This is a genomic window from Bacteroides cellulosilyticus DSM 14838 (assembly GCF_000158035.1).
GTDB lineage: Bacteria > Bacteroidota > Bacteroidia > Bacteroidales > Bacteroidaceae > Bacteroides > Bacteroides cellulosilyticus.
Genome location: NZ_EQ973489.1, coordinates 8,694 through 108,969, shown reverse-complemented (window position 1 = coordinate 108,969; position 100,276 = coordinate 8,694). Strand labels below are relative to the sequence as shown.

Here is a 100,276-nt window from a genome sequence, read left to right as displayed (position 1 = left end):
AAAGGAAATAAGTCAGAAACAGTAACATGAAACCTGCCAGACAAATCCAAACAGGAAAAAGATTGGAAACCGGACAGGATGCCTCTGCCGGAATATTTAAGGAAAGTTCCGCCCACTGCCGGAAGAAATGCGCATCTCCACATACAATACCGCCTGCAAACGGCATCAGAAGTCGTAGAAACGGATGTCGTTGCAGGCTGTTAATTATCAATGGAGGAAGAATTAGAGATCCTTCAGCGAATGTATCATACCTTCAGGATCAGGAGCTGCAAACACGGCACTACCTGCAACCAATGCATCTGCACCGGCAGCTATCAGGCGGGCACCTGTCTCCAAATTCACACCACCATCCACTTCTATCAATGCTTTCGAACCGGTACTGTCTATCAAAGCACGCAATTCCCGTACTTTTTCAACTGTATGTTCGATAAATTTCTGTCCGCCAAAACCAGGATTCACACTCATCAGCAACACCATATATACATCCTGAATAATATCTTTCAACATTGCCACAGGGGTAGCCGGATTCAGTGTAACGGCGGGCTGCATACCCGCTTCACGTATTTGTTGAACCACCCGATGCAAATGCGGGCAAGCTTCGAAATGCACATTCATGGTGTGCGCACCCAATGCTTTCACCTCATTAATGAATTTCTCGGGTTGCACAATCATCAGATGTACATCCAAAGGCTTCTTTGACAGTTTTGCCACATACTTCAATACCGGGAAACCGAAAGATATATTAGGAACGAACACACCGTCCATAACGTCAATGTGGACCCAGTCGGCTTCACTGCGGTTCACCATTTCCAAGTCCTTTGCCAGATAAGCAAAATCTGCGGACAGGATAGAGGGAGCTATGATTGGTTTCATAATACACTACATTTTACAGGTTATATACAGATATAACGTACAAATGTAGACAAAAGATTTCATTCATCCTAATATTATACCCTGCAAGCCTTGCGGAAGCTGAGGCACTGTACGATAATTACGGGCAAGGTTACGAAGAAAATCCAAAGTTTTCCCGGAAGGCTGCGGATGTCCATCCGGCAATGCATTATCAGCACTTCTCGGTTTCACGGATGAAGAAGAAAAAGAAGGAGTAGTTTTTTTATCCATAGGCTTATTGAACTGAGAATTAATAATTAATTAGTTAAAGCTACGGGCTGCAAAAAAGAAGCAGGAGGTACTTTATATACTAAGAACGGAAGAAGAAGAGATATAGTATACAAGAAGTTATAAAAAACATGAGAGATGTAAATAAATCAGCCCAGGTTAGTGCCAACACACCATACCTGGGCCAACATCTGGTTGAGATGAAAATATTTATTTCGCTTTGGCTAAGTCAAATGAGAAAGTAGTCACGGGAAGTTCGAAAGGTTCATTATTCACTTTCACACCAGTTACCTGAAGCTTGAAAGCTAATTTATCACCAACATAGGCAAAACTACCTGCTTCAGGTGCTGCAATTGTCACCTCCACTTTCAAGTCCGGGGTTTCACCTTCTCCTTCACCTTCAGTAGGTTCTGTCGGGAAATTGATTTCAAGAATTAGTGGTTCAGGAGTGAACGCCATGCTAATAACTGTCTTATCGTCATTGAAAGTAGGTGTATACTTCACTTTATAACTTACATCACCTACGGCTTCAATAATTCCGGGAGCTGCCTCCCCCATAATGGCTGTAATCAAATCCGCTACCGGGAACTTTTCAAAAGACACATTTTCATTGGTTACTTCTGCGCTCACATCCGTACCTTGAGGTTCTTCACCCTCTTCTGCAAGAGGAGACACAGATGTAGTTTGCATTTTTCCAGCATAATTACCTACCACGTCAGTCAATGCGGGAACATTAGGTTTAGGTTCATCGTCATCATCACAAGATGTGAAAGTAGTTACCAGGCCCAAGGCCATTACAAGAAACACGAAACGCTTTAAACAATGTACTTTTTCCATTACTTTAATAAGTTTAGTCTAGTAAATAATAAAATTAATAAAATCACATAATTAAGGTTGTACGTACATTAGGTTAAATGGCCTTATTTGTGAAATACTGCATTTGGAAAAAGAAAAATTTTATTAAAGGATGTATCATTTAGTCCATCGTCAGCACGATTCCATGCTTCTCCGCCATCCGGCGCAGGTTCAAAATAGCATAACGCATCCGTCCTAAAGAGGTATTGATGCTGACTCCTGTCATTTCTGCTATCTCCTTGAAACTGAGGTCTTGATAAAAGCGCATATGTACTACTTCCCGTTGTTCGTCCGGCAGATGTTTCATCAGGCGACGTACATCCGAAAGAATCTGGTGGTTCACTATTTCAGCTTCAACCGTTCCTTCAGACAGACGGATATTATTCAGTAAATTCCGTTCTTCTTCATCACAAGACACCAGGTTTTCCTGCTTTTCCTGACGGAAACAGTCGATTATAAGATTATGTGCGATACGAGTCAACCAAGCCGGGAACTTACCGTTTTCATTGTAGCGTCCCTGCTGAATGGTGACAATGGCTTTTGTGAAAGTCTCCTGAAAGATGTCTTCCGCCAGTTCTTCATTACGCACCGTATAATAGATGTACGCATAAAGACGATCTTTATAACGGTTCAACAGAATATCGAATGCCTCGTTATTGCCTTGTGCATAAAGGGCCACCAACGTTTCGTCAGCAGCATTTGTTTGTACTTTCATTACGTGTGTTTTTAGATTTCAGCGTAATGTATTCCGATAGGCATTCTATATTTGGTAGTTAATAATATGCAAAGAAAAGAAATTTTCAGGAAAGAAACAATATTAGAAGCAATTATTAAGTTACAAGCTACAAGTTGCTACGCTATCACTCTGCATAGTACTTGTAGCTTGTAGCTCGTAACTATTTCACTCTGAATTCTTCCGTCAACCGGAATCCACGCAAAAGTTCATCTGTCTTCAAGCGTTTCTTACCGGGAAGTTGCAAAGCACGTATACCGATAATTCCATCAGCAGCGGCTACATGGATATAAGTCTTACCATCCGTCAGCAAAGTTCCGGGGGTCAACTGGTGAGATTGGATTATTTTTTCTGTCTCAAATATTTTCATAACTACCGTCTCTCCATCAGGTTGAACTAATTCCGACCAGGCAGCAGGATAAGGAGACAGACCGCGAATAAAATCATAAATACGTTTCACTGGCTGATTCCAATCGATACGACAGGTATCTTTAAAAATCTTCGGTGCAGGGCGCAATTCGCCTACAACTGCCATTTCTTCCTGTGGAATAGGTTTCACTGCATCATTCAGGATCGCATCTACCGTTTCAGTCACCAGTTTTCCACCAAGCATCATCAGCTTATCATGCACAATACCCACATCATCCGTATCTGCGATAGGAATACGAACTTGCTGAATCACTTCCCCCGTATCGATTTCATGACGCAGGAAGAAAGTTGTGATACCTGTTTCCGTATCACCATTAATTACTGCCCAGTTAATAGGAGCGGCTCCCCGGTATTGAGGCAAAAGAGAAGCATGAAGATTGAAGGTTCCCAAACGTGGCATATTCCATACCACTTCGGGCAGCATACGAAAAGCAACTACTATCTGCAAATCGGCCTTCCACTCACGCAGAGCCTCAACAAAAGCCTCATCTTTCAACTTTTCCGGTTGCAACAAAGGAAGACTATGTTCCAGCGCATACTGTTTCACTGGAGAAAACTGAAGTTTATGTCCCCGCCCTGCCGGTTTATCAGGCATGGTGATAACACCTACTACATTATATCCACCTTCTACTAAACACCGCAAAGACTCCACAGCAAAATCCGGAGTCCCCATATAAACTATTCGCAAATCTTCTTTCTTCATCATATAACAACTTTATTAATCTTCAGAGAAATGCACCAGTACCTGACGGTATGAATTGAATATCTTCGACTTGGAAACAAATCCCAGATAGTGCCCTTCTTCATCTACCACAGGAAGGTTCCATGCTTTCGTATCATCAAACGTGCGCATCACCTGTTCCATACTATCCGTGTCATAGAGGCGTGCCGGAATAGCCGTCATCAGCTTGCCTACCGTAAAACGATGATACAACTCCTGCCGGAACATGATATTCCGGATATCGTCTAAGGTAACAATACCAATCAGTATTCCGCTCTTATCTGTCACCGGGAATATATTACGCCGTGAGGCTGAAATCGCTTTCACCAATTCACCCAAGTCCATCTCCGGATGAACCACTACAAAATCTTTCTCCACCACATTTTCCACCTTCATCAGAGTAAGTACTGCTTTATCTTTATGGTGAGTCAGCAATTCTCCCTTTTTAGCCAAACGCATAGAGTAAATACTATGAGGTTCGAAAACAATAATTGTCAGATAAGAGCTGGCTGCTACAATCATCAGCGGGAGGAAAAGATCATATCCACCCGTCAGTTCGGCTATCAGAAAGACTCCGGTCAACGGGGCATGCATGACACCACTCATCACACCCGCCATCCCCATCAGGGCAAAATTCTTTTCGGGTAGGTAATAAGAGAAATCAAACTTATTACTAAAAAAAGCGAAGACAAAACCGGCTATACATCCCAAATACAAAGAAGGCGCAAAGATACCACCACAACCGCCACCACCATTTGTCGCACTAGATGCGAATACCTTGAACAAGATAATGAGCATCAAATAGAGTAATAGCAAATTCCCATGTCCGTAGAAAAAAGAGTTGTTCATCACTGTATCCCAATCGGCATTGGAAGTACCGTTCAGCAACAGTTCAATAGTATCGTAGCCTTCACCGTAAAGCGGTGGAAAAAGAAATATCAAGATACTCAACATGACACCACCCAAAGCCAACTTCTGGTAAGGGCCTTTCAACTTGCCAAACAAACCTTCCACAGAGTTCATTGCACGGGTAAAATAAAGCGAAACCAGTCCGCAAAAAATACCCAGCATGATAACGTAAGGAATACGTTCCATCTCAAATGCCTGATCAAGGTGGAATTTAAACATTGCTTCTGTTCCGGTAGTAATATAGGACACTGTAGCAGCCGTCACTGCAGAAATCAACAACGGAAGCAGAGAAGTCATAGTCAGGTCTATCATCAGTACTTCCAGTGTGAACACCAGTCCTGCAATAGGCGCCTTGAAGATACCAGCAATAGCACCGGCAGCACCACAGCCTACTAAAAGCATCAGTGTGCGATGCTCCATCTTAAAAACACTTCCCAGATTGGAACCAATAGCGGAACCTGTCAATACGATAGGCGCCTCTGCTCCTACCGAGCCACCGAAACCAATGGTTATGGAACTGGCAATCACAGACGACCATGTATTGTGCCGCTTAATCCGTCCTTGTCGGCGGGAAATCGCATAGAGAATTTTAGTAACCCCATGACTGATATCATCCTTCACCACATAGCGTACAAACAATCCAGCCAGAAAAATACCCACTACCGGATAAACCAGATAAAGGTAGTTGGCTTCCGTTGTATTGAAATTATTCGTCAGGAAATTCTGTATCCAGTGTATCAGCATCTTCAGTATCAAAGCCGTAATAGCCGTAAAGATACCTACCAGAAAACTGAGTATCAAGATAAACTGTTTTTCCTTAATATTCTTTTCACGCCATAAAAGGAAACGCTGAAACAAACTTCTCTTCTCTTTTTCCATATACCTATATTTACCAATCTAAACGAAATAAAGAATTTACTCTCGTATCCATATAAATAAGAGAGAAAATCCTTCGACAAACTCAGGGCATACCCGAGCTTACAGAAATTAAAAATAACGATACCTTTTTTAGTCCGTTATTTTATTCCCGGATAATTTTTATAACACCACCCTTATCCAGTTTTATGATGCTGGATGGTTTCGGATGTCCCATTTCTTCCCGTCGATAACCCACTACGTAATCGACCATGGACTTAAGTTCTTCTGTGATCTCACTGTAATTTGCCGGCGAAGGTTGCCCGCTGATATTGGCCGACGTAGAAACAATCGCCTTACGAAACTGTTGACAAAGCCGTTTTGAGAACCCTTCATTCGTTACCCGGATGCCCACGCTACCATCTTCGGCAATCAGGTTAGGTGCCAGGTTTCGCGCACCGGAGTAGATGATTGTCAATGGTTTATCTGCCACTTCAATCAAATCCCATGCCACTTCAGGCACATCCTGCACATAGAAGTCCACCTTTACAGGAGAATCTACCAACACAAGCATCGCCTTACTGTCCGAGCGCTGCTTAATCTCATACACACGCCGCACAGCTTCTTCGTTGGTGGCGTCACAACCTATTCCCCAAATGGTGTCGGTGGGGTACAGAATGACTCCGCCTTCGTTCATCACTTGACAGGCTTTTTTAATATCTTCTATCATTTCTTGGTGTATAAATACAGTGATTAACACGCAAAAGTACTATTTTTGCACGGATTAATAGAAAAGTTTAAGAGAAAACAATGGAAGAAATTCAATTTAACCACACCCTGCCCATACAACTACGATTTAATGATGTCGATAAGTTCGGCCACGTAAACAATACGGTTTATTTCTCTTTCTATGATTTGGGAAAAACCGAGTATTTTGCCTCCGTATGCCCGGACGTCGATTGGGAGAAAGACGGTATTGTCGTCGTACACATAGAAGCGAACTTCCTTGCACAGATTTATGGCTCGGATCATATCGCTGTACAAACCGCCGTTACTGAAATCGGCACCAAAAGTTTTCACCTCGCACAGCGGGTGATTGATACGGAAACACAGGAGATCAAGTGCATATGTACCTCTGTGATGGTAACTTTTGATTTAGAAAAACATGAATCTAAACCTCTGGAAGAAGAATGGATTCAGGCAATCTGTAAATACGAAGGAAGGGATTTGAGAAAGAAGAAATAAATCTTTCCCTTCTATTTCACCCGGTGAATCTTTCGATATTCAGCGGGTGTATATTTTTTCCATAACTTAAACTGACGAGCTAAATTTTTATAATCGGACAACCCCACCGACATAGCTATATCTGCAATAGGCTCGCTACTTTCCAATAGCAACTGTGAAAAGCGTTCCATGCGTAGATTAAAGATATACTGATAAATGGAACTTCCTGTAACCTGTTTAAAATGGATTTCTAATAACCTTCTGGATAAAGGAACCTGCCGGACAACATCTTCCACCGTTATTTTAGTTGCCAGATTCTGATGAATATACTTCAGTGCAACCAAAATATAAGGATCACCTGTAGAATAAATATCTGTTGAAAGCCGGTTTGTGATAGTCGTGGGATGTATGACAACATCCTCACAAGAGGCTTCTTTATCCCGCATTAACCTTTCTATTAATTGGGCTGCTTCATATCCTCCCTTCACAATATTCAGATTTACGCTGGATAAAGGCGGATCAGACAAGCTGCAAATAATTTCATCATTATCTACTCCAAGAACGGCAATTTCTTCAGGAATCTTGATCCCCAATACCCGGCAAACCTCCATTATTTTATTCCCTTGTGTATCATCGCAAGCCATTAATGCCAACGGGTGCGGCAATGACTTTATCCAACTGGCTAACGGTTCTGATTCATAATACCACAAATTCTCCAAAGGCTGTTTCTGGTATTCAAAGAAATTGTCCCCAAAGCCTTTCTCAATTATTCTATCCCGGAAGCCCATGCAGCGCTCCTCCGACCAAACAACATTCTCATAACCATAAAATGCAAAGTTTCGGAATCCTTTTTGCAAAAAGAAATCAGCTGCCATTTGTCCAGTCAACTTATATTCACTCGTAATGTTAGGGATAACCGAAAAACGCGATTTAAAGTCCTGAGCCAATGCTATTATTCCATTTTCCCGGAACAATTCGACTTCATCATCATCATCAAACTGAGCGATAATAGCATCTGCCTGCCACTTTTTAGCCCACTTCAGTACTCCAGGTATACCATGAGATTGTTTATAAGAAGGGGGCATCCGGCATACCACCCAAGGTTCCCGTTCCTTGGAATATTCCAAAATCCCCCTCAACAAATTGTGAGCAAAAGCTTCGGTAAAATCTGTTAAAAGAATTAGCCTTATCATAATAGCCGCAAGTTACTCACTTATTTCATGCCATCCAAAAAGAGCTTTATTTTTTTCTCAGGCACATTCCATCCAGAAACTGTCAAAGTCACAGATTCTACTTCAGCAACCTGTTGCGGTACAACGCATTTCAAAGTCCGTTTTTCTCCGGGTATCAAAGATAAATAATTATCTTCCCAAAATACCGGATAAAGTAATTCGTCTTTTTCATCTTTCAAAGACAAACGAATAAAAAAAGCTAATGCATTCGGATCATTCTCAAGTGCAACCTCTACTATTACATCATTTTCTTCTTGTTCAACTGTGGCACTCACCTCACAATTTACCTGAAATAAATTTGCTAAACCGGTAAAATCAGCCGACTTCTTAATCGGAGTGCGTACCCAATCAGTATTTGCCCAATCGTTTACATCAGGAGCAACAGCGAGCCAATAGAAATTATCGACAACATATGCTCCTTTTTCATCATTCAATTTCAAATATAAAAAGGTATTCTCTTTTACTGCCGGAACATCAAAGGCCTTTACCACTGTATAAGGAGCTATTTCCAATGTTGTGGTTTGTTGAGTCACAACTCTACTATTACAATCATACAAAGACATAACCCCTTGCATCTGAACCGTTCCTGCGCTCTCATTCACCGCATAAACTGCATTTTTACCGTAATGGTATATCAATTGTTGCGGCATATTAGATTTCTTCACAGAATAGTATGCAGCTGTCGGAATCAGATAATAGTCATACAACTGCCAATACAATGAAGGCCAGGCAGAATTAAGCATCCACTGTACAATACCTGTAGTACGAGGAATATTCACACGGAATGCCTCAAACATAGTACGTGTACCTTCATAATTCAACCAATCTGCTTTCCGTAGAAAATCATCCAAATCCTTAGCCTCGCCATAACGAGTTGCCATATTTTCTTTCAGAACTTCCAAAGAATTCATTGCCGCATCTGAAACAGTGCAATGATAATCCCATTCTTTACCCACCGGCCAAAGTTTATCAGTCGGAATCATTCTTCGTATGGACTCAATTACAGGTAATTGTGCACCAATTCCCGTCTCTGTATTAAATCCAAATGCTCCGCCCGGTGCTTTTTCCGAATACCAATAATTAGGAGCAACATAATCATACGGTCCTTCCATTTTCATACCCGTAGGTCCGGTTACTGTACTGGTGAGTTCTTTAGCAGCACCTATATAAGGGCGATCATCTATCTGAGAAAGACAAGCTTTATACCGTTTCTCCAGTTCAGGGCGGGGAATCATATCACTTCCTACAAACCATGCAATAATGGCCGGATGATTGCGCAACCAAAGTACCTGGTCGTTTAACGAACGAGCTATCAGATTCATATCTTTTTCAGACTTAATGCCTCCAAACTCATCACATGAAGAACCGAGATAATTATCCCACTCCCAATGACAGCTCCATCCCACTAATACCAATAACCCGTAGCGATCACACAAATCATACACATTCTGCGAAGTTCCCCAAATATTTTCAAATCGAATAGAGTTCAGATTCATATCACGCACATACTGTACCTGTATTTCATTTGAAGCAGGAGTATCCCGCAAGAAAATATCATCTGTCCAACCGGCACTTCTTACCAATACTTTCTTACCATTCAATAGGAAACCTCGATACCCCTCTTCCGTGAAATAATCCCTAACCTCACGTACACCGAAGTTTATAGTTTCTTTATCCGATACCTTACCATCAATCTCGAAAGCCAAGTCCATACCGTACATTTCCGGTTTACCCATATTATGGCACCACCAAAGACGGGGATTCTTCAAATGCAATACATCAGCTTCCTTTGAAGTCACCCTTACTATTTTTGATTCTCCGACAGCGAGTGATACCGGAATACTAAACGTCTTACCTTCCAGTGTCCCAATCAGCTGACCTTTCACCGCTTGTTCGGATTCATTTGTCAGTTGAGTTTCCACTGTCAGCCAAGCCTCATCCAAGGTCTCCGTATTTACTTTAGAATGAACAGCGGAATTTTCCATACTCACCTCATCATTCATCACCACATGTACTTCACGAAAGATCCCCATACTCTCATCAGCCGGGCGTGGATTCCAATCTACAAAACCAATATTCGGTTCACCGGGTTGAGCCCGAAAAACTTCAACAGCCAGTATGTTTTTTTCCCGGACGATCTTCGTTATATCCAATTTATGTCGACGAAAGGTACCATATACAGAATCACGAGTAGCTACCTTTTTTCCATTTAGCCAAATATTAGCAGCATAACTAATGCCGTCAAAAATTAAGGCAACATGCTGCCCTTTTGTCAAAGACGGCAATTCAAATTCCTTTCGATACCACCATGTAGTGTCGAAAAGTGATTTATCAATGTTCTCATAATTTGTTCCTTCCAATACATCCGTATATATTCCATTCCGGATTAATGTCCCCATCACAGTAGAAGGCACTACTGCATCATACCACTCTTTTTCTTTTATTTGAGAGTTCGAAACTTCTTCACCCGGTAAAAATATCTTAGCCGAAGATTGTACTTTCCAACCATCCGAAAGTAGTAAACCACCTGCAGATAATTCTTTTCTTTCACACGAAACTATTGTCATTGCAAGACAGCCGGACAATATTAACGATTTAATTAAATTATTTTTCATAAGCTCTTGCTCTAAATTATTTTCAATGTTTTCCCACCAAAGCAGATGCTCCCAACAATGCTACATCTTCTATTTCTGTAACAAAAATTTTCACCCGCTTCACTGTTTCCGTATAAGGAAAAGCCTGCATAGCTTGATACATGGAATGCTTATAATAAGTAAATGCGGATGAGATTCCTCCACCTATCACAATCACCTCAGGATCATACGTAAACAACACAGCCTTCATCAATTCACCTATGTGAGACCCAAACACACTCCAGATTTCCATAGTCTTCGCATCTCCCGTCGCAGCTTTTTCTGCCGCTTCCTTCCCTGTCAGATTATAATATCTGACAAAAAATCCACTACTACAATAATGTTCAAAATCATGGGAAAGGTAAGGCAATGATCCTATTTCGCCTGCACCAGTATTCTGCCCACTGTAAAGTTCACCATTTATAATAATCCCCGTCCCAACACCTGTACCGATAGTCATACCCACCAAATTCCGGTATTTTCGTCCTTCACCAAAAAGTTTTACTCCCAATGCAAAGCAATTAGAGTCATTATTGATATAAACCGGCACTGAGAAACGTTCCTGCAATAATCTCTTTAACGGAACTTCCGTCCAAGAAGGAATATTCGCTACATTATATACGATACCTTCTTCCGAATCTACCACCGAAGGAACACCCACGCCTATGCCTGCTACTTCCGGACACATCACCCTATCTATCAAGCCCTCTAACCGACCTAATACTTCTTCATACGTTGCTTTAGAGGGACAAGTAACAACTTCTTTCCTAACTAAAGAACCATTTTCCACTAAACCAACACGTATATTGGTTCCACCTAAATCTATACCTATTTTCATTTCCGATAATTTATACTCAAGAAAGGCAGGCAGAGAACATCAAAGGGGGGAGTTCCCTGCCTTTCACCTGTCTTACTGTGCGTGTTAAAGTTATTTTTTTCTAAGGCACCAGAAGGTGGCATCAGTCCATGCTTCAGCATCAGAAGGATTCCAACACAGTACCATTGTATCATCCGTCAATTCCAGAATCTCAAATGTAGTAATTATATTGGAATCATCATAAAAGGCATGTCCACTTAACACTGATACACCTGTCAACTTTAGCTGACCGATAGACCATTGTTCACCATTATCCGGATTATTCTTAACAGCCGACATATCAAAGGCAAACCGCCCTTTTTCCAGGATATTCCCATCTGCATCTATCTTAGTCAGATTCGGACCACCATTCAGATCGAAAATCAATTCACAGTCCAAATCCTCCAACTCCTCAACAGGTGTTACGTCCCAACTCGGTTCAAGTTCTGTCAACCAACCACCTGTACCATATACTGCATCGTAGTCTTCCAAATTCCAGACCCACGCTTTACCATTAGTTCCGGAACCGGCCAAAAGTCCCCATTCTTCAGCTACAGGATGGTCGATTTGTTTAATAGTCACTGTCCGGGTAGCAATCACTTGCCCTCCATCACAAAAGCCAATGAACTTAATAGTTTGTTCGCCCAGAAAGGGTAATGCCGCCGTAGCGGTCTGCTGAGTAGATATACCTGTAATATGATCCCAATAGCTACCTACACCAGGTGTATTATTGGTCATGATGATCTCATTTCCACCATCTGTAGTAGCATGCACATCCAGTTTCAATTCACTTTCACTAACAATACCTCCCATTTCCTTATTATCAACCACCGGATCGCATGCTGCCAGCAGCCATATCGATAAAATTCCTATCGCTATATTCTTCATATCCGAAAATTTTAAAATCATTAATTCATATTACTCTCATTTCCCCAGCCCGGATTTTGTTCCAATATACCGGCAGACAAGTCAATCTGTGTCTTAGGCAATGGCATCAATCCCTTGGTAGCTTGAAGTCTTTGTGCTATATCTCCCATATCCATACGGGTCTCGACCATATTATCCAGTACTTTCACTCCATTTTGCTGACTTAAAACTTCTGCCGCAATACCCCAACGAAGCAAATCATAATACCGTAAACCCTCAAAAGCAAGTTCCCAATGCCGTTCATCACGTAATGCTTCATCCGAATAGGTAACAGGATCTAATCCTACTCTCGCACGCACACGATTCATCGGAGCTGCATCCCGTTTCAGTTCGGCAGCCATCAACAATACATCAGCAAAACGGATAATTACCAAATCCTGCGTATTATTCAACTGATAATCCGAATCAATTTCCGGATAGAGAATACGGCTATAGTTTACACTCTCTCCATCTTCATTATAAGCATTGACAGCCATATACTTTTTCTGCCAATAACCGGTTTCATTCATCTGCTTATCACATCCCCAGCCATAGTCGGGCATTTCCTTTTCCACACTCAAAATAGATGCCTCACGACGAATATCCTTCGAAGGCCATGATTCCCATAATCTTGAGTTCACCGTTCCTATTCCCCAACCAATTCCAAAGGGAAAAATATCATCCAAATTTGCCGGCTCTCGGGGAGATGAATAAAGACAAACCTCATTGTTATACCAAGGGTTATCCCAAGTGGCCTTTGCTGAATAGCGGATAGCAAAAACAGTCTCCACATTGGCCCCATCTTCCCCTATCCAGTGCAAATCATTATCTTGTGCATATTTATAATCTTTCTTGGTATAAACATTGCTATAAGGCCACAAATTTCTGAAATCACCTATCAAGTCATGTCCACTGTTGTTAATGCAATCATCCAAATACGTGATGACATCGGTTCTGGATAAAGTACTGTTATCCGGCAATGGCATACTTTCCTGCTGATAATAACCGGTATAGAACAAATAAGCACGCGCCAGTAATGCTTCAGCCGCCCATTTGGTAGCCCGTCCCAACTCAGAATTATTGGCAGCACTATATTTAACAGAAGGTAATTTTTCTATAGCTGTTTTCAAATCAAATGCAATCTGTGCATACAACTCTTCCGCAGTAGCGCGAGGCACATTCTCAGGTTCAGAAGTTGTAAGTAAAGGAACAGTACCAAACAGCCGACATAAATCGAAGTAAAAATAAGCACGCAAAAAATGTGCTTGCCCCTCAATCTTATTACGGGTTTCCTGGCTCTCCCAACTAATACCATCCAATGAGTTCAATAACATATTACTACGATAAATAGCCCGATAATCTTGTTTCCAAACATCAGAAAACATGTTTTCATCAACTTTCTTCAACCGATCCACAGCATGCATGCGTCTGTCATCCGGACCACCACCACCGAAGCGATCGTCAGAAAGTAATTCAGCTGTCAGAAAGAAACCTTGTCCATCCTCACCCGGAGTCATTTCACGAAGTAATGCATATATACCTGTCAATGCAGTTTCTGCATCTCCCGAAGTTTTAGGAAAATTGGAGTTGTCCTTTTTGGTCAGATTCTCAGTATCAAGAAAACCCTCACAGCCCATAAAGAAAAGGGCTACTATCGAAAATATCCATATTTTTTTCATACTACTTCTCTTTTAAAATTTAATATTTGCCCCTACCATATAGGTTCGCGGACTGGGATAAAAGCCTAAGTCAATCCCAGACACCCAATTTTGATAACCACCATAACCCACTTCAGGATCCATACCCGAGTAACCGGTTATAGTAAACAAGTTCTGTGCTGCCACATACAAACGAAGTTGTTTCAACGGCAGATTTTTAAATAATTTCTTGAAGTCATAACCTATTGTCAGATTCTGCATCCGGAAATAATCTCCATCTTCCATATAGAGATCCGAAACATACTGCCAGTTAGAATGAGTACCCGACGTCAGACGAGGTAATCTATTGGATGTACCTTCACCATGCCAACGGCCAAATATATCAGATGTATAGTTCTGGCGTGTGTAATCTACATAAGAACGATAAGATTTCATTATTTGATTTCCAAATACACCATTCATGGTCATACTTATATCAAAACCTTTATAGGATGCGGTCAAGCTCAATCCCAGATTATAATCAGGATTGGGATCGCCTATCATACCCTGATCCCCATCATCAATCACACCATTATGATCGCGGTCTACCCAGATTACATCCCCCGGTTTTGTCCCATCCAATTTAGCACCTTTATAGTTAGCAATCTGTTTTTCCGATTGGAACACTCCATCTGTAGAATAGCCATAGAAATATCCAATGGGATAGCCTACTTGCGCACGATACATTTCTGTAGTTTGGTTACTCAATACATCCGGGTCCCCATGAATAATACCTTCCGCATTGGCAATGCGCGTTACCTCATTTTTATTGTGTGCTAAATTAAGAGTAGCACTATATTCAAAGCCCGAAATATGATCATTCCAATTCAGTGATATTTCGTACCCCTGGTTGCGCACATCACCACCATTCACAAACGGGGCTCCTGTACCAAAAGAATCCAGCATCGGTGCAACAAGTAGCCAGTCTTTCGTATCTTTAATATAATAATCAAAATTCAGTCCCAGACGATTATTCAGAAAACGCGCATCCAGCCCAAAGTCCAACTGCTCGGAAGTCTCCCAGGTAACATCCGGATTAGCCAAAATATCAGGATAGCCTCCGGGTGTCAGAATCGACTTATCCGGTCCGAAAGTATAATCCGCGCCCCCAAACGCAATCGTTGAAAGATATTGAAAGCCGTCAATCTCCTGATTACCATTCTGTCCCCAACTGGCACGTATTTTCAGAAAATCCATCCAAGACTTGGCAGACTCCATGAACGCCTCTTCCGAAATGGCCCAACCAGCAGATACAGACGGGAAATATCCCCACCGGTGTCCACGGGCAAACTTAGAAGATCCATCAATACGTAACACCGCAGTCGCCATATACTTGTTAGCATAATCATAATTCACTCTACCAAAAAAAGAAGCCAGCGCTTCCTTGCCCCATGGATATCCATAAAGGCTGGTACGATTAGTGATAGTGGGCGTATTACTCAGGTAGGCATGCTTGAAGTCGTCAAAGATAGAGTTGATGTTACTTCCACCCAACGTATCACCCAAGCCATGCTTTTCTATAGATTGACCTATCAATACACCGAAACTGTGATTATCCAACTTGAAATCATACGTTACCGTATTTTCCCACATAAGGTTGCCACCCATAGTCATCTCTTGGCTTACACTATTATTATCATTGAAAGTATTGCTTGCCAGCTTATAGACAGGGGTAAAATTACGACTGTTATCCGCATAAAACGTATAGCCAAAATTTGATTTAAGTTTTAATCCGGTTATCGGTTGAATAGTCAGAAAAATATTCCCTTGTAATGCGTGAGATTTGCTTATATTCTGCCCATTTGCATAATACATCTGTCCAATGGGATTAGCTTCACGTATTTCCCATGGAATGGCATAATGATAATTACCATTTTCATCCTTGTTCGGTAAAAAAGGATTAGCATGCAACATATTACGAATGTCATTACTCCAAGTATCATCAATGGCAATACCGTTTCTTTCAGAATACGAGTAGGTCAGATTTTCACCTACCTTAATGATATCCAGTTTTCCTTTACGATACAAGGTATGTTCGGAATTGATACGTGCTGTATATCGGGTATATTCAGGTTGTGACGGTGCTCCAAGAATACCTTCCTGATTAGTATATGCCAATCCGATAGAATAAACAGACTGTTCCGTACCTCCGGTAATATTCAGGGCATGATTCTGTATCGGTGCATTCTCATTCCGTGATTCATCCAACCAATTGGTCCCTTTCCAAGTTCCATTCTTTATAGCTTCCCAATCAGGAACCAGCGACGCATAATCATAATCAGGTAAGCCATCCATCATACGTGCCTCACTCATAATCATTGCAAATTCCTGTGCATTCAATACATCAGGCATACGATAGACATTCTGCACACCATAATATCCATCATAAGATATTTCCGCTTTACCGGTATGTCCTTGTTTCGTAGTCACCAGAATCACGCCATTGGCAGCACGTGAACCATAAATGGCAGCCGAAGCAGCATCTTTCAGCACATCAATAGATTCTATATCGGTAGGGTTCAGGTTATTAATATCTCCTCCCGGCATACCATCTATAATATAAAGAGGTGAAGCTGAACCTGTTGTTCCCAAACCACGGATAGTTACTTTAAAACCTTCACCGGGCATCCCCGAACTCTGCGTTATATTCACACCTGGAGTTTGGCTTTGAAGAGCCCCCAAAGCATTCACTGTGTTCAGTTTGGCTATATTATCACCTTTTACCTGAACAGTAGCTCCTGTCACTAATTTCTTTTTCTGTACTCCATAACCAACCACTACCACTTCATCCAGCATTTCACTGTCCTCCTCTAATGCAATTTTCAAAGGAGTCGTGGCAGAACTTACTTTAACAGATTGTCCCAAATATCCCACATAAGTGATAGAGAGTTCACACGGCAAAGGAACAGATAAAATAAAATTTCCATCTATATCCGTAACTGTCCCGTTAGTCGTCCCCTTTTGAAGAACATTTACGCCGATCAGCGGCTCACTGTCTTTAGCAGCAACCACCGTACCTGAGATTTTGTAATTTGTTTGTGCCGTAACGCCCATACAAACCAAGAGCAACAAAAAACATACAGATAAAAAAGGTACCCGAACAGATACATTTTCCTGCAAATCAGATTGGTTCTTTTTCCATTGCATAAGATACAAATTTAGTGATTCATAATATTATTCCGGTTGGTTAGCCCGGAGACTTATATAAGTCTGATGTCTTTCACATTGACAAATGTAGGCAAGTACACACGATTTCTGTACTCCTTTTACGTAGGAAAGTCTTCATTTTGCGCAAACCTGTTTTTATAAGTTAAAAGTTCCTATACTCCAGACAGACAACTTTACCTAAATATGATAGAAGCTGAAAGATAATCGAGCAACTACGTCTCAGATACAATCCAGGTAAGAAGCGAACACATTCCAAATTATTTTATCAAACTGATACCTTATATTATATTTTGCAAGATAAAAAATCCATTTTCCTCATTATCGCTAACAGACACTTCAATCAAAGCTACGCTTCCAGAATATTACAACCACTGTTTTGAAGATTTACATCATCTATCCAGAGCAAACAGATGGTTCATTTATCCTAAACCGACCATCTATTCAGACCAATCGCACGGTCTTTCTTCCCTAAAAAAGTAAGTCTCATTTGCCAAGGCTACACCCTTTGCTCCAAAAGGTGACACCATAATAACTAAAGGGTGACGCCATCACTCACAAAGGGCGTCACCCTTCTAAAAAACACATGATATTTATTCTATTTCGAAGAGAAACGACCACTAAGAAAAAGTAACATTTATAAAGAATATCCGGAAAACAGATTCCAAAACATCTTCCATTTAAGGATTCTATAATCTTAAAATCTCATTTCCTCATCAATTACTACCATTTAGTATCACTCCATCAAACATTCTCTGCATCTTTTCGTCCACCATAGTAATTGGTACGAAAAGGAAAGATTCTAAGGCGTTAGAATTTACATTTTGTCATTTTGCAAATCATTCCCAATATAGTGTATTCTCTTAACCTGATCAAATCCGGTATGTTTTTACTGACTCCATAACAGACAAATCTGCCTCTTTTTTTATAAATTTGCCCCCATTATGGAACAGCAACAATCATCTTTCAAAGAAAAGGAACGTACAGATCTACGCGAACCGCAGCACTTCAAGGTGATCATCTATAACGATGACTTCACCACGATGGAGTTTGTCGTCAAGATACTTACTACCATATTCTTTAAATCGGCAGCAGAAGCAGAAACGCTGATGCTACAGGTACACAAGAGTCAATCAGCAGTGGTAGGCATCTATACATACGACATTGCACAATCGAAAGTACAGAAAGCCACCCGTATGGCACGCGAAGAGAATTTTCCACTCCGGCTCACCATTGCGCCGGAAGAAGAATAAGAATTAGGAGAAGATTATGGATATACAAAATACAGTGCATGTGAACAGCGCATTCACCTATGCACAAAAAAAGGCGATATCTTATCGCCATGAATTTATCACACCTGAGCATTTGCTGAGTGCATTTCTGGAACAGAGTCCTTTTGCCAGTGCCTTAAATATGTGTTTCTGCGATACCCAGGAACTTGCTTTCTCTTTAGAGAATTATTTCACGGAAGAACTGGAAAGCGTTCCCGCAGACATGGATTATGAACTGGAAGTTTCAACCCAGCTCAACGAACTGATACAACATGCCTATCTGATGATAGACTATTCAAGTGCTGAAGCATTGAACGTCCCTCATCTAGTGCAAAGCATGCTCCAGCTCAAGGACTCCTGGGCATGCCATATCCTGAAAGAAGCTCTTGAAGAAGATCTACCCGAATTTATCAGCCAACTCATCTCCCGATATGAAGAAGTGGAGGAAGAAGACGATCTGCAAACCTCTCCACAGGAAAAAAGCGAACCCTGGCGAAACTTTGTAACTTGTCTGAATGACTGTCTGCAAGACCACAATCCACTCATCGGACGGGAAGCTGAACTGGAACGAACCATTCAGGTGCTCTGTCGCAAAGAGAAAAACAATCCGTTGCATGTAGGCGAACCGGGCGTTGGCAAAACCTCCCTCGCTTACGGACTCGCTGCCCGCATCGAAGCACGTGAGGTCCCCGAACGACTCCTCGACTGCCGTATCTACGAACTGGATTTAGGTACTCTACTGGCAGGTACGCAATACCGGGGTGACTTTGAAAAACGCCTGAAAACCATTATGGAAGGTGTTCGTAATGAAGGACGTGCCATCATCTATATCGACGAGATACACAATCTGATAGGTGCCGGACGTACAGGAGACGGTTCCATGGATGCATCCAACATGCTGAAACCCTATCTGGAAAGCGGAGACATCCGTTTCATCGGCTCTACTACTTACGAGGAATACAACCGTTACTTTGCCCGCAGCAAGGGATTGGTGCGTCGCTTCCAACAAATAGATATACTTGAACCAAGCATTGAGGAAACCATCCATATTGTAGAAGGACTGAAAGAAAAATATGAAGAATTTCATGGAGTAACCTATCATCCTGATGTAATCCCTTACGCCGTCAAAGCGAGTGTCCGCTACATCAGCGACCGCTTTCTGCCCGACAAGGCTATCGACCTGGTGGATGAAGCAGGAGCTTACCGCGAAATTCACCCTATACCTTCCGGAGAGCAAATTGTAGACAAGACATTGATAACCGATGTACTCGCCCGTATCTGCAAAGTAGATGCACTCGCCATGAAAGAAGAAGATACCACCTCACTGGAAACTTTGCATGCACGTATCAGTGCCAAAATTTACGGCCAGGAAGAGGCAGTGCGCCAAGTGGTGGAAGCCGTACAAATGTCCAAAGCCGGACTGCTGGATGAAAACAAACCGCTGGCAAGCCTGCTCTTCGTCGGTCCTACCGGAGTAGGTAAAACCGAAGTAGCCAAAGTGCTGGCCTCCGAACTGGGTATTTCCCTGCAACGTTTCGATATGAGCGAATATACCGAAAAGCATACCGTAGCCAAATTAATCGGTTCACCCGCCGGATATGTAGGCTATGAAGACGGTGGTTTATTAACCGATGCCATTCGCAAAACTCCCAACTGCGTACTGCTGCTTGATGAAATTGAGAAAGCCCATCCCGATGTGTTCAATATTCTGCTACAAGTAATGGACTATGCTGTTCTCACGGATAATAAAGGACGAAAAGCCGACTGCCGCCACGTTGTACTTATCATGACTTCAAATGCCGGTGCACAATTTGCCCGTCAGGCATCTATCGGATTCAGCAGTCAGATTACAGCCGGGGAAGCCATGTTGAAACAGGTCAAGAAGACCTTCAAACCGGAGTTTATCAACCGTCTGTCCGCTACTGTCGTTTTCCACGATATGAGTCAGGAAATGGCCTCACTGATCCTCGACAAGAAACTTGGGGAACTGAGCAGCAAGCTTGCCGCACGCCAGATAGAGATGGAACTGAGCCCGGAAGCCCGCAACTGGTTATTGCAACGTGGATTCCTGCCCGAATATGGCGCCCGCGAAATGGACCGTGTGATAGCTTCGCATCTGAAACCACTCCTGATGCGCGAAATCTTATTCGGTTCCTTAAAATCCGGTGGTAAAACTTGCATACAGGTAGACAAAGATCAATTAGTCTTACAACTTTCAACAAAGTGATACTATGGTCTTTGCACTAACTGACGAAATTACATTTCCCGATCCGCACTACGGCGATCCGGACGGATTGCTGGCAGTAGGCGGTGACCTGTCGACCGACCGCCTCATCCTGGCTTACTCCAACGGGATATTCCCCTGGTACACTTTTCAGGAGGGAATGATACAATGGTGGTGCCCGCTGGAACGCTTCGTCATTTTCCCCGACGAAATCCATATCTCCCACTCCATGCGAACGCTCATAAACAAAGGGAAGTACGATGTCACTATCAATCAGGCTTTCGATGAAGTCATCCGTAAGTGCGGAGAACTGAGGATGGACATGGAAGGCGCCTGGCTCGGTCCGGAGATGATAGAGGCTTACACACTTCTGCATGAACAGGGCTTTGCCGCCAGCGTGGAAATATGGGAAGGGGAACAATTAGTAGGCGGACTCTATGGAGTCACCTTGGGGCGCTGCTTTTTCGGTGAAAGTATGTTTTCACTGGTTCCCAGTGCATCCAAGTTAGCCCTCATCCACTTGGCACAATTCTTCGGAGAGCATGGCGGAGTACTGATAGACTGCCAGTTCGAAACTCCCCATCTGAAATCGATGGGAGGAAGATATATCAGCTACGAAGAATACATGGAGTTTCTGCAATCATAACTACCTTCGCTGGTCACACCAGCGTAAATTGCAAATGTTCATCCGTACTGCGTCCTTCATCGTATGCGAAGCCCTCCCACGTAAACGCTTTCAAGTCTTCGGGATTTTCAATGCGATTTTTAATAATATAGCGTAGCATTTCTCCGCGGCACATCTTGGCATATATCACAATTGTCTTTAGCTGCCCGCCTTTCCATACCTGGAATTCGGGAGTAATGACACGGACTTCTTCTTCTACTCGCTTCCAGTCGAACAGATCTCTCATCTCACCACTGGCAAGATTAACGAGTATGCCACCCTGACGTTTGATATCCGCTATAAAATAATCCGTCAGCAAAGGTTTCCAGTAATCAAACATAGTCATCCCTCCCCTTTCAGGCAGGCGTATATCTCCTTCCATACGATAAGGCTTTATCCCGTCCAACGGACGAAGCAGTCCGTACAGAAAGGAAGTGATGCGCATGTGTTCTTGAGCGTAACGAAAATCATCTTCGGAAAAATCTTTCGGTACTATACGTTTGAACACCGCACCGGTATAGGCACAGATAGCGGGCATTGCAGAATTTGCCTCCGAAAAGAAATCCTGATAGCGCAGATAATTCTCAGCGGCAATCTTGGAATTTATACGTAACAGACGTTCCAGGTCAGCAGCTGAAAATTGCCCCATATCCAAGGCATTCTGTACTGCTTCCGCCTGAAAGTACGGAACAGTTATTTCAGGGACTCCTACAGATGTGCGTGCCGTCATCGTTTTGGCACAAGAGATGAATGTCAACATATCACGTTCAAAGTTTTTTTGGGAAACAAAGATAATACAAATCGAATGTAGAACTTTCATGCTCGCATGAAAAAGTTTTGCGCAAAGTTTTTCCGCATAACCTTCCTCTGTTTCCATACTTTTTCGTACTTTTACGCCTTGTTGGAAAAATACAGGCTTTTCCCGAGAGAAACGAAACCTCTTCCAACCACGAGACTGAAAAAAGGAAAAAACAATATATAAAATGACTCACAAATGGAATTATCAACCCATTACACCCGAACAGGCAGAGACAAGCCAAAAGTTGGCCCAAGAATTAGGGATTAGCCCGATTCTTGGCGGATTATTGGTGCAGCGGGGAATAACGAAGGCACAGGATGCCAAGAAGTTTTTCCGCCCGCAGTTGCCCGACTTGCACGACCCATTCCTGATGAAAGACATGGATGTGGCCGTGGAGCGCCTTAATAAGGCAATGGGAAAGAAAGAGCGTATTCTGATTTATGGTGATTATGATGTAGACGGCACTACCGCAGTGGCACTGGTCTACAAGTTTATTCAACAGTTCTATTCGAACATTGACTATTACATCCCCGACCGCTACAACGAAGGTTACGGGGTATCTACCAAAGGGGTAGACTATGCCGCAGAAACCGGTGTAGGATTGATTATCGTACTGGATTGCGGCATCAAAGCTGTAGAGGAGATAACCTATGCCAAAGAAAAAGGCATTGACTTTATCATCTGCGACCACCATGTGCCCGACGATGTACTTCCACCTGCCGCCGCTATCCTGAACGCCAAGCGTTTAGATAATACGTATCCTTACGAGCACCTTTCCGGTTGCGGCGTAGGCTTCAAATTCATGCAGGCATTTGCCATCAGTAATGGCATCGAGTTCCATCACCTCATTCCACTGCTCGACCTGGTTGCCGTAAGTATCGCTTCGGACATTGTTCCCATCATGGGAGAAAACCGGATACTTGCTTTCCACGGATTGAAACAGTTGAACAGTAATCCCAGCGTAGGTTTAAAAGCGATTATCGACGTATGCGGATTGACTGAAAAGGATATTACCGTCAGCGACATCGTGTTCAAGATAGGCCCGCGCATCAATGCCTCCGGACGTATTCAGAACGGAAAAGAAGCCGTCGACCTGCTGACTGAGAAGGATTTCTCCATGGCTTTGGAAAAAGCCAATCAAATCAATCAATACAACGAAACCCGGAAAGATCTCGATAAGACCATGACCGAGGAAGCCAACCAGATTGTAGCTGATCTGGAAGGACTCGCCGAACGCCGTTCTATCGTGTTGTACAACGAAGATTGGCACAAAGGTGTTATCGGTATCGTTGCCTCCCGCCTGACGGAAATTTATTATCGCCCCGCAGTAGTGCTGACCCGTACGGACGATATGGCAACAGGTTCCGCCCGTTCCGTATCCGGCTTTGACGTGTATAAGGCGATTGAATATTGCCGTGATCTGCTGGAAAATTTCGGTGGTCATACCTATGCAGCCGGTCTTTCGATGAAAGTGGAGAATGTTCCCGCCTTTACCAAACGCTTCGAGGAATTCGTTTCACAGAACATCCTACCGGAACAGACAAGTGCGGTCATAAATATCGATGCAGAGATAGATTTCAGGGATATTTCTCCGAAATTCTTTAATGACCTGAAGAAATTCAATCCTTATGGTCCGGATAATCCGAAACCGATATTCTGTACGCATAATGTCTATGATTACGGTACCAGTAAAGTAGTGGGGCGTGATCAGGAGCATATCAAGCTGGAACTGGTAGACAACAAATCGAATAATGTAATGAACGGCATCGCCTTCGGACAAAGTTCGCATGTACGTTTCATCAAAACCAAGCGTTCGTTTGATATCTGCTACACCATTGAAGAGAATACCCATAAACGGGGCGAGGTACAGTTGCAGATAGAGGATATTCAACCTAATTAGTTGGAGAAGTTGAGAGTTGAGTTATGTAACATAACTCAACTCTCAACTTCCAATTCTTCGTATTATGACTGCGCAGCTCAACTCCCAACCTTCAACTCCCTACTCTCAAATTCTCAAAGAGTACTGGGGATATGATAACTTCCGGGGCATACAGGAAGATATCATCAATAGCATAGGCGAAGGCAAAGACACCCTGGGGCTGATGCCTACGGGCGGCGGAAAGTCCATCACATTTCAGGTGCCTGCACTTGCCAAAGAGGGGCTTTGCATAGTTATTACTCCCCTGATTTCTCTGATGAAAGACCAAGTACAGAACTTGAAAAAAAGAGGAATCAAAGCACTTGCCATCTACTCCGGAATGTCCCGGCAAGAGATTATCATCACACTGGAAAACTGTATTTTCGGCAATTATAAATTCCTGTATATATCGCCCGAACGGTTGGATACGGAAATCTTCCGCACCAAGCTACGGAAAATGAACGTCAGCATGATAACCGTTGACGAAAGCCATTGCATTTCACAATGGGGATATGATTTCCGTCCTGCCTATCTGAAGATAGCCGAAATACGTGATCTCCTACCCGGTGTCCCTGTGCTGGCACTGACTGCAACCGCTACTCCGGAAGTCGTGAAGGACATCCAGGCGCGGCTGTGCTTCCGGCAGGAAAATGTTTTCCGCATGAGTTTTGAACGGAAGAACCTTGCCTACATAGTCCGCAAAACAGAAAATAAGACCGGAGAACTTCTTCACATCCTACGCCGTATGCCGGGTAGTGCCATTATTTACGTACGCAATCGTCGGCGAACCAAAGAAATCACCGAACTTTTAATTAATGAAGAGATTACCGCCGACTTCTACCATGCCGGTCTGGATGATGCCACCAAGGATATACGTCAGCATCGCTGGCAGACAGGAGAAAGCCGTGTAATGGTTGCCACCAATGCTTTCGGCATGGGTATCGACAAACCCGATGTACGTATCGTAATCCACCTCGATTTGCCGGACTCTCCCGAAGCTTATTTCCAGGAAGCAGGACGTGCAGGACGTGACGGCAACAAAGCGTATGCCGTAATACTCTATGCCAAATCGGACAAAGTCACCCTTCATAAACGTATCCCGGACACCTTTCCGGAGAAAGACTACATCAAACAGGTGTACGAACATCTGCAATATTATTACCAGATGGCAATGGGAGACGGTTTGGGATGTGTCAGAGAGTTCAATCTGGAAGACTTTTGCCGGAAGTTCAAATACTTCCCTGTACCTGCCGACAGTGCATTGAAGATTCTGACGCAAGCAGGATATCTGGAATATACCGACGAACAGGACAATGCCTCCCGTCTTTACTTCACCGTCCGCCGTGATGAACTGTATAAATTACGCGAACTGGGAGAGGACATGGACAAACTTATTCAAATCGTTCTGCGGTCTTACACCGGAGTATTCACGGATTACACCTTTATCAACGAGAATTCGCTTGCGGTACGTAGCGGATTAACGCGACAACGGGTGTACGACTTGCTGATACGTCTATCCAAGATGCGTGTCATCGACTATATTCCACATAAAAAGACACCTTATATCATATACACACGCGAACGCGTAGACAGGCAACATCTGCAAATCTCCCGCAGCATATACGAGGAGCGTAAGGAACGTTATGAAGCCCGCATTCAGGCAATGGTAGATTATGTAACGACCGAAACTGTTTGCCGCAGCCGTATGCTTCTACGCTATTTCGGAGAGAAGAATGAACATAACTGTGGAATATGCGATGTCTGCCTCAGCCACCGTGCCGAGACTCCCGAGCTTTCCTCCCAACAAATAAAAGAAGAAATTAAAGAATTGCTTCGCAAGCAACCTCTGACACCTGCCGATATTGCCTCACAAATAGAAGCAGATAAAGAAATCATCTCTCAATGCATCCGCGAATTGCTGGAAGATGAAGATCTGAAAGCGGAGAACGGCATCATAAGCCTGAAGGCATAAGAAAGGGCGTACAGTGAATTGCACGCCCTTCTCCTTATTATATCAATAAGAATTATTCCGTTACTGCCGGCTTCTCAATACCTTCGCTGGTTGCACGTTCTTCCATACGCTGAATACGGGCATCCAAATCAGGATGAGTAGAGAACAGTTGATTCAGCTTACTACTTTTCTGCGCACCGGCTTCTTCCTGCAATTTCTTCAGCTTTTGGAAAGATAAAGCCATTGCCCAGGGATTCTTACCATGACTTTTCAGGAATTCATATCCATAGTCATCAGCACTTCTCTCCTGCTTCTGTGAATATGTAGAGTTTACCAGAGCCTCACCCAGGTCACCCAACTGAGAATCAGACAACTTAGCTGCCGTACCACCTTGTGAAGAAATACCATCCTTCAAAGCTGAAGTCAGCAATGCCGTACGGAACCCATTCTTAGAGTCCTTGTGTGCCACGTGACCTACTTCATGTCCGATTACACCCAGCAATTCATCATCCGTCATGATATCCATCAAAGACGAAAAAATGCGCACACTACCGTCAGCACAAGCAAATGCATTGACATCTATCACATAATAAACTTTGAAGTTCAAAGGAATTCCCTCTACATCCGTCAAGCCTTCAGTCAGCTTTTTCAGACGAATTGTATACTCATTATCGTCGGCACATACCTGATTATGTGTATCCATCCAGTCGATATACTCTTTTACATATTCTGCCATCTGAGCATCAGTCAGAGTAACAGCTTTAACAGCTTTAGCCGCACCTTTCAGTGCTTTTACATTAAACTGAGCCATTGCAGGCATTGTCACGGCCATACATAACATAAAGAAGGCCCACTTCATGAAAATCTTTTTCATTCTTGTGTTTTTAATTTAGAAATGATGATTAATTAATATAATTGGTAAATGTATCGCAAAAGAACAAATTTTAAATGATACCATCAATAATAACACGAATGTTTTTTCTTTTTAGACGGAGTTCTTGGTATGGAAACAAGATTTTTATGTAAGTTTGCAAAAAGAATAAAAACAAAACACCTAAGAAATACAGATTATGGGATTCTTTAAATCTTTCTTCTCCGGCAAACAGGAGAAACCGGAAACTGAGAAACAGAAAAACGATCAAAAGAACTTCGAGATATTCAAGTATGACGGCATGCGTGCACAACGCATGGGGCGTCCCGATTATGCAATCAAATGCTTCACGGAAGCCCTCGCCCTTCAGGAAGACTTTGAAACCATGAGCTATCTGAGCCAGGTTTACATTCAAACCAATGCCCTCAGCGAAGCGCATGAACTGCTGGAACGCATGGCAAAACAGGAACCGGACCACACCTCCACTTTCCTCACCCTTGCCAACGTATGCTACCTGCAAGAAGACTATCAGGAAATGGCAGACGCCGCACAAAAAGCTATTGAAATAGAAGAAGGAAATGCCATGGCACACTATCTTTTGGGTAGAGCCAAGCAAGGTATGGACGACGGTATCATGAGCATCGCCCATCTCACCAAAGCCATTGTACTGAAAGACGACTTCACCGAAGCCCGCCTGCTGCGTGCCGAAGCCTTAATCAAGATGCAGCAATACAAGGAAGCTACCGAAGATATCGACGCTATACTCTCCCAAGATCCCGATGAAGAAGCTGCATTACTGCTCCGCGGTAAAGTGAAAGAAGCAGCGGGACAGCAGGAAGAAGCCGAAACCGATTATCGCTATGTAACAGAATTGAATCCATTCAACGAACAGGCTTTCCTTTGCCTGGGACAACTTTATATCGTCCAGAAGAAGTATCCCGAAGCTATCGCACTCTTTGACGAAGCCATCGAACTGAACCCTAATTTCGCACAAGCCTATCATGAACGCGGTCGCGCCAAGTTGCTGAATGGTGACACGGCAGGCTCTGCAGAAGATATGAAGAAAGGATTGGAGTTGAACCCCAAAGAAATCCAAGGAATCAGCGGACAATACGATAATCAGCCAAGACAAACGGACGTTTTAGGATTGTAGTGCCATGAAAAGCGGCCTCTTTATACTCATTGTATGCCTTCTTTTTCCTGCCTACGTCTGTGCGGACACTTCTAAACATGCTTTAGAAGAAAACAGGAAATTGCTTCACTCTTTAGATAGCCTGCTGGAACAGCAGGATCTATTTGTCAGAGTAAAAGAGGAGCGCATCAAGCAATTGAAAATGCAGTATAGCCGGGTCAAAGATGTAAAGGAACTCTATGCCATGAATAGAATGGTCTATTTGGAGTATCGGGTTTATGATGCGGATTCCGCCCTGCATTATATCAACAAGAACATACAACTGGCACAACAGACCAACAACCGTACCTGGGAAGTGGTCTCTTTGCTCGAACAATCATTTGTCCTCACCTCCTCCGGGCTACTGACCGAAGCCTTAAAAGCCGTCAGTGATATTCAACCGGAAGAATTACCCCAAAATCTCCGTTCCGAGTATTTTGGCAGGTTATGTACACTCTATTCCCGCCTGCGGGATTACTCCAGTGAGAACTCCCAACTGTCGGAACATTACAATAATCTCCAAAAGGCTTTCCGGGACTCGGTATACCTCACAGCCACTCCTGACGAATTGCGCTACTGGAACTGCCGGGCATGGCTCTACCTGGGAACCCCGGAAATAGAACCCGTCAAACAGGCATTTGAGGAAAACAAGCAAACATTGTCTAACGACAGCCGCAAGTATTCCATAGCTACCTATAATCTCTCCGCCATTTACCGGAGTGAAAACAACGAGAGCAAATATCTGGAGAACCTCATTCTTTCGGCTATGGCAGACATCCGGTCTGTCAACGGAGATATCGGCTCTTTGCAGGAAATAGCAGAATACCTATTTAAACATGGAGAAATAGACCGCGCCTATAACTACATCCTCTATTGTTCTCAAAAAGCCATGCTTTTCCACAACCGGGTACGAATAGTCAAAATGTCTCATTTGCAAAACCAAGTCTACAAAGCGTACCAAGAACAGAGCCGCACACAGCAAAAGCGCCTTCAAGCCTCCCTGATTGCCGTCAGTTTCTTATTCCTCGTACTGATCGGCGCCTTCCTGTTCATCCGCAAGCAAATGCGTCGGCTAAAAGAAGCCAACTTGAAGTTAGACAGTACAAACCAGAAGTTGTCCGTCAATATGGATGCCCTCTCTACAGCACATCAACGCCTAGAAGAAGTAAACATGCAGCTGAAAGACCTGAATACGCAATTACAGGAAGTCAACGACCAGTTGCGGGAATCTAATTACGTAAAGGAAGAATATATCGGCTATGTATTCAACATCTGTTCCACCTACATCAGTAAGCTGGAAGAGTTTCGCAAGAACATCAACCGGAAACTGAAAGTAGGCCAGATAGAAGATGTAAAAGCAATGACGGACTCTTCCGCAACAGCCTCCAACGAACTGAAAGAGTTCTACCAGAATTTCGATACCATCTTCCTGCATCTCTATCCCGATTTTGTAGGCGACTTCAATGCCTTATTGCTACCCGAGGAGCGCATCGAACTGAAAGAAGGCGAACTACTTAATACCGAACTGCGCATACATGCCTTGATAAGACTCGGCATCACAGACAGCGTGAAGATAGCGGACTTCCTTCATTGTTCCGCACAAACGGTTTATAACAACCGGCTTCGCACCCGAAATAAATCCATTATCCCGAAAGAAGATTTTATAAATGCAGTGAAAAAGCTCGGAAAATACAAAGCGTAAGCCCTGCTCTCTACTACCGATTCCACTTAAAGAGTTTACTTCCGAACCTTTCATTTTCAGAAAACAACACTAATAATCAAACACTTATCAGTTTTAACAGTTTACTTCGCCTGTTTACCTCGCAGAGTAAGTAACCCTTATTGCGCATACCTTTGCCACAGAGATCCAAACTAAAAACTTATGTTAACTATTAAACGAATCATGAAGAACAAAAGAAAAGAAAAAAGCTCATGCAGACTCATCCTTACCTGCTGCGCTTTGTTACTGTTCATTTCGGTAAATGCATTTGCACAACAGCAAGTCACAGTCACCGGAAACGTGAAAGATGAAAAGGGAGAACCCATCATCGGAGCTAATGTCATTGTGAAAGGCACTGGTACAGGAAGTGTCACCAATGTAGAAGGAGACTTTTCATTGGCGAATGTACAGAATGGCGCCACTCTTGAAATCTCTTTTATCGGCTATCTAAATCAGGATGTGAAAGTCAACGGCACGAAACCCGTCAGCATTATCCTGAAGGAAGACACTAAGATGCTGGATGAGGTAGTAGTGGTAGGTTATGGTGTGCAGCGCAAGTCGGATATGACAGGTGCAGTTGCTTCCGTAAATACCAAAACACTGGAGAATCGCCCGCAGACCAACATCATCCAATCTTTGCAAGGTGCTGTACCGGGTCTGAATATCTCAGTGACCGGAACCAATGCGGAAGGTTCTTCCACCAAGACCCGCATCCGCGGCGAGAACTCCATCACGGCAGACAACAAACCACTGGTTATTCTGGACGGTATTCCCTTTGATGGTCCCTGGTCCGAAATCAATCCGAACGACATCGAATCCATTGAAGTATTGAAAGATGCTTCTTCGGCTGCCATCTATGGTGCCCGCGGTTCGAACGGTGTCATCCTCATCAGCTCCAAGAGAGGTGAAAAAGGCAAACTGACCGTATCCTACGACACCTACATCACCATTGACAATCCCATCAACTTCCCCAACCTCATGAATGGAGCTGAATTCTGGAAGTATAAGACAGAAGCATTGAAAGATGCCAATACCACCCCGCCCACTGAAAGCAATCCCGAACCGTGGATGGGATCTATGACCGCCACAGAATTGCGTATGCACGAGGCCGGAATGGATACCGACTGGCTGGACCTGGCAACCCGCACCGGTTTCAAGCAGCAGCACAATATTTCTTTCCGTGGTGGCGTCAACAAGACCAACTATTTTGTCTCACTGAACTATACCGATGTGAAAGGTACTGCCGTAGGCAACCAATTCAAACGCTACAACATCCGTTTCAACCTCGATCAGGAGTTCACTTCCTGGTTTAAGTTCTCTACCAGCACTCAGTTGGGACGCTACGACCGAAGTGGCAGCAGTGCTTCTTTCTCCAGAGCATTCCGCATGAATCCCCTGGCAGAAGCTTATGACGAAGAAGGTAACATCCGTTCCGCCGCCTGGGAAGATTCCAGCGAAGCTTTCTCTGTAAACCCCTTAAGCAGCCTCAACAACAAGAGCAACGACATACGCTCTAAAGTCATCACCAACAACGTGGTAGAAATAAAGTTGCCGTTCGTTCCCGGACTCAGCTATAAGCTCAATACCGGCTATACGTACCAGAACAGTAGCTGGAAACAGTACCAGGGAATGGACACTTACTACGGCGCACGCTCCAACGGTATTCTGAACACCGACGACTGGCATTCACAAGAGTGGATTCTGGAAAACATCATCACTTACACCCGTGAATTTGGCAAGCACCGCATCTTCTTCACCGGTCTGTATTCTGCACAAAGCTACGAGAAAGAAGGCAACGGAATGGAAGGCAAAGACTTTCCGAACGACGTGATGTACTATTACCAAATTTCCAAAGCCGCCACCATGTCCGGCAGTTCCAGCTATACCAAGCAAAACCACATCTCTCAGATGGCACGTCTGAACTACTCATACGACAGCCGTTACTTGTTGACACTGACTGCACGCCGTGACGGTTACTCCGCATTCGGCAGCCAATCCAAGTTCGGTGTATTCCCCTCCATGGCTATCGGTTGGAACATTTCCAATGAACATTTCTTCCAGGCAAGCCCGTTGGCAAAAGTGGTGAGCAACCTGAAATACCGCCTGTCATGGGGTAAGAACGGTAACGAAGCGGTAGGCGCCTACACTACATTGCCTGACCTTTCCACCTTCAATTATCTGAAAGATGACCATACCCCAAACTACGGTTTCTATCCTTCCAAGCTGGCTTCTCCTTCGCTGGGATGGGAAACTACACAATCCATCAATACCGGTATCGACTTCCAACTGTGGAACGGACGTATCCAGGGAACATTCGACATGTACTGGTCGAAGACAAGCGACCTGTTGCTGAACCGCTCCATCCCCACCATCAACGGTACGGGAAACATTACCGAGAATATCGGTGAGACCAAGAACCGCGGTTTAGAGTTGCAGATTACTTCCAACAACATTGCCAAGAAAGATTTCGACTGGTCCACTACCTTCAACCTGTCGCACTACAAAACAAAGATCGTGAATGTAGGTCTCTACGATGCCAACGGTAACCCCGTGGATGACATCGGTTCCAGATGGTTCATCGGCCAGCCCATCAGCGTGAACTACGACTACCGCTTCATCGGTATCTGGCAGATCACCGACCCGTCTAATCCGAACGGACAGCAAGACCCGAACTATCGCTACTCCATCCCCGGATATATGAAGTACCATGACAAGGACGGCGTGAACGACATCACCCCGGCAGACAAGGAAATCATCGGCTCGGCAATTCCTAAAGTAACAATGGGTATGACGAATACTTTCCGCTACAAGAATGTCAGTCTGAGCGTATTCCTCAATGCCCAACTGGGACAGACAGCCAATAACTGGCTTTACGACGTATCTCACAACTCCTATCGCCAGAACCGCCTCATGGTAGACTTCTGGACACCGGAGAATCCTACCAACAAGTACCCGAAGAACTCACTGGATACTTCTGTAAACCCGATGAGCGCAGGTTTCTACGAAAAGACCGACTTCCTCCGTGTGCAGGATGTCACGCTGGCCTACCGTGTTCCCCAGCGTTGGTTAAAGAAGATTTCCCTGAACCGCCTCGAAGTATATATGAATATCAAGAACCTGGCAACCTGGACAAGCTGGACCGGCCTCGACCCGGAATTTATCAGCGACCAACAGTCCACTCCGCAGGTACGTTCATTCACATTCGGTCTGAAACTTGATTTATAAACCGTTAAAACAAAGAGAAACAGTATGAAAAAGCTAAAATATACACTGATAGCACTACTCGTGCTCTGCATGACCGGATGCAATGAATCCAGCTTTCTGGAAGAAGATCCGCGTGCTTCACTCTACCCTGAAAATCTGTTAGTAGATTACAGCGGGTTCCAATCCATGGTAACCAGCCTCTACGGAATGATGCGTAACGAATACCGCCGTGCCGATGCACTCGGTGGCGGTCTGCCGCTCGTTCTGCACTCTGCATGGGGTTGCGGTGTGGACAATTCATGGAGTAATAACTCACACAGCGACTTTAAATACATGTACTATCCGTCGCAAATCAACCAGACGGACTTGCAGATATTCCAGAACATCTTCCAATGGTGTTACCGCATCATCAACACGGCAAACATGGTGATTTCACGTGCCGAAGGCAGTGGCATCGACTGGAAAGGAACCGAAACCGAAGCTGCCGCCCACAAGAATAAGATCATCGCACAGGCCCGCTTCTTCCGCGCATGGGCTTACCGCCATCTGACATATTCATTCGGTGCCGTACCTTTGTCCACCGAAGAAATTACAGGTATGAACTACCGTAACGACTGGGAGCGCAACTCCGTAGAATCCATCCGTGAAATCATGGAACAGGACTTTGCTTTCGCCATGAACAATTTACCGTTGCGTGAAGAAAGCAACAGCAAGATTTCAGGAGCCATGGCACGCCATTATCTGGGTGAACTATATCTGGCAATGGACCAGCCCTCCAAGGCAGTCGAAGTTTTAAAGCCACTGGCAGAAGGTTCTGAATACAGTTTGATAACTAACCGTTTCGGCAAGAACTCCGCCAATCCGGGCTGTCCATTCATCGACGTATTCCGCACACCGATGTATGCGGACGGAAACACGGAGGTTTTATACACTTTTGTCAACACGGAACCGGAAAACAGTGCTTTCGGTACAGCCGAGGTTTATATGAAGAGTACATATAAGAACTATTACTCCAACGACGGTGTCATCAACAAGAGCAACAAGTACGATCCCGACTATACAAGCGGTACAGCCACTTGGCCTCAGGTGTTCTGGATAAACAACGGTGGTAAAGGTGCCGGACGTTGCGTGCCTTCAAGAGGTGCTTTCCGTCTCTACAACTATAAAGATCAGGGAACTCAGGACGACCGTGTATCCGATTATGCAGTGGTATGGACTATTAACGAGAAGGGTGCCGACGGCAAGATTACGGAATTCCTGAACAACGGTAAGATGGTGGTAGACACCACTGTAACCGCCGCTATGCTGGATGATAATAAGACAACCATCAAGAAGTATAACTGGCCCACTACCCGCAAATGGGATTACGTGGCACCGTTACTGGCAAATGGTGACAAGGATGGATGTTATCAGGATATTGTTTATCTCCGCCTCGCCGACACGTACTTGCTTTATGCGGAAGCCTTGCTGAAAAACAACCAGGCAGGTGAAGCCATCAAATGGATTAACAAGGTACGCAATCGTTCCAATGCAGTCAGCATCACAGAAGCTGAACTCACCGCAGGAGGCGTAGATTTCATTCTGGACGAACGTAGCCGTGAACTTCTTTCCGAAGAAGAACGCCGCCACACCCTGATTCGCGTAAGTCAGGAGAAAGGTGGAGATGAACGTGATGTGAACAATTACTTCAAACGCCGTATGCGACAGTTGAATGAGATTGCAGGACGCGAGGCACGAGGCATGAATTCGTATGATACGCCTGTGTTGTTCCCGATTCCGCAAGAGTTCATTGATTCCAATACAGGTCGCCAGTTGGAGAATAATCCGGGGTACTTATAAGACAGTAGAACAATGATTAAATAGTGCTATCCCAATTCTCCTCCTTTTGAGAGGAGGAGAATTGAGACACTTCATTTAATGCATTCCTGTCCCATCCCCGATCACTCCCCAAAAACAATTTATAATCCAGAACCAATCAGATTATGTCAATCATAGCCTTCCTCCTCTGTATATTGGTGACCACCGTCACCGCTATTTACCTCTACCGGAAACTGAACCCGCAAGGAGTTTTGATGCTGGCCGGACTTGTGATGTTGACATTCGCCCTCATTCTCAATGTCCAACCCATCATTCCGGATAAATCCACCGGCAGCGTTGTTTTCGATTTGGTGAAAGTGGTAGAAGAAACATTCATCGGCAACCTGTCCCGCGCAGGACTGATGATTATGACCATCGGCGGCTATGTAGCCTTTATGAATCACATAAAAGCCACCAATGCCCTGGTGCACATCTCCATGAAACCGTTGGGTTTCTTTCGCCGTTATCCCTACCTGGCAGCTACCGTCACCATTCCCATCGGCCAGTTGCTCTTTATCACTACCCCCTCGGCAGCCGGATTAGGACTCTTGCTTGTCGCCTCCGTTTACCCCGTCCTCATCGGATTGGGAGTAAGCCGCCTCACCGCATTATCCGTCATTGCCGCCGCAACGCTGTTCGACCAGGGTCCCGGCTCGGCAAACACAGCCCTTGCCGCCGAACTTATCGACCAGACCAACGTAGCTTATTTCATTACCCACCAACTCCCGTTGGTTATCCCCACCACCTTGGTAGTCATGACCCTGTTTTACTTCAACAATAGGTATTTCGATAAAAAAGAAGCCGCCAGGCAGAGTACGGAAAATAGTGAAACAACAGAAGTCCCGCAGACCTCTGCCAAACCGGATATTCCATTAATATTCGCCATGCTTCCCATACTTCCACTTGCGCTTCTCATTGTATTTTCGCCCTATGTGGGCCTGTTCCAGCCTCCCATAACGCTCAATACAACGACCGCCATGCTATTTTCCCTCTTTGTCTCACTCGTATTCGTAGGTTGCCACACACGCAATATACGGAAAACCTTTGACGCCTTCTCCAGCTTTTGGAAAGGGATGGGAAATGTCTTCGGAAGTGTCGTGACACTGATTGTTGCCTCCGAGATATTCTCCAAAGGACTGATTAGCCTCGGCTTCATCGACTCACTGGTAGATTACTCCACGCATATAGGACTTTCCGGCATTGCCATCGCAGCAGTCTTCGCCCTGATAATCTTCTGTGCGGCCATGCTGATGGGAAGCGGAAACGCGGCTTTCTTCTCGTTCGGCCCGTTGCTGCCCGGAATTGCCGGACAGTTGGGTATGCCTGCCTATTCCCTCGTGCTTCCCTTGCAGTTATCCGCCAGCATGGGGCGTGCCGCATCTCCCATAGCGGGAATCATTGTCGCCATTGCCGGTGTGGCGGGTGTATCGCCCATTGAACTGGCAAAGAGAAACACCCTGCCCCTTATAGGCAGCATCCTGTTCCTGATAGCTTATCATTTCATAACACTATAAAACAACTCCGAATCATGTTCACACTCATTAAAAATGCAAACTTATACTCTCCGGAGCATCTCGGCATGAACGACGTTCTACTGGCAGATGACAAAATAGCCCTCATAGACCGGAAGATAGAATTGACCGGTATCCCGTTGAATACCATAGACGCCGGCGGATGTGCCGTCACCCCCGGCTTTATTGACCAGCACGTCCACATCACCGGTGGCGGCGGACAAACCGGCTATGCTTCCTTAGTCCCCGACGTCTCCATGAGCGAACTGGTGGCTTGTGGAACCACCACCGTGGTAGGGCTACTCGGCACGGACGGTTTCGTAAAAGAACTGACCACCCTTTACGCCAAAACCAAAGCCCTGGAAGACGACGGCCTCAGTGCCTACATGCTTACCAGTTTCTACGGATTACCTCCCAAAACACTGATGTCCTGCGTAGCCGACGATCTCATCTTCATCGACAAAGTGATCGGTTGCAAACTCGCCATGAGTGACGACCGCAGCGCTTTCCCCACCGAACTGGAGATACTGCGCCTCATCAACCAGGTACGCCTCGGCGGTTTCACTTCCGGCAAAGGAGGTATCCTGCATATTCATCTGGGAGCCTTGCCCGATGGTATCACTCCGTTACTGGATATCGCCCGCAAGTATCCCACGCTGATTTCCTACCTCTCGCCCACCCACCTGATACGCACGGAAGCCTTATTCCGGCAAGCCGTAGAATTTGCCTGCATGGGTGGCATGGTAGATTTCTCCACCGGAGGAACCAAATTCGACGCTCCCCACCGCTGCGTCATGAAAGCCCTCGAAGCCCACGTGCCCCTCGACCGCATCACCTTCTCCAGTGACGGCCGTGGCGGAGTGCGCCGCACCAATCCTGAAACAGGAGAAACGACCTATCGACCCGCTCCCCTGCACCTCAACTTGCAGGAGATGACATTGCTCGTAAAAGAAGGCCTTCTGCCTCTGGAACAGGCACTGACCCTTATCACCAGCAATCCGGCACACAACCTCAAACTGCGCACCAAAGGCAGAATAGCCGCCGGTTTCGATGCCGACCTTTGTTTCCTTGATTCCGAACTTCAACTGACGCACGTCATAGCACGCGGCAAACTCGTCCTAAAAGACAAGGAAGTCATTAAAAAAGGGAGGTATGAAGAATGAAAAGATTAATTCTACTTCTTGCTATTGTTTTTCTGGGCACCGGACTCCGTGCCGCCTCCGTGCTTCCCGTAGGTGAAGGCAAGTTCACCTACAAAGACTATCCTCCCTTTGCCGACCGTCCGGTAGATGTGCACTACTACATTCCGGCTTCGGGCGATGTACGCCGTATGCCCATTGTTTTTGTCTTTGAAGGTGCCGACCGCGGTTACACCTATCTGCTCAAAGCCTGGAAGCAGGAGGCAGAGAAGCATAAATTCATGGTCTTCATTCTCCACTTCGATTTGGAGAGGTTTCCTTTACCCGATTATCAGGAAATCGGTGTCATGGACGATAAGGATCATACGATACGTCCGGCTGAAAAGCGAACTCCGGCACTGGTTGATAAAATCTTCGAGTACGTCCACCAATCTTCAGGTAGTGAACGGAAAGGATATATGATTTACGGTCACTCAGCCGGAGGGCAGTTTGTGCAGCGTTTCATGCTTTTCCATGACAGCCCGTATGTGGAGAAAGCTGTTATCGGCAGTCCGGGATGGTACACTTTCCCCGATGCTTCGCAAGATTTTCCCTACGGAGTACGTAACATTCCGTATGTTACTCCCGAAACAATCAGGAAGTATCTTGCCAAACCGATTATCCTCCAATTGGCTACGGGAGACACCATCCGCGAATCATATTTAAGGAAGACTCCCGAAGCCGAAGCACAGGGATGCAATCGTTACGAGCGTGGCAATCAGTTCTACCAATACCTCCACCGGATAGCAGCCGAACACAACTGGCCTTGCAACTGGCAGAAAATAGAAGAACAAGGCATCGGACACCACTCCACCGGAATGGGCAGACGTGCCGTTCCTGTCATGTTGGGAGACTCTCTCCGTGCGCTGTTCATAGGTAACAGCTACACACAATACAACCGTTTAGTCCGACAAGTGCAGGCCCTTGCCGCCTCCACCGGCCACAAGCTTTCTGTAAAATTAGTGGAACACGGCGGCTGGACATTGAAGAAACATGCCGCCAACCCTGAAACCCTGGATGCCATTCGTGAAGGAAATTGGGATTTCGTCATCCTGCAAGACCAAAGTAAAGCGCCTGCCCGCGAAAAGGAATGGGTACGGGAGAATGTGTACAAGCCCGCCCACTCCCTCGACAGCCTGCGCCGCCTCTACAATCCGAAAGGAAAAACCGTCTTCTACATGACCTGGGGACACGACATCGACACGTATGCCGAAATGCAACAACGACTGGCTGAAAGTTATTTGAAGATGACCGCACAACTGAATGCCTGGTGTGCCCCCGTCGGCATCGCCTGGAAGCGTGTCCGCACGGAAAATCCAAGCATCACGCTTTACAATAACGATCACAGCCACCCTTCCCGGCAAGGCTCTTATCTTGTCGCCAATGTATTCTGTAGCGTATTTTTTCAGAAACCCTATACAGGTACTTATTATGCCGGACTGCCTGAAGAGGAAGCACTCTATCTGCAACGTATTGCGCAAGAAACCGTATTCAGCAACCCTTCTCTCTGGAATATCCAGCCCACGATGCAACCGAAAGAGGTAGCCCACCGTTTCTATCCCGAACCGGAGCAGCAATATTCCACTCCCACCCTCAGCAAACCGCTTGAAGAAGGTCTGGCTTCCTTGTTCGAGATAAACAGGTATTTGAAGGATTTAGCCGACAGGCATCCCGATAAGGTTACGCTATCCAATATAGGAAAGACTCCACAGGGCAGGGATATCCCCGTGCTCTATTTCGGAACTCCCAACAAGAAAAAGAAAATAAGAGTCTGGATACAAGCAGGACTGCACGGCAACGAACCTGCCGGGCCGGAAGCAACCTGTATGCTTGTCGATTATTTACTGAATACGCCCGAAGGTACTGAACTACTGAAAAAGGTGTCTCTTGCGCTTGTACCTGTAGCCAATACGGATGGTTATGCCATGCAAAGCCGTAAATCGGGCAATGGCTATGATTTGAACCGGGATCAAAGTAAACTTGCCGATCCGGTGACTCTTCTTCTTAAAAAAGCGTACAAGGAATGGAACCCCGAAATAGCGCTGGACATCCACGAATTCAATCCTTTCCGCAAGGAGTTTGAATTGCTGCGGGGTACTAAAGCAGCTACGGCCGCCGATGTCCTTTTCCTACCCAGCGGGCATTTGAACATCCCTGCCGGAATACGTACACTTTCCAACGGCTTATTCCGTGAAGAAGCAGAGAAGGCATTGGAGGCTAACGGTTATCATTCAGGCTTTTACTTTACACCCAGTGTCAGGAATGATAGTTTGTATGCAATGAAAGATGCTAAGAGTCCGCAATCCAGTTCCACGTTTCAGGGACTCACCAATGCGGTATCTCTATTCATAGAAATCCGTGGAATAGGATTGGGAAGAGCGTGTTTTGCCCGTCGTGCAGAATGTGGTTTTCTGGTATCCCGCAGTCTTTTGGAAACGGCGGCTCTTCATTCAAAAGAAGTAAGAAGTGAGATACGAAAGGCCGTAAAAGAGACTTGCAGCGGAAAGAGTGATATATCCGTCACTTTTCAATCTGCACGGACAGAGCTTTCCGTTACATTTATAGATCTTACTAAAAACGAACGCTTTACGGAGCCTCTGCCTACTTTCGATGCGCTTCAACTGAAAGCTGAGTTAGTACGCAAACGTCCCAAAGCATATATTCTGCCGGATACCTGCCGGATGCAAGCAGAGAAATTGCGGGCTTTAGGAATAGAGGTAGAAGAGATAGGAAAACCCTTCACAATCACCGTAGAGAAGTATATGGTTACCGGATACAAGAAAGCCACCAAGGAATGGGAAAAGATTTATCCGGTCACAGTCTCTACACGGACGGTAAAGGAAAAGAAGAACTTCCCGGCAGGTTGTTTCATCATTCGTCTTTCACAGAAGAATGCGAACCTTGCGGTAACGCTGTTAGAACCGGAGTCCGTGAATGGCTTTGTCAATTTCGAGGTGGTTCATACGGAGTTGGGGAAAGAGCTGCCGATATACAGGAAAAACTAAAGAGTTACTGATAGACAGGGAAAGCTCCTGACCCCGTATTCTTTTATAAGACCGGAAAAATCCGGCATACCCGCTCCCCGATTTCCAGGAACTTTTCCTATCTTTGTAGTGTTGTTGCATTTATCCCAACAATTATGATGTATATGGAAGAAGTTAAACGAATACCTTACGGTGTGTCCAACTTTGTGGATGTCATTGAACAGAACCAGTATTATGTGGACAAGACGATGTACCTGCCTTTGTTGGAGGATCAGCCCAGTAACTTGTTCCTCATCCGTCCCCGGCGCTTCGGCAAGAGTATCTTCCTAAGCATGATGGGTGCATACTACGACATTGCCCGAAAGGATGATTTCGAACGTCTTTTCGGCAACCTCTGGATAGGTAGTCATCCCACCCGCCTGCAAGGTACATTCCAGATTATGTCGTTCGACTTCTCACGGGTAGGAGGTAGCAGGGAACAATTGGAAGTGAATTTTCAGATTTACTGCACCGGAGAGCTGAACATCTTTATGAACAAATACCATGACTTCTATTCCGACCACATCCGGGCTCAGTTCGAAGCAGCTCCCACCTTCGAGGCCAAGCTGCAAGTGATACTGGGAGAAGCCCACCTACGCAACTATCCCCTCTATCTCATCGTCGATGAGTACGACAACTTCACGAATGTGGTACTGAACGAGCATGGCGAAAACGTTTATCACACCCTCACCCATGCCGACGGTTTTTACCGTAATGCTTTCAAAAAGTTCAAGGGTACTTTCGACCGCATCCTTATGATGGGCGTCAGCCCCGTCACACTGGACGACCTGACAAGCGGCTTCAATATTGGCTGGAACATTAGTACCAAACAGCAATTCAACACCATGCTGGGATTCTCCGAGACGGATGTACGCCAGATGTTCCAATATTACAAGGATTGCGAACAACTAAAGGGTGACATCGACGAAATGATAACTGAGATAAAACCGTGGTATGACAATTATTGCTTCTCTGAAGAGAGCCTGAACCGTGACCCGAAGATGTTCAACTGCGACATGGTGCTTTATTATCTGAGACAGAAAATAGACTTGGGATACTCTCCCAAGCAGATGATTGATCCCAATACCCGCACGGACTACAGCAAGATGAAGAAACTCCTCAACCTCGACCATCTGGACGGTGACCGTAAAGGCGTCATCCGCCGTATCGCGGAAGAAGGACAGATTGTAGCAGACTTAGCCCTCTCCTTTCCCGCCAAGGACCTGGTTAACCCGGAACTGTTCACCAGCCTACTGTTCTACTACGGTATGCTTACCATCATCGGTACCCGTGGCGACCGTCTTATTCTGGGCATCCCTAATAATAATGTACGTAAACAATACTACGATTATATGCTGGAGCAATATCAGAATAAGGAGCGCATCAGCCTGAACGACCTGAAGAACCTGTACGATAACATGGCCTTCGATGGTGACTGGCGTCCTGCCATGGAGAAGATTGCCTACGATTACAAAGAGAATTCCTCCGTACGCAGTCTGATTGAAGGCGAGCGTAACATTCAGGGCTTCTTCCAAGCCTATCTCAGCATCAATTCCTATTACCTTACTGCGCCCGAAGTAGAGTTGAACCACGGCTTTTGTGATTTGTTCCTGATGCCTGACCTACAACGCTATCCCGAAGTGGAACACAGCTACATTCTGGAGTTAAAATATCTTCCTGTCAAGGACTATGACGCCAAAGGCGAAGCCCAGTGGGAGGATGCCATAGCACAAATTCACCGCTATGCCGAAGGGCCTAAGGTACAGTTGATGTGCCAAGGGACAACGCTGCATTGCATCGTGATGCAGTTCTCCGGCTGGGAGTTGGCACGAGTAGAAGAGGTGTGACTATGTAGTGAATTATTTCAGTCCTTCCAATGTCTCACCAACCACACCAAATCCCTTGTTGTCTCTTGAATCCTCCACCACAGTACTTTCAGCCTTGGAGGTCGGTGCATTGGCAAATACAGTCTCCACAAACCACTTTCCAGATCAAGGATAAAATACACTTTCCCACGGCACATCACATAAAGAAAATCACCTTTCACAAAGGCACTGTACACGGAATCAAGCGGTAATTTACATCCGCATTTTTCTTCCGGAAAGTCTTTACAGGGAGGTTCCAGCTTAATGCTGGCATAGTCGGAGTCGAGCGTAAAACCATATTTTATACTTAATGGGTAGAGCACTTCCCATATCTCGTGTTTCCTCTGTTCTACCATGCAGTGGATGGCCTCTGTTATCATTTCATCCTTCGGGGTATTCATGTCTTCTTCGGATTTTAAATATTTAAAATCGCCCTCATCCCCCTTATACAAAAAGAAGTCGGACGTATAGTTCATATTTATGTAACGAAAGGCACTGGTATACCCACAGAACTCATAAACATGCTTGCACGCCCGACCCTTTTTGGTCTGCGTGAAACATCTTTATTGAAGTTCTGTTTCTTGACTTAAATAAAATTACCAGTTTTTTTCGTTATCAAAAATAGCTTCAACACGCCGCATTTCTCTTCGGCTAATGCAAAGATAGATGAATTGCAGGGAATAGCCAAAAGGAAGAATGCTTTTTTATGGGATCAGAAAAAGAATAATACATTAACAGAATTCTTCCCTTGTTTAAATTCGTAATAACCACTCCGCACTTGCAACAATATCTCAAACTTTTGAGACAGAACTAATAAAGCCCTTTCCATCGAACAGCTAATTTTGTACATAATAACCAAGTAAAATCAAACCCAAAACATCATATCATGAAAAACCTCACCTATCTCGGATTATTATCCGTTCCCTTCTGCCTTGGACAACATGCCCATGCACAGTCATCCCCTCACCCCGACACACAACCCCAGCAAAAGCCGAACATCATTTTCATCCTCGCCGACGATATGGGCTATGGAGATGTCTCCGCCTACAACAAAGACTCGCATATCCAAACCCGCCACATCGACCAGATGGCCGCCAACGGCGTAATGTTCACCGATGCTCATTCTTGTTCAGCCGTCAGCACCCCCACCCGCTATGGCATCCTCACAGGGCGCTACAACTGGCGTTCCAGCCTCAAAAGCGGTGTACTCTATGGCTACTCCCGCCCTATCATCCCCACCACCCGCAGTACCATGGCATCCATGCTGAAAGCAAATGGATATACCACCGCCTGCATCGGCAAATGGCATTTAGGCTGGAACTGGGGCACGAAACCGGGACATGAGAAACCCGACGCCAACGCCCTCAACGACGAAGACGTGGACTACTCTAAACCCATCACCAACGGTCCTGTCGACTTAGGCTTCGACTACTTCTACGGCTTCTGCGGTTCCCTCGACATGGCTCCCTATGTATATATAGAAAACCGCCAGCCCACCACCACGCAAATAGGCACCGTACCCGCAGGAAAGAAACCGGGCTTCTGGCGTGCAGGCGCCATAGGCAACGACTTCAACCACCAGGACTGTCTGCCCAACCTAACCCACCGCGCAGTAGACTATATCAACCGCCACGCACAAGACGAACGCCCCTTCTTCCTCTATCTGCCCCTGCCCGCCCCGCATACCCCCATCCTGCCCGCCGAAGCCTTCAAAGGAAAAACCGGACTGGGTGATTACGGCGACTTCGTCCTGATGGTGGACGATGTAGTGGGACAAGTGCGCGAAGCCCTGCGACGCAACGGTATAGATTCCAATACCATCGTAGTTTTCACCACCGACAACGGTTGCTCTCCCGCCGGAGGTATCCCCGAAATGGCAGCTAAAGGGCATCATGCCAACTACATCTGGCGAGGCATGAAAGCCGATCTCTTCGACGGCGGTCACCGCGTACCCACCATCGTGGAATGGGTCAACGGTGCAGGTCGAGGCACCTGTGCGCAAACTGTCTGCCTCAACGACTTCTACGCTTCTTTTGCCGCCCTCAACCATTATCCCCTGAAAGATAACGAAGCGGAAGACAGCTACAACATTCTTCCCCTCATCCGGAATCCGCACCACATGCCAACCATCCGTGAAGCAACCGTGCACCACTCCATCCGCGGAGAGTTTGCCATCCGTAAAGGAGACTGGAAACTGTTGTGTTCCCCCAGTTCCGGCGGTTGGAGCTACCCCAAACCGGGTGTGGACAAGGAAGCCATTGCCCAACTCCCACCGATTCAACTCTATAATATGAAAGACGATCCCACCGAAAGCAAAAATGTCTATCAAGAACATCCCGAAATAGTCAGCGAGCTGAAAGACCTATTGCAAAAGTACATCCGCGAAGGCCGGAGCACTCCGGGAAAAGCACAGTCCAACGATGCCGTGAACAAATGGGAGCAAATCAAGGGAATCATGCACGACGATTGATGGATTTCCGGCAGAAAAAGACAACCGGAAGCACTCGTCTGAAAGCTAATTTTGAAGAAGAAATAAAAAAAATATCATTTTTTGCTTGCATATAAGAGAAAAGTATTACTTTTGCCACGAAATTAAAAACAAAAAGAAAACGAAAGTATGAATTTGTTTACTTATACATATTACTTCTTTTTTTACTTTTACTTTAGCCAGAAAGTAGAGCGGGAGTTTGTATGTGTCAAGTGACAGTGATGCTTAAGAACTGAATAGAGAACTAAAGTAATATACTTAATCCCGCTCCATTGTATGGAAGCGGGATTTTTTATTTTAAAGAAACAGTATGAAAAGAATAGCCATTCAAGGAACATTAGGGTCGTATCACGACATTGCCGCACACAAGTACTTCGAAGGAGAAGAAATAGAGTTAATCTGTTGCGCTACTTTTGAGGACGTGTTTGCAGCCGTGAAGAAGGACAGCAAGACCATAGGAATGTTGGCAATAGAGAATACCATTGCAGGTAGCCTGTTGCACAACAACGAGTTGCTGCGGCAGAGCGGAACACAAATCATAGGCGAATACAAACTACGCATTTCACACAGCTTTGTCTGCCTGCCCGATGAGGACTGGAACGATCTGACGGAAGTCAACTCCCACCCCATCGCACTGATGCAATGCCGCGAGTTCCTTGCCCAGCACCCGAAGATGAAAGTAGTGGAAGCGGAAGACACCGCCCTCAGCGCCGAAATCATCAAGCGGGAGAACCTGAAAGGACACGCCGCCATCTGCTCCAAGGCTGCTGCCGAGCGTTACGGCATGAAGGTGTTGCAGGAAGGCATCGAAACAAACAAGCACAACTTCACCCGTTTTCTGGTAGTTGCCGATCCCTGGCAAGTAGACGAAATACGCCGCCATCCACACCCGGAAACCAACAAGGCAAGCATGGTATTCACACTGCCCCACACGGAAGGAAGCCTCTCGCAAGTACTGTCCATTCTTTCGTTCTACAGCATCAACCTGACCAAAATACAGTCACTGCCCATCATCGGGCGGGAATGGGAATACCAATTTTACGTAGACGTTGTTTTCGACAACCTACTGAGATATAAACAATCCATCGCGGCCATCACACCGCTAACCAAAGAACTTAAAATATTAGGCGAATATGCAGACGGAAAATCAAACATCTAAGATCAAGCCCGCCGACCGGTTGGCCAGCGTGAGCGAATACTACTTCTCCAAGAAGTTGAAAGAGGTGGCACAAATGAATGCCGAAGGAAAAGACGTAATCAGCCTCGGAATCGGCAGCCCCGACATGCCTCCCTCGGAAGCAACCATACAGACCCTGTGCCGCGAAGCACAAAATCCTGACGGACACGGTTATATGCCTTATGTCGGCATCCCCGAACTTCGCCGCAGCTTTGCCGCCTGGTATAAGAAATGGTACGGCGTGGAGCTGAATCCTAATACTGAGATACAGCCGCTCATCGGCTCGAAAGAAGGTATCCTGCACGTCACACTGGCCTTCGTCAATCCGGGCGAACAGGTATTGGTTCCCAATCCGGGCTACCCCACTTATACCTCATTGAGCAAGATACTGGGCGCGGAAGTCATCAACTACAACCTGAAAGAGGAAAACGGCTGGATGCCCGACTTCGACGAACTGGAAAAGATGGACATGAGCCGCGTAAAGCTGATGTGGACCAACTATCCGAACATGCCGACCGGAGCTAACGCCACCCCGGAACTTTATGCAAAACTGGTGGACTTTGCACGCCGTAAGGACATCGTGATTGTAAACGATAACCCGTACAGCTTCATCCTGAACGACCACCCCCTCAGCATCCTCAGTGTGCCGGGCGCCAAAGAGTGTTGCATCGAGTTCAACTCCATGAGCAAGAGCCACAATATGCCGGGTTGGCGTATCGGTATGCTGGCAAGCAACGCCGACTTTGTGCAATGGATCCTGAAAGTGAAGAGCAACATCGACAGCGGTATGTTCCGCGCCATGCAACTGGCAGCCGCCAACGCTCTGGAAGCCGAACAGGAATGGTACGACGGAAATAACAAGAACTACCGCAGCCGCCGCCATCTGGCAGGGGAAATCATGCATGCACTGGAATGTACATACGATGAAAAACAGGTAGGTATGTTCCTCTGGGGAAAAATTCCCGATAGCTGTGCCGACGTTGAAGAACTGACTGAAAAGGTGTTGCACAACGCACGCGTGTTCATCACGCCGGGATTTATCTTTGGAAGTAACGGAAAACGGTATATCCGCATCTCGCTTTGCTGCAAAGACCATAAATTGGAAGAGGCATTGAAGCGCATCAGGGAGATGAAGTAATATATTTACAAAAAAGAAGTCCTGTAACACAAGTCACTCACCGTTTTAAAAAACGTGCCCGACGTTTTTAAAGAATAAGGGCAACGTTTTTAAAAAACGAGGCCTGTATTTATTAACACGTTCGAAAGGCTTTATCGACGGGGGTTGCAGAGGGTTCAGAAGACACTGAGAAATATCTATACAATAAAAATATAATTGAACAAAAATAAAAGAATATGGAACTTGAATTAGAATCGATTTTGCTGCCGGGTATTGAGGACAAACGTCCCATGGTAATTGCAGGTCCTTGCAGCGCCGAGACAGAAGAACAAGTAATGTGCACCGCCAAACAACTGGCCGAAAAAGGAATGAAGATATTCCGTGCCGGAATCTGGAAACCGCGTACCAAACCGGGTGGTTTCGAAGGTGTAGGCGTAGACGGTCTGGCATGGCTGAAAGAGGTGAAGAAAGAAACCGGAATGTACGTTTCTACCGAAGTAGCCACTTCGAAGCATGTATACGAGTGTCTGAAAGCAGGTATCGATATCCTTTGGATTGGCGCACGCACCACTGCCAACCCGTTTGCCATGCAGGAAATTGCCGATGCACTGAAGGGTGTGGATATTCCTGTGTTTGTGAAGAACCCGGTAAACCCGGATTTGGAACTCTGGATCGGTGCCCTGGAACGTATCAACAATGCCGGTCTGAAACGTCTGGCAGCCATCCACCGCGGTTTCAGCAGTTACGACAAGAAGTTGTACCGCAATCTGCCGCAATGGCATATCCCCATCGAGTTGCGTCGTCGCATCCCAAACTTGCCGATCATCTGCGATCCCAGCCATATCGGTGGTAAGCGCGAACTCATCGCACCGCTTTGCCAGCAGGCTATGGACCTCGGTTTCAACGGTCTGATTATCGAAAGTCACTGCAACCCCGACTGTGCATGGAGTGATGCTTCGCAGCAAGTAACTCCGGACGTACTGGATTACATCCTGAACCTGCTCGTCATCCGTAAAGAGACCCAGACCACAGAAAACCTCAGCGAACTGCGCAAGCAGATTGATGAGTGCGACAACAACCTGATGCAGGAACTTGCCAAGCGTATGCGTGTGGCACGTGAAATCGGTACGTTCAAGAAAGAGCACGATATGACGATTCTGCAAACGGGACGTTACAATGAAATTCTGGATAAACGCGGTTCTCAAGGTGTGCTTCTGGGCGTGGATTCGGAATTTATCAAGAAGGTATTCGAGCTGATACACGAGGAGAGTGTGAGGCAACAAATGGAAATTATAAACAAGTGATTAGCGACTGGTGATAAGTGATTAATGGCTACGCTATCTTTCACTTATCACTAATCATTAATACCTAAACACTAAATTTATGCGTATTTTAATACTCGGAGCCGGCAAGATGGGCTCTTTCTTTACAGATATTCTAAGTTTCCAACATGAAACGGCAGTGTTCGACGTGAATCCGCACCAGTTGCGTTTTGTCTATAACACGTATCGTTTCACCACGTTGGAAGAGATAAAGGACTTCGAACCGGAGTTGGTAATCAATGCCGCCACGGTGAGATATACGCTGGACGCATTCCGCAAGGTGCTGCCTGTGCTGCCCAAGGATTGTATCATCAGTGATATCGCCTCAGTGAAGACGGGATTGAAGAAATTCTATGAGGAAAGTGGTTTCCGTTATGTATCGTCGCATCCGATGTTTGGCCCTACGTTTGCCAGCCTCAGCAATCTGAGCAGCGAGAATGCTATCATCATCAGTGAAGGTGACCACCTGGGAAAAATTTTCTTCAAGGACCTTTACCAGACGCTCCGCCTCAATATCTTCGAATATACTTTCGACGAACATGATGAGACGGTAGCCTATTCTCTGTCTATTCCTTTTGTCTCTACGTTTGTTTTTGCAGCGGTGATGAAGCACCAGGAGGCTCCGGGTACTACGTTCAAGAAGCATATGGCTATTGCCAAGGGTTTGCTGAGTGAAGATGATTACTTACTTCAGGAAATTCTCTTTAATCCGCGCACTCCCTCGCAAGTGGAAAATATTCGTCTGGAGCTAAAGAATTTGCTGGAAATTATCAGTACGAAGGATGCGGAAGGGATGAAGCTGTATCTGACGAAGATTAGGGAAAAGATAAAATAGATAGGTGGAATTAAGGGATTGAAGAGAGGAGGGGTACGGAAAAGGAAGTGGGGCTTCTCTCTTCAATTCGTTAATAAAGAGAAGGGATGATATTTAGGATTGGGGGAGCATACTTATTTCTAAAATTATTAAAAATAGTCAAATATAGGCAGGAATGAAATAAAATTCTGTTGTAATTTGTTTCTCATCTTTGTATTTTTGAACCATTAGAAACAGCCTGTTGGCGTAGATACGAATATGCTCGATTGTTGTGATTTGTTTTCATTTTAGTATCTTTGAACCATAGGAAACAGTGGAGGACATGGGCAATGAACTTGTTTACCTGTTGTGATTTGCTTTCATTTTAGTATCTTTGAACCATAGGAAACAGTTGGCTATACAAACCCAACCCAAAGACGTACGTTGTGATTTGCTTTCATTTTAGTATCTTTGAACCATAGGAAACAGTAACGTCAACTCCGACAGCGTGAAATCTGTAGTTGTGATTTGCTTTCATTTTAGTATCTTTGAACCATAGGAAACAGTTTTTCTTCAGGCGCTTAATCTTAATATCCTGTTGTGATTTGCTTTCATTTTAGTATCTTTGAACCATAGAAAACAGTCTGGCCTCCTCAACTGAGAACTTATACTCGGTTGTGATTTGCTTTCATTTTAGTATCTTTGAACCATAGAAAACAGTTACGCCCGCGCCTTCTCCGATCGTATCAATGTTGTGATTTGCTTTCATTTTAGTATCTTTGAACCATAGAAAACAGTAGGTTCATCTTCGCCCACAGATTGCCACTGGTTGTGATTTGCTTTCATTTTAGTATCTTTGAACCATAGAAAACAGTTTTTCACGGTAGTTATCTGTTTCCCCCTTGTTGTGATTTGCTTTCATTTTAGTATCTTTGAACCATAGAAAACAGTATCAAGACTACCATAACACCGCTTGCGGTGTTGTGATTTGCTTTCATTTTAGTATCTTTGAACCATAGAAAACAGTGATGCGACGACAAAAGAATATAAGTATTCAGTTGTGATTTGCTTTCATTTTAGTATCTTTGAACCATAGAAAACAGTTTTCTATCTGGTCAGCCTTCCATCTGTCCGTTGTGATTTGCTTTCATTTTAGTATCTTTGAACCATAGAAAACAGTTATCATTGCAATGAAATAAAACAAAGATATGTTGTGATTTGCTTTCATTTTAGTATCTTTGAACCATAGAAAACAGTTCATTCGTCTTTAGAAACACTCAAAGTCCGTTGTGATTTGCTTTCATTTTAGTATCTTTGAACCATAGAAAACAGTCCATATTTAACAGATAGTAAAGATACTATAGTTGTGATTTGCTTTCATTTTAGTATCTTTGAACCATAGAAAACAGTAAGCAACGGACGTGGAAACCGTGACTGAGGTTGTGATTTGCTTTCATTTTAGTATCTTTGAACCATAGAAAACAGTACAACCTACATTACAAATTGATTTTCAATTAGTTATAAACCATTTTTGAAATACAAAAACGATGCTGTTTTCAATTAAGAATCCCGCATTTAAGTGGGATTTCTTTTTCTAGAAAAGCTCTAATTGCTGACCGGGAGTATTTATATCCAAAGATTTTTTCCCATAAAACAACTCTATATTTCCAAATTGCTTATCTGTAATACACATAATTCCAACCTGCCCATGCTCCGGCAAGAAAGATTTAACTCTTTTTATATGAACTTCTGCATTCTCACTACTAGCACAATGACGAACATAAATAGAAAACTGAAACATAGTAAAGCCATCTTTCTGCAGATTCTTCTTAAAATCTACATATGCTTTCTTATCCCTCTTTGTTTCAGTAGGCAAATCAAATAATACAAGTACCCACATAATACGATATTCACTAAATCGGTTCATCTCACATTTCCGGATATAATATTCTACGCAATTCACCACTAAAGCATTTATACAAAGATGCAGTAGTTTGCCCCACCGCAACCATTAAAGGACTACGTTTACCAGAGATAATAACTTCTAGTGTAGGAATAGTAAGTAACTGAGCTTTTAACCCTTTCGTCAGTTCATTACAATTCATCCCCTCCTGCAATATTTTATAGACCAACTCATCAACATAGGGTCGATATGGCTCCATAATATCATCAGCCAGACAATAAGCATTATATCTATTATGATGATGTATTCCTAATGTAGGCAAAAGTCCACTGGCAACTAATCCACGTGCAACTACAGCTCTTAGAATCGCATATCCATAATTTAACAGATTATTAGGTGGAATCCCTTCCCTGTCTCTTGTAAACCCTTTTATTTTAAACAAATTTTTCCAATAATAGGCAGCTGCACGAGCTTCCAGATTATCAGAGTCCCCACTTTTCACATCAGCAGCCCATATAGTCATACACTTTACTTCTTCACCTGCGCATTTTTTCAATACAGCTGCTTGATTTTCAATCTTCATTCTTACAGTCTGTTGCCACAACTGTTTTATCAGAGGAAGAGAGGCATCCAACTGTTGACGAAACCGTTCATTTTGTGTCGTGTTTCCATATAAAGGAAGCATTAATCCAACCGGCATACTCTTACTGTCGCAAGTTATGATAGCACAATTGTTTTCAAGTAACGCTTCTAATACTCCTGAAGTAATAGTTATCTGCTTATTATCCAGTACTACTACACCAAGATCCTCTATTGGTTTAGTTACCTCTGATTGTTGTTTGAAGCCATCAGGTAAGGTGTCATTTTTCACAACCTCCGGCAATTTGATTACCAACTGTGCATTCCTCAAAGATAAATAAACAGGATTACCGAAATAAAGCGTTTTTTTAATCATAGTATTCTACTTTTTAAATTATCTACTACTCACTATCCGCTTCAAAAGACAATTGGGGCGGTTTTTCTCCTTTTCCTAAATTTGCTAAGAAGTTTCGAAAAGATATATTGCTTCTTCCTAACTCCTTCTCTGCTTGCTCATGAACTACTCTAGTTACATTCCTCCACGATTTACAACTTGCTTACTTTTTTAGATGTATTCGACTACTCTTTTGAGAGGATTTCCACTGTAACATGTTCGCCAAACATTGTGAAGACGGATAACTATACCACACGTCTGACAATCCAACCCTTAGGATAACCTTCTGCTCATAGAGTTCTTTCATATACTCTTGGGCAAGCTCTGACTTCTCTATCTCTTGCACACGTTCATCCCTCACCTGAGCTAGTCAAAGTTTAAAGTGTACTATTTTAGAAGAAATAGACTGTATAATACGAAATAATCCTTTATATATACTGCTTGAATTTTGCTCTTTTTAACATCCTATACTATCATTTGAACCGAGGTATAAAGTGTACCTTGGTTCAATGATAAACCTCGTCCCGTGAACACATTCGCTTTATATACTGTTTAAGATTAACACTATCAGTCAACGCCTCCGCCACATCGACAATTGAAAATTACCATTGTTACTCTTCTTCATTCCACGTAAAATAGATTTTCTTATCTTGAAACAACTAATATTATTCATTACCCTATATTTTTAATACTCACCAATCGATACTATTTGCCCAATATGATCAACTCTAACTTTCACTATTTTATCTAACCCTTTTGAACTACGAAAATCAGTCCATGTTATACCTTTTAGAGTTGAACTTGTATCTTTAATAGTAGTTTCCAAATGATGTCTAAAAACATAGTTTTTATAGGCAAACTTTTGTACCCTAAACAAATTAGGACTTATCAATGCATAATTCTCCGGATTCAACAAATCTACCTCTTTGGGATTGAATCCTGTCTTATCATTGGGAAATACAAAATATTCATTTTGCTTCATACTAAACAGAAACTGCCATCCTTCACTTCTTCTATAATCCTTATCTATAATAGGTTGACCAAGGTTTGCCCGTGTCACCGCATCAAAGAAAGAAACCACTACTTCATCAAGTTCATACTTCGGATTACCTTCTTCATCAAGTACTACCTGTCCCACCTTGTCCAAGACAGGCTTTTTATAGATAGCCACATGATGATTGTTACCAGTATTCACAAAATCCACTGGGATTTTTCTTCCTTCTTTGCCCAAAATCAAGTTACCATCTTTATCTTTCTTTTCATGCAGCGATTGAGCATTGCTAATGCCTCGAATACTCACGCGTTTAATCGATATTCCTTTAGCTTCATTCAGCCATATTGGATTTTCATCCAAGTTGACGAATGCCTTTTTGGCATCTCCACCATACTCTTTTAGCCTTTTTTCCAAGACACTACGAATTTTCACATCTACCACCTTATCTATACTTAAATTGGGATCAATCGGTTTTCGTATAGTATAAACAGTTTCAAACTCTACCGTCTGTACTTTTTCTGGAACCATCTCCGTTTGGTTCTCATCAAGATAGAGCGGATTCTTTTCCAATGTATTTTTACCAGTAAATGCTTTCTTTGGATCATTTCCAAAAGCCTCCAAACGTTTTAGTAAAGCATTCCGATAAGCAAGCTTACTTACAGTAGCAATCTTGGTAACATCAAAAGCAGCATTCACCTTTTCTATTTTCGTGGCATATTGCCGATGACTTCCATAAACAGTTTCTAAATGTAGCTGTCCTCGCGGTGTTTGTTGCAGTTTCCTGTTTTCACCATTTTTGTTCTTTGTACGGTTTACATTAGAAGTAATTACCTTATTTTTAGCCTTGATAGATACCAACAAGTTTTCCAAATGGCGTTTCGCCTCAGCGCGAAATTGCGCCAAAGGCATGGGAGCAAGAGCCTTTCCATTTTCAAAGTAACGAGCCTTTATACCTGTAATATTAGCATGTTCCTTGGAGGCGGGCATCCAGGCAGCATTCTTATTATTATAGAATTGAATAAATACATCTTTTGTGAAAGCTACCGTCAGAGCATCCACCGCATGATGCCGATGGTCATTTCTCTTAGTCCAGTCCGTTATTTTTTTGATCTTTCTCCCATCTTTGTCCTCAAACATCTCTACCATACCAAGCTTTTCATATTTAGGCAGATTCAATTCTTTCATAAGATCCACAAGTTGCCAATCCTCACGCAATTTATCAGTTATGGAACCAGTAGTAGCCACCACTCTGCGACTAATTTCATTCAACATAGCAAAAGCTTTCTTGGAGATATACTGCGTATTCCGCAAATCCCGATCGATAAATCCTTCCGGAATATCTTTCTCTTCCATTTTTAATTTCCTAAGCTTTGTCCTTTTATCCTTGAATAAGGTCTCGCAACGATTGAGAAACTTCTCTAAACCATCATTTCCATATTTCTCTTTTACAAAATCATAAGCCGTCTTATTACCTTTTTCTATATTGATAGCCCTGTATTCCAAAGTTTTATTAGACAGTGAATCATCGAAAAGGCGAGCTTGCGGAATGACATGTTCAATATCAATCTCTTTACTGAATATTTTTTCTCTCGGAATATACTCATTAGAATACAAAGTCTTATACCCGTTATCTTTTAATTCTTCATAGAGTTTATAACGTATAATATCATTACGGCTAACATTCATCATGCCAAATTCTGTTCGCAGTAACTGACGGATTTCATCATGTTCACGAGTATTTCGTGCTATGGATTTTGTTAATTCTTCTCGTTCTTTAGCATTTTTCTTTAGTTCACGGGCTAGTTCCACACGAATTTCATCAGGTTTACCATAGGTATCAATGAGTGTATTAATCAGATTAACCATTTGGTTCAAAATCTTTTCAACCACAGGGTTACGCAGGCTATTCTTGGGAAGAATTTCCAATTTGTCCTTCAATATCTTATTTTCTATTTCATCTTTGGTCAATGAGGATCTGGAATGACGATACCCCGCATAGTCACATGCAACGTCATATTGATTACCTTCTTTCAAATAAGGTAGTATCTTTTTAATAGCCTTTGCACTCAGACTTCCGTAATCTTCTTGAAATGACACATTAGCAAGTTCTACAGCATACTCTTTTTCCACGTCACAAAGTTGCATAATTTTCTCAAGCAGTTTACCATTCCCAGTCGGTGTATTATCCCCCTCAAAAGAATACAATAAATGCCAAAGTCTGAAATAAGACTGCCTCTCAAGTTCTTTATCCTCTTTACTCAAATCAATAGAAAGTAGTTCTGTATTCCATCCTAAATTAGTGAATATGGTTTCCAGCTTTTCTATAATCTCATCTGCAGATCTCTTAAAATCCACAGGTTCATAACCATACTTCTCAATCATCTTGCTATATGCTGAGAAAAGAGCAAATCCTGTATGATTACCATCAATCTGCTTAAAATTCAGATCCAGTTCCTGGTAATTTTCGAACAACAGTTTCAGAACCTCAGCCTTTTTCATACTCTCTTTTACAAAAAGTTCCTTAGCTAGCAACTCTTTTTCTTCCTGATACAAAAACCGTTTTCCTTCTACGAGCAAAGCATCTTCCGAGTTATCAAACAATATAGAAGATTTATCCGCTTTCTTGCGTTTACTCTGTTTATCCCACGCAAAAACTTCAATATCATTCAAGGTCTGCCATATTTTGAACTCTTGGAATAACGGATGCGAACGGGGAATCACTCGGCAACCCACTGTCTTATTTTTTTTTCTGCCATCCTCTTCTACTACAACTTCTCGCTTCTCAAATTCGCAGAAACTTATTAATCCTTTTTGACTCTTCAGACGACGTTGATAAAAAATAATGATGTCACGAATTTCTTTCTTTAGTTCCACAGTCAACTCCTCATGAAACTCAGCCTGCTTCTCCCATATCCTGTCAAATTCATCCAAATAATCTTGCCGATAGAACACTCGGTTGCGTAAACTTACATTAGGGTCTTTTTCCAACTCAGACATCAAATACTGTCCAACCGTCTGACGATTGAAGTAAAGCTGCTTACTACGATCGCTGATTGCCCCCAGATAACCACTAGAAGCACTTATCTGACCATTGATTTCTTGTAGTACAATAGCAACTATTTCCGGATTTAGTTGTTCAGAAAGAGCTTGTACACGCCAACGATAATTTTCCAATTTTAATTCATTCCCTTTGGTATCTCGTTTAAGACCGACAAGCTTATACTCCTTTACTCTTTCTTCTGTCCTTGCCTCTTTCTCATTCCAAACAGATTCTTTTTCTGACCAAACAAAGAACTTTGCTAGAATGGCCCAAGTCTGACTACGATTTTTACCTCTAACTTCTTCTTTCACTGCATCACAAAATAATTCCGGATTAAACTAGCTTTTGGAAGTTCCAAATCCTGTCAAACTCATTCTGTAAATCAGAACGATAAAAATCCGGTAGATTTTTTTTTCCAGCTTCAAGTATTTGTAGGCAGAGTTCCCCTGGGGTCAAGCCCTCTTCATAAAGTTTTCTAGCTACATCCATACCATCAATCAATACACCATCTTCACTTCCTTTGGCTTTTCGGCTACTTTTATAACCACGTTTCTTGTTAATCATCAGTAACACTCGAGCAAACTTCTCTAATGAAATTTCTTCAACTGCAGCTTTCGCTCTTAGACGATATGTTTCAAATGTTGTTTTATTACCATGTTCAGAAAGTAAAGTGCTATCTGTTATGAAACCGTGCTCTTTTAACACTTCAATGAGAGTGTCACGACGCAATTTATAACGTTGCAAATTACGACGCATACTTCTTTTAAGAGTTCTGTCAGCATTCGTGGTAATACTTTTTCCTTTTTCAAAATTCTGCATTTCATCCACAGTCAAAGGATTCACTCTTACACCAAGTTTGATAATAGACGATATTTCCTCAGTATTTTCAGCCTCATTGACCAATGCCCAACCAATGCTATTGCAACCTAAATCTAATCCTAATATTTTTTTCATGATATTATTTTGATGTTTTGTCAAATATAGTAAAAAACTTTCTATATTCTATTGCTTTTCCCAATTTATTTCATATATTTGTCAGACTAAAATGAAGCAAATCACAATAAGGATTATTCCGTTGTGAAAACATTAGGTTCCCTCGTCCTCAACGGGGGATTTTTTTTATCTTTGCATTCGCAAAAACAATTATCCAATGATAGACCAACCTACCATAGACAGAATTCTGGATGCCGCACAGATTGTAGACATTGTATCGGACTTCGTTACGTTGCGCAAGCGAGGTGTGAATTATGTAGGCTTGTGTCCGTTCCATGATGACAAGACGCCATCTTTTTATGTATCGCCTTCCAAAGGGTTGTGCAAATGCTTTTCCTGCGGTAAGGGTGGCAATGCGGTGCACTTCATTATGGAGCACGAGCAGATGAGCTACCCTGAAGCTCTGAAATATCTGGCAAAGAAATACGGTATCGAAATCAAGGAGCGCGAACTGTCCAGTGAAGAGAAGCTGATGCAGAGCGAACGTGAAAGTTTGTTCATTGTGAATAACTTTGCACGTGATTACTTCCAAAATATACTTAAAAACCATGTGGACGGACGTAGCATTGGTATGGCATACTTCCGCAATCGTGGTTTCCGGGATGACATCATCGAAAAGTTCCAGTTAGGCTATTGCACCGAAAGTCACGATGCCATGGCTCAGGAAGCCATCAGGAAGGGATTCAAGAAAGAATATCTTGTCAAGACAGGGCTTTGTTACGAAACGGACGATCACCGCTTGCGTGACCGCTTTTGGGGACGTGTTATTTTTCCAGTACACACACTTTCCGGTAAGGTGGTCGCTTTCGGCGGGCGCGTGCTTAGCAGTGCGACGAAGGGAGTCAAAGTTAAATATGTCAATTCTCCCGAATCGGAAATCTATCATAAGAGTAGTGAGTTGTATGGCATTTATTTTGCCAAACAGGCTATTGTGAAACAAGACCGTTGCTTCCTGGTGGAAGGATACACGGACGTTATTTCCATGCACCAGTCAGGTGTGGAGAATGTGGTAGCTTCTTCGGGTACGGCACTGACTCCGGGACAAATTAAGCTCATTCACCGCTTCACCAATAACATTACGGTACTCTATGACGGTGACGTGGCAGGTATCAAGGCTTCTCTCCGTGGTATCGACATGCTGCTGGAAGAAGGAATGAATATCAAAGTTTGCCTGCTTCCCGACGGGGAAGACCCGGACTCCTTCGCACGCAAGCACAACGCTACAGAATTCCAGAAATTCATACAAGATAATGAAACTGACTTTATACGTTTCAAAACCAATCTTCTGCTGGAAGATGCAGGAAAAGATCCTATCAAGCGTGCTGAGTTAATTGGTAATCTTGTACAAAGTATATCTATTATTCCTGAAGCAATTGTCCGCGATGTATATATTAAAGAATGTAGCCAACTGCTTCGTATAGAAGACAAGCTATTGGTTTCGGAAGTTGCCAAACGACGCGAAACGCAGGCTGAGAAGCAGGCGGAACAAAGAAACCGGGAAACAAGAAAGAATAATGCAGCCCGCGACGCTGCACAAGCACCGCTTCCCGACGGAATGCAACCACCCTACCCTGAAGACATACCTCCTTATCCCATGGATGGAGAAATGCCTGACGGTGGTGCACCGCTTCCACCGGAAGCTGCCGAATACGTATCTTATATCCCGCAGGAAGGAAAAGAAGGACAGGAATTCTACAAATACGAGCGCCTTATCCTGCAAATGGTAGTACGCTACGGAGAGAAAGTATTGTGCAACGTTCCCGATGAGGAAGGGAAAGAAATTCCCATCACGGTAACGGAATACGTAGTCAATGACTTGAAGGAGGATGAACTGGCTTTCCACAACCCGCTGCACAGGCAGATGTTGACAGAAGCAGCAGAGCATATACATAATGAAGGGTTCACCGCAGAACGGTATTTCCTGGCACATCCCGACCCTATTATCAGTAAGCTAAGTACAGAGTTGATTGCCGACCGCTACCAACTGAGTAAGTATCACTCCAAAGCCCAAAGGTTGGTGACCGATGAGGAACGCCTATTCGAATTGGTACCTACGCTCATGATTAATTTCAAGTTCGCCATCATCAGTGAAGAAATGAAACACATGATGTATGCCTTGCAAGACCCTGCCGTAGCCAATGATGAAGAACAATGCACCTCTATCATGAAACGCTACTCAGAACTGCGTGAGATCAAAAGTATTATGGCCAAACGGTTGGGAGACAGAGTTGTACTCGGTTAAATCACCTTACTCCTAATGAGAACGATAGCTCCCTCATACAGAAACGACAGCTTCCCCTAATGGGAACGACGGTCTCTCCTAAAGGGAACGCGCGTTTCCTTTAATGGGAACAACAGTTTTCCTTCATGGAACTGTAGTTTCCTTTCATGAAATAACGTACGGGACTGTTATGTGAATGAATTCTGACGAATGAGATTCATAAACTCTTCACGAGTCTTTGCCTGATTGAAAGCACCTGTAAAATCGGAAGTGGTCGTTATGGAATTTTGCTTTTCAACCCCACGCATCTGCATACACATGTGCTTGGCTTCCACAACCACCATTACACCCAGAGGATTCAGTGTTTCCTGGATGCATTCTTTAATCTGGAGCGTCATGCGTTCCTGCACCTGAAGGCGATGGGAAAAGATATCCACTACACGGGCAATCTTGCTCAGCCCTGTAATGTAACCGTTGGGGATATAAGCCACGTGTGCTTTTCCGTAGAATGGAAGCATGTGATGTTCACAAAGTGAGAAGAAATCAATGTCTTTCACAATCACCATCTGGCTGTATTCTTCCTTGAACTTGGCAGAGCGGAGCACTTCGTGCGGGTCCATGAAATAGCCTTTTGTCAAACTCAGCATAGCCTTTGCTACACGTTCGGGGGTTTTCAGTAGTCCTTCGCGTTCGGCATCTTCGCCCAATAAAGTTATAATACGCTGATAGTGTTCTTTCAGTTCATCCAGTGCAGGAGATACGATTTCTTCTTTTCCTAACATGAGTAAGTTTTTATAAGGGGATGTTTATCTGCTCTTTCACAATAGAAACTTCTTTGAATACGCCTGTAGCACGCAACTGGCGCATCATGGCATCTGCTTCTTCAATACTGCGGAAGTCTCCTACACGGCACAGCCAGCGGGGAGAGTTGAAAGAGGTATAAACAGAAAGTTCCGGGAAATATTCTTTGATTCGTGAGCCCACAGCGTGAGCTTCGTTCTTGGCTCTACTGGTATTGTTTCCGGCATACACCTGTACACGGAAACCCTGACTTTTAAGCACTCTGTTCTCCGTTCCGTTGGGGATATATTCCTGACCTATCAAGGCCTCGATGCGGGCATCCTGATGGATGGTTACCTTACCCTGTCCCGGCACATTGCGTTCCAAACTCTTCACAATGTTATTCTGCGCCGAAGCAAAAGCGGCGAAAGCAAAGCATGCAATTAAAAGTAAACCAAGCTTCTTCATAATGAATAATATAATAATAGACGATTGATAATATGATTATAGAGACTGATAACCGACAACCGGCACTTCACCGGTTATCAATTATCAGTCTTCCATTATCTATTAATTAAAAGCATCAATGATACCTTTGAAGTCCGCTACCTTCAGAGCTGCACCACCGATCAAGCCGCCATCAACGTCAGGATTAGCGAACAATTCCTTAGCGTTAGACGGTTTAGCGCTACCACCGTAAAGGATAGAGCAGTTATCAGCAACTTCCTTACCGTACTTGTCAGCAACTAATGAACGGATGAAAGCGTGGATTTCCTGAGCTTGGTCGGGAGTAGCTGTTTTACCTGTACCGATAGCCCAAACCGGTTCGTAAGCCAATACGATCTTAGAGAAATCTTCAGCAGACAGAGAGAATACAGAAGCCAACTGAGCGGCAACTACTTCATTCTGCTTGTTAGCTTCGCGTTCTTCCAGCACTTCACCGATACAGAAGATCGGAGTCAGACCGTTAGCCAAAGCCAATTTTACTTTTTCTTCCAGGATGGTAACTGTTTCGCCATAGTAAGCACGACGTTCTGAGTGACCCAGGATTACATATTTAGCGCCTGTAGAAGCAACCATAGCAGCTGAAACTTCACCAGTGTAAGCACCTGATTCTTTATCAGCACAGTTTTCAGCACCTACGCCAATCTTAGCGGGGTCTACCAGCGGAGTAACCGATGCCAGGTGGATAAAAGGAGTACAGATGATTACATCACAGTTAGGCTTTTCGTTAGCCAGTACTTCATTCAGTTCTTTTGCAAGAGCAATACCCTCCTGAAGGGTTTTGTTCATTTTCCAGTTTCCTGCAACAATGTTTTTTCTCATTTTGTTTTTTATTTATTAAAAGGGTTAATGTATTTTTGATTTATAATTTGTGATTTATGGCTGAGGGAGCTCTTGCTTATCACTTATCACTCCATCGCTAATCACTTTATTTTTCGCTCTCTTCCTTTCCCTGCGCTTCACAACCAGGATGTCCACGCCGATAACCATCAGCAACGGAATGATAAACCACAAAAGAACGTAACCAATCGTGCGCAAATCACTTTCTTGTTTCTGCTGACCGAGTTCCAGTTTATCCAGACTATCCGTCAGCACGTATTCATCCGGCAAGCTGTTATCACTCCACTTATTCAGAATGACACCATCCTTTATCAGCATCAGTCCGGGATTGGAACGAATAATGGTCTTCAAAGTGATGTCGTCCATCTGGCAGAAAGGATATTCTGCACCGGTCTTGTCACGCCACAACTCTATTTGTTCCTCCGGCGAAGAAGTCAGGGCATAAAAGCCGTACCCATGCTCCACACTATAATCATAGATCTCGTTAATAAGGTCTATATTGCTATCGTCAGCATTTTCAATACGATGAGCTACTAACAGGAATGTATATCCCTTATCTGATAAAATGCTATCGGTCAGATCCTCTCCGGTTTCCAGACTTACAATAGAAAAGTCGTGAATCGGAGGCTCGTATCCTTTTTCCTTCAACACCGTACGTGTTTCAACAAACGTCCATGTGCTATCCGGATAATTATCCAGTGTAAATTCCTGCTTTTTTCCGTCCTTCTCCAGAATGAACTTGCTCTCAAACACACTGGGTTTTGCTCCTTCGGGTATTTCCATGCCTTCTTTGATATTTTTTCCGATCTTGTAAGGACGGAAATCCAGGATAGGCAGATTGTCCAGACAATAGAACGAAAGCACAAATACGAAAAAGAACGTATACATAGAAACCATCCATGCCATCTTTGCCGTAATAAAGCGGATGATTTGTTTTCCACCTTTGAAGACAGATACGGCTGCAATAAACAATACCACATTCTTACCGAACGTTTCCCAATTTGTCAACACCCATGCATCACCGAAACAACCACAATCGGACACCGGATTCGCTAACGCCAGATACAGTGTCAGCGGTGTCATCACGATCATCAGCAACAATGCCAGAGTCGTAGCAAACCGCCGCCGTATACCGAAGAACAGGAATACTCCCACGGAAAATTCCAACGCCGACAATACGATGGCAAACAGTAGCTGCAAATATGTAGGAAACCACGCGATCATTCCGAAAGCCGTCAGATAATCCTGAATCTTATAAAAAGAGCCTAACGGATCGACTGCCTTCACAAAGCCGGAAAAGATGAATACTGCCGCCAATAAAAAACGGCAAACATTCACCCAGCTCTTCCAGATTATATGTTTCTGTTTAGTCTCCAAATTCAATCTTAATCAAACCGAATACGGAATAATTAATCATGTCCATATAATTAGCATCCACTCCTTCCGAAACCAAAGTCTGTCCTGACAGGCTTTCAATCTGTTTCGTACGGTAGATTTTCATCAATATCAGATCAGTGTATGAACTGACACGCATGCTGCGCCATGCCTCATCGTAATCATGATTCTTAGCAAGCATCAGATCCAATGAAGTTTTAGCATATTTGTCATACAACGCCATTGCTTCTTCATTCGTGATATCGGCTGATTCCGCATATCCCAGTTCCAGCTGTATCAATCCGACAATGCCATAGTTGACTATCGCAATGAACTCGGAACGTATTCCTTCGTCCACCAACGTCACTCCTTTGGTTTCAATACTCCTGATACGATTGGCTTTAATGAATATCTGGTCAGTCACGGAAGCCGGACGGAGAATACGCCATGCCGGACCGTAATCATGTAGTTTCTTGGAGAACAAATCACGACAGATGGCAATGACATGCTCAAATTGTTGTTTGGTATCTTTCATTTCCTTACAAATTGGTTGCAAAGGTAGGAATAATTAAAGAAAAAAGAAAAGAGGGCACTCTAAATTATATTAAAGTGCCCTCTTCTTTATGGGTTTATTGATATCTTACGAACAACGTAATACCTGTCCCGGACGTAAGATTGTTTTCCGTGTAATGCGATTCAACTGACAGAGCTTGTCAATAGATACTCCCTGACGGGATGCAATCTTAGACAATGTATCGCCACTCTTCACTTTATAGAACAAACCTTCACCGGAAGCCATGCTGCGAGCAGTTCCTTTTGAAGTCTTGGTCTTAGTAAAAGTATAATGATCAGCAACAACGTCTTGCTTTTCAAAGTCAAACATTAAAGCGGGGTCGATAGGAATTCCCAGGAAACGGGTTTCAAAGTGAAGATGCGAACCGGTAGAACGTCCCGTATTGCCACCTAAAGCGATAGGTTCTCCGGCTTTAACCAATTGATTAATTTCTACGATCTGTTTGGACAAGTGTCCGTAAACAGTTTCCAGTCCATTGTCATGACGAATAACGATATACTTACCATAGCCACGGCGTCCCTGATTCTTTACTACGCGTACTTTACCATCGAAAGCAGCTCGAATCGTATCACCGATGAATACTTTAACATCCAAGCCATAGTGCATTCTGCGTCTTCTGGGGCGATAACCGAATACATCGGTAATCTTCGTATGCGTGGTAGGCATACAGAAACCTGTCAGGTCCACTTTATAACTTTCAGGAACGATAGCATCGCCATAAGCTTGTACATACTCATTGTTCCAAGTCGGATATAGACTTAGACCTGGATAAGCAGATTGTTCAGCACGTATCTGTTTCTGTAAAGCCAACGAGTCAACGCTCTTTAGTTTCCTGTCGATGGGGGCTTGTCGGGCAATCAAATCCTGAGAAAAAGAATTCAGGCTGACCATTGCCGTCGCAGCTATTAGGATCGTTTTAATGCAATTGAAATTCATTCCGTTTCGTCATTCTTTTAAAAAATTCTCCCAAAGGTAGTATTTCTTCTCTAAATGAAAAGGCTGTTCTTAACTATTTTTTCGGTAAGGGACTAAAAGGTACATATTAAACCACCTCCTAACTCCCTGTATATCGGCAAGATAAGACCTTATATGTTTTACAACATAAAAATGCAAATAAAGTGTATGTTTAACCGTTATTCAACTAATGGAAGCCCAGTTAACGTTAGTTTTCCGAAGTGCCTTTAGCTGGCGCCACAGGATTTCATTCTCCGGACGAATACCGGTAGGATCAGCATCCACCACTTCTTCAGCAACATTGCGCACATATTGCAGTAGCTGTCCGTCACGTGCTATATCGGCAATTTTCAGGTCGAAGGCAATACCACTTTGCTGTGTGCCTTCCAAATCACCGGGACCTCGTAGCTTCAGATCGGCTTCAGCTATTTCAAAGCCGTCATTTGTCCGTACCATAATTTCCAGGCGCTTGCGGGTTTCCTCGACCAACTTATATCCGGTCACTAAAATACAATAAGACTGTTCTGCTCCACGACCTACACGACCACGCAACTGATGGAGCTGTGACAAACCGAAGCGCTCTGCATTCTCAATAATCATCACGGAAGCATTCGGTACATTTACGCCTACCTCAATCACAGTAGTCGCTACCATTATCTGTGCTTCGCCCGAAACAAAAAGCTGCATCTGCGCATCCTTCTCAGCCGCTTTCATCTTGCCATGTACTTTGCAGACTTTACAATCCGGAAATTCCTCACAAATATGAAGGTAGCCTTCTTCCAGGTTCTTCAAGTCGATTTTCTCACTTTCCTTAATCAAAGGATATACAATATATACCTGTCTGCCCTCTGCAATCTGCCTATGGACGGATTGGTACAAGCTTACACGGTGCGCATCATATTTATGAATGGTCACAATAGGTTTACGTCCCGGCGGCAGTTCATCAATGACGGAAACATCGAGATCACCGTATAATGTCATGGCCAGCGTACGCGGAATAGGGGTAGCTGTCATGACTAGCACATGGGGGGGCTGTGCATTCTTAGTCCATAAACGTGCGCGTTGTGCCACACCGAAACGGTGTTGTTCATCTATCACGACCAGACCCAGTGAAGAGAAATTCACGGTATCTTCTATCACGGCATGCGTACCGATCAGTATTCGTACATCTCCTGTCAACAGACCGGTGAGAATGGCTTCCCGCTTTTTTCCTTTCACAGAACCGGTTAGCAATTCCACGCGTATATCCATTCCGTACAACAACTCGCGGATTGTTTCAAAATGCTGGTTAGCCAGAATCTCGGTAGGCGCCATCATACAAGCCTGGTAACCGTTATCCAACGCTATCAGCATACTCATCAGTGCCACCAACGTTTTTCCACTACCTACATCCCCTTGCAACAGACGGTTCATTTGCTTACCGCTCCCCACATCCCGGCGTATTTCTTTCAGTACACGCTTCTGGGCGCCGGTCAGTTCGAAAGGCAGATTCTTGGCATAGAAAGTATTGAATATCTCTCCTACCGTTTCAAATACATATCCACGATATTTCCGTTGCCTGTCTTTGGCATAGCGGAGAATATTCAACTGTACATAAAAAAGTTCTTCAAACTTCAAGCGATATTGCGCTTTACGAAGCAATTCCGGATTTGCCGGAAAATGAATATTCATCAAAGCTTCCGTCAGCGGCATCAAATGATGTTCTGTCAATATAGCGGGAGAAAGCGTTTCGGGCAGCGGTTCGCGGAGTTGCTGCACTACGGCGCTCATCATCTTCTCTATTGCATGAGAATTGAGGGAACTCCGCTTCATTTTCTCCGTTGTATTATAATAAGGTTGCAATCCCATTGTCGAGAGCTTCAGTTCCGAAGCATTATCGATATCCGGATGAGCAATGTTAATCCGTCCGTTGAAGACGCTGGGTTTACCAAATACAATATATTCCTGATGTACCTTATACTTACCGACGAGAAATTTAATTCCCTGAAACCAGACTAAATCCACAATCCCCGTACCATCCGAGAAATGGGCAATCAGACGGCGCTGCCTACCTTCTCCAATCGTCTCAAAGCCCAGGATTTCGCCTTTCAACTGGATATAAGGCATCGTACCGTCTATCTCATGGATATAATAGATACGGCTACGGTCTACATATTTATAGGGGAAATAATACAATAAGTCGTGAAGGGAATAGATATTCAATTCCTTATTGAGTACTGAGGCACGTTGCGGCCCTACACCCGACAGGTATTTTATGTCACGAGAAGCTAAATCAAACATGAATCCAACAAAGCAGCGGCTATTTTCAAATCAAAGGGAGTCGTAATTTTAATGTTTTCCCGATTACCTGCCGCGAGGTATACAGATACTCCCATCGCTTCCACTACCGAAGCGTCGTCCGTAAAGAAAGAAGTATAAGGTTGTTCATAGGCCTGTTTCAGTAAATCGGCATCAAACACCTGGGGAGTCTGTACCAATTTATACTCATCCCGGCTGACGGTCACGCTTTCTTCTCCTTTAAGATGGCGTACAGTCTCCACCACATCTATCACGGGAATCACCGCCTTTTTTTCGGCAGCCAATTCATAACAACGGGCTATGACTTCCTGGGAAACAAACGGGCGTACCCCATCATGGACACCAACCAATCCCGGAGTAGTAACATAAGCCAATCCATTCTTTACCGAATGGAAGCGAGTTTCACCTCCGTCCGCCACTGTATGCGGCAAAGAAAAAGAATGCTCCGCACATAGCTCTGTCCAATAAGACTGCTGGCTATGCGGGAGCACTAATATTATATGTATCTCCGGATTGTAGGCATAAAAGGCTTCCAAAGTACGCATCAAAACAGGTTTTCCACCTATAGGCAGAAACTGTTTGGGAAGTTCGCCTCCCATGCGCAACCCTTTACCACCGGCAACTATCAGAGCATACTCCATCAATTAAAAATTAAAAATGAAAGTTAGATGACGCACATTGCCTCTTTCAATTCCTGTACCTTCTCTTTTCCGAGCATCATATCTACAACCGTCAGAGCAAATTCCATCGCAGCACCCGGTCCTTTTCCGGTAATGATGTTACCGTCTCTTTCCACCGGAGCACCTGTACATTCAGCACCTTCCAGGTATTGCTCGAAGCCGGGATAGCAAGTTGCCTTGCGGCCTTTCAGCAAGCCAAGCTTACCCAATATCATAGGAGCGGCACAAATGGCAGCAATCGGTTTATTCTTTTCAGCAAAATCCAAGACCAGTTTCCGAAGTTCCGGGCACTTCTCCAAAGTAGCAGCTCCGGGCATTCCACCGGGTAAAAGAACTAAATCTGCGTCATAGAAATCACAGTTCACTACATTCTTATCGCAAAGCACCGGTACATCATGTGCACCTGTTACTATCTCATCGGGAGTCACCGTTATCATTTCCACGTTCAGCCCTGCACGTCTCATTACATCCACAGAGGTGAAAGCTTCCACTTCTTCAAATCCGTCTGCAAAAAAAACATAAACTGTACCCATAATTGTTCTCCTTATTATTTTAGTTTAAAGTAATATGTTATCGTTCCTGTCTGGTTATTCAAACCGCTTACAGCATTGAAACGCGCTTTCTTAGCAGCATCTTCAGCCGCCTTCCGCAAGGCAGAATTAATGGTATTGGTCTTCCGGTCAATACTGGTAGCAATAACATGTCCTGCCGGATTTACAGTAATAGAAACCACCACAATCCCTTCATCCTGCACATTATATGCCGGACGCGGCAAACCACCTTGTCCTATAGAACGTCCGCCGAGGTCAAAAGTTCCATAACCTCCCGTTCCGCTCGACGCACCTTCCGGCGCATTTCCGGTGGGACTTCCCTGGATACCTGTTCCCTCAGTCGTACCTTTGCTTCCCATTTGTGCTCCTTTTCCGAAGGCACCTGCCACCCTCTTACGGGCAGCCTCTTCCGCCTCCCTGCGTTCCCGCTCGGCTTTAGCTTCCGCCAACTTCCGGGCTTCTTCCGCTTTCTCGGCTTCCGTCTTCTCCGGTTTTTCCGGCTTCTTCTTTACTTCTTCCTTTTTAGGTTCCGCTTTAGGCTTGATAACAACGGTTTCTTCATCCTCCTGGGTAAGCATCTCCTGTTCTACCGTCTCCTGCACTTTAGGGGCAACGGTCTCAGGCATCACATCCACTTTCACCAGGGAGGGATCAGCACTTCCAAATGCATTGGGCACTTCACCCAGCATTACCGGCATACCGTCTTCATCCTGCTGCTCCGGCAAAGCGAAGCCAACCAGTATCAACAGGAGAATGAACGCTACATGTACCAGCAGCGCACCTACCATTCCTATATATTTGCCTTTCTTCTTCGGATCCACCATTGCCATTTACTATTTAACCATTTACAATGTACAATTTACCCATCGTACATTTATTTCCCTTCAGGCGGGCGTGTAGCCAGCACCATCTTGAACTTATTCTCATTGGCAATATTCAGCACTTTCACGATTTCCCTGTAAGGCACAGCTTCATCAGCATAAAGCGCCACATACATTTCCGGTTCTTTCGCAGCGCACGATTGCAGGAAAGGAGTCAATTCTTCCAAAGAAATCGCCTGCTCCTTATCATTTCCAAACGCCGCATAAAAATTCAGATCCTTATCTATAATCACTCGCGTCAAGGGCTTAGCCGACGTCTGCTGTTTTCCCTGCGGAAGCAACACCTTGATAGCGTTCGGCGAAACAACCGTAGACGTGATCATAAAAAAGATCAGCAACAGAAAGATGACGTCCGTCATGGATGCCATACTGAAATTGGGCGATATTTTAGCTCTACGTTGTAGCACGCTTTAATTTTTAATTATTAGTTATTAATTGATTATGCGGGTTCATTCAAGAGGTCCATGAATGCCATCGTTTTAGCCTCCATCTTATTCACCACGCCGTCTACCAGAGTCACGAGGTAGTTATAGGCAAACATCGCAATAATACCCACGATCAAACCACCTACCGTAGTGATCATAGCCTCGTAGATACCGCCCGAAAGCAATGTGATATCGATGTTGTTACCCGCATTAGCCATTTCGTAGAAAGCACGCACCATACCGGTCACCGTACCGAGGAAACCAATCATCGGCGCACCTCCGGAGATGGTTGCCATAATCGTCAATCCTTTTTCCAGTTTCGCTACCTCAATGTTTCCCACATTCTCAATCGCAGCCTGCACATCATTCACCGGACGTCCCAAACGGCTGATACCTTTCTCAATCATACGGGCAGCCGGAGTATTTACGCTGCGGCAATAAGCTATGGCGGCTTTTATTTCTCCATCCAGGATATAATCCTTTATCTTATCCATGAACATCGGGTCCTCTTTGCCGGCTTTCCTAATCACATAGTTGCGTTCGAACAAGATGTAGAAACAAAGGATGGACAGCAATCCAAGAACGATCATAATCCAACCACCCTTGACAGCCATGCTCCATAAGTTCATCTCTTCAGGACCAGCTACCGGAGTTAATACCGGATTGGCGCCCGCAATAGAATCGGTCAGCGCCGGAGCCACTTGGGCTAATAACAACATTGCATTCATCAACGAAGACAGTTTTTATATTCCTGAATGGTACGTTCCAATCCCAGATACAGAGCATCGCTTATCAGCGAGTGTCCGATAGAGACTTCATCCATCCATGGAATGTTTTGATATAAATAATTCAGATTCACCAAACTCAGGTCATGTCCGGCATTCAGACCCAGCCCCAGACTACGTGCCACTTTGGCGGCTTCTACAAAAGGCGCAACGGCTGCTTCCTTATTCTGCGGATAAGCGGTCGCATAGGGTTCGGTATAGAGTTCCACCCGGTCGGCACCAGCTTTGGCAGCATACTCTATCATCTCCGCATCCGCCGATACAAATACAGAAGTACGGATGCCTGCATCATTAAAGGTTTCGAGTACTTCGGTCAGAAATTCCAGATTCTGCTTGGTATCCCAGCCTGCATTAGAAGTCAGCTGAGTCGGACTATCCGGAACCAGAGTCACCTGATGCGGTTTCACTTTCAATACCAGATCAATAAATTCGGGGGCAGGATATCCTTCGATATTAAATTCAGTACGAAGCAACGGGCGAAGATCATACACATCCCTTTGGCGTATATGACGTTCATCAGGGCGTGGATGTACGGTAATTCCTTCCGCACCAAAGCTTTCACAATCCAGTGCTACTTTCACCACATTAGGGACATCCCCTCCACGCGCATTACGCAACGTCGCAATCTTGTTTATGTTTACACTTAATCTAGTCATAATTCGGATCATAGTTTGCCGCAAATGTACAAATAATAGCGATACATTGGCAGCGTTCTGAGAAAAAAACGCCATATTTGCATTTCATTAAGAAAGTACAGACGATGAAATTTGCCATATTTGGAAATACTTACCAAGCAAAAAAATCAACACATGCGGAAACTTTATTCCGTTTGTTGGAGCGGCGTAATGCCCAGCTTTGCATTTGCAGGGAGTTCTATAACTTCCTGACTTCCGACCTGCACATGACTATCGCTTCCGCCGAACTCTTTGACGGAGACGATTTTACAGCAGATATGGTCATCAGTATCGGGGGCGATGGTACGTTCCTGAAAGCAGCCAGTCGGGTAGGCAAAAAGAATATTCCCATTCTGGGTATCAATACCGGCCGCCTCGGCTTCCTGGCAGACATTTCTCCGGAAGAGATGGAAGAGACTTTCGATGAGATTTATAATAACCACTATAAGGTGGAAGAACGTAGCGTGTTGCAATTATATTGTGATGACAAAAAATTGATGGAATCGCCTTATGCACTCAATGAAATTGCTGTATTGAAACGTGATAGTTCTTCAATGATCAGCATTCATACTGCTATCAACGGTGCCCATCTCACCACTTATCAGGCTGACGGGTTGGTGGTATCCACCCCTACCGGTTCCACGGCTTATTCACTGAGTGTCGGTGGTCCGGTTATCGTGCCCCATAGCAAAACGATTGCTATCACTCCGGTGGCTCCGCATAGTTTGAATGTCCGCCCTATCGTTATTTGTGATGATTGGGAAATCACTCTTGACGTAGAAAGCCGTAGCCACAGTTTCCTGGTTGCCATCGACGGTCGTAGTGAATCCTGCAAAGAAACAACCCGTCTGCGAATCTCACGGGCTGATTATAGCATTAAGGTAATCAAACGCTTCAACCATGTTTTCTTTGATACGCTTCGCAATAAATTGATGTGGGGAGCGGATGTAAGATAAAAAAGAGCCGCTATCCGAACTTCAACTTCTCGGATAACGGCTTCTCTTCGTCTATCAACTATACTTAAAATGTCATAGCCTGCCCTCCAATCACACCTGCGATGGCAGTAGCAACGGCAATAATCACTTTAAAAATCACCTTCCAATTCGTTTTCTTCATAGCGATTCTTTTGATTTTCATTCTCAACTTTTACTTTTCAGCTCTCCTTATCCGAGTGGATTCTCATCCAGTCCTCCATCGCCCGAGTTATCTCCCGATCCACCGTCCGAGCCGCCTCCCGCAGGAACGTTTGATAGACCTTTCAGATAATCGTCCAAACTGACCAGATCCAACTTTTCACCGGCACGCGTAGCAGTCTTGGTTATCTTCAACTCTTTATTGGCTTGAAAAAATATGCGAACGCTGTCCACGCTCTTGGCAGTCACATCTTCTGCCTTTTCCTCTCCTTTCGACTTAGCAGCCAGCAAAAACACACCCAACCCGGCAATATTCACTGTCTTACCTTCCAACAACTGCTCTTTCAATTTCTCCACAAAGTTCTGCATGGTACTCTTGATATCACCAATAGAGAGTGAAGAACGATCCTGCATCTTCTGCGCAATAAATGCCAAATCTACAGTCTGTCCTAAAGTTATTAACTGCGGAAAATACTTTTTGGGAGAATTCTCAACCCGAGGGTCGGACGGTCTCTCCACCGTTCTAAAAATTACACTCATACTTTTTTCATTTAGAGATTTAAATTCTGTTTTAATTCACTCGTTGTGTTGATCAACGATACAAAGGTGAGGATAAAATCTCAAATGAGAAGAAGAAAAAAGCATGTCAGCGACGGTTTTTCTGAGAAAAGTTATAAACACATATAGAACAACGACTTATACGTTCATTCATTTTCCTATTCCATTCACTAATACATCCGGCGCCAGATACATAACGTAACTTAATTTTTCATCATCAGCAAAATTAATCAACGAAGGATAAGCCTAATGAGAGTGAAAGAACTTCTATCACACGTACCCGTTCCATCAAAGATTCTTCGATATTTTGAAGGATATCCAGACTTGAACTACCGGAACAAAGAATACGCAAATTACCAAATTTATCAGTCAACAGTTTCAACATAGTAGAAATTCCCTATATAAACTGAAATTCATCAAGCAGTAGCAAGCCATTTAATTCTGCATTCAGACAAATTTTCAGAATTCTCTCTTTATAACTACCTCTTGCTATCATAACAGATTCTTTTCCTGTGAAAAATAGTGTTTTTTTGCGCATTGCCCAAAAATCCATTAATAAACTTTTCTATAGCTGTCGGACTTAAATCTATACATTCCCGTTTCTTTAGAAATTCTTCCAAGCACAATCCATTTATTAATATTATTGTCAATCGCCCATTTCGTATAATCACGCTGTATCAAAAACGGATTTATCCTAACCTTGGGAGTTGTATTCCATAATTTATCGGGTATCAGCGCATTTGCAGCATATTGATTTGCTTCCTTTTCTTCCGGAGATTCCTCATACCCTTCTATACTAATTCTTGAATCGTCACCACCGTTTAAGTGCAAGTCAATATGTCCTAATTCATGCAACGCATCAAAAGCTAAATGGTCAATCATATTATACCGCATTGTGAGAACAATAGATGGAATACCATTATCCATAAAAGAAAAGCCGTCAACAGATGCTTTTTCAACTTTCTGAACGATATTGAATTTTATGCCATAATTTGAAAATATCCCCTGTACCCTTTTTACAGTATCCTTGTTTTCATTAAATACAGACTTCAACTCAGAAATCAATTCCTCGGTTTTATTCTTATCATAAGTCCCTTTGACCTCAGTCTTACCCGACTGATATTTTGCAAGTAAAACCCATGTCATAAGCATCCTATCATCCAGTCCTGTTTTTAACGACTTTTTAAACCTACACGCCGCCAATTGTAATTCCGCCGGTTCCGGTAAGTCCAACATAGCTTTTAATTCATTTAGAAAATCCACAAAAGGTCTCTCAAGATTAATCAACAGCCTTTCCGCTATAGTTTTAACATCAAAAGAAAGGTTGTAATCATCTATCATATTTTTTGCTTCTATTGCCTTCAATTCACGCTTTTCTATAGCTTTGGTGTCATAATCATACTGCGTCTGAAGATTCACCCATGAAATAGAAGGTATTCCTAGTACAGCTTCAAATTTATCGGCAATCATCATCGTCACACTTCTTTTCCCTTTAATAATTTCACTAATATGGGAGGGTTGCATATCAACAGACTTTGCGAAGTTCTTTTGAGAAATCCCTCGTTCTATCAATTCATTCTTTAAAATTCGCCCCGGATGAGTTGCCATAAACGGCACTCTCCTTTCATTTTTTTCTTCCATAATGCGTTTCATTTAATTCAATTATGGTTATTCTGATTCCATTTTCATATTCTGCAAATAATAGACGCTCAACCCTTCCATTCATTATTCTAACAGAACTTAGACCTATATGTTTCAGCACTTCATAATGCAAGAAGCTATAGGGTTGCAAATCCTTGACACAACTTACTGCATTCATATAGTTGTACACATCAACCAAGGCTTTCATAAATACCTTATCCTTAGAGAGCTTTTTATATTTACGATTCTTTCCTGTAAAAATAAGTTCCTCTAAGTCTTTATCATCGAAAGATATTTCCATCGGTTTATTCTTAATTTCTAGCACAAAAATACAGAAATAATTCCATGTTTTTGGGAATTATTTCTACTTTATCTTATTTTTAACATTTAATAAATTACCGCTAAGTTAAAGACTTAGAGACTTTTCAAACTTTACTATATACTTCTTATGGACTTAACTATAACCGCACACAACGGGAACTTGAACGGATGCTTACATTTCTATAGTCCATTATTATCAAAACAGCCGGAACCACTCCTTTTATAGAGCAATCCCGGCTGCCGCCTAAAACAAAGTAACCGCTGTTACCTGTCATTTTTCTTCTCTTCAACCTTCTTCTTACGGACCATTGAGGGAGCTCCTAGTTCTTCTCTTTCCAACACTTCCAGCCATCCGCTTTGCTCCAACTCAAACAGAGCAGGATATACCCTTAATTTATCGGCACCGGAGTGCAAAATGATATCATCCACCGAAACTCCATTAGCAAACGTCCCTATATAGTCAATGATACGCTGCGTATCTATTTCTTTATAATTCATATCAATAAGCATTCTTTTCTCCACGGAACATATTCACCACTGTCATCACCATAATACGAAGGTCCAGCAAGAAAGTCCAATTCTCAATGTACCAAAGATCACGTTTCACACGTCCTTCCATCTGAGATACCTTTTTAGTCTCTCCGCGAAAGCCTGTCACTTGTGCCCAGCCCGTAATGCCGGGTTTCACCAAATGACGCATCATATATTTATCCACCAGCTGGGAATATTCTTCTGTATGCTTCAACATATGGGGACGAGGACCTACAAGAGACATTTCCCCTTTAAAGACATTGATAAATTGGGGCATCTCATCCAGATTACTCTTTCTTAAGAAGTTACCGAATTTTGTCTTGCGCGGATCATTCTTCGTAGCCTGAATCTTATCAGAATCCTTGTTCACTTTCATCGAGCGGAACTTATAACACTGAAAGATCTCCCCATTTTCACCGTTACGGTCCTGCTTGAAAAAGATAGGTCCCGGAGAAGTGATTTTAATGATCGTTCCCACAACAATATATAATATCGGAAAGACAGTTATCAGAAACAAAGAAGAACATAGTAAATCAAAACACCTTTTCATCCAACGGTTCATAGGTTTCTGCAAAGGCTCACATCGAATAGACAGCACAGGCACATCCCCCAGTAAAGTCAACTGCAACTGCCGTTTCACATAATTGCGAAGAGAAGGTACACTATAAAAGCGGATCAGATTATTTTCACAATAACGAATAATAGATAAAATATCATCCTTGTACACAGCAGAAAGACCACAATATAATTCCTGAACTTCATTCTCAGAAAGCCATTCCTTCAACCTTTGCATTTCTGCTCGACAGAAAGATTCAGACAATGTGTCTCCCTCTACCCCATCCTTCGCAAAAAAGACTTTCTTTACTCTATACCCATAAGTCACATCACTTAGTACCTGATAAAGTTCGGCCATATTATCACCTCCACCTACCAATACAACCGTGCGTACATTTTTTCCATGTTTGCGAACAAGTTTCACTATATGTCTTAGAGTCAATCTCCAGCCGACGAGTAAAGGCAGGAACAACAGATAAAAAGACAAAAGATAAATACGGGAAAAATTTCCAACTTTTATTAAAGCCAGCGCTGTTAAAAACACTACGATATGCAAAGTCACAGTTCCTAGCAAACGACCTACAATTTGTTCAGGACGAACAATCCGATAATGCAAAATCACTTTAAAAATTGAAATACAAGGCACGTAACACAGATTTGACATTACCAGATAGGTTTTAAATGGAAAAGCAACAGCCGGCACATTTACCATTTTCAATAGAAAATATACTGCCAGCATCGAGAAGTTTAACAGCAGAAAGTCACCAAATATGGCGACGTCGCGGATAGATTCTGCCCGATCAGAAGTCAGCGGTTTCATAGTAAGTACGTTTTTATTAAGAAAGTGAGGATATTATCCTACGTTAGTTTTATACGGTCTTTACGTGTTGCTTAATTGCCTGATGATTATTCATCATTTGTATAAATTTGTATTGTAATCAAAGGGAGAATCATATTCAGCCAACAGAGGATGCTTCAAATCTTTTTCACTCAGAATAACCTTGTTGGTCGGTATTCGCCAATCAATGCCCAAACTTCCATCAATCAGCTGAATACCACCATCCGCCTGAGGAGCATAAAAATTATCACACTTGTACTGGAAAACGGCTATTTCCGTGAGTACAGAAAAGCCATGTGCAAAGCCACGAGGTATAAAAAACTGACGATGATTATCCTCAGATAATTCCACAGCCACATGCTGCCCGTAGGTCGGACTTCCTTTGCGGATATCCACTGCTACATCCAAAACTGCGCCTTTTACACATCGTACCAATTTACTCTGAGTGTAAGGCATCTTCTGAAAATGAAGCCCGCGCATCACACCATAACTGGACATACTCTCATTATCTTGTACAAAGTTTATGGGCATAACTTTCTCATCAAATTCTAGTTGTGAGAATGATTCGAAAAAATAGCCTCTCTCGTCACAAAAAATACGGGGTTCAATAATCACCACACCGTCTATCTCTGTTTTTATTATTTCCATTCTTCTATATTCATTTCAAGAGTTCACCTTTTTTCTGGCATATTCAAACTCTGCAATCCCTCCAGATACCACTGATACAACCGATGAATACCTTCATCAATCTCTACCTTGTGATGCCATCCCAAATTATGTAACTTCGTTACGTCTGTCAATTTCCGTAATGTTCCATCAGGCTTCGAAGTATCCCAGCAAAGCTCTCCCTTGAAACCAATCTCACGTATGACTTTACCGGCAACATCTTTTATACTCAATTCCTTTCCAGTCCCCACATTGATATGGCTATTACGAATGTCCTTCAGTGTGGAAGCATATGTATCTTTAAAATCCACATTCAAAAGCACATATACACTAGCATCCGCCATATCCTCACTCCAAAGAAATTCACGCATAGGAGTACCACTCCCCCAAAGGGTTACAGCATCAGGAGTTATACCAAACTTAGCTAGTCGAACAAGAATATCCTCATCACTATTATCACCATTAATGCCTTCAACTGGTCGAAAGTTGATATCATTACGAACTGCATTCCAGTCACCTTCACTCAAACACTTAGCCAGATAAATCTTACGAATTATAGCAGGAAGCACATGGCTATTTTCCAGATGGAAGTTATCATTCGGTCCATAGAGATTAGTCGGCATGACAGCTATATAGTTTGTACCATACTGAATATTGAAACTCTCGCACATTTTCAATCCGGCAATCTTTGCAATGGCATAAGGTTCATTAGTATATTCTAGTGGAGACGATAATAAACTATCCTCACACATGGGCTGTCGAGTTTCACAAGGATAAATACAAGTAGAACCGAGAAAAAGGAGTTTCTTCACCCCATGGCGGAAACTCTCCCCTATCACATTCTGTTGTATCTGCAAATTCTTATAAATAAAATCTGCACGATATTGCAGATTAGCCATAATTCCACCTACATGAGCAGCAGCCAGCACAACAACATCCGGTCGTTCCTCATCAAAAAAGCGTTTCACGGCTACACTATCTAAAAGGTCCAATTCTTCATGGCTATAGCCTACCAGATTGTCATAGCCACGTTGTTTTAAGTTATTCCAAATGGCCGAACCTACAAGCCCTCGATGCCCGGCCACATATATTTTCACAGTCCTGTCAAGCATTACCAACTTTTTATTCTTTGTCGAGTCGCGCTTTCAGGTGAAGCTTCTTCACAAAGTTCATGTCGTGATTCACCATTATCTGAACCAGCTGTTCAAACGATGTTTTCGTCGGATTCCAACCTAACAAAGTCTTAGCCTTAGTCGGATCACCCAAAAGTTGTTCTACTTCGCAAGGACGAAAATATTTAGGATCGACCTCCACCAGAATCTTACCGGTAGAAACATCAACACCTTTTTCATTAACGCCTGTCCCCTCCCATTTTAATTCTATATCCAAATGCCGGAAGGCTAGGGTTGCAAATTCACGAACTGTATGCATTTCACCTGTAGCAATTACAAAATCCTCTGGTGTATCATGCTGAAGGATAAGCCACATACATTCCACATAATCCTTTGCATACCCCCAGTCGCGCAATGAGTCCAGATTGCCCAAATAAAGCTTATCTTGAAAACCTTGTTTGATACGGGCAGCAGCCAATGTTATCTTACGAGTCACAAAAGTCTCGCCACGACGTTCACTCTCATGATTAAACAAGATGCCGTTCACGGCAAACATATCATAGCTTTCGCGATAGTTCTTAGTTATCCAAAAACCATATTGTTTGGCAACACCGTAAGGACTACGCGGATAAAATGGGGTCGTTTCTTTTTGCGGTACTTCCTGCACTTTACCGAATAACTCCGAAGTAGAAGCTTGATAAATACGACAAGTACGTTCCAAGCCACATATGCGTACGGCTTCCAACAGTCGAAGCGTACCTACTGCATCAGCTTCTGCTGTATATTCCGGTACATCAAAAGACACCTTTACATGGCTCTGCGCAGCAAGATTATAGATTTCTGTCGGATGGACATCGCTAATAATACGTATCAACGAACTACTATCTGTCATATCCCCCCAATGAAGATTTACCAAACGATTTTTTTTCATGTCTCGGACCCATTCATCCAAGTAGAGATGTTCTATTCGGGATGTATTAAATGATGAAGAACGACGAAGAATGCCGTGAACCTCATATCCTTTTTCTATTAGAAACTCGGCCAGATAGGAGCCATCTTGACCGGTAATGCCGGTAATTAATGCTACTTTTCTCATAATAATCAATGATGTTATATAAAACTTTGATTTATTTCAAACAGATTTTAAAATTCAACCCCACAGATGGATGTATACACTTATACAACTCTCCATAAATATTAATGCGGTCTTTCCAAAAAGAGTAACAACCTCCTATATTCACCTGCTTTGAATCATATTCAATCATAAGATTAACTCCATTTAAAATCTTATTCAAGAAAGATATTTCAGGTAGACAAAAACGATAATTAGCACCTAGAGCAGGACCGTTCAAATGATTTATTTCTTTCCTATTATAAACATAGGCAGCATGACCTCCCAAAGTACCATAATCTGCAAACTCTATATGTTTCGTCAATGCAACATAATAACGACAGAAAAAACCATTGTATCGTTGGTCATCGCTGGATGAGCCCCCCTCCCAACTACCCGTAGTCGGGTCATTGGCGCCTATCACAATTTGTGGTGTCCAATCTTTCCACCATCCTTCTTTCCAAACCCTCAACCTCCCATGAAATGAACGATCCTGGTTAACAAACTTCCCATAAGTCTGCTCCGGCCAATGATAGATTCCAGGTTTTCCCTTTACTAAAACACAATTATACCCAACTTCCAACCAAGGAAATATTGTAATATTCAGATAATAATTAAAAGTATAGTAATTTCCCCACCATTCTTTAGAAGGCAATGTTTCAGGATTTAAGACACTGCCACCAAACATAAAAGTCTTATCTTTCTGCATTTCAGCAGTAGGCATATGCAAAAGTCCAGTCGTACCATAAGCAAACTGTCCATACACATCAATTTTGAAAAACAGGATTAGAAATAACAGAAATAAGAACTTTCTCATTTTAGATTATTATATATTTGTCGTATTTTTGCCACAAATAAAATTATATGACACATAAAACATCTTTTTTTGAACGCTTCTTTTTATTCTTTCTTGCGTGGTTAGCATCCGCCTTCTTTTTTATACTACGGATTAACAATAGGGAAAAATATTAATCCCTTCTATTCATAAATTTTGCCTGAATAAATTGTGGTATTTTACTTGCTATTTTTAATCCTAATGCCCAATAAGGATTAAAACCATGAGAACGGTACAACTTAAAATCTTCCCTCCATTTTTGTTTCATTCTTTTGCGATCTGTAGAGAGACCACCCATACGCATACGCACAATATATTCATTCAAATAAGCTACTTTTATATTTGTTTCATACAAATAACGAACTAGAAAATCAGAATCTGCCGCAATCTTAAAACTTTCATCATAGAGTCCCCATTTACCAAAACATTCACGGCGAATGTATACCGTGGGATGCAATGGTAACCATCCCCTTCGCACCTTAGATTTTGTATAGATTCCACTAATCCAATTACGCACAATAAGAGATGTATTATTAAAATCGACAAAAAGACCATTCCCATAAATAAGATCAGCATTGGTCTTTTCATATTCAGCTACTATTTGACTAATTGTATCCTTCGCATAGAAGAAATCATCTGAATGTAGCAAACCGATAATATCGCCAGTTGCAACCCTTATACCTTTATTTATAGCTTCATACATTCCTCTATCAGGCTCGCAAATAATTGTTGCTATACGATCGCTATATTTATTTATAATTGACATTGAGCCATCCTTCGAAGCCCCATCTACAATTATATACTCAATATAAGGATAGTCTTGGCTTAAAACACTTTCAATGGCACTTTGGATAGTAATTTCCCGATTGTAACAGGAGGTGATAATAGATACTTTTAAAGACATTATTCTATTTTTGCGAGTTAATCCACTCTATAGTTTTTTTATTACCTTCTTGGCGGCTTGTAGGTAATTCAGGAGCAATTTTCCGAATCGGTTCCAGATTATGTACATTATCTGTAGTCATATTTTTTAGGCGAAAACTAGTCATTGGAAATGCTATTCCAAATAACTTCAGAACATCACCTAACCAACCTGCCAATACAAATAAAAAGTAGGGAATTCTTGGTATCTTAATACCTATACAAGTAGCTATTTCATTTGCCCACTCTGTGATATCATAACTCTCATAGTCACCTAAATAAAACACTTTACGCATTACCTTTTCTTCTGGTGCTTTTAATATAGACAAAATCTGATATATTGCATTATCAATATAGCCATACGTTTTTTCACATGCCCGTTTACCCATATGAAAATACATACGATTTAGTACAATACGAAAGAACTTATCATAAGGTTCTCCAAACCATGGTCCCCAAATAGACGTAGGACGTATAATAGACCAAGTATATTTAGGATTCTTCTCTTTAATACGTTTTTCAGTTTCCACTTTACTTTCACCATAAAGTGTATGCGGAGCATAATCTTCAAAGCTCTTCGGCATATAACCAGGAATACATACATACATAGAAGAAGCAAATATAACCCGCTTCAAATTTGGAATTAACTCCAATACATCAAGCAAATTGGATACTCCCAACATATTTGTATCGTAATCTTTTAACTCTTTTCCTCGTAAGTCCGTGCGAGCTGCTAAATGAATAACATATTCTGGTGAAAAATCGATCACAATCTTCTTAAGTGCATCCTTATCACATAAATCAACTTGTTTCCAAATAGACTGATGTTCAGTTATTTTAGGCATTTCTCTATCCAGATTTAAAAGACAGTATGTATTCTTTATTAGAAGATAAGCTATCAGATTGGTACCTATAAAGCCACTGCCGCCTGTTATTAAAATCTTTTCCATAAACAGCAATTACAGATTATTATTCAAAAAATTAGGAATCGTTTCCGACTGATAACCATTCAAAAACTTTTTTTTCATTTCAACTCTATCAGCAAGCGAAATATTCACTTCTTTCATTGTCTTTAAAAAGACATCCGGAGTATTAGAGGCAATCATAAACGACTTATAATCAGAGCTTATTCCTTCAAATGCTATATCTGTACCTATTACTGGTACTCCGCAAGCCAAGGCTTCAACCACTTTCACTTTTATCCCAGCCCCTGTAAATAACGGCGATAAAACCGCTTTACAGTTAGCTATTCTTGGATATGGATTATCCACAAAACCTAATATGTTTACTTTAACCTTATGGTTTTTATTCTCAATCCGTTCTTTAGGGAACTCTTTTCCTATAATCGAAATTTCAACAGTTTCTGTGATATGAGGAACCACAGTTTTAAAAAACCACAATACACCATCTAAATTATCCGCACGGCTCCATTTTCCTATAAAAATAAATTCATTAGTAATGCAAGTGGGAATAGCTGAAACAACCTTCTCGTCAATATAATCAAGGCATAAATTTGCATCTTTATGATACAAGTCAGATATAAGATTACAATCTTTTTGACTGAAGGAAAATATGTGTGCATTCTTTACATTTAAACAATAGCTTTCAGATTTAGCACATAAAAATTTAACAAATGAATTTGAGGTTCTACCTACACGCTGAGCTATAATATCATGAGAAAGGAGAATCTTAGGAATAGATTTTTCAAGAAACTTCGCATAAAGAAACATCTGACTGTGATCACAAATAATTGCTGAATAATTATCTTCTTTAATTCGTTTTTTTACCCATTTAAAAATGCTCCAATTAAATCTAACTGAAAACATGGGATGAATAAATGGGAATAGAAGTACATTCAAAAATTTGACCAAAACAGAATTTTTACAAACTCGAAGAACTCGTACATTTTTGTGTGTTGGAATGTAAGATTCATCTATATCATACTTGAAATATACTAAATCAACTAGATAAAAACGTCCTAAATCATCTAACATAATTTTCGTATTTTTCTCGGCAGCAGCAGCTTCATTCGGAACAAAAGCTGTTAGAAATAATATTTTCTTCATCCTCAATATTATTGTATTTATTGCACTACCTTCACTCCATCGATTCCACAATTACGAGCAAACATCATATCAGTATCACTATCTCCTATCATAAGGCAGTTCTCCTTCTTTATATTTGGATAATCTTTCAAAATTTGTAGAAACATTCCAATACCAGGTTTACGATTAATGTCTGCTTCTGTTAAGGCCGTACAATAATATATCTTATCCACCCTTCCGCCTTGTCGCTCAATTTCTTCCACCATCCGGTCATGAATATTGCTTAGATCTTCATCAGTCATTACCCCCTTACCTATTCCACGTTGATTAGTAACAATGATAATGTACCTAAATTGCATATTCCATTTCACTAATGCTTCAAATACACCAGGTAAGAATTCAAATTCTTCCCAACATTTCACATAGTCACCTGGGCGCAGTTTATTGATCACACCATCTCTATCCAAAAGTAATGTATCATACCCCGAAACGTCAATATCCAATAAATTCATAACTCATAATTAAAATAGTGAAAGAAGTTCTTTATTTGCCGTTGCATAGTCTTCTGGTATTCCTATATCAATAAAATAATCATCAAAATCAAAACCATAAATATTGCGATTTTGCACTCCAAGCTCCAACACTTCTTTCTCAAATGAGAACTTAGCAGGTAAAACCTCATAATCAGACTTATGCTTATTAATAAGATAAACACCTCCATTAATCAAGCCTGCCTTACAATATTGCTTTTCGTGAAAAGCCTTTATTACACAATTTTCATCTACTTCTACCGCACCATAACGGTCAAATACTGCCATCGGCTTCAGTGCCAATGATACAGCAGCCGAATGCGAATGATGTTCTTCATAAAAAACATTCAAATCCACATTAAAATAAGTGTCTCCATTCAAAACCAATACATCATCAGCCAATGTCTTTGATAAAGCAAGTTTTATCCCCCCACCTGTACCCAGTGGTTCTTCCTCCACCGCATAATCAAAACCAAAAGAGAAGTCATCTCTCACTTCATCAATCCATTTGTAAATCACTTCACGCAAATAACCTACGGACAACACAACTTTTGAAACATCGTACCGAGCAAGATATTTCAACAAATACCAAAGAAAGGGCTTACCCGCGACAGGAGCCATGCACTTTGGCACTTCACTCACGACAGAACGCAGGCGGGTTCCTAGACCGCCTGCTAATATGATTATTTCCATTATTATGTTTTTTGCTAATTCCTATATATTCAAATAGAACGTTTTACTATTCACACGTTATTATATGCTACCATCCTCACTCTTTAACATCATTCTTCAAAAGATATAATTATCATGTTTAAATTTCGATCATAAATATTTATATATATATTTTCATTAAATAATCATATCATCCTTATCGTCGTTATAATCTCGATAAACATTCTCTCTTAAAATTTTTATAGGAGAACCGCCATACAAACAAAAAGATTTCCATTCTATGTTTCTAGGAACAATTGTTCCAAGGCCACATATTATTCTCTCAGGAGTTTGCACCCCGGGCAATATGATGCAATTAGTACCAAACCAATTATAATCTCCAATTTTAATATTAGCCCCGCAACGACCTTTCTCATTTGTAATAGAATTCTTTAAAGGATGCATATTGGTGTCTAAAACAAAAGAGTTCCAACCAAGTCTTGCGCTTTGTCCAAATTCAATAGTTCGTGAAGCTATTATTTTCAACCCAGCTGTATTTAAAAAATCATCTCCAAAAATCAATGTAGCATGAGCATTTATACTAAGAGCTGACCCTGCTCCAATACAACAAGCCCCCTTAAAAACAACTGTTCCACCATGATTTTGCCAAACAAATCCAGTATTAGGAAAAATACACACTCCCCAATAACCGAATGATATCATCCCCATTCTAATATTATCACACTCAATTCTAATATTACCTTTCATATCCACAAATTTAATATTATGAACAAAAATTGGTAATTTACAAGCTTGTCTATATGGCAAATATTTAAAATTAAAATATATAGTACAAATTAAATCCTTAATTTTAGCGAATATGTGAACAGGCATCAGAGTCATGGTTTTAAATTACCAAATATATTTTCTTCTACAATACAACAGATAATATGCCCTACCAAAGTCTGGCACTCTTGAATACGTGGTGTTTCATGACTAGGCATTTTTATTACGATATCAAATTCATCCATTTTGCATGGGTTAGCACCAGTCAATGCTATAGTAACAATTCCAATTTCTCTACATACAGGCAATGCTTTTACTATATTTTCAGAATTACCAGAAGTAGAAATACCTATGAAAACATCTCCTTTCACCCCTTGAGCCTGTACTTGACGAGCAAATAATTTATCATAACCATAATCATTACCAATAGCAGTAAGAATAGAAGTATCTGTTGTCAATGCTATGGAAGGAATACCCGGACGGTCAAAACAAAATTTACTAACAAACTCCCCCGCAAAATGCTGAGCATCAGCAGCACTACCACCATTACCAGCCAATAGAGTTTTATTTCCTCTTTTATAAGCATCTGTACATATTTCCGCTGCCTTTGAAATTTGTACCATGGCATTTTCATCTTTCAGCAATTCTTCTTTTACTAAAGCAGAATTTGCAATTTGCCTTCTAATAATTTTTATTGTATCCATAATTTCATCTTTGTTTTACACTTTATCTGTTGGATATATTTTCCATCCATGTGCTCCGCCATCGCTAAATTGAAAGGGCATTACAAAGCCATCTAACTTAGCCAACGCATTAATCACATCCTTTTTTTTCGTAGGTTCAACAACAAACATAATAAAGCCTCCACCTCCAGCACCAGACACCTTACCAGCAATAGCTCCTGCTGATATAGCAACATCGAAAGCTTTTTGAATCGTAGAGTTAGTAATAGCATTTGCCATTCTTTTCTTGTTTTCCCATCCTTCACCAAGAATACGAGCAAACTCATGCATATCTCCTTTTAATAATGCTAATTTCATATCAATTGCACTTTGCTTTATTTTATGCATAGCAACTATAGCAACAGAATTTCCTAACGATGTATTCTTCTTTTGCTCATCAATAATAGCAGCACTACTACGAGATGCTCCAGTAAAGTAAAGTACTATTGAGGCCTCTAATTCATCTATAATCCATCGCTTTATTTTCAACGGGTTCACTATTACGATATCATCTTTTTTAAATTCCATATAGTTAAATCCTCCAAAAGCCGCAGCATATTGGTCCTGTTTACCACCAGACAAACCTAAATCTTTACGTTCTATCTCATAAGCCAAACGTGATGTTTCATAATCACCCAAAGGCAAACTCAACCACTCAATAAATGCTTTCAAAATACATACAACCATTGTAGAAGACGTTCCTAATCCAGAACCCGCTGGAGCATCATTATAAGTTACTATTTTAAAGCTCTTAGGTTCTAATTGAAAATCTTTAATAATACGATTATAAACTCCTTTAATAAGACTAGCCTCCCCATCAATATTCAAATATTTAGCAGAAGGGTAACTCTTAAAACAATGAGAATCATAACTATTAATAGTTATAAACCCATTATTTATCTCTTCAATCGTACAATATGCATACAAATTTATTGTTGCATTTAATATTAGTCCCCCATAAAGATCACTATAAGGAGAAACATCACTACCACCACCAGCCAGCCCAAGGCGGAGAGGAGCCTTACTTCGAATTATCATATATATTTACTTTAATTAATTTTAAGAATGAAATGACAGGATAAGTATGTTTCAAACAATAATACAATAGCTGAGTGATAACATTTCTATCCCTTGCTTTAATAATAATTTTAGCCACTTGTTCTTGATCAAGTATAAGCGAGTAATAAAATAATAATCGAAAAAAAATGTACCGATTAAATCTAGCAATTCTAGTTCTTCCAAAAAAAGCATTGACCCATGATAAAAAATCAACATCAATATTAAATTTTTGAAAAACGATATCATTTCGATGATTCGGAGTAATATTTTTCTGACTTTGCCTCCAATACACATAATCACCTTGAATTGTCTTTATGCCATTCCGCCCCATTTTTATCCAAGTTGCAATATCACTTCCCCAAGCTAAATCAAAAACCTCAAAACCATCTACTTTTGCATAAATACTCCTTGAAAAAATATATTCAACAACAAAACTATCCAATTGAGCAGATGCTTTTTTCCGATAAAAATGTTCATTAGATAAGACTATTGGATAACTACGAGGAGTCCTTACCTGTTTATTTTTATCATCTACAATTCTTACATCGAAATGATATACTTCATAATAAGATTGAGCACATTCTATTTCTTTAAAAAATAATTCAACGCACTTTCTCCCTAATACATCATCATCTGAAAAGAGCCAAATCCATCGTTCTCCTTGTGACAAGTCTATGCATCTTTTCCATTGGGCGACCAAGTTTTTACCACCTATATTTTCTGAAAATCTATAATATACAATATCTATTTTATCTTTATATTCCTCAATCAATTTTCTGAAATCATCAGAACTACAATCATCACCAATGTAAACCGTAAAATTTTTACACGTTTGATTTACAAAGGAATCTAATGTATACCTAAAATAATCACTTTTATAGGCAGGAATAATAATAGCTAAGTCTGACATAAATTATTTAAGTTTGAACCAAATCAATATTACTTATAAAGTTCTTCATATATACACAATCGTCGTTGTGAAGATGTTTCCGAAGAGTATTTATCCAATAATTTTTTATGAGCATTCTCCGCTAACATTTGCTGTAAATCTACATTTTTAGTTAGTTCTAAAATGCTTTTTGCAAATTCCCTAGGATCATCTGCAACAATACATTCTTCTCCTGACTTAAAATCTAATCCTTCTACTCCAATCTTTGTCGTAACAAAAGGCGTATAACAGTTTACCGATTCAAATATTTTCATTCTAATACCACTACCTATTAAAATTGGCACCACCATAATAGTGCCTGTAATCGCATCACACAAACGAGGTACAAAACCCAAAAAATTAACGTTGCTATACTTACGTTGAATATTTTTTTTAGCTTGCTTTGTCCACCGGCCTATAATATTAAGCTTCATATCACCATTTTCTTCTAAAATAAGAGGCCATACTTCCTTTAAAAACCAACAAATACCATTCAGATTTGGATAATGTACAGAACCTCCAATAAACGTAAGGTTATTTTCCGTACATGCCTTAAATGAAGCTCCTTTATGTAATGGAATAAAAGAAGGAGATGAATAAATAGGAGTCCTAACCCCATCATTTACAAGTATTTCTTTATCAGCTTCAGTCATTGTAACTATAAAATCATATTGATTCATCGCAGATATTTCATCCTGCTTTATTTTATTAAAAAGATACTGTAATTCAGAAGATACAAAATCACGGGTTTGAATATTACGCTTTTTATTAATATATTGTATTTCATGCTGAACAAATATTCTTTTTACATGTTGAGGAAGAGTATATACCAAATAAAGTAACTCAACATACTCATTTTGCACAACATCTATTTTTTCTTTTAATATAACATCATTTACAAAATTAATATAAGTTTCTTCATAAACAGGAGTTGCCAAATAAGGTTGTTTCAATATTTTTTTTGTAAGTAATCGATGTAGCCTAAACAAAAAAAACTGTGAGAAGACATTGCCTTTATGATGATAATATTCAAATGGATATATCTTTATATTCAACAAACGTTCTTGAAGTTCCATCTGATACTTCAACTGATTTACAGACTCAACAGGATATATTAAAACAATATCTAATTTATATTGAAGTTGTTCCAACATATTAAAAGACCCTTGTTTTCCTCCATCATTTAAAGGATAAGGCATCCAAGGCAAAACGACAAGTAATTTCATAAATAATTACGCTATATATATATATTATAATCGCTACACAGTAATTCAATACTACTTCCCGATCATTGGTTGATTATTAGCAGGAATATAATTACGACCATGGGCATCCCAAATAAACAACATATAGTTGTCTTTTTTCCTTGCATTAAGTCCACTTATTGACGGCCAAAATCCTCCAATAATAGCCAACAAACATGCTATATAAACATATTTTCGAACCTTTATTTTCCTTCTGACAACTTCATACCACAGTAGCCCATTAACAATACAACTCAATATAATAAAATTACTATTAATGCGATCTAAAAGTTCAACTAAAGTAAACACAGTAAAAGTCAAACATCCAAAAACATACACATTATAAATAAATATACCACTCTTGTACTTTTTAAGAACTCTGTTTCCCCACAGAATACCTGGCAGATAACAGAATATAACGCGTATATTATTTGAAAAGCTTCTTAACATACCAGTTCCACCAGCATTATAACCAAAATTTCCCGATACTATATCTTCAGCTTGATTAGCATAAAAATCAAACCGGTCGTATCCAATAAGTTGATTTGCTGCCGTCAACCAATCTGACAAGAAAGACAACATCCCCACAGATGAAATAAATGTAAAGACAACGAAAATTATGCCAGCGATAAAAGGAGGAATAATTTCTTTCTTATCTAACGGCTTTATAAGAAAAAATAATGGAAACATGACCCAGAAACCTGAATGTACATTACAAGATAGCAAGAAAAAGATTAATGGTTTCCACCATTGTTTATTATTAATCAATAGTGATAATCCTATAAAATAGAAGCTAAAGGCTAAATACCAACGTATAAGATTATCACATTGCCTTAATTCATAAAACATAAACAAAAAAATAAAAGGAAGAGCCTTCCTATAATCTTTAAAAAAATACATTAATGAATAAATAAGAAATGTAGATGTTGCCAATATAAATCCCCAATACTCTACTTTCCAAGCATTAAGTATATTACAGATATGAAAAAAAACTAATTCATATCCATTTTCATTACGCCCATTTGATAAAGAAGTAAAAATATGATAATAACCATTATAATCTTGATCACGCCCAAATCTCAATCCATGTACAAAAGCAAACAACAAAATAGGTATTAAAGCTCTTTTCCAATAGCTCCTATCAGAACTTGCGTTAGAAATCCATACTGCTGACCAAAGCATAAAAACCAAGAATAATGCATTTATAACAATATAGATTATGCGTATATCACTCATAACAATTATTTATTTAATAATTATACTGGGCCAACTTTAAAACATTTTGTAAATGATTATACATAAAGAAAGTATAACGAGGAAGAGCTTTCATAAATTCTGTCACATGCTCCAACTCATTTTTCACATTTTCATAATTAATAAGTGAAATCATAGGATCTATACCAAACATTTTTTGCAAACCCTCAAACTTATTGAAATAGCAAACACCAAACATTGGTTTTTGAAGAGTATAGCCGGATATACCAAAATGCATCCGTCCGGTTACTGTAAATTCCGCAACTTCAATATATTTTTTAAGCTCAACGCCATTTTTAACAGAATCTATAAAAAATCCATTGACTTGAAAATAATTATAAATCATATAGCTTAATTGCTTATCATTTATACCCAATGCATATTTCCTTAAATCATGATACAAGAAAGCAATACAACAATTTTCTTCTTCAAATTTCCGCAACAAAAGAATCTGCGTCTCTACATATTGCTTTAAACCCATAATTTCGGCCTGTATTGTATTTGGGCAATATGCAATAATTCTTTTAGATTGTGCTTTAGTTTTTTCTACCCATCTAAGGAATTCCATGTCATAAGAAGTCATCGATTTTCCGCATAGAAAAGCAATATCTGCGGTTTGCTGCAAATACTCCACATCTACATATTTTCTCATCCGATTATAGGAATCAAGATCGCGCACCTTTATTTTCATATATTTCGAAACTTTCCGTATCTGATGCTTGAAATAGTCAGATGGTTCTTTACGAATACTGAAACCTGTTATATGAGCCTCAACTCCCATATTATGTGCCATCTGCAAAGCAGCAAATCGCAAACGGTTGTTTGTATAAATGCCATCCATAATGTCAGCTCCAATCACATAAAGATCTGAGTAACGTTTAATTTCATTAAGCATTGACAAACAAGGGAAATACCCTATTAGTCCTAATTTACAAACGACATTTTTCCTTTCTGTTATATAGTCATAAGGTTCAATTTTATTTTCTAATATTGTCACAGGAAAATGACAACCTTTTAGAAAGCCCGCCACCATAATATCTTCTCCGAATCCTCCCGAAAGACTGTCAGCAGGTATTAACAATATATGTTTACCATTACACCTACATCGAAATAAATGGCTCAAAATAATAGCCAGATTTAGATCAAACAATGCTATAATATCACTAACAATTCTCTTTATATTCTTTAGTAGAATAATAGTATATGGATAAGATTTTAGTATTTTCCTAATTCTTGATTTTAGTGACAACTTGTCCGAGTATTCTTTCAAAATAGAAAGAATCGATTCTCCTTTTTTATATTTATTAAAAAAAATAGTTCTGTAAGGACTAGGATCACATGATGTAACTAGAGCTTTATTATTTTCAATAATATCCTGTAGTTTACACCTATATGATTCTAGTGGAACTATTTCAAATAATTTCTGTCCATGAGTTGTATTAACAATTAAAGCACTTACCCCTTTATCATCATCCAATAATGGATATATATTCTCAATGCCCCAAAAGTCTGAAATAGTCAAATCACTACCAGAAGACAACGATTTAAAACTACATTGATGGCATGAAGGTCGCAAAAATAAATTTTGCACAAATGGTTTTCCCCAAGAGGAGTAATTAAACTCGCTACGTTCCTCATTATCAACAACATTACCATCTAAATTATAATTGAGTACGAAACTATATTTTCTCCATCCTGTTTCTATTTTTTCACGAAACTGAATACTCTGAATTTTACATTTTCCGAATTTTCTATATTCTTTTTGCTTAGCTTCAACGAAAGTTCTCCAAACCCCAGGACTAGGAACACCATGACAAACGATATCAATAGTATAAAGATTATCAAATCTTTTATTCAAAAACTTGTAGAGACCTGCCACCTGACAAGGAGTACCTACAAAAAGAACTTTACGCCCTTCTTTCAAGAACTCTTGTGCTATTTTATAACTACGACCTATTTTACTCTGTACGTATTTACTTTTCATGAAAGCTAGAAGCTGATCAAAATTATCCGTCCAATCATGTACAAGCTCAAAATTTTCAGTAAATCGAGCTCCGAACACTATACCATTTTGACGAATAATTTCTTTAGCGAAAGCAATGAACAATCCTCCAGACGAACTTTGCATGCGCTCACTTTCTATTGGATTCCTTACAGCAAATGAAACCAGCGCATCCATCTCTGACCGTTTTTTATTAAATATAGGACAAACTTTTTGACATAATTCACAATTTACACAAACACTTTCATCTACAGACGGATAAAGAAACCCCTCATCATCCTCAACAAGTTGAATACATTTCAAAGGACATTTCTGTTCACAAGCACCACATCCACAACAAAGATATTTAGCCTCTATTTTTATCATTGTTAATATTTAAAAATCTTTTCTTTGAATTGAAGTAATTTACAAGCAACAAATTCTCGTTCTACCGAATTAAGACCTACGAAATAAGTCGATAATATTGTCATCAATACACATACAACACAAATTAGGAATAAAGCCCCAAAATTATCGGATAGGTAATAATTGATCAATAGAGGCAGAGGCACAGACAATAATACAACATAAAACATACGGAGCAAGACCTCTCGGGAATAGTTACTCAAAGATAGCTTGATCATTGGTTTTACAATAAACAAACGTACAACAAATGCACATATACAAATACAGAGATGAACAAAAAAAACGGAAATAGGATCCCCACCTGATTTTAAGACTAAATACGATAAAGGAACAATTGAAAGCAAAATTCCACCTACTATGGATTGATACCGACGCACTCTGCCTGTAGCAGCTGCTGAAATCATCAATGGGTTAGCCATACAATCAAGTATCGTAACACAAAGCATCAAGCGTAAGAATGATACAGTATAGTCAGGAACCGTTTTAAGCCAAAAATGTAGAATCATGGGTGTTTTAATCATCACAGGTAATGACAAAAAGAATAATAGAAGAAATGTATACTTACTACTACGGAATATCAAACTATGCATATACTGCATATCATTAACAGCATAAGACTTCGTAATCTGCGGATTTAATGCCATTTGAAAATTAGCTGAAAACATTTGTATTGCATTCTGTACCTGTACTGCAATTGCACGAGCAGCATTTATTACCGGGCCAAAGAACATATTAAGCAAAATATTCAATCCTTGCGTTGAAAGAATTCCAGCGATATTACCACATAAGTTCCATCCCGCAAAAGCAAGCATCTCTTGAAATAGAGATTTATCGAATATGAAGCGATATTTAGTCTCCTTGAAATGGTGATTGCAATAATTGCTATAAACGATACGAGTCAGTAACTGAATAATAAAAAGAAGTATTGCATAAATTATTAATCTATCCCATACAGTAATTGCCAATAAATATACTATTAACAATTTTGATATAACTTCAAACACAGAAATATAAGCGAATGCTGACATTTTCTCATGCGCAATAATAGCCGCGTTATAAGGTACACTTACAACCAGCATCATCGTCGACAAAATAGACATTTGATAAACCCACATAGCAGCTTGCATTCTAGATTCAGGGATTACCATTTTGTTGTATAGAAACCATAATCCAATAGTTTCTCCTAGTATAAAAATGCAAATAGCTATAAATACATGAATATTGATACTTGTACAAAATATACGCTGCAATCTTTCAAAATCTCCGTTTTCAAGCTCAAATGTTAAGTATCGCTGTGTAACACTAGACATAGCCGAGTTCAAGAATCCAAACATGGCAACGACTCCACCTACAACATTATATATACCATAATCTTCTACACCTAGCGTAGCAAGTACAATACGAGATGTATATAATGCAACTCCCATTGTAAAGAGCATACGAAAATAGAGAAGTAATGTATTTTTCGCAATACGTTTATTATTATATGATATATCCATATTTATCAATATAAATTTCTTATTCCCCTTCCTATCATATAATCTATATAATATTACTAAACATCAGGAAAACAGATTATGTTATAAACAGAAAGAAAGACAAGGAAAATGTACCATTCAACCCAAAAGCAAATCGACAATAAAGAACACTACAAGTATATCAAACCACGCTTACATAAATATTAGTTACCACTCCATAAATACTATTCATCTTATAAATAAAAAAAGATATATGTAGAATTAGCAATCCCAAAGAAGCTAGCTATATTACATAAAGAATCAGTTACCACATAGTATAGCGGCCTAATATTCATTAACAAACACATTCGCAACATTAGTAAATTGCAGAATTAACGATTTGCAGACAAGAACACAACTTAGAAGAGCAATTTGTTAATTAACAACGATATATTATTAAAATCATATCGAAAACATTTCTAACAAGTAATAGAAACATTCTGTATAAATACAGTTCACATACTACTTCCACTCACATATCATCATACACAACATTCAAGAAACAAAAAAGTCCATTTTATCTCTTAAACGTTAAGCTATTTCTTCTTAGCATCTGTTTCGTATCCATAGCCATAACCATAGCCATAGCCATATTTTTTACCGTAGCCATAGCCGTATTTCTTGCCATAACCATAGCCATAACTATTCTTACGCTTGCTCATATCAATACTATTGATAACAGTAGCAAGCTTTGAAAATTTCTTCTCATCACGGAGTGTATTAATATAACCAAAAGCAGCCTTTGGAGTTACATCAGCTCGACAAACGTAAACACATAAATCAGCAACACGACCAATAATGGCAGTATCCGTTACCAAACCAATAGGAGCAGTATCCAAAATGACATAGTCATAACACTCTTTTAACTGTTCAATAGCTTTGTCAAGAGCATCACTCGCCACCAGTTCCGTTGGATTAGGAGGAATAAGTCCCCCCGGAAGAATATCCAAATTACGACTGATATCACTATGTTGAATCAATTCAAGCAAGTTTGTATGCTTAGGATCACTCAGATAATTAGTGATACCTTCCGCACGACGGGACATATTAAAGACTTTATTCAGACCGGGTTTACGAATATCCATACCAACAATAATTACTTTTTTACCCATATAGGCAAGACTGACTGCGGTATTACCAGCAATAAACGACTTACCTTCACCTGGCTGGCTGGAACTGAAAAGGATAACTTTCTCATCACTTCTCAGCATGAAAAGCATGTTAGTACGAAGAGCACGGAAGGTTTCTTCCATCATGTCATTCCTATTCTCATGGACTACAATGGCTCCTTCTTCTGGTTTGGCTCCTAAAGGAATTTCCCCCAAAACTGTAACATCAGTAATTCTTTCAACATCTTCACGATTTTCGATCTTATATTTCAACAAATCATTTAGAAAAATAATCCCCACAGGAATACCTAAACCCAATATTAAAGCAGCCAACATAAAGATCTTTTTTCGAGGTGATACAGGATATTTACTGGGTAACGGTTCTTCAATGATACGCCCGTTGTTAGCGGTAGCAGCAAGGGTAATAGCATTCTCCTCACGCTTCTGCAAAAGCATGATATAAAGAGTTGCCTTAATTTCTTGTTGGCGGGAGATGGTCATAAACTCTTTCTCTTGTAAAGGAGCATTACTAATGCGACCTTCAAATTTACGAGCCTGACGATCAATATCATCGCGAGTTATCTGAAGACCTCGCAAAACACTATTAACAGTAGTCTGAACATTATGACGCATGGCCTCAATCCCTGTGTTCATATTAATCACAGCAGGATTATTCTCTGAAGACGTACGAAGTAAACGTTTGCGCTCAATCAACATTGTGTTATATTGTTCAATGATTGATGCTAGATTTGCATCCTGCAACCCTACATTAGCTGGAATTACCTCATCAATATTCTTGGGATTATTGATGTAATCACGTAGGTAAGTCACTAAACTAGTTTGAGTAGCATTTTCAGTACGTTGTTGTTCGTATTTGGAATTTTCCTGTAAAGCAAGCTGGGCATCGCTCGTCAAATCAGTCAAACCCGAACGTTGTTTGAAATCAGCAAGTTCACTTTCAGTTGTTCCCAACTCACGATTAATGATACCAATACGTTCCTCAATGAATTCTGCACTTTTCTGAGCTACTTCATTCTTTTCATCATTAGTGTCCTGATTATAGAAAGCTATAAGTCGATTGATAAAATCAATTCCACGCTGCTTAACAGTACTTTGCAGACTCATTAGGGCTATTGTAGTGGTCTTAGAAGCAGGTTCTACGCTCAGGCTTTCTGCATAATTCTCTGCTATAACTGTAGGACTACCAACATAAGCAGCCAAATAGACATCTTCTTCTATAGACTGAATAGTATCATTCACAATAAATTCATTCACTGTAAAACTAAGTACTCCCACAGGAGTAGGAAGGACAGCAGGAAGTTTATCAAAACGATGTTCAAAGTCTTGCTCCACTTCATCAAGAGTATACTCTCCTTTAACAGATAATTCACCATCCTTAGTATAAGTCATTCGCAACTTAATACCCGCTTCTAGTTTTTCAGCCTCTTCCGGAGTCATGTAGACATTGACAGGGGAACTCTTATATAAAGGAGTATTATAACCGAAAGTACGTTCCTCGGAAATATTAATATAAAGTCCCAAATCATTCACGACTTTCTTTATCAAAGTACGAGATTTCAGAATTTCAACCTCATTATCAAAATTGTTAGTCATGGAAAACATACCTAAGTCTTGCATAGCAGCAAGAGGATTATTGACCGAATTACCGCCCCTCTTATCATTCTCTTTAATCAGTACAGAAGAACTCACATTATAAACAGGAGCTTGATAACGAAGATAAATATAGCAGCCTACTAAACAGATCAACACACTGGCTACAAACCAGGGCCAATAGACAAAGTATTTAAAGAAGATGGCATACAGATTGATAGATTCGTCACTCTTTGATTGATCACTATCTAAATTTTGGTTGTCTCGCAACATGGGAATATTTACAATTTAACAATTTACGATTGAAATAACAATAAGGTTGATTACCGGACGATATTAACTATCAGACTGGCAATGGATACCAATATGGAAGTAGCACTGAACCAAAGGGTAGTACTACTACCAATATCTGAATTCTTGGCTTTCGTCTTATTAGGAGTGACATACAGGATATCGTTCTGACGCAAGTAATAATAGGGTGAAAGCACCAAATCGGCATTATTCAGATTCAAAGTGATTATCTCACGTTTTCCTGTGGCATCCTCGCGAATTAGCTTCACATTATCACGAATACCATAAACAGTCATATCACCGGCCATAGCAAGGGCTTCCAGAATATTTACCTTTTCATTACCAACAGTAAACGTTCCCGGACGAGCAACTTCACCCAAAACTGATATCTTGTAATTAGCCATACGTACGGTCACAATCGGACTCTCTTTCAAATAAGGTTGCAACTTCTCCCGAATAAGGTCTTCAGCCTGATTCTTAGTCAAACCACCAACTTGAAGACGCCCAATGACAGGAAAATCTATTTCACCCTTATTATTCACAAGATATTGCTGCAAAGTGGGCTGCGTAGTAGTATTGATATTGGTCAAGGCAGCATTCAACGGTGTCTGTACTGTCAAATTGAATGGAGCAGCAGCCTGAGGGTCAGTAGTATTCACGGTGATACTCAGCAAATCTTTCGGCATGATTTCAGCATCATAAAGAGGAAGAGAATTACTGCCACTATTCACAACTTCAGGGTTCTGCATGTAAGGAACACTCTTATAAGAAGTACAGCCTGCCAGTGCCAAAGGAATAGCCAATACTAAGAGAAATTTTCTGATTTTCATATTTGTTACTTGTTTTTTTAGCAAGAATAATGATGTTATAAAAATAAGTCTCTATTTCCCGAATAAGCGTGCAAAGAAACTTTTCGGTTTTTCCGGTTCAGAACCATACTCATATTTGCGTATGAGATCTTCATAGGTAAGTTTACGGTTAATCATCTCGTAGATCATTCCCCAGTCGGGAAGACCGCCAAGATTACGATCGTCAATAAATACATCCGCTTTCAACTTGCGGGAAAAATGGTTATTCAAGTTCTTCTCCTCTTCCGGATAGTCACGGTTGACGGCATAAAACTCAAGACCACGCTCACGACAAAAAGCAACCGCCTCGTCCAAAAGCTTACCCTCACGGACACTCCAGAGGATAAGCTTATGGCGTTCGGAACTCAGTTTTTTTAGGGTATCGATGGCGAAAGGAATCTCACGACCGATAGAGGGATAACGATGCTCGACTATGGTACCATCAAAATCTACTGCTATAACCAAAATAAAACAGATTGTGTTAAATTAAATATCAAAGTATACTTGACAACAAGTCAGAAAAGTAAAAGGAAAAGCATATAAATCAGCCCGAACATCATCAAAAGCCAAAAAAGAAACAGAATTCTCATGCCATTCTTCTTACTCATTCGCATACACTTGTTCATCATTATTATATATCATCCGCTGACAAAAGTTCTGACAGCAAGCCTATATTGCAATAGAAACCGGGGACGGGAACGCCTGAGGTGATTTATTGATTTATATTTATGCGTAGAGTCCAGACGCTCCAAACAAAATCCCCGGTTATTTTTTACTCATCGACATATTCCCATGGATAGGGATTCTCTTCTATATTACGAAGTTCTTCAACAGCCTCAATCTGTTCGGATGTAAGAGAAGCCTGCCCCCATCCATCCACAATCTTACGGGCAGACTGCAACAAAGCTTCTTCATAAGTCTCACCATAACAATAGGTCAACAGCCTGACTTTGAGCAAGGAGTCCGGAAGCCGTTCCAAAACATCATAAGCACGTACAAGAATCTCTTGCTTTTTCTGCTCCTTATCACCATAATTGTATATAGTGGCATTGTAACCCATCAAAAGAGCCAGACACAAGTTGGCCTCTTCTTCAATATCGGAACTTTTTGCAGCAAAAAGAGAATCGGATTTTAAGAGAACATCTTTATTCTGACGGCAAAAGTCATCAGAATAAAGAGGCTCACCATCCATGCCGAGATACATTAAAGTATGGGCGGCATGCTGAAGCTCAACAGCACGAGAAAGTAAAGAATTCATTTTATAATTGAGATGATATTATTTTATAAACTTTAGATAGGATTTGGGCACTTTGACGCTTGCGACCAAAACGCCCTTGATACGGATAACCACATAAGTTTTATTAGCTTCCGTAGCAACCTCACCTTCAATTCCACTGAAATCCCCCTTGACAACTTTCACTTTATCTCCAATAGCAAAAGGTTCGTTATCAAAGTTAACCCCATCAGGATTCAAATCCATCACAAACATGAAGTCTTCCATCTGCTTATCAGGAACAACCAACATGGAATGAGTAAATAGATCCTTCATGTAGAAAAGCTGGACATTATAAACATTGGATATGTCGCAAGCTGTTTGTTTAGTAGCACAGATGAAGATTAAATTTCGAATAACAGGAACCTCACTACGTTTACGGCGATACTTCAGCTGTGATATCACAATTCGCGTGGGAAGATAATAGTCAAGATCCAGCTTCTCTTCGGACTTAAGCTTATCTAAGGATTTTCGGACAGCAAACTCTTGCTTATCACGAGTGCGGGCAGCAAACCAATGTTTTTGATTTTCAATCACTTGCAAAAAGAGAATCGAGGATTTTACTATAGTTTCGGGTGCGCTTCGCGGTTTGAACGAGACATATTCTCTTTCAAACCGTAGCAAATAGATATTTCAACTTAATGCGTTATAAACGAAGATATTAAATTCAAAAAAGCGTTTTTTAATCGTTCGTTTAATGGGCAACATTATCATGCCTTTAAAATAAAGTTTGAAGGTATAAAAATGAAAGGATATTAAATATATATATCATTAGTATTATCGTATTGATTATTAGTAATATAAGTAACAAAATTCGAAATAATAGAAATATTTTTATTAAACATCTTGCACGTTCAAAAAATACCCCTTATCTTTG

The 100,276-nt window shown here is 41.7% G+C and carries 81 protein-coding genes, 1 pseudogene and 1 CRISPR repeat array; of the genes and pseudogenes, 21 read left to right on the top strand and 61 right to left on the bottom strand.

Going from position 1 to position 100,276, the window contains the following annotated elements:
• The 8 genes from BACCELL_RS27090 to BACCELL_RS03300 all read right to left on the bottom strand — a co-directional run.
• A partial coding sequence (locus BACCELL_RS27090) for a hypothetical protein (protein WP_211211305.1) occupies positions 1 to 211 on the bottom strand: 211 nt, incomplete at its 3' end.
• A gap of 11 nt (positions 212 to 222) precedes the next feature.
• Positions 223 to 873 carry a ribulose-phosphate 3-epimerase gene (gene rpe / locus BACCELL_RS03330; protein ID WP_007210126.1) on the bottom strand — a complete coding sequence of 217 codons (651 nt, stop codon included), beginning with the start codon at positions 871 to 873 and terminating at the stop codon, positions 223 to 225.
• A gap of 63 nt (positions 874 to 936) precedes the next feature.
• On the bottom strand, positions 937 to 1,122 hold the full coding sequence (locus tag BACCELL_RS03325) for a hypothetical protein (RefSeq protein ID WP_007210125.1): 186 nt from the start codon (positions 1,120 to 1,122) through the stop codon (positions 937 to 939).
• A gap of 207 nt (positions 1,123 to 1,329) precedes the next feature.
• Positions 1,330 to 1,956: a DUF4840 domain-containing protein gene (locus BACCELL_RS03320; RefSeq protein WP_007210124.1), complete on the bottom strand. Its 627-nt coding sequence runs from the start codon at positions 1,954 to 1,956 to the stop codon at positions 1,330 to 1,332.
• A gap of 139 nt (positions 1,957 to 2,095) precedes the next feature.
• Positions 2,096 to 2,689 carry an RNA polymerase sigma factor gene (locus BACCELL_RS03315; RefSeq protein ID WP_007210123.1) on the bottom strand — a complete coding sequence of 198 codons (594 nt, stop codon included), beginning with the start codon at positions 2,687 to 2,689 and terminating at the stop codon, positions 2,096 to 2,098.
• 181 nt (positions 2,690 to 2,870) lie between these two features.
• Positions 2,871 to 3,842 carry a methionyl-tRNA formyltransferase gene (fmt, locus tag BACCELL_RS03310; RefSeq protein ID WP_007210122.1) on the bottom strand — a complete coding sequence of 324 codons (972 nt, stop codon included), beginning with the start codon at positions 3,840 to 3,842 and terminating at the stop codon, positions 2,871 to 2,873.
• 12 nt (positions 3,843 to 3,854) lie between these two features.
• Positions 3,855 to 5,645: a chloride channel protein gene (locus tag BACCELL_RS03305; protein WP_007210121.1), complete on the bottom strand. Its 1,791-nt coding sequence runs from the start codon at positions 5,643 to 5,645 to the stop codon at positions 3,855 to 3,857.
• Between the two features lie 142 nt (positions 5,646 to 5,787).
• On the bottom strand, positions 5,788 to 6,351 hold the full coding sequence (locus BACCELL_RS03300) for an L-threonylcarbamoyladenylate synthase (protein ID WP_007210120.1): 564 nt from the start codon (positions 6,349 to 6,351) through the stop codon (positions 5,788 to 5,790).
• Positions 6,352 to 6,431: 80 nt separating this feature from the next.
• Here BACCELL_RS03300 and BACCELL_RS03295 point away from each other — a divergent pair, with 80 nt between their 5' ends.
• Positions 6,432 to 6,866 (top strand): acyl-CoA thioesterase, encoded by a 435-nt coding sequence (locus tag BACCELL_RS03295; RefSeq protein ID WP_007210119.1) that lies wholly within the window; start codon positions 6,432 to 6,434, stop codon positions 6,864 to 6,866.
• An 11-nt stretch (positions 6,867 to 6,877) separates the two neighbouring features.
• Here the strand turns inward: BACCELL_RS03295 and BACCELL_RS03290 are convergent, their stop codons facing one another.
• The 6 genes from BACCELL_RS03290 to BACCELL_RS03265 all read right to left on the bottom strand — a co-directional run bounded on the left by BACCELL_RS03290 (position 6,878) and on the right by BACCELL_RS03265 (position 17,316).
• Complete coding sequence (locus BACCELL_RS03290) at positions 6,878 to 8,038, bottom strand: AraC family transcriptional regulator (protein ID WP_007210118.1); 1,161 nt, start codon at positions 8,036 to 8,038, stop codon at positions 6,878 to 6,880.
• A 20-nt stretch (positions 8,039 to 8,058) separates the two neighbouring features.
• Positions 8,059 to 10,692: a glycoside hydrolase family 2 protein gene (locus BACCELL_RS03285; RefSeq protein ID WP_007210117.1), complete on the bottom strand. Its 2,634-nt coding sequence runs from the start codon at positions 10,690 to 10,692 to the stop codon at positions 8,059 to 8,061.
• Positions 10,693 to 10,714: 22 nt separating this feature from the next.
• Positions 10,715 to 11,548, bottom strand: a complete 834-nt coding sequence (locus BACCELL_RS03280; protein ID WP_007210116.1) for an ROK family protein — start codon at positions 11,546 to 11,548, stop codon at positions 10,715 to 10,717.
• Between the two features lie 90 nt (positions 11,549 to 11,638).
• A complete protein-coding gene (locus BACCELL_RS03275) occupies positions 11,639 to 12,454 on the bottom strand; it encodes a hypothetical protein (RefSeq protein ID WP_007218827.1) in 816 nt (271 codons plus the stop codon).
• Between the two features lie 20 nt (positions 12,455 to 12,474).
• Complete coding sequence (locus BACCELL_RS03270) at positions 12,475 to 14,151, bottom strand: RagB/SusD family nutrient uptake outer membrane protein (RefSeq protein WP_007210114.1); 1,677 nt, start codon at positions 14,149 to 14,151, stop codon at positions 12,475 to 12,477.
• 12 nt (positions 14,152 to 14,163) lie between these two features.
• A complete protein-coding gene (locus tag BACCELL_RS03265; RefSeq protein ID WP_007210113.1) occupies positions 14,164 to 17,316 on the bottom strand; it encodes a SusC/RagA family TonB-linked outer membrane protein in 3,153 nt (1,050 codons plus the stop codon).
• Positions 17,317 to 18,278: 962 nt separating this feature from the next.
• Here BACCELL_RS03265 and BACCELL_RS03260 point away from each other — a divergent pair.
• Genes BACCELL_RS03260 through aat form a run of 3 tightly spaced genes read left to right on the top strand, consistent with a single transcriptional unit; the run spans position 18,279 to position 21,475 of the window.
• Complete coding sequence (locus BACCELL_RS03260; protein ID WP_007210112.1) at positions 18,279 to 18,587, top strand: ATP-dependent Clp protease adaptor ClpS; 309 nt, start codon at positions 18,279 to 18,281, stop codon at positions 18,585 to 18,587.
• A 16-nt stretch (positions 18,588 to 18,603) separates the two neighbouring features.
• Positions 18,604 to 20,832, top strand: a complete 2,229-nt coding sequence (locus tag BACCELL_RS03255) for an AAA family ATPase (RefSeq protein ID WP_007210111.1) — start codon at positions 18,604 to 18,606, stop codon at positions 20,830 to 20,832.
• A gap of 4 nt (positions 20,833 to 20,836) precedes the next feature.
• Positions 20,837 to 21,475 carry a leucyl/phenylalanyl-tRNA--protein transferase gene (aat, locus tag BACCELL_RS03250; protein WP_007210110.1) on the top strand — a complete coding sequence of 213 codons (639 nt, stop codon included), beginning with the start codon at positions 20,837 to 20,839 and terminating at the stop codon, positions 21,473 to 21,475.
• 13 nt (positions 21,476 to 21,488) lie between these two features.
• Here the strand turns inward: aat and yaaA are convergent, their stop codons facing one another.
• Positions 21,489 to 22,253 carry a peroxide stress protein YaaA gene (yaaA, locus tag BACCELL_RS03245; RefSeq protein ID WP_022394203.1) on the bottom strand — a complete coding sequence of 255 codons (765 nt, stop codon included), beginning with the start codon at positions 22,251 to 22,253 and terminating at the stop codon, positions 21,489 to 21,491.
• 223 nt (positions 22,254 to 22,476) lie between these two features.
• Between yaaA and recJ the strand changes: the two genes are divergently transcribed.
• Positions 22,477 to 24,192 carry a single-stranded-DNA-specific exonuclease RecJ gene (gene recJ / locus BACCELL_RS03240; protein ID WP_007210108.1) on the top strand — a complete coding sequence of 572 codons (1,716 nt, stop codon included), beginning with the start codon at positions 22,477 to 22,479 and terminating at the stop codon, positions 24,190 to 24,192.
• A 64-nt stretch (positions 24,193 to 24,256) separates the two neighbouring features.
• Positions 24,257 to 26,182, top strand: coding sequence for a RecQ family ATP-dependent DNA helicase (locus tag BACCELL_RS03235; RefSeq protein ID WP_007210107.1), 1,926 nt, complete (start codon positions 24,257 to 24,259; stop codon positions 26,180 to 26,182).
• A gap of 52 nt (positions 26,183 to 26,234) precedes the next feature.
• Here BACCELL_RS03235 and BACCELL_RS03230 read toward each other — a convergent pair whose 3' ends face one another.
• Positions 26,235 to 27,035 (bottom strand): M48 family metallopeptidase, encoded by an 801-nt coding sequence (locus BACCELL_RS03230; RefSeq protein ID WP_007210106.1) that lies wholly within the window; start codon positions 27,033 to 27,035, stop codon positions 26,235 to 26,237.
• 193 nt (positions 27,036 to 27,228) lie between these two features.
• Between BACCELL_RS03230 and BACCELL_RS03225 the strand changes: the two genes are divergently transcribed.
• From BACCELL_RS03225 to BACCELL_RS03160, 13 genes are all read left to right on the top strand, one after another.
• Positions 27,229 to 28,185, top strand: a complete 957-nt coding sequence (locus BACCELL_RS03225) for a tetratricopeptide repeat protein (RefSeq protein WP_206813230.1) — start codon at positions 27,229 to 27,231, stop codon at positions 28,183 to 28,185.
• 4 nt (positions 28,186 to 28,189) lie between these two features.
• Positions 28,190 to 29,905, top strand: a complete 1,716-nt coding sequence (locus BACCELL_RS03220) for a DUF6377 domain-containing protein (protein WP_007210104.1) — start codon at positions 28,190 to 28,192, stop codon at positions 29,903 to 29,905.
• 201 nt (positions 29,906 to 30,106) lie between these two features.
• Positions 30,107 to 33,148 carry a SusC/RagA family TonB-linked outer membrane protein gene (locus tag BACCELL_RS03215; RefSeq protein WP_242577627.1) on the top strand — a complete coding sequence of 1,014 codons (3,042 nt, stop codon included), beginning with the start codon at positions 30,107 to 30,109 and terminating at the stop codon, positions 33,146 to 33,148.
• A gap of 24 nt (positions 33,149 to 33,172) precedes the next feature.
• On the top strand, positions 33,173 to 34,966 hold the full coding sequence (locus BACCELL_RS03210) for a RagB/SusD family nutrient uptake outer membrane protein (RefSeq protein ID WP_007210102.1): 1,794 nt from the start codon (positions 33,173 to 33,175) through the stop codon (positions 34,964 to 34,966).
• Positions 34,967 to 35,109: 143 nt separating this feature from the next.
• Entirely contained in the window at positions 35,110 to 36,498 is a 1,389-nt protein-coding gene (dcuC, locus tag BACCELL_RS03205; RefSeq protein WP_007210100.1) for a C4-dicarboxylate transporter DcuC, read from the top strand.
• A gap of 14 nt (positions 36,499 to 36,512) precedes the next feature.
• Positions 36,513 to 37,658 carry a beta-aspartyl-peptidase gene (gene iadA / locus BACCELL_RS03200; protein ID WP_007210099.1) on the top strand — a complete coding sequence of 382 codons (1,146 nt, stop codon included), beginning with the start codon at positions 36,513 to 36,515 and terminating at the stop codon, positions 37,656 to 37,658.
• Positions 37,655 to 40,678, top strand: coding sequence for a M14 family zinc carboxypeptidase (locus BACCELL_RS03195; RefSeq protein WP_007210098.1), 3,024 nt, complete (start codon positions 37,655 to 37,657; stop codon positions 40,676 to 40,678). The genes iadA and BACCELL_RS03195 overlap by 4 nt, the downstream gene beginning before the upstream one ends.
• Before the next feature lie 143 nt (positions 40,679 to 40,821).
• Positions 40,822 to 42,543, top strand: coding sequence for an ATP-binding protein (locus tag BACCELL_RS03190; RefSeq protein WP_044153305.1), 1,722 nt, complete (start codon positions 40,822 to 40,824; stop codon positions 42,541 to 42,543).
• A gap of 904 nt (positions 42,544 to 43,447) precedes the next feature.
• Positions 43,448 to 45,031: a sulfatase family protein gene (locus BACCELL_RS03180; protein WP_044153260.1), complete on the top strand. Its 1,584-nt coding sequence runs from the start codon at positions 43,448 to 43,450 to the stop codon at positions 45,029 to 45,031.
• Between the two features lie 328 nt (positions 45,032 to 45,359).
• On the top strand, positions 45,360 to 46,208 hold the full coding sequence (locus tag BACCELL_RS03175) for a prephenate dehydratase (protein ID WP_007210092.1): 849 nt from the start codon (positions 45,360 to 45,362) through the stop codon (positions 46,206 to 46,208).
• On the top strand, positions 46,183 to 47,364 hold the full coding sequence (locus BACCELL_RS03170) for a pyridoxal phosphate-dependent aminotransferase (protein WP_007210091.1): 1,182 nt from the start codon (positions 46,183 to 46,185) through the stop codon (positions 47,362 to 47,364). Before BACCELL_RS03175 ends, BACCELL_RS03170 begins: the two co-directional genes overlap by 26 nt.
• 215 nt (positions 47,365 to 47,579) lie before the next feature.
• Positions 47,580 to 48,647 (top strand): bifunctional 3-deoxy-7-phosphoheptulonate synthase/chorismate mutase type II, encoded by a 1,068-nt coding sequence (locus BACCELL_RS03165; RefSeq protein ID WP_007210090.1) that lies wholly within the window; start codon positions 47,580 to 47,582, stop codon positions 48,645 to 48,647.
• Positions 48,648 to 48,726: 79 nt separating this feature from the next.
• The gene (locus BACCELL_RS03160; protein ID WP_007210089.1) at positions 48,727 to 49,500 is read left to right on the top strand and encodes a prephenate dehydrogenase/arogenate dehydrogenase family protein; all 774 of its coding nucleotides are present in this window, start codon (positions 48,727 to 48,729) and stop codon (positions 49,498 to 49,500) included.
• Between the two features lie 247 nt (positions 49,501 to 49,747).
• Positions 49,748 to 50,944: a CRISPR direct-repeat array (repeat unit 47 nt; unit sequence GTTGTGATTTGCTTTCATTTTAGTATCTTTGAACCATAGAAAACAGT).
• 108 nt (positions 50,945 to 51,052) lie between these two features.
• On the opposite strand, the gene cas2 is transcribed toward BACCELL_RS03160, so the two are convergent.
• The 3 genes and pseudogenes from cas2 to cas9 all read right to left on the bottom strand — a co-directional run bounded on the left by cas2 (position 51,053) and on the right by cas9 (position 57,322).
• On the bottom strand, positions 51,053 to 51,385 hold the full coding sequence (gene cas2 / locus BACCELL_RS03155; protein ID WP_007210088.1) for a CRISPR-associated endonuclease Cas2: 333 nt from the start codon (positions 51,383 to 51,385) through the stop codon (positions 51,053 to 51,055).
• A 1-nt stretch (position 51,386) separates the two neighbouring features.
• Entirely contained in the window at positions 51,387 to 52,316 is a 930-nt protein-coding gene (cas1, locus tag BACCELL_RS03150) for a type II CRISPR-associated endonuclease Cas1 (RefSeq protein WP_007210087.1), read from the bottom strand.
• 703 nt (positions 52,317 to 53,019) lie between these two features.
• Positions 53,020 to 57,322: pseudogene (gene cas9 / locus BACCELL_RS03145) on the bottom strand (type II CRISPR RNA-guided endonuclease Cas9).
• 196 nt (positions 57,323 to 57,518) lie between these two features.
• On the opposite strand from cas9, the gene dnaG reads away from it, so the two are divergent.
• Positions 57,519 to 59,603 (top strand): DNA primase, encoded by a 2,085-nt coding sequence (gene dnaG / locus BACCELL_RS03140; protein WP_007210083.1) that lies wholly within the window; start codon positions 57,519 to 57,521, stop codon positions 59,601 to 59,603.
• Positions 59,604 to 59,770: 167 nt separating this feature from the next.
• On the opposite strand, the gene folE is transcribed toward dnaG, so the two are convergent.
• From folE to BACCELL_RS03075, 13 genes are all read right to left on the bottom strand, one after another.
• On the bottom strand, positions 59,771 to 60,364 hold the full coding sequence (gene folE / locus BACCELL_RS03135; RefSeq protein ID WP_007210082.1) for a GTP cyclohydrolase I FolE: 594 nt from the start codon (positions 60,362 to 60,364) through the stop codon (positions 59,771 to 59,773).
• A 10-nt stretch (positions 60,365 to 60,374) separates the two neighbouring features.
• Positions 60,375 to 60,830 (bottom strand): SPOR domain-containing protein, encoded by a 456-nt coding sequence (locus BACCELL_RS03130; protein ID WP_007210081.1) that lies wholly within the window; start codon positions 60,828 to 60,830, stop codon positions 60,375 to 60,377.
• Between the two features lie 102 nt (positions 60,831 to 60,932).
• A complete protein-coding gene (gene tpiA, locus BACCELL_RS03125) occupies positions 60,933 to 61,688 on the bottom strand; it encodes a triose-phosphate isomerase (RefSeq protein ID WP_007210080.1) in 756 nt (251 codons plus the stop codon).
• A gap of 54 nt (positions 61,689 to 61,742) precedes the next feature.
• The gene (locus tag BACCELL_RS03120; protein ID WP_044153304.1) at positions 61,743 to 63,083 is read right to left on the bottom strand and encodes a BT_3928 family protein; all 1,341 of its coding nucleotides are present in this window, start codon (positions 63,081 to 63,083) and stop codon (positions 61,743 to 61,745) included.
• Positions 63,073 to 63,615, bottom strand: a complete 543-nt coding sequence (locus BACCELL_RS03115) for a DUF1599 domain-containing protein (protein WP_007210078.1) — start codon at positions 63,613 to 63,615, stop codon at positions 63,073 to 63,075. The genes BACCELL_RS03120 and BACCELL_RS03115 overlap by 11 nt, the downstream gene beginning before the upstream one ends.
• Before the next feature lie 105 nt (positions 63,616 to 63,720).
• Positions 63,721 to 64,590: a M23 family metallopeptidase gene (locus BACCELL_RS03110; RefSeq protein ID WP_007210077.1), complete on the bottom strand. Its 870-nt coding sequence runs from the start codon at positions 64,588 to 64,590 to the stop codon at positions 63,721 to 63,723.
• 201 nt (positions 64,591 to 64,791) lie between these two features.
• Positions 64,792 to 66,888, bottom strand: a complete 2,097-nt coding sequence (gene recG, locus BACCELL_RS03105) for an ATP-dependent DNA helicase RecG (RefSeq protein WP_007210076.1) — start codon at positions 66,886 to 66,888, stop codon at positions 64,792 to 64,794.
• Positions 66,876 to 67,550 carry a 2-C-methyl-D-erythritol 4-phosphate cytidylyltransferase gene (locus BACCELL_RS03100; protein ID WP_025725906.1) on the bottom strand — a complete coding sequence of 225 codons (675 nt, stop codon included), beginning with the start codon at positions 67,548 to 67,550 and terminating at the stop codon, positions 66,876 to 66,878. Before BACCELL_RS03100 ends, recG begins: the two co-directional genes overlap by 13 nt.
• Positions 67,551 to 67,570: 20 nt before the next feature.
• Positions 67,571 to 68,119, bottom strand: a complete 549-nt coding sequence (locus BACCELL_RS03095; protein ID WP_007210074.1) for a DJ-1 family glyoxalase III — start codon at positions 68,117 to 68,119, stop codon at positions 67,571 to 67,573.
• A gap of 14 nt (positions 68,120 to 68,133) precedes the next feature.
• The gene (locus tag BACCELL_RS03090; protein ID WP_007218805.1) at positions 68,134 to 68,961 is read right to left on the bottom strand and encodes a TonB family protein; all 828 of its coding nucleotides are present in this window, start codon (positions 68,959 to 68,961) and stop codon (positions 68,134 to 68,136) included.
• 50 nt (positions 68,962 to 69,011) lie between these two features.
• Positions 69,012 to 69,386, bottom strand: a complete 375-nt coding sequence (locus tag BACCELL_RS03085) for an ExbD/TolR family protein (protein WP_007210072.1) — start codon at positions 69,384 to 69,386, stop codon at positions 69,012 to 69,014.
• Positions 69,387 to 69,457: 71 nt separating this feature from the next.
• Complete coding sequence (locus BACCELL_RS03080) at positions 69,458 to 70,171, bottom strand: MotA/TolQ/ExbB proton channel family protein (protein ID WP_007210071.1); 714 nt, start codon at positions 70,169 to 70,171, stop codon at positions 69,458 to 69,460.
• Positions 70,171 to 70,884, bottom strand: coding sequence for a pyridoxine 5'-phosphate synthase (locus BACCELL_RS03075; RefSeq protein ID WP_025725903.1), 714 nt, complete (start codon positions 70,882 to 70,884; stop codon positions 70,171 to 70,173). Before BACCELL_RS03075 ends, BACCELL_RS03080 begins: the two co-directional genes overlap by 1 nt.
• 104 nt (positions 70,885 to 70,988) lie before the next feature.
• Between BACCELL_RS03075 and BACCELL_RS03070 the strand changes: the two genes are divergently transcribed.
• Positions 70,989 to 71,858, top strand: coding sequence for an NAD kinase (locus tag BACCELL_RS03070; protein WP_007210069.1), 870 nt, complete (start codon positions 70,989 to 70,991; stop codon positions 71,856 to 71,858).
• 64 nt (positions 71,859 to 71,922) lie between these two features.
• On the opposite strand, the gene BACCELL_RS26440 is transcribed toward BACCELL_RS03070, so the two are convergent.
• The 29 genes from BACCELL_RS26440 to BACCELL_RS02935 all read right to left on the bottom strand — a co-directional run bounded on the left by BACCELL_RS26440 (position 71,923) and on the right by BACCELL_RS02935 (position 99,936).
• Positions 71,923 to 72,018, bottom strand: a complete 96-nt coding sequence (locus BACCELL_RS26440) for a smalltalk protein (protein WP_007218802.1) — start codon at positions 72,016 to 72,018, stop codon at positions 71,923 to 71,925.
• Between the two features lie 47 nt (positions 72,019 to 72,065).
• The gene (locus BACCELL_RS03065; protein WP_007210068.1) at positions 72,066 to 72,575 is read right to left on the bottom strand and encodes an HU family DNA-binding protein; all 510 of its coding nucleotides are present in this window, start codon (positions 72,573 to 72,575) and stop codon (positions 72,066 to 72,068) included.
• A 244-nt stretch (positions 72,576 to 72,819) separates the two neighbouring features.
• Entirely contained in the window at positions 72,820 to 72,978 is a 159-nt protein-coding gene (locus BACCELL_RS26435; protein WP_007210067.1) for an AAA family ATPase, read from the bottom strand.
• 167 nt (positions 72,979 to 73,145) lie between these two features.
• Positions 73,146 to 74,234 (bottom strand): HigA family addiction module antitoxin, encoded by a 1,089-nt coding sequence (locus BACCELL_RS03060; protein WP_007210065.1) that lies wholly within the window; start codon positions 74,232 to 74,234, stop codon positions 73,146 to 73,148.
• Positions 74,218 to 74,535, bottom strand: a complete 318-nt coding sequence (locus BACCELL_RS03055) for a hypothetical protein (protein WP_044153303.1) — start codon at positions 74,533 to 74,535, stop codon at positions 74,218 to 74,220. The genes BACCELL_RS03060 and BACCELL_RS03055 overlap by 17 nt, the downstream gene beginning before the upstream one ends.
• 284 nt (positions 74,536 to 74,819) lie before the next feature.
• Positions 74,820 to 75,053 (bottom strand): hypothetical protein, encoded by a 234-nt coding sequence (locus BACCELL_RS03050; protein WP_022208978.1) that lies wholly within the window; start codon positions 75,051 to 75,053, stop codon positions 74,820 to 74,822.
• A gap of 1 nt (position 75,054) precedes the next feature.
• On the bottom strand, positions 75,055 to 76,461 hold the full coding sequence (locus BACCELL_RS03045; RefSeq protein WP_007210061.1) for an undecaprenyl-phosphate glucose phosphotransferase: 1,407 nt from the start codon (positions 76,459 to 76,461) through the stop codon (positions 75,055 to 75,057).
• Positions 76,462 to 76,554: 93 nt separating this feature from the next.
• Positions 76,555 to 77,127, bottom strand: a complete 573-nt coding sequence (rfbC, locus tag BACCELL_RS03040) for a dTDP-4-dehydrorhamnose 3,5-epimerase (RefSeq protein WP_007210060.1) — start codon at positions 77,125 to 77,127, stop codon at positions 76,555 to 76,557.
• 23 nt (positions 77,128 to 77,150) lie between these two features.
• Positions 77,151 to 78,257: a GDP-L-fucose synthase family protein gene (locus BACCELL_RS03035; RefSeq protein ID WP_007210059.1), complete on the bottom strand. Its 1,107-nt coding sequence runs from the start codon at positions 78,255 to 78,257 to the stop codon at positions 77,151 to 77,153.
• 10 nt (positions 78,258 to 78,267) lie between these two features.
• Positions 78,268 to 79,353, bottom strand: a complete 1,086-nt coding sequence (gmd, locus tag BACCELL_RS03030) for a GDP-mannose 4,6-dehydratase (protein ID WP_007210058.1) — start codon at positions 79,351 to 79,353, stop codon at positions 78,268 to 78,270.
• A 31-nt stretch (positions 79,354 to 79,384) separates the two neighbouring features.
• On the bottom strand, positions 79,385 to 80,185 hold the full coding sequence (locus BACCELL_RS03025; protein WP_007210057.1) for a YjbH domain-containing protein: 801 nt from the start codon (positions 80,183 to 80,185) through the stop codon (positions 79,385 to 79,387).
• Between the two features lie 151 nt (positions 80,186 to 80,336).
• Positions 80,337 to 81,107, bottom strand: coding sequence for a glycosyltransferase family 2 protein (locus BACCELL_RS03020; RefSeq protein ID WP_007210056.1), 771 nt, complete (start codon positions 81,105 to 81,107; stop codon positions 80,337 to 80,339).
• Between the two features lie 4 nt (positions 81,108 to 81,111).
• A complete protein-coding gene (locus tag BACCELL_RS03015) occupies positions 81,112 to 82,074 on the bottom strand; it encodes an NAD-dependent epimerase/dehydratase family protein (protein WP_007210055.1) in 963 nt (320 codons plus the stop codon).
• A 9-nt stretch (positions 82,075 to 82,083) separates the two neighbouring features.
• Positions 82,084 to 83,190 carry a glycosyltransferase gene (locus BACCELL_RS03010; protein WP_007210054.1) on the bottom strand — a complete coding sequence of 369 codons (1,107 nt, stop codon included), beginning with the start codon at positions 83,188 to 83,190 and terminating at the stop codon, positions 82,084 to 82,086.
• A 17-nt stretch (positions 83,191 to 83,207) separates the two neighbouring features.
• Positions 83,208 to 83,681, bottom strand: coding sequence for a D-glycero-alpha-D-manno-heptose-1,7-bisphosphate 7-phosphatase (locus tag BACCELL_RS03005; RefSeq protein ID WP_007210053.1), 474 nt, complete (start codon positions 83,679 to 83,681; stop codon positions 83,208 to 83,210).
• 9 nt (positions 83,682 to 83,690) lie between these two features.
• Positions 83,691 to 84,392, bottom strand: a complete 702-nt coding sequence (locus BACCELL_RS03000) for a nucleotidyltransferase family protein (protein ID WP_007210052.1) — start codon at positions 84,390 to 84,392, stop codon at positions 83,691 to 83,693.
• A gap of 156 nt (positions 84,393 to 84,548) precedes the next feature.
• Positions 84,549 to 85,253 carry an acyltransferase gene (locus tag BACCELL_RS02995; protein ID WP_007210051.1) on the bottom strand — a complete coding sequence of 235 codons (705 nt, stop codon included), beginning with the start codon at positions 85,251 to 85,253 and terminating at the stop codon, positions 84,549 to 84,551.
• Positions 85,250 to 85,840, bottom strand: a complete 591-nt coding sequence (locus BACCELL_RS02990) for a D-sedoheptulose-7-phosphate isomerase (RefSeq protein ID WP_007210050.1) — start codon at positions 85,838 to 85,840, stop codon at positions 85,250 to 85,252. Before BACCELL_RS02990 ends, BACCELL_RS02995 begins: the two co-directional genes overlap by 4 nt.
• 15 nt (positions 85,841 to 85,855) lie before the next feature.
• On the bottom strand, positions 85,856 to 86,896 hold the full coding sequence (locus tag BACCELL_RS02985) for a GHMP family kinase ATP-binding protein (protein WP_007210049.1): 1,041 nt from the start codon (positions 86,894 to 86,896) through the stop codon (positions 85,856 to 85,858).
• Positions 86,880 to 87,827, bottom strand: a complete 948-nt coding sequence (locus BACCELL_RS02980) for a glycosyltransferase family 2 protein (RefSeq protein ID WP_007210048.1) — start codon at positions 87,825 to 87,827, stop codon at positions 86,880 to 86,882. Before BACCELL_RS02980 ends, BACCELL_RS02985 begins: the two co-directional genes overlap by 17 nt.
• A 29-nt stretch (positions 87,828 to 87,856) precedes the next feature.
• A complete protein-coding gene (locus tag BACCELL_RS02975) occupies positions 87,857 to 89,071 on the bottom strand; it encodes a glycosyltransferase family 4 protein (protein ID WP_007210047.1) in 1,215 nt (404 codons plus the stop codon).
• A 51-nt stretch (positions 89,072 to 89,122) separates the two neighbouring features.
• Positions 89,123 to 90,325 (bottom strand): EpsG family protein, encoded by a 1,203-nt coding sequence (locus BACCELL_RS02970; protein ID WP_007210046.1) that lies wholly within the window; start codon positions 90,323 to 90,325, stop codon positions 89,123 to 89,125.
• 13 nt (positions 90,326 to 90,338) lie between these two features.
• Entirely contained in the window at positions 90,339 to 92,711 is a 2,373-nt protein-coding gene (locus BACCELL_RS25675; protein WP_007210045.1) for a Coenzyme F420 hydrogenase/dehydrogenase, beta subunit C-terminal domain, read from the bottom strand.
• 2 nt (positions 92,712 to 92,713) lie between these two features.
• On the bottom strand, positions 92,714 to 94,249 hold the full coding sequence (locus BACCELL_RS02960) for an MATE family efflux transporter (protein ID WP_007210044.1): 1,536 nt from the start codon (positions 94,247 to 94,249) through the stop codon (positions 92,714 to 92,716).
• A gap of 554 nt (positions 94,250 to 94,803) precedes the next feature.
• Complete coding sequence (locus BACCELL_RS02955; RefSeq protein WP_007210043.1) at positions 94,804 to 97,260, bottom strand: GumC family protein; 2,457 nt, start codon at positions 97,258 to 97,260, stop codon at positions 94,804 to 94,806.
• Positions 97,261 to 97,310: 50 nt separating this feature from the next.
• Positions 97,311 to 98,108, bottom strand: a complete 798-nt coding sequence (locus BACCELL_RS02950; RefSeq protein WP_007210042.1) for a polysaccharide biosynthesis/export family protein — start codon at positions 98,106 to 98,108, stop codon at positions 97,311 to 97,313.
• 51 nt (positions 98,109 to 98,159) lie between these two features.
• A complete protein-coding gene (locus tag BACCELL_RS02945) occupies positions 98,160 to 98,591 on the bottom strand; it encodes a BT0820 family HAD-type phosphatase (protein WP_007210041.1) in 432 nt (143 codons plus the stop codon).
• Positions 98,592 to 98,898: 307 nt separating this feature from the next.
• Complete coding sequence (locus tag BACCELL_RS02940; protein WP_007210040.1) at positions 98,899 to 99,384, bottom strand: UpxZ family transcription anti-terminator antagonist; 486 nt, start codon at positions 99,382 to 99,384, stop codon at positions 98,899 to 98,901.
• An 18-nt stretch (positions 99,385 to 99,402) separates the two neighbouring features.
• Positions 99,403 to 99,936 carry a UpxY family transcription antiterminator gene (locus tag BACCELL_RS02935; RefSeq protein ID WP_044153298.1) on the bottom strand — a complete coding sequence of 178 codons (534 nt, stop codon included), beginning with the start codon at positions 99,934 to 99,936 and terminating at the stop codon, positions 99,403 to 99,405.
• Positions 99,937 to 100,276: the final 340 nt, after the last annotated feature.

Excerpts from the sequence above, each read along its gene's own strand:
- BACCELL_RS02960 (WP_007210044.1), bottom strand. The coding sequence starts at position 94,249 with ATGGATATATCATATAATAATAAACGTATTGCGAAAAATACATTACTT.
- BACCELL_RS03065 (WP_007210068.1), bottom strand. The coding sequence starts at position 72,575 with ATGAGTGTAATTTTTAGAACGGTGGAGAGACCGTCCGACCCTCGGGTT.
- fmt (WP_007210122.1), bottom strand. The coding sequence starts at position 3,842 with ATGATGAAGAAAGAAGATTTGCGAATAGTTTATATGGGGACTCCGGAT.
- BACCELL_RS03025 (WP_007210057.1), bottom strand. The coding sequence starts at position 80,185 with ATGAGAAAGTTCTTATTTCTGTTATTTCTAATCCTGTTTTTCAAAATT.
- BACCELL_RS03060 (WP_007210065.1), bottom strand. The coding sequence starts at position 74,234 with ATGGAAGAAAAAAATGAAAGGAGAGTGCCGTTTATGGCAACTCATCCG.
- BACCELL_RS03190 (WP_044153305.1), top strand. The coding sequence starts at position 40,822 with ATGGAAGAAGTTAAACGAATACCTTACGGTGTGTCCAACTTTGTGGAT.
- BACCELL_RS03160 (WP_007210089.1), top strand. The coding sequence starts at position 48,727 with ATGCGTATTTTAATACTCGGAGCCGGCAAGATGGGCTCTTTCTTTACA.
- BACCELL_RS03220 (WP_007210104.1), top strand. The coding sequence starts at position 28,190 with ATGAAAAGCGGCCTCTTTATACTCATTGTATGCCTTCTTTTTCCTGCC.
- BACCELL_RS03170 (WP_007210091.1), top strand. The coding sequence starts at position 46,183 with ATGCAGACGGAAAATCAAACATCTAAGATCAAGCCCGCCGACCGGTTG.
- BACCELL_RS03090 (WP_007218805.1), bottom strand. The coding sequence starts at position 68,961 with ATGGTGGATCCGAAGAAGAAAGGCAAATATATAGGAATGGTAGGTGCG.
- BACCELL_RS03290 (WP_007210118.1), bottom strand. The coding sequence starts at position 8,038 with ATGATAAGGCTAATTCTTTTAACAGATTTTACCGAAGCTTTTGCTCAC.
- BACCELL_RS03015 (WP_007210055.1), bottom strand. The coding sequence starts at position 82,074 with ATGGAAAAGATTTTAATAACAGGCGGCAGTGGCTTTATAGGTACCAAT.
- BACCELL_RS02970 (WP_007210046.1), bottom strand. The coding sequence starts at position 90,325 with ATGAGTGATATACGCATAATCTATATTGTTATAAATGCATTATTCTTG.
- BACCELL_RS03210 (WP_007210102.1), top strand. The coding sequence starts at position 33,173 with ATGAAAAAGCTAAAATATACACTGATAGCACTACTCGTGCTCTGCATG.
- BACCELL_RS03000 (WP_007210052.1), bottom strand. The coding sequence starts at position 84,392 with ATGGAAATAATCATATTAGCAGGCGGTCTAGGAACCCGCCTGCGTTCT.
- BACCELL_RS03320 (WP_007210124.1), bottom strand. The coding sequence starts at position 1,956 with ATGGAAAAAGTACATTGTTTAAAGCGTTTCGTGTTTCTTGTAATGGCC.
- BACCELL_RS02955 (WP_007210043.1), bottom strand. The coding sequence starts at position 97,260 with ATGTTGCGAGACAACCAAAATTTAGATAGTGATCAATCAAAGAGTGAC.
- BACCELL_RS03305 (WP_007210121.1), bottom strand. The coding sequence starts at position 5,645 with ATGGAAAAAGAGAAGAGAAGTTTGTTTCAGCGTTTCCTTTTATGGCGT.
- BACCELL_RS03235 (WP_007210107.1), top strand. The coding sequence starts at position 24,257 with ATGACTGCGCAGCTCAACTCCCAACCTTCAACTCCCTACTCTCAAATT.
- BACCELL_RS03095 (WP_007210074.1), bottom strand. The coding sequence starts at position 68,119 with ATGGGTACAGTTTATGTTTTTTTTGCAGACGGATTTGAAGAAGTGGAA.
- BACCELL_RS03295 (WP_007210119.1), top strand. The coding sequence starts at position 6,432 with ATGGAAGAAATTCAATTTAACCACACCCTGCCCATACAACTACGATTT.
- BACCELL_RS03010 (WP_007210054.1), bottom strand. The coding sequence starts at position 83,190 with ATGAAGAAAATATTATTTCTAACAGCTTTTGTTCCGAATGAAGCTGCT.
- BACCELL_RS03110 (WP_007210077.1), bottom strand. The coding sequence starts at position 64,590 with ATGAATTTCAATTGCATTAAAACGATCCTAATAGCTGCGACGGCAATG.
- BACCELL_RS03020 (WP_007210056.1), bottom strand. The coding sequence starts at position 81,107 with ATGTCTTTAAAAGTATCTATTATCACCTCCTGTTACAATCGGGAAATT.
- iadA (WP_007210099.1), top strand. The coding sequence starts at position 36,513 with ATGTTCACACTCATTAAAAATGCAAACTTATACTCTCCGGAGCATCTC.
- BACCELL_RS03270 (WP_007210114.1), bottom strand. The coding sequence starts at position 14,151 with ATGAAAAAAATATGGATATTTTCGATAGTAGCCCTTTTCTTTATGGGC.
- BACCELL_RS02975 (WP_007210047.1), bottom strand. The coding sequence starts at position 89,071 with ATGAAATTACTTGTCGTTTTGCCTTGGATGCCTTATCCTTTAAATGAT.
- BACCELL_RS03300 (WP_007210120.1), bottom strand. The coding sequence starts at position 6,351 with ATGATAGAAGATATTAAAAAAGCCTGTCAAGTGATGAACGAAGGCGGA.
- BACCELL_RS02990 (WP_007210050.1), bottom strand. The coding sequence starts at position 85,840 with ATGGATACAATAAAAATTATTAGAAGGCAAATTGCAAATTCTGCTTTA.
- BACCELL_RS03080 (WP_007210071.1), bottom strand. The coding sequence starts at position 70,171 with ATGAATGCAATGTTGTTATTAGCCCAAGTGGCTCCGGCGCTGACCGAT.
- BACCELL_RS03070 (WP_007210069.1), top strand. The coding sequence starts at position 70,989 with ATGAAATTTGCCATATTTGGAAATACTTACCAAGCAAAAAAATCAACA.
- BACCELL_RS03325 (WP_007210125.1), bottom strand. The coding sequence starts at position 1,122 with ATGGATAAAAAAACTACTCCTTCTTTTTCTTCTTCATCCGTGAAACCG.
- BACCELL_RS03005 (WP_007210053.1), bottom strand. The coding sequence starts at position 83,681 with ATGAATTTATTGGATATTGACGTTTCGGGGTATGATACATTACTTTTG.
- BACCELL_RS03180 (WP_044153260.1), top strand. The coding sequence starts at position 43,448 with ATGAAAAACCTCACCTATCTCGGATTATTATCCGTTCCCTTCTGCCTT.
- BACCELL_RS03265 (WP_007210113.1), bottom strand. The coding sequence starts at position 17,316 with ATGCAATGGAAAAAGAACCAATCTGATTTGCAGGAAAATGTATCTGTT.
- BACCELL_RS03055 (WP_044153303.1), bottom strand. The coding sequence starts at position 74,535 with ATGGAAATATCTTTCGATGATAAAGACTTAGAGGAACTTATTTTTACA.
- tpiA (WP_007210080.1), bottom strand. The coding sequence starts at position 61,688 with ATGAGAAAAAACATTGTTGCAGGAAACTGGAAAATGAACAAAACCCTT.
- BACCELL_RS03075 (WP_025725903.1), bottom strand. The coding sequence starts at position 70,884 with ATGACTAGATTAAGTGTAAACATAAACAAGATTGCGACGTTGCGTAAT.
- BACCELL_RS03285 (WP_007210117.1), bottom strand. The coding sequence starts at position 10,692 with ATGAAAAATAATTTAATTAAATCGTTAATATTGTCCGGCTGTCTTGCA.
- dcuC (WP_007210100.1), top strand. The coding sequence starts at position 35,110 with ATGTCAATCATAGCCTTCCTCCTCTGTATATTGGTGACCACCGTCACC.
- BACCELL_RS02985 (WP_007210049.1), bottom strand. The coding sequence starts at position 86,896 with ATGATAATTCGAAGTAAGGCTCCTCTCCGCCTTGGGCTGGCTGGTGGT.
- BACCELL_RS03195 (WP_007210098.1), top strand. The coding sequence starts at position 37,655 with ATGAAAAGATTAATTCTACTTCTTGCTATTGTTTTTCTGGGCACCGGA.
- BACCELL_RS03275 (WP_007218827.1), bottom strand. The coding sequence starts at position 12,454 with ATGAAGAATATAGCGATAGGAATTTTATCGATATGGCTGCTGGCAGCA.
- BACCELL_RS03050 (WP_022208978.1), bottom strand. The coding sequence starts at position 75,053 with ATGAATTATAAAGAAATAGATACGCAGCGTATCATTGACTATATAGGG.
- BACCELL_RS02980 (WP_007210048.1), bottom strand. The coding sequence starts at position 87,827 with ATGTCAGACTTAGCTATTATTATTCCTGCCTATAAAAGTGATTATTTT.
- BACCELL_RS25675 (WP_007210045.1), bottom strand. The coding sequence starts at position 92,711 with ATGATAAAAATAGAGGCTAAATATCTTTGTTGTGGATGTGGTGCTTGT.
- dnaG (WP_007210083.1), top strand. The coding sequence starts at position 57,519 with ATGATAGACCAACCTACCATAGACAGAATTCTGGATGCCGCACAGATT.
- BACCELL_RS03085 (WP_007210072.1), bottom strand. The coding sequence starts at position 69,386 with ATGGCATCCATGACGGACGTCATCTTTCTGTTGCTGATCTTTTTTATG.
- BACCELL_RS03130 (WP_007210081.1), bottom strand. The coding sequence starts at position 60,830 with ATGAAGAAGCTTGGTTTACTTTTAATTGCATGCTTTGCTTTCGCCGCT.
- rpe (WP_007210126.1), bottom strand. The coding sequence starts at position 873 with ATGAAACCAATCATAGCTCCCTCTATCCTGTCCGCAGATTTTGCTTAT.
- BACCELL_RS03035 (WP_007210059.1), bottom strand. The coding sequence starts at position 78,257 with ATGCTTGACAGGACTGTGAAAATATATGTGGCCGGGCATCGAGGGCTT.
- BACCELL_RS03255 (WP_007210111.1), top strand. The coding sequence starts at position 18,604 with ATGGATATACAAAATACAGTGCATGTGAACAGCGCATTCACCTATGCA.
- aat (WP_007210110.1), top strand. The coding sequence starts at position 20,837 with ATGGTCTTTGCACTAACTGACGAAATTACATTTCCCGATCCGCACTAC.
- yaaA (WP_022394203.1), bottom strand. The coding sequence starts at position 22,253 with ATGTTGACATTCATCTCTTGTGCCAAAACGATGACGGCACGCACATCT.
- cas2 (WP_007210088.1), bottom strand. The coding sequence starts at position 51,385 with ATGAACCGATTTAGTGAATATCGTATTATGTGGGTACTTGTATTATTT.
- BACCELL_RS03165 (WP_007210090.1), top strand. The coding sequence starts at position 47,580 with ATGGAACTTGAATTAGAATCGATTTTGCTGCCGGGTATTGAGGACAAA.
- BACCELL_RS03230 (WP_007210106.1), bottom strand. The coding sequence starts at position 27,035 with ATGAAAAAGATTTTCATGAAGTGGGCCTTCTTTATGTTATGTATGGCC.
- recG (WP_007210076.1), bottom strand. The coding sequence starts at position 66,888 with ATGTTTGATTTAGCTTCTCGTGACATAAAATACCTGTCGGGTGTAGGG.
- BACCELL_RS02995 (WP_007210051.1), bottom strand. The coding sequence starts at position 85,253 with ATGACTCTGATGCCTGTTCACATATTCGCTAAAATTAAGGATTTAATT.
- BACCELL_RS02940 (WP_007210040.1), bottom strand. The coding sequence starts at position 99,384 with ATGAATTCTTTACTTTCTCGTGCTGTTGAGCTTCAGCATGCCGCCCAT.
- BACCELL_RS02950 (WP_007210042.1), bottom strand. The coding sequence starts at position 98,108 with ATGAAAATCAGAAAATTTCTCTTAGTATTGGCTATTCCTTTGGCACTG.
- recJ (WP_007210108.1), top strand. The coding sequence starts at position 22,477 with ATGACTCACAAATGGAATTATCAACCCATTACACCCGAACAGGCAGAG.
- BACCELL_RS03260 (WP_007210112.1), top strand. The coding sequence starts at position 18,279 with ATGGAACAGCAACAATCATCTTTCAAAGAAAAGGAACGTACAGATCTA.
- BACCELL_RS03280 (WP_007210116.1), bottom strand. The coding sequence starts at position 11,548 with ATGAAAATAGGTATAGATTTAGGTGGAACCAATATACGTGTTGGTTTA.
- BACCELL_RS26435 (WP_007210067.1), bottom strand. The coding sequence starts at position 72,978 with ATGTTGAAACTGTTGACTGATAAATTTGGTAATTTGCGTATTCTTTGT.
- cas1 (WP_007210087.1), bottom strand. The coding sequence starts at position 52,316 with ATGATTAAAAAAACGCTTTATTTCGGTAATCCTGTTTATTTATCTTTG.
- rfbC (WP_007210060.1), bottom strand. The coding sequence starts at position 77,127 with ATGGAAATAATAAAAACAGAGATAGACGGTGTGGTGATTATTGAACCC.
- BACCELL_RS03315 (WP_007210123.1), bottom strand. The coding sequence starts at position 2,689 with ATGAAAGTACAAACAAATGCTGCTGACGAAACGTTGGTGGCCCTTTAT.
- BACCELL_RS03045 (WP_007210061.1), bottom strand. The coding sequence starts at position 76,461 with ATGAAACCGCTGACTTCTGATCGGGCAGAATCTATCCGCGACGTCGCC.
- gmd (WP_007210058.1), bottom strand. The coding sequence starts at position 79,353 with ATGAGAAAAGTAGCATTAATTACCGGCATTACCGGTCAAGATGGCTCC.
- BACCELL_RS03215 (WP_242577627.1), top strand. The coding sequence starts at position 30,107 with ATGAAGAACAAAAGAAAAGAAAAAAGCTCATGCAGACTCATCCTTACC.
- BACCELL_RS03175 (WP_007210092.1), top strand. The coding sequence starts at position 45,360 with ATGAAAAGAATAGCCATTCAAGGAACATTAGGGTCGTATCACGACATT.
- folE (WP_007210082.1), bottom strand. The coding sequence starts at position 60,364 with ATGTTAGGAAAAGAAGAAATCGTATCTCCTGCACTGGATGAACTGAAA.
- BACCELL_RS26440 (WP_007218802.1), bottom strand. The coding sequence starts at position 72,018 with ATGAAGAAAACGAATTGGAAGGTGATTTTTAAAGTGATTATTGCCGTT.
- BACCELL_RS03115 (WP_007210078.1), bottom strand. The coding sequence starts at position 63,615 with ATGAAAGATACCAAACAACAATTTGAGCATGTCATTGCCATCTGTCGT.